Below are 112874 nucleotides of genomic sequence, written 5' to 3'. Positions count from 1 at the left end.
GATGTAGTCCTTGAACGCCACGGCGTAGACGTCCTGGACGTCGCCCTCGTACTCCTCATGCGCATAGCGCCAGGTGTCGGCGAAGGCGGCCGTGGACAGGCCGAAGGCGAGCGCACCGATGGCGGTACGCGTAAAAAGCGCGGATGACCTCATAAATGAGTCTCCCTGTTGCTGTTTCGGGTGACGACAGAATGTCGCTCACTTGCCGATTACCAGCCGTCACTGATGTGACAGACGAGCCGAAACTAGCCTGCGCTGTTGACGGGGGTCAAGCCGGGGCAGTTTGCGCCAGAATGGCGCGAAAGATGCATCGGAAATGGTGCATTTAGCGTGAAATGCCTTATTCACGCGCCACCCGATCAAGATCGGTGCGCTGCGGAAAGTGTGGCCCGGCGCGGGCTCGCGACTGCATCCGCACCGTCGCCGTGGTGACGATCGGAAGTCGGCCAGTGAGCAGCATGGTGCGCTCGCGGGGGCCGTACGCCGTCGTCCAGCGCGTCGCCAACCGCAGTGCCTGGCGGATGAATGCACCGGCATAGGGCACTTTGAGCGGGTAGCCATAGGTCGCCTGCACACGCAGGAGCGTCGCATCCTGAATGTTGAGCCCGCTTTGGCGGCCGGGCCGGCGGGAGCGTCGGTCGAGATGACGGAACGGCAGATAGCGCCCGCCTTTGCGGTCGCGCACGGCGTGATCGTCGAATGCCTCGCGGGTGGGGTTGAGGATGCGCAGCCTGAGGTTGAGTCGTGCATCCGGCGTGGCCCGGATCAGAAACGCCGTCTCGAAATCGGCGGCATCGCGGCGGGAGAGATGCAACGGCACGATCGCCCGGGCAAAGGCGTTGCGCATCGGTGCCATGCGGGCCTCGTTGACGGCCCCGGCCCGGGCCGCCATCAGCGTGGCGTGATCGATCACCGCCCGCGCCTGGTGGACGAGCGCCCACTGGGTAACCGACAGCCCCAGTACCAGCACCACCGGCAGGGCGATCACCGTCTCCAGCATGATGCTGCCGGTGAATCGCCGCCCGGCCGTTCGGTGGGGACGCATTAGTCCAGCCTATGAACCGCAGAATGATCAGTTTGCGGACGTATCCCGGCAGTTCGCGGGGGCGTATTTCGAGTAGAGGCCGTTGGTGCCGGGTATGATGCAATTCCATTTTATGGCGCCAGCGTCTGAGGCGGTGGGGACGAACGCCAGAGTATTGCGGTCGGTCTCCGTACTGTCTTTACCACCCGTGACAGCATCCAGGAAGACCACGTTAATGACTCCCCCTCCGGTACCCGCAATTGCCATTGATTTGATGACATCGGTCGAATAGTCCGTCGCGGCGCCTAACCCCGCGTCAGAGCTGCTTCCGGGAAACTCCCCTTTGGCATAGTAATAATCCGCCACGCTGGTCTTGGCCGCGCCGGCGGCGGCGATGCCCTCGGTGACCTTCGCCCGGGTGGTGTAGTCGGAATAGGCCGGGACGGCGACGGCGGCGAGGATGCCGACGATCGCCACCACGATCATGAGCTCGATGAGCGTGAAGCCCTTCTGTTGTCTGCGCATGGGATAACCTCCGTTGGATTGCGCTGGCCGGGGTGCGGCCTGCGGGTCCATTCAGCCGGAGATTCACGGACCGCGTCCGGGGCATGCGTCACAGAATCGAGACCTCGACGCGGCTTTTGAATCGCCTCGATGAATCGTGGAGAATAAGGCCACTTTTACAGGAGGAGGCGGAGCGCCCATGAACCTTCACGAATTTCAGGCGAAGCATATCTTCAGCCAGTTCGGCATCCCGATTCCGAGGGGTTTCGTGGCCCGCTCCGCCGCCGAGGCCCGCACCGCGGGCGAAGAGCTCGGCGGATCGGTCCAGGTGGTCAAGGCGCAGGTCCATGCCGGCGGCCGCGGCAAGGCCGGTGGCGTCAAGCTCGCCAAGAGCATCGACGAGGTGGGCGAGTACACCGAGGCCATGCTCGGGACCCGCCTTGTCACCCATCAGACCGACGAGCACGGCCTGCCCATCAACGCGGTAATGATCGAGGAAGGCCTCGACATTGCCCGCGAGCTCTACCTGGGCGCGGTGGTCGATCGGGCCAGCAAGCGGGTCGTATTCATGGGCTCCGCCGCCGGCGGCATGGACATCGAGGAAGTGGCCGCCACCGAGCCCGAGAAGATCTCCACCGTGCGGGTCAATCCGGTGGCCGGTCTGCAGCCCTACCAGTGCCGGCAGATGGGGTTTGCGCTGGGCCTCAGTCCGGTTCAGATCAAGCAGCTCACGCAGATCATGCAGGGGCTCTACCGCTGCTTCGAGGCGCGCGACCTGAGCCTCATCGAGATCAACCCGCTGATCGTCACTGCCGATGACACGCTGCTCGCGCTCGATGCCAAGATCAACGTCGATGACAACGCCATCGAGATCAACCGCCAGCCCGAGATCGCCGATATGCGCGATCTCAGCCAGGAAGACGAGACCGAGGTCCAGGCCGCCGAACACGGGCTCAACTACATCACCCTCGACGGCAATATCGGCTGCATGGTCAACGGCGCCGGCCTCGCCATGGCGACGATGGACGTGATCAAGCTCCACGGTGGCGAGCCCGCCAACTTCCTCGACGTCGGTGGCGGCACCAACAAGGAGCGCGTCACCGAGGCGTTCAAGATCATCTCCGCCAGTCCCGACGTGCAGGGCATCCTGGTGAACATCTTCGGCGGCATCGTCCGCTGCGACATGATCGCCGAGGGCGTGATCGCCGCCGTCAAGGAGGTGGGCGTGAACGTGCCGGTGGTGGTGCGGCTCGAGGGCACCAACGTCGAGCAGGGCAAGCGGCTACTGGCCGAGAGCGGCCTCGACATCATCCCCGCCGACGATCTTACCGACGGCGCAGACAAGGTGGTCGGCGCGGTCAGCGCCTGATCCCGTTACCCGGACAGCAGACGAGGAATTCACATGAGTATTCTGGTGGACAAACGCACCAAGGTCATTGTCCAGGGCTTCACCGGGAAGCAGGGCACCTTCCACGCCGAGCAGTGCATTGCCTACGGCACCAACATCGTCGGCGGCACCACGCCGGGCCGTGGCGGGGAGACGCATCTCGATCGCCCGGTGTTCAATACGGTGCGTGACGCCGTGGACGGCACCGGCGCCGATGCCTCGATGATCTACGTACCGGCCGCCTTCGCCGCCGACGCGATCCTCGAGGCCGCCGAGGCGGGCATCAAGGTCATCGCCTGCATCACCGAGGGCATCCCGGTGCTCGACATGCTCAAGGTCAAGGCGGCGCTGGACTTCTACGACGCGACGCTGATCGGCCCCAACTGCCCCGGCATCATCACGCCGGATCAGTGCAAGATCGGCATCATGCCGGGCCATATCCACATGGCCGGATCGATCGGGATCGTCTCGCGCTCGGGGACGCTGACCTACGAGGCGGTCAAGCAGACCACCGATATCGGCATGGGCCAGAGCACCTGCGTGGGCATCGGCGGCGACCCGATCCAGGGCATGAGCTTCGTCGACGTCATCTCGCGCTTCGAGGCCGATCGCCACACCAAGGGCATCGTCATGGTGGGCGAGATCGGTGGCACCGCCGAGGAAGAGGCCGCGGAGTACATCCAGGCCCATGTCCGCAAGCCGGTGGTGGCCTACATCGCCGGTGTCACGGCGCCCCCGGGCAAGCGCATGGGGCATGCCGGCGCGATCATCAGCGGTGGCAAGGGCACCGCCGACGACAAGTTCGGTGCGCTCGAGCGGGCCGGTGTGGCCACCGTGCGCTCGCCGGCCGAGATCGGTCAGCGGGTGAGCGATGCCTTCACCGGCTGACGCATGAACGATCGCCTGCGATTCGCGATGGCCCAGCTCAATCTCCTCGTCGGAGATGTGGCGGGGAACACCGATGCCGTGATCGAGGCCGCGACCGAGGCCCGCGACCGGCTGGGCGCGCGGCTGGTGTGTTTCCCGGAGCTCACGCTCACCGGGTATCCGCCGGACGACCTGCTGCTGCGCTCGGATTTCATCACCGCCGTGGAGGAGGGTCTCGAGCGAATCGCCACCGCCACCCGCGGCATCACGGTGATCGTCGGCGCCCCGCAGCTCGCGGACGGCCATCTCTACAACGCCGCCTGCGTCATCCGTGACGGCGCGGTGGTCGATCATTACGCCAAGCAGGAGCTGCCGACCTACGGCGTGTTCGACGACCTGCGCTATTTCACGCCGGGCACCTCGCCCTGCGTGGTGGACGTGGACGGCTGCCGGGTCGGCGTCACCATCTGCGAAGACGCCTGGCATCGCGGCCCGGTGAACCAGGCGGCGGATGCCGGCGCGGATGTGGTCGTCAACCTCAACGCCTCGCCGTTCGATCACTACAAGAGCGCCGCCCGGGAATCGGTGCTGCGCGACCGCGTCGCCGAGACCGGCCTGCCGATCCTCTACTGCAACATGGCCGGCGGTCAGGACGAGGTCGTCTACGACGGCGGCTCCTGCGCCTTCGACGGCGAGGGCGACCTGATGGCGCGCGCGCCGCATTTCGACACGGGGCTGTACCCGGTGGACATGGAGCGCATCCACGGCCGCTGGACCCCGCTGGAGGGGGCGATCGAGCCATCGCTCTCCGCCGAGGCGGTGGTCTACGAGGCGCTGGTCTGGGGCGTGCGTGACTACGTCGAGAAGAATGGCTTCCCGAGCGTCGTCATCGGCCTCTCCGGAGGGATCGACTCGGCACTGGTGACCTGTGTCGCCGCCGATGCCCTGGGCCCGGAGCGGGTGCACTGCCTGATGATGCCCACGCGCTACACCGCCGACATGAGCCGGACCGACGCCGCTGCCCTCGCCGAGGCGCTGGGCGTGCGCTACGACACGGTGCCCATCGAATCGGTGTTCGACGGTTTCCGCGAGACCCTCGAGCCGATCTTCGGTGACCGGCCGGCGGATGTCACCGAGGAGAACCTCCAGTCACGGATCCGCGGGACGCTGCTGATGGCCGTGTCCAACAAGCTCGGCGGCCTGGTGCTCGCACCGGGCAACAAGAGCGAGATGGCGGTGGGCTATTCCACGCTCTACGGCGACATGGTGGGCGGGTTCTCGCCGCTCAAGGATATCTTCAAGACCGAGGCCTACCGCCTGGCCGCCTATCGCAATGCCCAGGAACCGGTCATCCCGGAGCGGATTCTTACCCGCGCGCCGAGTGCCGAGCTCGCGCCGGATCAGAAAGATAGCGACAGCCTGCCGGATTACGCCGAGCTCGACAGCATTCTGGCGGGTTATGTCGAGGATGACGCCGGGATCGACGATCTCGTCGCGCAGGGCCACGACCGCGAGACGGTCCTGAAGGTCGTTAAACTGCTCCATCGCAATGAATACAAGCGCCGTCAGTCGGCGCCGGGCGTCAAAGTGACGACCAAGGCCTTCGGCCGTGACCGGCGCTATCCCATCACGTCCGGATTCGGTCGTCAGTCGCACTGACCGATCGCCTGATACACTCACGCCTCCACGAATTAGCGGAGAAGACTGGATGAAGAAAATCGAGGCCATCATCAAGCCGTTCAAGCTTGATGACGTGCGCGAGGCCATTGCCGAGGTCGGTATCACCGGCATGACGGTCACCGAGGTCAAGGGATTCGGCCGCCAGAAGGGCCACACCGAGCTCTACCGGGGCGCGGAATACGTGGTGGATTTCCTGCCCAAGATGCGCGTGGAGGTGGTGGTCCCCGACGACCAGGTCGAGCGGGTGGTGGAGTCCATCGTCGGCGCCGCGAACACCGGCAAGATCGGCGACGGCAAGGTGTTCGTCTCGCCCGTGGAGCAGGCGATCCGGATTCGCACCAGCGATAGCGGCGACCAGGCGCTCTAGCGCCCGACCGCCTAGAATCCGCCGGTCGGGGAGCCCATACCGCCGCTCCCCATGCCTCCACCGCTGGGGGCGCCTCCCGACTCGGGCGCCGGCGGGACTTCCGTCGTTTCCTCCTCATAGAGGGTAGGCGTCTCCGGTACGTCGCCATCGTCGGTCGCCGGTCGTTGATCGCGGACGGCGACCACACCCTCGGCCAGATCATCGAGTTCGAGCGCCCGGTAGGCGTCGATCAGCAGATCCATGGCCGGCTCGACGGCGGCGGTCCCGTCGAACGCCTCGATGACCGTAATGGCGCGCTGGGCAGCGGCGACCCAGGCGTCGCGGTCGGCGTAGAACCGCGCCACGCTCAGCTGATACCGCGCGCCGTCCTCGTAGAGGGCGTCAATGCGGGCCTGAGCGTCGTCGGCATAGTCGCTGTCGGGGTAATCCTCCACCAGCGTCGAATAGGCCTGGAATGCCTGCCGACGCGGGACCGGGTCGCGCAGCGTCGAGTCGACACCCACCCAGTCCTTGACCGCGCTGTTGTTCTTCTCCTCGAGTGCAAGGCCCTGCATGTACCAGGTATAGGGCACGGCCTTGTGACGGGGGTTGATGCGCCGGAAGCGCTCGGCGGCGGCGACGGTGGAGGCCACTTCGCCGACCTTGTAGTAGGCGTGGATGATGTTGAGCTGTGCTTGGGTGGCGTAGAGCCCGAAGGGGAATTGCGCCTGCAGGGTCTCCAGCTCGGAGATGGCGGTCTCCCAGTCGCTGCGGTCGGCTGCGTTCTCCGCCGCCTCGTATAGCGCCGCGGCCTCGGCACTGCCGAGCCGGCTATCGTTATCGCCGTTGCTGGCGCAGCCCCCAAGCAGGCCGCCAAGCAGTAGAATCGCGAAAAGGCGTTTCATCGCATCCTTATCCAAGCCATGTTTACCCTTCCAGTCTAGAGAAAACCACGAGTGTCGCCCAGTATGAATGAGCAGTCAGCCAGCCGGATCGAGCGTGAGGCGACGGTGCCCGAGGCCGCCGCGGGCCGCCGGCTCGACGCCGTGCTCGCCGAGCTTTTCCCGGAATTCTCCCGCTCGCGGCTGCAGCGCTGGCTGCGCGACGGCGAGCTGACCGTCAACGGCGACTCGCCCCGCGGGCGCACGGCAGTCAAGGGCGGCGAGCGGATCTCCCTCGCCGCCACCCAGTCCGAGGAGGGCGTCGTCACCGCCGAGCCCATCCCGCTCGACATCGTCCACGAGGACGAGTCGATCCTGGTGATCAACAAGCCCGCCGGCCTGGTGGTGCATCCCGGCGCGGGAAACGCCGACGGGACGTTGCAGAACGCGCTGCTCCATCACGACGCGGATCTGGGCGGACTGCCCCGCGGCGGGATCGTGCATCGCCTGGATCGCGACACCACCGGGCTGATGGTGGTGGCGAAGACCCTCGCCGCGCATACCCACCTGGTCGAGCAGCTCCAGGCCCGCAGCGTGGGCCGTGAGTACCTGGCCCTGGTCGGCGGGACGTTCACCGCCGGCGGCCGTGTCGATGCGCCCGTTGGCCGCCACCCGCGCGATCGGCTGCGCATGGCCGTGCGCGAGGCGAGGGACAACAACGGCGATCTGATCGGCACCAATGTCAAACCTGCCGTAACCCATTATCGGATTGAGGAGCGCTTCCCCGCGCACACGCTGCTGCGCTGCAAGCTCGAGACGGGGCGGACTCACCAGATCCGCGTCCACATGGCCCATATCCATCACCGCATCGTGGGGGATCCGCTGTATGGCGGGCGGCTGGGCCTGCCCGGCGGGATGGACGAAATGCCGGCACCCGACGGCGAGTGGCCGCCGCGTCGGCCGGACGGCCCGCCGCCCACGGTGGGTGACTGCCTGCGGCGCTTCCACCGCCAGGCCCTGCATGCCGAGACACTGGCGCTGGTCCATCCGGCGAGCGGCGAGACCCTGCGCTGGACCGTCTCACCCCCGGACGACTTCGCCGCGCTGCTGGCGGCACTGCGGGTCCACCGCGATCAGGTGGCGGCGGAGGCAGAGGGCGACGGGCGTTGGCGGCCGTGAGAGCAGGGGCCGGCCTTTCCATCCGGCGGCCGGACTGGTCGGCACCGGTAACCGCCGGCTTTACGACCCGCCACGGCGGCGTCAGCCGACCGCCCTGGGACAGCCTTAACCTCGCGACGCACGTCGGTGACGACCCGCAGGTGGTTGCCGAAAATCGTCGTCGCCTGGTCGAGCGGGCCGGGCTGCCTGAAGAACCCCGCTGGCTCCGACAGATCCACGGCAACCGCGTGGTCCACGCCCGTGATGTGGAGCGTGATGTCACCGAGGCCGATGCCGTGTGGACCGATCAGCCCGGACAGGTCTGCGCGGTCCTGGTGGCCGACTGCGTCCCCATCCTGTTAGCGGCCGCGGACGGCTCGTGTGTGGCCGCCGTGCATGCCGGTTGGCGGGGGCTGGCCGCCGGCGTGATCCCGGCGGCGATTGCCGCGCTACCCGTCGAGCCGGACCGGCTCTGCGCCAGTGTCGGGCCCTGCATCGGTGAAGACGCCTACGAAGTGGGTGGCGAGGTCATTGAGCAGTTGAGGGCGGGGGGCGTGGTGCCCGAGTACCGCGCGGCGGTGGAGGCGAGCAGCGCCGAGGCGAGCGGCGCGGACGCCGGGGAGGCGTTGGGTTCGAAGCCGGACCGCTATCACCTCGATCTGACCGCCACAACGCTCGCGATCCTGAAGGACTGCGGCGTGGGCGCCGCCACGGCGACGGGGCTTTGCACGTATGCGGATACGGAGAACAGCTATTCCTATCGGCGTGATGGCGCGACGGGGCGGTTGGCGGGGTTTGTGGTTAAGAACGGATGAGATTCATTAGTCCTTGCAAATCTCAGGCACATACCCCATATCAATAATCAAGAGTAAATACCGGTTATTGAAGGAGTCTGCACCATGCGTACGGACAAACTGACGACGAAATTCCAGATGGCCCTCGCGGATGCGCAATCCCTCGCGGTGGGCCGTGACAATCAGATGATCGAGCCCGAGCACCTCACACTCGCCATGCTCGACCAGGAGGGCGGCGGTGTCCGCCATCTGCTCCAGCAGGCCGGCGTCAACGTCAACCTGCTGCGCTCGCAGCTCGGCAATGCCGTGGACCGGCTGCCGACGGTCACCGGTGACGGCGGCGAGGTGCATGTCAGCAACGACCTGAACCGCCTGCTCAACCTGACTGACAAGCGCGCGCAAAAGCGCGGCGACAGCTACGTCTCCAGCGAGCTGTTCCTGCTCGCGGCGCTCGAGGATGGCAAGACCCGGCTGGGCGAGGCGCTCAAGCAGGCCGGTGGCAACAAGGCCGCCCTCGAACAGGCGATCGACACCACCCGTGGCGGCGAGAACGTCGACGACCCCAATGCCGAGGACCAGCGCCAGGCGCTCGAGAAGTACACCATCGATGTGACCGAGCGCGCCGAGCAGGGCAAGCTCGATCCGGTGATCGGCCGCGACGAGGAGATCCGCCGGACCATCCAGGTCCTGCAGCGCCGCACCAAGAACAACCCGGTGCTGATCGGCGAGCCGGGTGTAGGCAAGACCGCCATCGTCGAGGGACTGGCGCTGCGCATCGTCAATCACGAGGTGCCCGAGGCGCTGAAGGAAAAGCGGGTGCTCTCGCTGGACATGGCCGCCATGGTCGCCGGGGCCAAGTACCGCGGCGAGTTCGAGGAACGCATGAAGGGCGTGCTCAAGGACCTCGCCAAGCAGGAAGGCGAGATCATCCTCTTTATCGACGAGATCCACACCATCGTCGGTGCCGGCAAGGCCGAGGGCTCAATGGATGCGGGCAATATGCTCAAACCCGCGCTGGCCCGCGGCGAGCTGCACTGCATCGGTGCCACCACGCTGGATGAGTACCGGACCAACATCGAAAAGGATGCCGCCCTGGAGCGCCGCTTCCAGAAGGTGCTGGTGGACGAGCCGAGTGTCGAGGACACGGTGGCGATCCTGCGCGGACTGAAGGAGCGCTACGAGGTGCATCACGGCGTCGAGATCACCGACCCGGCGATCGTCTCGGCGGCGACGCTCTCGCAGCGCTATATCACCGACCGCAAGCTGCCGGACAAGGCCATCGATCTGATCGACGAGGCCGCCAGTCGCATCCGTATCGAGATCGACTCCAAGCCCGAGTCCATGGATCGGCTCGAGCGTCGGCTCATCCAGCTCAAGATCGAGCGCGAGGCGCTGAACAAGGAGGCGGACGAGGCCTCGAAGAAGCGCCTTGCCACGCTTGAGCAGGAGATCAGCGACATCGAGCACGAGTACCAGGAGCTCGAGTCGGTCTGGAACAGCGAGAAGGCCGCCGTCGAGGGCACCACCGGGCTCAAGGAGGCCCTGGAGCAGGCCCGCCAGGAGCTCGAGACGGCGCGCCGCGCCAGTGACCTGACCCGCATGTCCGAGCTGCAGTACGGCCGGATCCCCGAGCTCGAAAAGCAGCTCGAGACGGCCTCGCAGGCCGAAGGGCATCAGGAGATGCAGCTGCTGCGCAATTCGGTGACCGACGAGGAGGTGGCCGAGGTGGTCTCGAAGTGGACCGGGATCCCGGTCACGAAGATGCTCGAGGGCGAGCGTGACAAGCTGCTGCGCATGGAAGAGGGCCTCGGCGATCGTGTGATTGGCCAGTCCGAGGCGGTCAAGGCGGTATCCGATGCCATCCGTCGCTCGCGGGCCGGGCTGTCCGACCCCAACCGTCCCAACGGCTCGTTCCTGTTCCTCGGCCCGACGGGTGTGGGCAAGACCGAGCTCTGCAAGGCGCTGGCGAGCTTCCTCTTCGATACCGAGGACGCGATGGTGCGCATCGATATGTCGGAGTTCATGGAAAAGCATTCCGTGGCGCGGCTGATCGGGGCGCCCCCGGGCTACGTCGGCTATGAAGAGGGCGGCTATCTGACCGAGGCCGTGCGCCGTAAGCCGTATTCGGTGCTGCTGCTCGACGAGGTCGAGAAGGCCCATGCGGATGTGTTCAACATCCTGCTGCAGGTGCTCGATGATGGGCGGTTGACCGACAGTCATGGCCGGACGGTGGATTTCCGTAACACCGTGATCGTGATGACCTCGAACCTCGGCTCGCATCTCATCCAGTCGCATGCCGGTGAGGCGCAGTACGAGGAGATGAAGCGCGAGGTGATGGGCGTGGTCGGCCAGCACTTCCGGCCCGAGTTCATCAACCGTGTCGATGACGTGGTGGTGTTCCATCCGCTGGAGCGCGAGCAGATTCGCCGGATCACCGAGGTGCAGGCACGGTATCTGTCCGAGCGGCTGCAGGATCGGGATATGACCCTGGAGCTGACGGATGCGGCGCTGGATGTGATCGGCGAGGCCGGGTTCGACCCGATGTATGGTGCCCGGCCGCTGAAGCGGGTGCTCCAGCAGCGGGTCGAGAACCTGCTCGCCCAGCGCATCCTTGCCGGTGATTTCCAGCCCGGCGATCGGATCCGGGTGGATGCGGCTTCGGCGGGTGATGACGTTGCGGCTGGCGGCGCCGATGGCGAGAGCCGTGGCGGGCTGACGCTCGAGCGCGTCACGGAGCCAGTGGCGGCTTAAACCTGGCGAATACGGAGTGCGGGTCAGGTTTTGTCATGTATTCCTGACTCCTTGCACATCCCCTATACACACTGATCGGTACGTATTGGGGGTGTGCAAGCGCTTGGGGAGAGATATCAACTCCCTGGATCGACGGCCAACGGAATTAGCGGAGTGCAGCTGCGGGTTTTCAGAGCCACCCGACCTAGCCGTTCACCCAGCGAATGACTGTATCCAGGGCCCGGGTCGGCAGGATTCGCCGCAGTGCCTTGAATACGTGGGTGGGGACGGTGACGTGGTAGCGGGGCTTCGGCCTCGTGGATTCGACGGCCTTGCGCAGCTTGCGGGCGACGGCGTCGGCGCCGAGCGTGAACGGCGGGTCGCCCTCGCTCTCGAGGCGATCGATCACGCCCTGGTAGGTAACCTCGTGGGGACTGGTCGCGGGATCGATCCATCGGTCGAATTTTTTGCGGCCAGTGGTGCGGAATTCGCTGGTAACCGGGCCGGTCTGGATGAGGATCGCCTCGACGCCACTGCCGCGCAGTTCCTGGCGCAGGGTGTCGGTCAGGCCCTCCAGGGCGTATTTGGAGGCGTTATAGGCGCCGCGCCAGGGCAGGCCGATAAAGCCGAGAACCGAGCTGTGCTGGACGATACGGCCGTGACCCCGGGCGCGCATTGCGGGTAGCACGGCACGAATGACCGCCTGGGCGCCGAAGACATTGGTCTCGAACTGCTCGCGAAGGGCCTCCCGCGGCAGGTCCTCGACGGCCCCGGGCTGGCCGAAACCGGCATTGTTGAAAACCGCATCGATTCGGCCGCTGGTGCGACCGAGCAGGGTATCGACAGCGCGTTGAATGCTGGTGTCGTTATCTACGTCCAGGGGCAGTGCGTCGTGGAGACCGGCGTTTTTAAGCGCCTCGACGTCCTCCGGCTGACGGGCGGTGGCGAATACCCGCCAGCCGTGTTGTTGCATGGCGAATGCGCAGTGCCTGCCGATACCGGTGGAGCAGCCGGTGATCAGGATGACCGGGGGATTGGTGAGGTTGGAATCGGTGGCCAAGTCGTTGGTGGTCGGAGAGTTGGCGCCCTCGCGCTGACCGTCGCGCTCTGGTTTTGTCATCGTTTTCCAATCCCTCGCACACTCGCAACCCACATCGTTTTTACACATTCGCTATACACACTGATCGATACGTATTGGGCGTGTGCAAGCGCTCGGAGAGAGGTATCAAATCCTTACTTGTCGTCAGGCCCTCTCTATACCCTCCAACCGCAGATCATTCCCCGTAATCATCTCGCCGCCGCCAGCCGTCACCCGCACGGTGTTGCTCAGGCCGATCCCCCATTCCCCGGGGATGCGGAGCATCAGGGGCAGGTGGAAGACCATGTTCTCCTCGAACTCGCGCTCCACGCCCCGGGCGATGAAGCCGGATCCCTCCACCCACGAGGGCGGGAACTGCAATCCGACGGTATAGCCATAGACCCCTGAAAAGAACGCTCGATCGGCCATGGGTGCGAGGGCGGCATCGGCGGCGGCCGCGGCCTGATCCATGGTGACGCCGGGGCGCATGTGCTCCAGCAGGGCCGCGTGGATGGCGCGGATCGTCTCCACCGTCCGCTGCATCTCATCGGTCACCGGCCCCGCCACCCGAGTGCGCATCATCGGCGCCGTGTAGCGCTGATACGCCGAGCCGAACTCGAGGAATACCGGATCACCCGACGCCACCGTATATCGCTGATGGTTGCAGTGGATCACGCTGGAGCGCCAGCCCGCCGTGACGATCGGCTGCAGGCTCATGAACTCGCTCCCCTCGGCGATCAGGGCCGCTGCACCGGCCGCGGCCAGCTGCTGGTCGGTGACGCCGGGGGCGATCAGCGCCTCGGCCGCGGCGATACCGGCCTCGGTGATCCGCGCGCTCTCGCGCAACACCGCGATCTCGGCATCGCTTTTCACGATCCGGACCGCATCCACCAGCCCCGAGGCGTCGACGAGGGATTGATCGGGCAGCGCCGTCGCCAGTCCGTCGCGAAACCCGCAGCGCAGCGCCGGTCCCCAGTTGTCCGTCCCGATACGGCCCGTCAGCCCCAGATCGGCGATGATCCCGGCCATCTGTCCCACGGCGCCGTCCGCGCCCTCCCAGCGATAGCCGAAGACCGCATCCACCCGGGCCGTGGTCACCGCCGGGCCGGTCTCGATCGACGGGACCTGCAGGACCGCCTGGCCCGGTGGGTTGCCCCCGACCGTCAGCAACAGCGCGGTATGCACGGACACCTCGAAGGTGTTGTAGCCGGTGAGGTAGCCGATATCCGCCGCGTCGGTGACCAGTAACCCGTCCAGGCCGGCCACCGTCATGCGCTGCACAACGGCCTGGCGGCGCCGATCGTATTCGGCGTCATCAAACGGCCGAGTTAGCGAACCGACGCGTTCGGCAAGTACCTCGCGATAGCGATTGAAATCCATGGGTCGTCTCGCCTTATTTGTCGCCGTAGAACATTGCTTCGATGGTTGACCGATTCCGGTTATCGAAACCAGTCGGCACCTGAAATTTACCTTTGCCGAGCCCTAAACGTCGCGGCTCGCAATCGCAGCCGCGCCCGACGAGTCGGTCATCCTTTCCCGACTCCTCACACACTCGTCACCCACATCGTTTTTACGCATCCCCTATACACACTGATCAATACGTATTGGGGGTGTGCGAGCAGTCGGGAAGAGGTATCACATCCCTTGAATTGCCTGCCGGATCCCCCAATTTGTCCGCCCATGCGCTCCAGGGTCCGGGCGTTTGCCTCGCCGGCCCGTCTCAACGCCGTCCCGATGTGCGACGTCTCCGCGACGGTCGTCCAGAAAACAATCGCTGCCTCGGCCGCCGCTTGCCAGTCGGCGAACTCGCCGGGTTGTGGCATCGGTGGATCGAAGTCCGGCTCACGGATCTCGCCGCTCGTCAGTGGCGCATAGGCCATCGGCAGCATGTCGTAGGCCGGCGTTGGCTCAAAGCGGGGCTGGCCTTGCCGTTGCTCGTCAGCCGCGACGGCCCGAAAGGCCAAGTTCCCCGGGTGCATATCGGAATTGGCGATCATCTGTCCGAACCACCACTGCCGGCTCACCGCCGCGCATCCCGCCGCATCCAGCCAGCCATGGCGATGCAATGCCGCAATCTCCACACGCCAGTCGTGACTGAACAGGCCCACCAGCGCCGGATCGATCGCTGCGAGGGTCGAGACCGGACGGCGTCCGAAGGCGCCCTGCCGATCGAATCGCTCGATCTCGAAGAAACGCCGCGAGTCGGTATCAATGACCCTCGTTTGCGACGCACTGACTCCCGCTATCCCGGCCAGCGCTCGTGATGCCAGATGCTCGCAGTAGAGCAGATCCCGCCAGCGCTGCACCACGGCCGACCCATCGTCGGGCGCGGAGAACTTGACGATAACCGGCGTTGGCGCACCGGTCTCGGGATCCGTGCACCAGGTCGTGAACTTGGGGAATTCGCCACCGACACCGGATGCGGGCAGGGTTTCGGCCATGGCCTGCCTGGCGAGCGCCGGGTAATCCGCCTGCCGGTCCCACACGGCTACAGGCGGCTCACCCCCGACGCGCTCCCGGTACCAGCGCTCGATGGATGCCTGTCCCACCACCAGGTCGCCGGGCAGATCGGCGCCGTGCCGGCCGATGACCCGCAGGATATCGTCATCACTCCACAAGGTCGGATTGGCGGGAATCGGCAACGTATCCGAAAGTGCCCGGGCATAACGACGCCCGATGTAGCCCTGCGGCCGCATATCGAGGATCGGATAGGGCAGGCTTTCCCACCAGCCATCGCGCTGCGCCTCATCCACCGGCCAGCCCAGGGCCTGCAGGTCGAAATGACAGCCCTCGGGTGCGATCGGTGTGAGCGTCCCGGCGTCATGGGCCCGGCCCTCGGCATCGATGCGCATGACCGGGAGCGACGTCTCCTCGATGCCAGCGACCGACCGTCGCAGGGCGTAGCGGCGGCGCGATGCCTGTCCGCTCTGTAGCCAGCCATCGGGATGGGCCTTGAGGTGGCGGTGCAGGGTGGCGAGGCTGACGCCCAGATCGCGGGCTAGGCGAGGGCCACTCACCGGTCCCTGCGCCTGCAAGATCTGCGCGACTCGAGACCACTGAATGCGTGATGGACGCGTCATTCAAACCGCCGTTATGCAATAGTTAATGCAATGATCTTATCGCCTAAGAACAGAGAGTTGCCACTATTGAGCGCATGAACTGCAATGGTTTGCGACGCTGCCTATGCCAACAACACCGCCACCAGCCCGGTAATAAACACCCCGTCGAACGTCCCCGCGCCGCCGATCGACGCCAGCGGCGAGCCCAGGCCGCGGACATCGCGCAGGCGCAGGGCATCGGCTCCCAGCAGCACACCCAGCGTCCCGCCGATGTAGGCCAGGGGAGCGCTGTTCTCCGGGGCCAGCGTTACCGCCGTGATTGCCGCGCTTATCGGCGCGATGAAGATCGGCATCCCGATCCCGACTCCGCTGATGGGCCGGCTGAATCCGTAACAGACCCCGGTCTGGATGGCGATGGCGGCGAGGACCGTCAGCGGCGCCAGCGGGTTGTGGTTGAGCAGATACACCGAGAACGCCACCGGGATGATGCCGCCGCCGACGTTCACCGCGATCAGGACCTTCTTTGGGTCGAGCTTACGAGCCATGGCCGCCATCCAGCGCATGCGCTCCGCCCAGCGCGGGTCGGGCTCGCGAGTGGCGTCGACGGTGAACAGCGGCAGATTGATGCCGCTGCCGACCAGCGATGTGATCAGCAGCAGCATCGCCGAGCCCTGCGACAGCCCCAGCTTGTCGAAGGCGATCGTCACCACGCCGATCTGGACGAACACGAACAGCAGGGTGGCGAGGAAGATGGCGGCGAGTATCTGAAGGGGCACGGACAGACTCCTTAGGGCCCAAAACCGGCTATCATGTGCGCATTGGACAGATGACAGGAGGCAGTAGCATGCCGATTTACGAATACGTTTGCGATGATTGCGGCCACGAGCTCGAAGCGCTGCAGGGCATGAGCGATGCCATGCTCACCGATTGCCCCGACTGTGGTCACGCCGCCCTGCGGCGCAAGATCTCCGCCGCGGCGTTCCGTCTCAAGGGCAGCGGCTGGTACGAGACGGACTTCAAGAAGGAAAACCGCCGCAACATCGCGGGCGACCAGTCGTCCGGCAGTAACGACGCCAGCAAGGACAACAGCAAGGGCACGGGCAAGGCAGCCGGCAACGCGAACGCCTCCGGGAAGGGCGAAGGCGGCGGTAAGGCGTCGGGGCAGGCCTCGGGCAAGCAGGCCAGCAACACCAAAGACAGCTGATTCACACCGGCCTCGCCGTCTCCGCGCGGCTTGCCTGCCCCCGCCCCACCACTTAACATTTCAACGCTTTGGCTTATCGACTAACAGGCGGTCCATCCCCTATGCGCACCCATTACTGCGGCGACGTCACCGAGGCCCTGCTCGATCAGGATGTGGAAATCTGCGGCTGGGTGCACCGGCGGCGGGATCACGGCGGGGTCATCTTCATCGACCTGCGCGATCGCGAGGGCCGGCTGCAGGTGGTGTTCGACCCGGATCGGGAAGAGGCGTTTGCCAGCGCCGACCGGGCCCGGCCCGAGTGGGTGCTGCGCATCACAGGCCGCGTCCGTCGCCGCCCGGCGGGCACCGCCAACAACAACCTCGGCTCGGGACAGGTCGAGGTGCTCGCCCACGAGATCGAGGTGCTCAACGAGGCGAAGACGCCGCCCTTCCAGCTCGATGACACCGACGTCGGCGAGGACGTACGCCTGCGCCATCGCTACATGGACCTGCGCCGCCCGGCGATGCAGCAGCACCTGGTGACCCGCGCCCGGGTGACGAGCTTCATGCACCGCTTCCTCGATGGCTACGGCTTTCTCGATATCGAGACGCCCATGCTCACCCGCGCCACGCCGGAAGGGGCCCGTGACTTCCTGGTGCCCAGTCGCCTGCATGCGGGCAGCTTCTATGCGCTGCCGCAGTCGCCGCAGCTCTTCAAGCAGCTGCTGATGATGTCGGGGCTCGATCGCTACTACCAGATCGTGCGCTGCTTCCGCGACGAGGACCTGCGCGCCGACCGTCAGCCCGAGTTCACCCAGCTCGATGTCGAGACCTCGTTCATGGACGAGGGCGAGATCACGGAGCTGATGGAGCAGATGGTCCGCGAGCTGATGCATGACGTCGCCGGCGTTAACCTGCCGGACAGCTTCCCGCGGATGACCTATGACGAGGCCATCGAGCGCTTCGGCATCGACCGGCCGGATCTGCGTATCCCCATGGAGCTGGTGACGGTCAGTGATCTGCTGACCGACGTCGATTTCAAGGTGTTCGCCGGTCCGGCGCGGGATCCGCGCGGCCGGGTGGCGGCGCTGCGCGTGCCGGGCGGGGCGTCGCTCACCCGCAAGCAGATCGACGAGTACACCGACTTTGTGGGGCGCTACGGCGCGAAGGGCCTCGCCTATATCAAGGTCAACGACCCGACCGCCGGCGTCGAGGGCCTGCAGAGCCCGATCCTCAAGTTCCTCCCGGAGTCCGTCGTGACGGACATCCTCGCCCGGACCGGTGCCGCGGCGGGGGATCTGATCTTCTTCGGCGCCGACCGGGCGAAAGTGGTCAACGAGTCGCTGGCGGCCCTGCGCGTGCGCCTAGGCCATGACCTGGAGCTGATCGAGGGCGAGTGGCGGCCGCTGTGGGTGGTCGACTTCCCGATGTTCGAGTACGACGAGGACGACGGCCGCTACTACGCGCTGCATCACCCCTTCACCGCGCCCAAGACCGACTCGGTGGAGGCGCTCAAGGCGGCGGATCCGGAGTCACTGGTCTCGCGGGCCTACGACCTGGTGCTGAACGGCACCGAGCTGGGCGGCGGGTCGATTCGTATCCACCGGCCCGAGATGCAGTGGGCGGTGTTCGAGCGCCTGGGGATCGATGCCGAGGCGGCGCAGGAGAAGTTCGGCTTCCTGCTCGAGGCGCTGGAATACGGCGCACCGCCGCATGGCGGGATCGCCTTTGGCCTCGACCGGCTGGTGATGCTGATCGCCGGCGCCGGCTCGATCCGCGACGTCATGGCCTTCCCCAAGACCCAGACCGGGACCTGCCTGCTCACTGATGCCCCGGCGGGGGTCGATAACCAGGCGCTGGACGATCTGCACATCCGGGTTCGCCGGCCGCAGAAGGGCTAGCGCGAGCGCGTCAGCCGGGTGCCGGGTTCGATGTCGAGCCGCTCGGCCTCGCCGGCGGCGAGCTCCAGGGCGGCGGCAATCGGTTCGCTGATGCCATAGCCGCTGCCGCCGGGGCTCATCCGCTCGACGGCCAACACCTCACCGTTCGCATCGACATAGGCGATATCCAGCGCCAGCCGGACATTACGCATATGCCAGCCGGTGCGCCGTGGCGAGGGGAACTCGAACCAGATCGGGTGTTCGCGGATTACCGCCGGGGGCAGGTTCTGCATGCCTTGCCCACGCTCGCGGGCGTCGTCGGCGATGCGGACCGGCAGTCGCGTCGGTTCGGTGTCTTCGCCACGGCCGGGCTCCCGCTCGATCAGGACTGTGCCCTCGGCCATGGATTGCCAGGCGGCAGGGCGGTCGCTCGCGGCGGAATCGGCCTCACCGCCAAACAGCCAGGCGTCGCCCAGCAGGATGAAGCCGGCAAGCGCCAGGCCGGCGAGGAGTCGGGTGATCCAGCGTTTCATGGCCAGAACCCTACCGCAGCCGAAACGGGTTGTCTCGGTCGGGGTTTCGCTTGTGCACTGCACATCGGGCATACTTTGATGACTTCCAGGGACGGAAATACCACTGATTGGGGACGCCGAGGATGGGCATGATGGAATCAATCGGCATGGCGGGATTGCTGGCGCTGGGGCTGTCGATCCTCGGGGTGATGGTGCTGCGCGCGCCCGCCATCGCGCTCGGCCTCGTCGATCAACCCGGGGGGCGCAAGGTCCATGCCCGGCCGGTCCCGCTGATTGGCGGCGTCGCGGTCCTGCTCGCCTTCGGCCTTGCCACGCTGCTGCTACCCATTCCCCTGCGCCCCTATGGCGCCCTCTACGCCGGGCTCGCGGTGATCGCGGTAAGCGGTCTGGTCGACGATGCGATCGGGCTGCCGGCGAGCCTGCGGCTGCTCGCGCAGCTGGTGATGGCGACGCTGGTGGTGGTGGCCGGCGGCCCGGTCCTGACGGATCTCGGCAGCTTCCCCGGGCTGGGGATGATCGGGCTGGGGTTCCTGGCCATGCCGGTGACGGTCATCGCGATCGTCGGCTTCGTGAACAGCCTCAACATGATGGACGGCGCCGATGGCCTCGCCGGCGGGGCGGCGGTGGTGATCCTGTCGGGGCTGAGCGTTGCCGCCGCGCTGGCCGGCGATACGCGGGTGCCGGCGCTGGCGCTGACCCTGGCGGCGGCGGTGCTTGGGTTCCTGGTGTTCAACCTGCGTACGCCCTGGCGGCGCCGGGCCACGGTGTTCCTGGGCGATGGCGGCAGCCTGGCGCTGGGGTTCGCGGTGATCTGGCTCGCCATCGAGACGGCGATGCTGCCCGGGCGGGTGATCTCGCCGCTGGGTATCGCCTGGCTGCTGGCGGTGCCGGTGGTGGAGACGCTCAACCTTATCATCCGTCGCCTGCTGCGCGGTCAGAGCCCGTTCCATCCGGACCGCGAGCATCTCCACCATATTCTGAGCCGGGCCGGGTTCACCATCGGGCAGACGACATCGATCATCATCGCGCTGATCACCGCGCTGGGGGCGACGGGGCTCACCGCCTCCGCGGTGGGTGTGGCGGATGGCTGGCTGTGGCTGGGCCTGTTCGGTTTCGGTGGGGTGCATTTCATTTTCACCGAGCGGGGCTGGCGCAGCGTGCTGGCGCTGCAGCGGTTGCGGAACTGGCGGATCGCGGATCCTGACCGGGCCCGGGTGACCGGCATTCCGCTATCGCCGCTGCGGCAATCGATGGCCGTGATCGGGTTCTACCTGCTGGTGGCGACCCTGCCGTTCGGCCTGAATACCGCCATGCTGGGACTGGCGATGGTGATTGGGGCGGTGGTCGTGCCGGGTACACGGTTTATCCATACCCTGATCCGCGAGCCGCTGGCCTGGGCAGTGATGGCGGCGGCGGCCTGGATCGCGATCCGGATGGTCGGGGAGGGCGCGGCGCCGCTGGCGCTCTGGCACTGCCTGGCCCTGAGTGGGCTGGCGGCGCTGCCGCTCGGTTGGTGGCTGGCGAGCAGTCCGCGGCATGTGCCGGGCGGGGCGCTGGTGCTGACGGTCTCGCTGGTGGTCACTGCGGCGATTGCGAGTGTGTCGCCGGACGGCACGGCCGGTGTCGAAGATGTCGTCCTGGCCGGGCCGGATCGGTTGCTCCTGCTGGCGATGCCGCTACCGCTGTGTGTCGCGCTGCTGGCCCGTCAGCTCCAGCGTGCCGGGCGGGGCTGGCTGCGCGCGGGGCCGCTGGCGGCACTGGCGCTGATTGCGGCGGCGGGGCTGGTGGCTGCGCTACTGGGGGCCTCGACGCCGTTGATCCCGGATGGGTTGCGATCCGATGCCATGGCGATGTTGCAGCGCACGGGGTGGCCGGGGCTGATCCTGCTGGCGCTGGTGTTTGTGCTGTTGCTGCGGCCGCTGGTGCCGCTCTACCGATCCGGGGTTTGGCCGCGCTATGCGGTGCTGGCGCTGGGGCTGCTGGCGGTGCTGGTGCTGGCGGCCGTTACGGTGTCGCAGCCGCTGGAGGGCGTCGAGGGCGGCCTGGTGCTCACGCTGGGGCTGGCGGTGTTGTGTATGGGGGCGATTCAGTATCGACGGATTCGGTGAGGAGGGGCGTAAAGGCGGCTAACTCAGACCGCCTCCGCGTTCCTGAAGTCGGCGGTATGAGTTAGCCGCCTTTACGCTACGGTTTGATCGCTCAGAGGCCGACCTCTCGACCTTGGTCCTGGGGGCGATCCAGGTTGATTCTCTCGTCCAGATCTTGAGATCGTTGCATTAGGTGCCATATAAAGGCACCATAGTTACATGAAACGAAAGCATCAAAAAACGCTTGATGCCATTTTCGCCCATCCGCCTGGCGCTAATATCCAATGGCATGAAGTTGTTTCCCTGATGCAGGCGCTCGGATCGGAAGTAACAGAGCGACGAGGGTCCAGGGTGGCGTTTATTCTCAACGAGAGAGTGAATGTGCAGCATCGGCCACACCCTGCTCCTTCTCTCGATAAAGGTGCGGTAGCTGACCTGAGAGATTTCCTCAAAAGCTGCGGCGTAAGGCCTTAGGAGGCTGTGATGAGCACGATGAAGCTGGGCGACTACATTGCTCGAATTACCTATGACGAAGAGCGCGAGATTTTCCATGGGCGCATCATTAACATCCGCGATGTCGTGAATTTCTATGGCCATACACCTGCGGAGCTGAAACAGGAGTTCAGGAACTCGCTCGACTGTTACGTCGAGCTCTGCGAGGAACGCGGTCTAGAGCCTGCCAAGCCCTTCTCGGGCCGGTTCAACATCAGGATGTCCAGCGAGGAGCATCGGCTACTGGCGGAGGCGGCCGAGCGCCACGGGAAGAGCCTGAATGCCTGGGCGCGCCGAACCCTTGATAATGCGGCACGTCGTGAAATCGAGGGCACTTAGAGCCTCTCCCCGAGACGGCATGACTGACATTGGTAATACCGAGGAGATCGCGATCAATGCTCTCTAAGCCGGAGCAGGAGCGCCGGTTGGCAGAGCGGCGCCGCAGTGGCGATCGACCTTTTGATCACCGCCCCGTGGCGCACTACGCAGGACCAGCTTCAATCACTGCGCTTCCTCACGGACGGTCAGCTGAATAACGGCGCCCTCCTGGTGCTGAGTCACGATCCGGCCGCTTATATCCCCGGCGCCTACCTTGGGGCGCTACTGTTCGATGGACTGGCGCACGTTGGAAATCGGTGCTCCGCCGCAGAACGCGGTGCCGGGCAGTGCGGCTATCTTGAGTCGAGCTCGTAGACCCAATACATTTTAAGGCATGCAGCGCCTGCAAGCCTTCAAATTCCAGCTCCGGCCGAACGGTCATCAGGAAAAGATGGCCCGCCGCTTCGCCGGCTCGAGCCGGTTCGTTTATAACCGGGCTCTGGCGTTGCAAAAAGCTCGGCACGAAAGCGGAGAGAAGAAACTGGGCTACGCCGGTCTGTGCAAAGAGTTGTCGGCCTGGAAGCAAGACTCGCAGACGCAGTGGCTCACCCACGCCCCGTCCCAATCGCTCCAGCAGGCCCTGAAAGATCTGGAGCGGGCTTATGCCAACTTCTTCGAGGGCCGGGCTGCTCCTCCCGCCTTCAAAAAACGCGGCTGGCATGACGCCTTCCGCTTTCCGCAGGGCGTGAAACTGGATCAGGCAAACGCCCGCATCTGTCTCCCTAAGCTCGGCTGGATTCGGTACCGCAAGAGTCGGGAGGTGCTCGGGACCGTGAAGAATGTCACGGTATTGGCATCGGGCGGCAAGTGGTTTGTCAGCATTCAGACCGAGTGCGAGGTCGAGACGCCGCGTCATCCGGCCACTTCCATGGTCGGGGTGGATCTGGGCGTCGCGAACCTTGCCACGCTGTCCACCGGCGAGATCATCGCGCCCGTCAACGCACTGGCCAAGCGCCAGCGGCAACTCGCGAGGGCGCAACGTGATCTGAGCCGCAAGCGTAAGTTCTCCCGCAACTGGATCAAGGCCAGGGCCCGCATCCGGAAAATTCACACCCGAGTCGGCAACACCCGGTGCGACTACCTGCACAAGCTCACCACCACCCTCAGCAAAAATCACGCCGCGGTGGTGATCGAGGACCTGCAGGTGCGGAACATGACCCGGTCTGCGTCGGGAACGGTTGATCAACCGGGACAAAATGTCCGCGCCAAATCGGGACTCAACCGCTCTATCCTTGACCAGGGATGGGGCGAGTTGCGTCGCCAGCTTGCGTACAAGCAGGCATGGCGCGGCGGGATTGTCGAGACGGTCGAGCCACGCAACACCAGCCGAACCTGTTCGGCCTGTGGTCACGTGGCAAAGGAGAATCGTCCGAGCCAATCCCGGTTCGAGTGTGTTGTCTGCGGCCACACGGCTCATGCCGACGTGAATGCCGCTCGCAACATTCTGGCGGCAGGACATGCCGCAACGGCCTGTGGAGGGGATGTAAGCCCATACCGGCACCTCGGTGTCGGTATGGCTGCTCCGGCGAAGTAGGAACCCACTGAGGCGACCTGTGCCGACATTGCGTCGGCACAGGCGCGGTAGGAATCCTCGCCCGTCAGGGCGAGGAGGATGTCAAACATGCGGACACGGGAAGAATCCCGAAATCAAACCGGCTTATGTGCGCAAGATTCGTACGATGCTGAGGACGCATTATCAGTCACTGAGTGACTATCTGGGAGGCGAACGGCAATGTATCCCCACGACTACAACATCACTGTGCGCCGTATGCACGATGAGGATGGCGCCTGCTTCGAGGCACGCGTGCGTGAACTGCCGGACGTCGCCGAGTATGGCGAGACGTTCCAGGAGGCCTATGAACTCGCCATCGATACTGTTGAAACGACCGCTGCTGCGCTCGCCGAACGGGGTAAGCGTATGCCGGCTCCAGCCGTGGTGAACGATGATCATCACGTGTAGCCCTTCTGGCGTGAGCACGTTGTCAGCCAGTGCGATCACATGCGTTAACCCGAAGCCTATGACACAGCCCGCCATCCCCTTCATCAACCTTCCCGCGGAACGGCGCGAGGCCGTTGATGCGATGCGGGCACTATCCCTGATCAAGGGCGTTCCGGACGCGGAAGTGGACGACTGGATCAATGAGGGACGGCGATGATCCGTCGGCCGCGGAGGCGGTGAATTGACTTGCCGCTGTGCGCTCGGTCACACTTCACAAAATCTATAAGTCGCTGATTCGCTGAAATTTGGCGAGATCGGCATTGGCGGTAGCGTGCCTAAATGGCTGGTTGGGGTTGGGAATTGTCTGGCTTCAACCGCCTCCGCGTTCCTGAAGTCGGCGGTTGAAGCCAGACAATTCCACCCTGCATCGCGTCCTCGCGTTCCTGAAGTCGGCGGCAGGAACCCACCAATCCCGCGCTACAGATCTTCTCCGTGTTCGTGAAGTCGATGGCGAGAATCCACTGATCCCGCGCGACACCGCATCTCTGCGTAGTACTTATTCATGCCTGGTATTTCGAACACGTCGTCGCTGGATGAGGGGTTGGCGTTGAGGGCGTTGGAGGCGCTGGAGCGGGACCCGACGTTGAGTCAGCGGGCGTTGTCGCGGGAGCTGGGGGTGAGTCTGGGGAAGACGCATTACTGCCTGCGGGCGCTGATCGACAAGGGGCTGGTGAAGCTGTCGAACTTCCAGCACAGCTCACGAAAGCTCCGATACGCCTATCTCCTCACGCCGCAGGGCATCGAGGAGAAGACACGGATGACGTTCACCTTCCTGCGCCGCAAGGAGGCGGAGTACCAGGCGCTGCAGGCGGAGATTGCGGAGCTGCGGGCGCGGGTGGGGACGATGCCGAGCGACGGCGCGGAGTAGGGATGCCACAGCGGAAGGTCGTGCCATTGAAGGATCGTGCACCCCGTCGTCAGACTCGGCCGGCGACGTTTCTCGGGTGGTCCTGGGCGATCCTGGCGATGTCGTATCTTAGTGACCTGCAAAAAAGACATAATTGAATTGTTTGATTTAAGAAAAGAAGTCCGTAACGAGCAAATAGATAATGCGACTCTGTCAAGAGTTTGTTCTCGGATCGATGTTCATGGGGTGCTGTATAATGAGTATACAGACGATAAGCTAACGGTTGGCAACGCAGAAACGGGACTATTAAAGCAGAGCGATTTAGCGGCGCTTGCTCGCATCATACTCGTGAGGGTTCACACTATTGAGCAATTCAGTCTAAAAGCTAAGCTCATCAATACGCTCCTAAAACTGCAAGATGGAAGAATGGGTGAGTTTGGTTTTCAGGCAGAGAATAGTCTAGAAGAACTGATAGAGAGCGTGCGAATGCCGCCCAGTAGTTTTGACGATTCGGCTAAGGTTTCCTTAGTAGAAGAGGTAAGAGAGGAGATAAAAGAAAAAGATACGAACGCCGTATTGATTTTTCATCCCGGAGTAGCTGCGTTGAAGTATCTTGCTCTCATGAAAGCATTCAAGTGCCAACCTCGCAGAATAATTGTGCTTAGTAATTCTACATCTCCTAAGCAACAACTGAAAAAAGTTTTACGAAAATTATCCGCTTCAAAGCAAAATAAGTTTATAAAAAACGAGTTAGATCTTAGGCCGCAGGATTGTTTTCATGCGGACACGGTGTTGGCTGCATCAAGTATTCGTGATTGCTTCGATTCAGAAGTAGATTATTTGAAGGTGAAACAAGGTATAAACGATCCGAAGTTAGCAGAGTTAGTAGCAGCATCAACAGAAGATATTGCCATATTTTCCGGTGGTGGCATATTGAAAAATAGTTTTATTAGCTCTGCAAACAAAAAGCTTTTGCATATGCACCCCGGGTGGCTTCCGTCAGTCCGTGGTGCTGATGGATTGTTTTGGTCGACGCTTGATGCAGGTAGTCCAGCTGTGACAAGTTTTTATATGAATGCGGGGATTGACACGGGAGACATAGTCCATCGGTCTTACTACCCGGCACCAAGCTTCCCGGCAGATATCGATCACTTTTCATATGGTGAGGTCTATAGATCGCTGCTTCAAACTTTTGATCCATGGCTGCGTGCTAAATCGCTAACAAAAGTTATTCAAAAAGCTGAATCACTCGGTACCAGACCTAGCTGTTTGCCAGCTATTCTGCAAAACAGCCATGAAGGCCACAGCTTTCATTTCATGCATCCTAAACTGAGAGATCATGTTGTTAAGCTGATGATTAGTAGAGGTCGGCGGCAAGAACAATGAGTCGGTCCAGCGATACAATGCAGAAGGATTTGGTGATTCTAGGTGCCGGGCAACCTCACCGTGGCGATTTGCCAGCGGCATTACACGAGCCGAGTTCGGGCACCTCCATGCTGCAGTGGTTGTTAGATGCTTCTGGCAGGACAGTAGCAGATGCGACATTTGTCGCGGGCTACCAGTCCGATGTGGTCCGTAGGCGCTTTCCAAAACTTTCAGTGGTAGAGAACGACGATTGGGAGCAAACCGGCAGCGGCGCCTCACTTCTCGCTGCTCCGTTTTCCTGTGATGTGCCAATTCTGGTCTGCTATAGCGATATTCTCTTCCGTGAGGCGGTACCGCTGTTGCTGGCCCGTTGCGATGCTGATATTGCGGTTGCGTGGGACAGCGCTTGGGAACGCCGCTATGTCGGTCGCCAAGTTGAGGATCTGTCCCGGTTTGAGAAGGTAGTCGCTTGCGGCGAAAATATTCAGCGCTTGGGCGCTGACCTACCAGCAGATTGGGCGACTGGTGAGTTCATTGGTTTAGTGCGTTTTTCTGTGCGGGCGCTTACGTGGCTGGAGCGCCTCCGCGTGGATAGTCCTGAGAGTTTGCGCCAAAGCCACCTCTCCGAGTATATCGAGTACTTGCGATCGGCGGGCCTTTCGGTAGCGGGCGTGGACGTTGCAGGCGATTGGGCAGAGTTTAACGAGCCACGTGACATTGCCCGTTTCATCCTAGGCACTAAGGCGGAGACTCTGAGTCGGTTGCGTGGCATGGTTTGTCATTCCGTGATTCAGGATCAGGTCTCCTGCACCGTGGCGGAGTGGCAAGCAAGTCGCGCGGCCGTATTAAGAAGGGTGCGTCACCGTTTCTCAACCGGTTTACTGGTGGTGCGGTCTAGCGCTCGCACTGAAGATTCCTTTCAATATTCAAACGCTGGTGGCTACGAAAGCGTTCTCAATGTTGATGTAAACAGTGGGTTAGAGGAAGCCATCGAGCAGGTCATCGCCTCTTACCGTATGGCAGAGGGCGGCGACCAAGTGCTGATCCAGCCTATGGTCACCGACGTCGTTGCCAGCGGCGTCGCCTTCACCCGGACTCTGGAGCACAAAGCGCCTTGGTACGTGGTTAACTACGAGACTAGTGGCGACACTGAGGCGATCACCAGCGGCGCTAGCGGTGACCACCGTACCCTGCTGCTGCGTCGGGATGTGGACCACGAAGCCCTCCCGGAGCCTCAGCTAGCTCCCGTGGTGGCCGCGCTGCGCGAGATCGAGGCGCTCGTGGGCTACGACGCGCTGGACGTGGAGTTCGCGCTGGATGGCGCCGGTTCGGTGCATATCCTCCAAGTCCGTCCAATAGCCGTGGACCGCGAAGGCAGCGACCTCAGTGATGCCGCCTTCCATACCGCCATGGCCGCCGCCCACGTACGCTGGCAAACTCTGACCCCAGCGCCGCCCCATCTGCCGGGGAACGCCGCGCCGCTCTATGGCGTGATGCCGGACTGGAACCCGGCGGAAATCATCGGTACCGCCCCCGGCGCCCTGGCCGCCAGCCTCTATCGCCATCTCATCATGGACGAGACCTGGGCCACCCAGCGCGCTGAGTACGGTTACCTCGACGTGCGCCCGGCGCCGCTGCTGGTGGATTTCGCCGGTCACCCGTATGTCGATGTGCGCGCCAGCTTCGCCTCTTTTTTGCCGGCGGCGCTGCCGGAAGAGCTGGCCGGACGACTGCTCGAATTCTATCTGGAATGGCTGCGCCAGCGTCCGGAACTCCACGACAAGGTAGAGTTCGAGGTGGTGCCTACCTGTCTCGCCCCCGGCTTCGAGGGCTGGGAGCGGCGGCTCAAGGACGAAGGCGGTTTTAGCAACGAGGAAATCGACGCCCTACGCGAGGGGCTGCGCCAGATCACGGCCGGCGCTTTCCACCGCTGCGCGAACGATTTGGTCTGTATTGAAAGCCTGAGCGAGCGCTTCGACGTGATCCATGCCGACACCCGGCTCGTCCCGCTGGAACGCGCCCGGATCCTGCTGGATGACTGCCGGCGGCTGGGCACGCTGCCCTTTGCCCATCTCGCCCGCAGCGGGTTTATCGCTGTGACTCTGCTGCGCGAGGCAGAGGCGTGCGGGATCATCTCCGCCGCCGCTCGGGAAAGCTTTCTCTCCACAGTGCGAACGGTGAGCCACCGGCTCACCGTAGATGCTCGGGCCACTGCGGCCGGGGAGATGGGCGAGGACGCCTTTATCGCCCGTTACGGCCACCTGCGTCCAGGTACGTACGACATCTCCTCCCCGCGCTACGATGCTGACCCGGAGCGTTTCCTGCGGCCGCTTGTGGAGCACGCCGGGGAGGCCGCCGTAGAAGAGCAGAACCCTGGGCCGTGGCAGGCGGAGCGCGAGGAGTTCTTCGCGGCGCTGGCCAAGCTCGGTCTGCCGGCAGAGCCAGATGTGGTGGAGCCCTTCCTTCGCCAAGCCATCGAAGGGCGTGAATACGCCAAGTTTATCTTCAGCCGGAATCTGTCGGCGGCGCTTGAGCTGCTAGCCGAGGTGGGGGCGGCTTACGGGCTGGAGCGTGACTTGATGGCCCAACTGCCGCTGGACGAGTTGCTCGCTTTGCGCACCACCGCGCGCACAAACGAGGCCATCGCCAGCCATCTGCGGCGGCGCGCTGAGGAGGAGGCCGAGGCGCGGCGGGTGGCTGCAGCCTGTGAGCTGCCGCCACTGCTCACCGAGCAGGCCGACCTCGACGCCTTTGTCATCGGCGCCGATCGGCCTAATTTTATTGGCTCCGGTTGCATAACCTCCGACTGTCTCGATCTCGCCGACCAGCCAGCCGACCAAGACCTGAATGTGACCGGACGGATTGTCCTCATCCCCCAGGCTGATCCTGGCTACGACTGGCTTTTCGGGCAGGGGATCGCCGGTCTGGTGACGCTCTACGGCGGCGCCAACTCCCACATGGCCATCCGTGCGGCGGAGTTCGGTCTGCCGGCGGCCATCGGCATCGGCGAACAGCGCTACCGCAAACTGGCCCGGGCGCGGGTGCTGGAGCTCTCGCCGGCCAACGGGATCCTGCGAGTGTTGCAGTGAGGTTAAGGGTAGCGGTGAGTCAGCGCTGTGACTCCGTGGCCGGTCGCGATGAGGTGCGCGATGCGCTCGACGTGCACTTAAGCTTGCTGCTCTGGGAGCTCGGCTTCCTGCCGATGCCCATGGCGAGCGCCATCAACGATCACGGGGAATACCTCGAGGCCCTGATGCCTGATGCGGTAGTCCTGAGCGGCGGCAACGACATCGGCCAGACTCCTGAGCGCGACTGCTTGGAGACGGCGCTGCTAATCCACGCCGCCGCCTGCCGACTGCCGGTGCTCGGGATCTGCCGAGGCATGCAGATGATTAACCATCACCAGGGCGGCGATCTGCGACCGGTGTCTGGCCATGTGGCGGTGCGCCATCGGGTGAGCGGGTCGCTGGTCGGCACCACAGGCCGCGAAGTAAACAGCTATCACGACCAGGGCGTGCTCGACGCTGACCTAGGTAACGATCTTGAGGCCAAGGCCTGGTCTGACGACGGCGCGGTCGAGGCGCTGCGCCATCGGAACTGGCCCTGGCTCGGGATCATGTGGCACCCGGAGCGGGATTCGCCGGTGACCGAAGCCGACCAACGACTCATTCGCAGACACCTGGGAGGCACAGCCCTGAGCATTTCCAAAGGAGCGCATTCATGAAAGCCATCATCCTCGCCGCCGGGCAGGGTACTCGCCTGCGCCCGCTGACCGACGACAAGCCCAAGTGCCTGGTGGAGCTGGCTGGTAAGCCGCTGCTGGATCATCAGCTCGAGGTGCTTCGTGCCGCCGGGGTTGATGACATCCACGTAGTCGCGGGCTACCGCGCCGACCAGCTGGATCGCCCCGACTTCACCCGCCACATCAACGAGCGTTTTGCTGAGACCAATATGGTCAGCACTCTCTTTGCGGCGAATTCGGTAATGACTGGGGAGGATGACCTCATCATTAGCTACGGCGACATCGTGTTTGAGCCGCGTGTTCTGGCGGCGTTGCAAGCGGTGGACGCCCCTATCGGCCTGGCGGTGGACCGCGAGTGGCAACGCTATTGGGCGGCACGGATGGACGACCCTTTGGCCGACGCCGAGACGCTCAGACTTGCAGACGGTGACCGAATAATCGAACTGGGTAAAAAGCCGGAGAGCTACGCTGATATTCAAGGTCAGTACACCGGCCTCATAAAAATCCGCGCAGATCATGTAGCGTGGCTTCCGCAGGTGTGGCGTGCAATGGACCGAGCCGCCAGCTACGACGGCAAGGATTACGACAATATGTACATGACAAGCTTTGTACAGCACCTGATAGATAAGGGCTGGGAAGCGAGAGCGGCCTTTGTTGATAACGGATGGGCCGAAATTGACTGCGAAACCGACCTTTTGGTTGCACCGGATTTTTGGCGGTGTCTCTGAACAATGCGTTTGCTCGTGGAAAACCTGATCGCTTCTACTCGCCAGTGGCGATTCGGACAAAGGGGATCAGAGTCAATTCTCATTGCTAGAAGCCGTCTTTCGGCGATAAAGCAAAAGATAAAGCGCGTTATAGGTATTCCTATCGCGATGCCGAGATACGTATTTCTACGATGCAAGTATTGGTTAAAATTGAAAACTATAAAGAAAAAGAAAAGTATCAATGTTGCTTTTCAGATCGTGCATGCTAGTGTTTGGAAGCTTGGCTATCTTTATTCGCTACTTGAACAAAACCCTCGTTTCTACCCTTATATCGTTATCTGCCCTCATTCGCCAAGCTCGGAGGAAGAGCAGAAGCGGGAGTTTGAAGAATGTGTGGCGCTCTGTGATCGACGCGGCTATCGTTTCTTTGAAACGATTCAGAAGGGCGAGGCAGTTTCGTTAGACAAAACAGGGATGCCTCGACCAGACTTTTTGTTTATTCAGAATAGCTATCAACGTACATTACCACAGTACAAGCTTTCTGCTTGGGGTGATGCGCTTCCATGTTATGTTTCCTACTTTTTCACAATGAATATACATGACCGAGCGAACTACTCTAAACCTTTTCACAAAGATCTGTGGCGACATTTTTTGGAGTCTCCGTGGCATGAGTCGATTGCAAAAAAATATAAAAGTTGGTACGAGAAAAATACTTATGTGAGCGGTTATCCTGGGTTAGATAGGTTTCTCTTACCCGAGTCATTTACTGATCCATGGCGTTCAGTTGCCGTATCCGCTACAGATAAAAGAAAAAGGATAATCTACGCACCACATCACACCATTTCAAATGGTGATGCTGGCCTAGCATATTCTACATTTGAAGAGCATTGCTGGTTAATCCTCGAACTAGCTGAGAAATATAGTGATCGTTGTATTTTTGCTTTCAAACCGCATCCTTTGTTGTATGAAAAAGTGGTAAAAAATCCGCAGTGGGGTAAATCTGCCGCTGATAAATATTGGCAATCTTGGGAGTCTTTGGGCAACGGCCTGGCAATATATGGCGACTATGAAGATTTATTTAATACATCTGACGCGATGATGCATGACTGTAATTCTTTTCTGGCAGAGTACCTTGCGACTGGCAAGCCTTGTCTTTTTCTTATGGCTGATAATGCAGTGGGGGATAGAATAAATCGGTTCGGGCGGGGTCTTCTCGATGCCCACTATAAGGCATATAAAAAACAACAGATCGTAGACTTCATAGACTCGGTTGTGATTGATGGATCTGACCCCGAGAAAGAGCGAAGAGAGAAAGTGATTCAGGAAAACCTCCTGTACAGGGGGGATAGCGCCTCAAAGAAAATCTTCGACCATATGCGTTTATCGGCTTGTGGATAGTGCAGGTGAGTACGAAATCGCTCGGGCGATATCTGTTTGGTGCGGGTATTTGGTGGTTGCCAACTGTATTCGGCTCTCGAACGCTCCAAATTTGGAATTCCAAAAGAAGTAAAGTTAAATTAAGGTCAATTAGTTTCAGGTATGTTCTTGTGCGACAAATCTTCGCCCAGTAAACGTTGGATATCCGTAAAATCCGCGTAAGACAGTCCCGCATTCGATAAATGATTGCGCGGGATTAGGAAGGTTTTAGTCGCGCATGAAAAACAACATCATCAGTACAGTGACAGCTCAGCATTATGACTTTTTGTTCTAAAAAAGCATCCCATCGAGATTCCAGCCAGCTTCGGATCCGCGCCTGGACTTTCCCGCTTGATGTGGCTTTGTCAAACGAGCAATGGCAGCGGCTTTACGTTAACCACAGGCAGTATTGGGTGTAGCGTTGACGACGCTTCTTTTCGGGCCGACCGGCCAAGTAGGTTGGGAACTCCGCCGGGCGCTCAATCCTCTGGGAAAGCTGATAAGTTTAGACCGTCACGAACGGGGTGGACTGCGCGGTGACCTCACAGATCTTGATGCGGTCGCTGCCGCGATTCGCACTGTGAAACCAGGCGTGATCATCAATGCCGCAGCGTATACCGCGGTGGATGCGGCTGAGTCGGAACCCGAACAGGCGCGCCTGATCAATGCGACCGCGCCGGGCGTGATGGCCGAGGTGGCTCGGGAACATAACGCCCTGTTGGTTCACTACTCCACGGACTACGTCTTCGATGGTAGTGGCCAACAGCCATGGCGAGAAGACGATCCGACATCGCCCCTTAACGTCTATGGCCAGACCAAGCGGGAAGGGGAGGAGGCGATTCGCGTCGTGGACGGAAACCACCTCATTTTCCGCACAGCCTGGGTGTATGCCGCTCGTGGGTACAATTTCATCCGCACGATGATTCGCCTTGCCTGTGAGCGCGATGAACTGAAAGTTATTGACGATCAGCACGGCGCACCCACGGGCGCTGAGCTTATTGCGGATGTGACAGCGCATGCTGTCCGCACTGCCGTGATGCGGCCGGAGCTACGCGGCATCTACAATCTGACTGCCGCCGGTGAGACGACCTGGTACGGGTATGCGCGCTTCGTCATTGAGCAGGCTCGGGCCGCGGGTGTCCCCGTTCGTGTCGAGCCAGATGCTATTGAAGCCGTTACTACCGACACATTCCCCACGGCCGCCTGCCGTCCGAAGAACTCGCGACTGGACTGCCACAAGCTCGAAACCACCTTTGGACTGACGCGCCCTGACTGGCGCATCGGTGTCGCCCGGGCACTCGAAGAAATGGATCTTCCGCAGCAGAAAGGGAAATCTGACCGATGAACCGAAAGGGCATTATCCTTGCTGGTGGCGCTGGCACACGACTGCACCCGGCAACACTGTCGATCAGCAAACAATTACTGCCGGTCTACGACAAGCCGATGATCTATTACCCGTTGAGCACGCTGATGCTTGCGGGTATTCGCGACATCCTGATCATTTCCACGCCGCAGGACACGCCGCGCTTCGAGCAGTTGCTGGGGGATGGCAGCCAGTGGGGGCTGAACCTGCAATACGCCGTGCAGCCGTCCCCGGACGGTCTAGCGCAGGCCTTTGTCATTGGCGAGGACTTTATCGGCGACGACCCGTGCGCCCTGGTGCTGGGTGACAATATCTTTTACGGCCATGAATTCGAAGCGCTACTCGGCAGTGCCATGGAGCGCGACGATGGTGCGACGGTTTTCGCCTACCACGTCCATGATCCGGAGCGCTATGGCGTGGCGGAGTTCGACCGAAGCGGCAAAGCCCTCTCCCTGGAGGAAAAGCCCGAGCAGCCGAAGTCCAGCTACGCAGTCACCGGCCTGTATTTCTACGATAACGATGTGGTCGGACTGGCCAAGGACCTCAAGCCTTCCGCCCGCGGCGAGCTGGAAATCACCGATCTCAACATCGCTTACATGAACGCCGGCAAGCTCAACGTGGAGATCATGGGCCGCGGCTACGCCTGGCTGGACACAGGCACCCACGACTCCCTGTTGGATGCCAGCCAGTTCATCGCCACGCTCGAGCAACGTCAGGGCCTCAAAGTCGCGTGCCCGGAGGAGGTTGCCTACCGCTGTGGCTGGATCACCGCCGAGGCCCTCGAGGGGCTGGCCCAGCCACTGCTGAAGAATGGCTACGGCCAATATCTACAGCGCGTGCTCCAAGACACCGTATTCTAATTCGTTCCCTCGAAAGGTCATTATGCAATTCATCCCCACCGCCATTCCGGACGTCATCCTTGTGAACCCCGTTGTCTTCGGAGACGAGCGTGGTTTTTTCATGGAAACCTGGGAGCGGCGCAAATTCGCCGAGGGTGGGATCGACTGCGACTTTGTCCAGGACAACCACAGCCGCTCTGTCCAGGGTACGCTGCGCGGGCTGCACTACCAGATCCATCAACCTCAGGGAAAGCTCGTGCGTGTGACCGCCGGCGCGGTCTTCGATGTGGCGGTGGATCTGCGTCGCGGCTCATCGACGTTCGGCCATTGGGCAAGCGAACACCTCTCCGCAGAGAACAAGCACATGCTCTGGGTGCCGCCGGGCTTTGCCCATGGTTTCTACGTCACATCTGAAACGGCGGATTTCCAGTACAAGTGCACTGACTACTACGCCCCTGAGCACGAGCGCTGCATCCGCTGGGACGACCTGGACCTCGGGATCGACTGGCCGCTCGCGGGTAACGGCGAACCGCTGGTCTCGGAGAAGGACCGAAACGCGCCTAAATTTGCCGACGTCGAACTCTACGATGAGTGATCGAAGTGTGAGCCTGGTCAAGTGGATCGACTTCCAGAGTCTTGGCGACGAACGCGGTAGCCTGGTGGCCGTGGAGATCGGCAAAGAGAAGGCGGTACCGTTCGCGATCCGCCGTATCTATTACATCTATCGAACCGAGGCCGGCGTTAGCCGCGGCTTCCATGCACACAAGGCGTTACGGCAAGTCGCCATTCCCGTCGCCGGGCGGTGCCGCATGGTGCTGGACGATGGATACAGTCGGGAAGATGTCTGGCTAGACAACCCGACCCGAGGCCTTCTGATCGACAGCATGATGTGGCGGGAGATGCACGATTTCAGCGCCGACTGCGTTCTGCTGGTGCTGGCATCAGAGCATTACGACGAGGAAGACTATATCCGCGATTACCAACGCTTCCTTGCGGGAGTGAAATAATGCCTTTCATCCATCACCTGGCAGACGTCGGTGAATGCAAGATCGAAGAGGGCACACGGATCTGGCAGTTCAGCGTGGTTCTGGACGGTGCCAGGATCGGGCGGGACTGCAACCTCAACGCGCACACCTTGGTGGAGGGGGATGTCACGCTCGGAGACAGGGTTACCGTTAAGTCGGGCGTGTATCTTTGGGACGGCATCCGCGTGGCGGATGACGTGTTCATCGGACCTAATGCGACCTTCACGAACGACCGCACGCCGCGATCCAGGCAATACCCCGCGGAGTTCGCCGGGGTCACGATCGACCGAAACGCCAGCATTGGCGCTAATGCAACGGTCCTCCCCGGAATAGTCATCGGTGAATACGCCATGGTAGGTGCCGGTGCCGTGGTGACTCGGGACGTACCGGCACATGGCGTGGTCTACGGTAATCCGGCGACCATAAAGGGCCACGTGTGCCACTGCGGCCAGAAGCTCGAGGAAATGCACTGCCCCACATGCGGCGCGGAATACGATATGGAAAACGACCGACTATGCCGAGCAACGGACCAGTAGGTGCACTGAGTAGTGCTTAATGGAACCGCGCGATCAAACAGAAAGCTCTTGATGCATGACCAAGATGGATGACATCCCTTTCCTCGACCTACAGGCCGCCTATCGTGAGCTCAAGTCAGACATCGATAACGCCGTCCAGCGTGTCCTGGAGAGTGGCTATTACATCCTCGGGCCCGAGGTAGAGGCGTTCGAGGATGAATACGCGTCCTACTGCGAAGCCGGTTATGCCGTGGGGGTTGGCAACGGCCTTGATGCACTTGTCCTCGCCCTGCGGGCCGTTGGTTTGCATCCGGGCGATGAAGTCATCGTGCCTTCGCATACCTACATCGCTACTTGGCTGGCCGTGTCTCAGTGTAGCGCTACCCCCGTCCCCGTCGAGCCACGCGAGTCCACCTACAATATCGATCCAGAGCGTATTGAAGCCGCGATCACCTCGCGCACAAGGGCGATCGTGCCGGTCCACTTGTACGGCCAACCCGCAGATCTCGGCCCCATCCTGTCTATCGCACGGCGGCACAACCTGCGCGTTGTGGAAGATGCCGCCCAGGCTCATGGAGCACGCTACAAGGGACGACGGATTGGCGCCCATGGAGACGCGGTAGCCTGGAGCTTCTACCCCGGAAAGAATCTAGGTGCATTGGGTGACGGCGGCGCGGTGACCACTGACGATGCTTCCATCGCCGAGCGAATCCGCCTGTTGCGCAATTATGGTTCGCGCGAAAAATACGTGCACGAGGCGCAGGGCGTGAATAGCCGTCTCGACCCGATCCAGGCGGCCGTTCTGCGCGTCAAGCTGAGCGTGCTCGACCAGTGGAACCAGCGACGTCGCGATCTTGCTGCTCGCTATGCGGATACTTTAACTGGTTTTGACATAGTCTTGCCCTCCGTGCCCGACTGGGCCGAGCCCGTCTGGCATCTATTCGTCATCCGCACCAAAGCGCGCGACACATTGCAGACGCGGCTTAATCAAGCGGGTATTGGCACCATAATCCACTACCCAATCCCACCGCATGCGCAGCAGGCATACGAGTCCCTAAAGCTCGAGGACAAGGCGTTTCCTATCGCCACTCGGCTTGCCGAGGAGGTGCTCAGCCTTCCCATCGGACCACATTTGAATAACGATGCACCGGTTGTCGTTGCAAACGTCCTCAAGGAAGATCGTCCATAACCGAGCATCTCTACCTCCATATCGGCCCGCCCAAGAGCGGCACCACCTCGCTTCAGTATGTCTTTGAGCGCATCTAGCACCCTCGTTTCATCTATGGCGGGGTGTATCAGCCGCGGGAACGGAACCCGAATGACTTGGCAAACCGACTTCACCGTGCTTTGAAGGACGATGACCAAGGTGCAGCAGTCGAGCTTCGCGAGGAAATAACCGGTCTCATCAGGGCTGGAAAGCATGTGTTGATCTCCGAGGAAAGGTTTCTCCTTACGCAAGGTGGAAGGACGTGGCCGGAAAAGCTCGCGCTAATGCAAAAACTGGCTCAAGGATATCCCCACGACGGTGATCATTTCCCTGAGAGACCCGGCCGAGGGTGTTCCATCTCTCTACCAGGAAGTGTTCAACGGGCTGCCATTGCGTCACAAGTTTAGCTTTGGCAGCTTTTGCAAAAGCGAGAAGGCTGCTTGCTACGATTTCGGCCGAGTTAGAGAGGAACTCGAACAATTTGGTTTCCACGAGATCAGGTACATCACGTTTGATGCCATTCGCAAGGGCAGGATCTCCAGCGGCGACCTGTTTGGCGACTGCGACATTCTCCAGATTGCCGAAATACCGATCGGGCACGCCAATGCTGGAGAAAGAAGACAAGGTGACAATAGCCAGCGCAAGCTGGGTGGGGTCACGTTGAAAAGTCTTGGTCAGTTAACCCCCGCCCGATGGCTGGTAGATCGTCTCGGCTTTCGGCAAGTTTCCGCCTATCGTCGGCTTGTTGCAGGGATGGACAGGGTCGCGCTGAGACCTTCCGGTTACCGGGCGCTTGTGATGCCCGAGCAGTCGGCTGCCCGGTTCCATGCCGGCTATGAACAGGCTCTCTCCAAGCTCAAAAGTCAGCAACCCGCATCCGAGCGGGCAAGTGCCGTTTGACCGGAGAGTCGTTAAACATGCTGGCTCTCACAGGTAGGCTGTTCACAAGCGCCATGCTTCTGCCCTTCTGCGGGTGGTTGATACAGGATCTTGGCCTCGAGGCCGCCGGCCAGTTCTCTGTCGCCTGAGGTATCTTTATGACCCTCATAGAGTGTTTTTTGGGTGCCACGAGGGCCAACTATCATCCCTGCCTGACGGAAGTAATCAATGACAGCGAGGCGGCTACCCGCCTGATGAACGACCAGTTGCAACTGGGTCTGGCGATCGGGGGGCTGCTTCTGCTGATGAGGCTGGCGCCGCTGGTCATCTAACTGCTCTATTCGGATGAGTTCACGGGGTCCGTGACCCTATTGCAATGGCAGAGCGTTGGTAATGTGTTCAAGCTCGCCTGCTGGCCGCTGGGTTTCGCATTCGTCGCTGCGGCGAGGCCGCGAATCTTTCTGCTCACAAAGATTTATTGCAATTTGGCGTTAATGGCGCTGACCTGTTTAGGCTTGTCCGCCTTCGGCCTCCAAATCGCTGGTTTCGCCTTCCTCGTGGGTTATGTTCTGCAATTTCTCGTCCTGAACCGGCTCGCGGGACGGCTGCATGTTTTCGTTGGCAAGGCTTGTCATTGAAGCTGCGCGGCCTGCATGTGGCACTGACCATGGCAACGCTCGGCCTTGCCTTCATCAATCCACTGACGGGCGGCGTGGCCGCATTGGTGCTGGGTATCGTCACCGGCTTCGTCGGCGGTCACATCGTGCTCACTAGGATCGGGCCCCACGGCCGAGTCGCCCCCGTCGCCCGCATCTACGCCGCCCTCGGCTGGCCAGTAAGGACTTCTTCATGACTGAACTGAAAGAAAACAACGACCGCCCGCTCGTCACCTTCGCCCTGTTCGCCTTCAACCAGGAGCAATACATCCGCGAGGCGGTGGAGGGAGCATTTTCCCAGACCTACGAACCGTTGGAGATCATACTCTCGGATGACTGTTCGACAGATCGGACATTTGAGATTATGCAGGAGATGGCAGAGGGCTACAAAGGCCCGCATCGAGTTATCGCTCTCAAAAATGACCCCAATCTTGGGATTGGTCCACATGTAAGCAGCATCGTGGCACAGGCTAACGGAGAATACGTCGCCTTCGCGGCGGGAGACGATATCTCTAAGCCAGATCGCGTACAGTATGCGATGTCAATTCTCATCCCCTTTTCTGAAAAGGATGGAGAGAGCAGAAAATATTCATTTTTATCTTCGCTAACTTTGATTGACCATTCGGGTGATGTTTTTGCACATAGGAGCGCCCCTCCCACGAGTTCTTTGTCTAAAAAATCAAGCTTACCAAGCAATATGAGGTTGTTTGGGTTAAAAGATCTTTTGAGCGGTTCCTTGCACACATCTGGCCCATCAAGGGTCATTCCAAAAGATCTTCACATGGTGTTCGGGGGGGTTAGAGAGGATTGCTTTACAGAAGACATTGTTTATTACTTTCGAAGCGTTTTGGCCGGGAGAGTTGTTTTTTCAAGTAAAAGTACAGTTCTGTATAGGAAGCATGATGCAAACGTTAGCGCACCTGAGGCCTTTTACGCCCGGCCATTTGATGGTGTCGCTGCCCAACTTCGGACTGATCTTAAAGTGGCAATTGATAAAGGCTTGTTGTCATCAATTGAAGCCAAGAAAGCTGCAAATTGGATCGACAACAAGGTAGCGTTTCGGAGTTTTTATCGAGCGAAAACAAATGGGAGCAGACCTGATTTTTCTGATTTTATTTCCATAATAAAGTCTTCTCATTTGTCCGCGCGGCGTAAATTTGGAATTTTAAGAGAGTACATAGGTTTACGATGAGTCACGCAATACCTAACCTTTTCATCCTCGGCGCACCTAAATGCGGGACCACTGCCTTGACTCACTGGCTAGCCTTGCACCCTGAAGTCTACGCCCCTCCTGCCAAGGAACCGCACTATTTTTCTACTGAGTATTGTTTGACGCCGGCTCGCTCTGAATACGCTAGGTTGTATCGAGACTGGTCTGTTGATGAGCGGTGGGCTTTTGACGCTTCTGTGTGGTCGCTTTTTTCGCCCACGGCAGTACCGAACATTATTCAAGAGCAACCAGACGCGCACTTCATCGTGATGCTACGTAATCCTCTGCAAATGATTCCCTCGATGCATCGGCAGCAAATCTTCAATGGAAATGAACTGGAGCCAGATCTTCGTTCTGCTCTCGCTTTGAATGCATGTCGCGCCATAGGCGAAGAGGCTTCTGTTTTAGCCGGTTATCCTCCAGATCACTTAGCCTATTACACTTCTTGTGCGCTTGGCTGGCAAGTTGATCGACTCAAGTCGTTGGTAAAGTCTGAGCATCTGCACTTTATTACTTACGATGACTTAGCCCGAGCGCCTGCGGCTGTTTTAACGGGTGTATTCCACTTTCTTGATCTTGAGCCACAATTGCCGACGTCGTTCAAGAAAATAAATGCGGCGAAGGTGAGGCGTTTCCCATTGCTTGATAGAGCATCGAAATCCATAGGCGATTGGAAGAACAAGCAAGGTATCACGTGGAGGTTAGGCGTTCTGTCTTGGCTAAGGAGTATAAACCGAAAGTCCCAACCTATTCCTCCGTTAACTGAAGATATCGTTACCGATATCCAAGAAAAACTAGCTGAAGATGTGCGTCTTTTGAGTAGCTGCATTGGTCGAGATGTGACTTTCTGGTTTGATGCTCCCACCAATTAGTTATTGATGTTTAATCAAAATATCTAGGTTAGCTAATTTATATATGTTTAAAGCTTTAATTATATGAAAGTCACTTTAGTCGTTCCCGATCTCCGCGGAGGTGGCGTAGAGCGCGTGCGCATTCTTCTGGCCCGTGAATTCATCGCCAAAGGCCACGACGTCGACCTGGTGCTGGTGCGCAAAGAAGGAGTGCTCCTGGGCCAGGTGCCGGCGGAGGTGCGGGTCATTGACCTACAGGCGGACCGGGTCAGGCAGGGGTTCATGCCCTTGGTGCGTTATCTGCGCGGGCATCGGCCAGATGCCCTTCTTGTGTCGATGTGGCCGCTGACAACGCTGGCGGCGCTGGCCGCGAAGATAGCGCGGTTTCGTGGGCGGGTGGTGGTGTCGGAGCATTCGGCGCTCTCTCGCTCCCCACAGAACGATGGTCGCTCCGGGTTCGCGCTACGCGCGAGCGTCCGTTGGATCCATGCGCTTGCAGATGATGTGGTGGGCGTTTCTGCGGGTGTGGTTGACGATCTTCACGGTTTGGGTTTGCCTGCGGACGTCGGTCGGGTAATCCATAACCCGGTTGCTATCAGTGACGAGAAAACGGTTGCGGACGGCTGGAATGATCACCCGTGGATGAAGAGCCCACCTTCCCAACGTTTGCTTGCGGTGGGCTCGGTCAAACCGGCCAAGGATTACCCGACGCTACTATCCGCCGTGAAAAACGTGGTCCGGTCCGGCACAGACGTGTCCCTGTTGATATTGGGTACCGGCCCGTTGCAGGCCGAACTGGAAGAACGCCGCCAAGCACTCGGGCTAGAGGGCCACGTGCACTTCGGTGGGTTCGTGCCGGACCCGGGGCCTTTCTACCGCGCAGCGGGGCTTTTCGTCCTCTCCTCCGCCTGGGAGGGATTCGGGAATGTCATTGTGGAAGCGCTGGCGGCGGGTACGCCGGTGGTCTCGACGGACTGCCGCTCCGGCCCGGCGGAAATCCTGGAGAATGGCCGCTACGGGCGGTTGGTGCCGGTGGAAGACGATGAAGCGCTGGCACTGGCGATTGGTGAATCATTATTCGCGAATCATGATCCAAATGCCTTACGGGTGCGGGCGGCGGATTTCAGTGTGGAAAAGATTGGCGAAGAATACCTCAAGGTGCTGAGTTCATGAGGTTGCGGCCGGTAAAACATGCTGTGGCTGATCGGGTGTCTGTATGAGTCTGTCTTTCAAGCAGCAACTTCGATTGAGGATCAGGGCAGTCGAGTTCCGCTTGCCGTTGTCACTAGAGAAAATGGCAGTCCGAGACGTGCCCGGGTTTTCGGGTGATCCATGGTTGCCCGGGGAACGGGAGATGGGGGTAATCTTCACCCATGTGCCTAAGTCGGCGGGCACCTCGATTGTTGATACGCTATTTGGCCAGAAAAGCCGTCATGTCCCGGTCCGCTTTTATTCGGTGGAAATATTCGCTCATGAGCTAGTTTATCCCCACCGTTCTATTGGTTTGCCCCAAGGGGGTATAGAACAGGGAAAAAATGAATGAAAGGCCAGAAAGTCTTCAATATCGGGTTTCACCGCTCAGGAACGACTTCTTTGCAAACTGCGCTCGAGGAACTCGGATATTCCGTTATCGGAATGAGAGATGGCGATTGGGACGCTTACGCTCGCGGGGATTTCCATGGCTTGCGAGAAACGGTTGAAAGCTTTGACGGATTCCGCGATATGCCTTGGCCGCTAGTTTACCAGTGGGCATATCACACGTTTCCGAATGCTAAGTTTGTTCTTACCTATCGCGATCCCGACAGCTGGGCCAGTTCCTGTGTGGGGAACTATAAAAATCGATACTATCGCATGTTTCCAGTTATTTACGGCTTCGAAGTGTTTCAGGATAATGAAAAATCCGCCAAAGATGTGTACTGCAGGCATATTGAAGCGGTTCGGGAGTTCTTCAAAGATAAACCCAATTCCTTTTTAGAGGTGGATTTTACTCGTTATTCTGAGTGGGATGATATTTGCCGTTTCCTCGGAGAGTCCATCCCAGACCGGCCGTTTCCCCATGCAAACAATCGGCCTAAGAAGCTTTATAGAAAAGTCTTTTGCCGCGTTCTGCGAGCCGTATCACCTGCGTACTACCGCCAGCTTGTCCGTGACAAGAAATAGCCCGAAGTGAGCGCCTCCGACAAACCAAGGGCTCTTTACCTCTCCTACACGGGCATGCTCGAGCCTCTGGGCCGTTCCCAGGTGCTGAGCTACCTGTCCCGGCTATCCGGCGAGTACGCGTTCACGCTGGTGAGCTTCGAGAAGCCGGCGGACCTGGCGGATGAGGACGCGGTGGCGAGCTTGCGTGCGGAATGCGCGAAGTACGGCATCGATTGGCACCCGCAGGTCTACCACCGCTGTCCGCGGTTGCTGGCAACGGCCTGGGACCTGCTGGTGCTGCTCTGGCAGACCTGTCGGCATTCTTTTAACCGGGATGTGCGGCTGGTTCATTGCCGCAGCTACATCCCGGCCATCGCGGCCTGGCTGTGCGGCAGGGTGACGCGAAAGCCGTTCATCTTTGACATGCGCGCGCTGTGGCCGGACGAGATGGTGACGGCGGGGCGCCTGGCTCGCGGCTCACTGACATATCGTGGCCTGAAATGGGTGGAGCGACGGTTGCTGCGACGGGCGGCCCGGGTGGTGAGCCTGACGCAGGCGGGGGTGGATTACCTGCTCGAGATCTACCCGGAACTGCCGCGAGAGAAATTCGAGGTGATTACCACCTGCGTGGACGTGGATCGCTTCCATGTGCCGGCAAAGCAGTGCAGCGGGATGACGCTGGAAGATCGCAGTCCCTTCGTGGTGGGCACTATGGGCACGTTGTTGAGCGGCTGGTTCTACCTGAATGCCTTCTTCGCGTTTTTCCGCGCAGTGAAACGGCTCCGCCCCGACGCCCGCATCAGTATCGTGACCCGTGACGATCATGAAAAGGTGCTGGAGGCAGCTTGGGAGGCCGGGGTGGAGCCCGACGAGGTGGACGTTTGTGCCGCCTCTTCCCGGGAAATGCCCGACTTGCTGGCCGAGATGGACGTCGGCGTTATGTTCTTTGCGCCGAAACCGGGAAGCGCGCCGACCCGGCTGGGCGAATTCCTGGCGGCGGGCGTGCCCGTGGTAGGCAACACGGGCATCGGTGACCTTGGCCGGCTGATCGAATCGTACGGGGTGGGCACCGTGGTCAACGACACGCAGGACCCGTCCGCACTTGACCAAGCCGCCCACGATCTGCTGGCGCGGTATGACGAAATCCTTGCTTCCAGTGCCTGCCGCCATGCGGCGGAGGATTACTTCTCCGTGGGGGAGGGGGCGAAGAAGTATCGGCATCTCTACCAGACGTTAACTGCTGAATCCGCTGGTGCGGAGACTGGTCAGTGAAGGTGACGCTGCTCTCCAAGTACAGCCGTCTCGGGGCCAGCAGCCGCCTTCGCTCTTTGCAGTACCTGCCGGCCTTGGAGACGGCGGGCATCGAGGTAACGGTGCGTCCGCTGTTCGACGATGATTATCTGAAAACGCTTTACGCGGGCAAGGGACGCGCGATTAGTTTGGTGGCCCGACGCTATGCGGTTCGCGCCCGCGATCTGCGGCGCGCTGTCGACGCGGATCTGTTGTGGGTGGAGAAGGAAGCCCTGCCATACCTGCCGCACTGGCTTGAACACGTCCTGATGCCACGCGGGGTGCCCTACGTGGTGGACTACGATGACGCGGTGTTTCACAACTACGACCTGTCTGGCCGCGCCTGGGTGCGGCGACTGTTGGGCCGCAAAATCGACCGGGTGATGGCCGAGGCGACCACGGTGATCTGCGGAAACGACTACTTGGCGGAGCGCGCCTGTGGCGCGGGCGCCCGGCGGGTCGAGTACCTGCCCACGGTGGTCGACGCCGAGCGCTATCCATTCGTGCCGCGGCCGGGGAATGCCCAGCCAGTGATCGGCTGGATCGGTTCACCGTCGACCCAACAATACGTGACAGAACTTGCGCCGGTGCTGGAGCGTATCGGCAAGAAATACGACGCGCGCCTGGTGCTGGTGGGAGCCCGCCCGGACGTGGCGGAGCGCTTCGGGGATCTGCCGGTCGAGATCGTGCCTTGGTCCGAGGATACCGAGGCAGAGCAGGTGGCATCATTTGATGTTGGCATCATGCCGCTGCTCGACGGCCCCTGGGAACGTGGGAAGTGCGGCTACAAGCTGATTCAGTACATGGCCTGCGGTAAGCCGGTGGTCGCCTCTCCGGTCGGCGTGAATGAAAAGATTGTCCACGACTGGGCTTGCGGACTGTTGGCGGGGAGTCACGAGCAGTGGTTCGAGGCGTTGGATCATTTGATCAGCGATACCGATCAGCGCCAGCGACTGGGTCGGCGAGGACGCGATGCGATAGAGAAGCATTACTCAATGCAGGTTCAGGCGCCACACTTGGCCAACATGCTCATTCAAGCTATTACTGAGACGAGTTGATCCCTGGCGTTAAAAAATCCCACTGCATCGGTCCTGATGTGTCGCGATCAGCGAATTGAGTTCGCCAGCCGCTTTGCCGGTCATGCAGAATCACGAGAGGTTTTGATGTTTCAAACTTTGCTGGAGGCGATCCGCTGATATGTGGCCTTACTGGCTGATGTTCCTATTGCCCTCGGCGGTTGCCCTGGGCGGTGGCTGGCTGTCACCGCAAAGCCGGTTGTCCCGACGGATCTATCGGCCGACCTATGCCTGGCTGGTGGTGATTGCGGCGCTGACCCTCTTTATCGGCTACCGCTATCAGGTCGGTGGTGACTGGGGCAGCTATATAGCTCACTTCCAGTCGCAATCCTGGCTGGATCTCTGGGATGTGCTGTCAGGAAGCGATCCGGGCTACTACCTGATCAACTGGTGGTTCGTGCGCAATGGCGGCGATATCTATGCCATTAACCTGGTCTGTGGCCTCATCGGCGCCGTGGGCGTCGCGGTATTCAGCCGCACGCAACCCCGCCCCTGGCTGGCGATGGCTGTCGCCATTCCCTACCTCGTCAACGTCGTGATGATGGGCTACACCCGCCAGGGCGCGGCACTCGGCATCGGCATGATCGGTATCGCCGCGCTGCTCCGGGATCGACCTCGCCAGTTCATCATCTGGGCATTGCTGGCGGCGACATTCCATAAATCCGCCGTCGTGCTGCTACCGCTAGCGGTACTCGGCCGGTCACGCAATCGGCTGGTGACCGGTGCCGGTGTGGCCGGTGTGGCAGTCGTCGCCTACTGGGTGTTCGTGCAGGACCAGTTCGACCAGCTCTACACGAACTATATCGAGGCCGAATACCAGTCCGCCGGCGCCCTGGTCCGACTCGCCATGAATGCCGTCCCGGCGGCAATCCTGCTGATCTGGCACCGCCGCTTCACACTGATCGATAACGAGCAACGCATCTGGCGCTGGGTGGCGCTACTCGCCATCGCGCTGCTGCTGGCCTTCCCCATCGTGCCCTCGACTACCGCACTGGATCGGCTCGGGTTGTTTGTGATCCCCCTCCAGCTCGTCGTGTTCTCCCACCTGCCGGATGTGTTCGGGCAATCCGGGCGCAGCAATCAGTTCTGGGTGTTGCTGGTGTTGGCCTATTACGCCCTGGTGCAGTTCGTCTGGCTGAACTACGCCGCCCATGCCTTTGCCTGGTTGCCGTACCAGTTCTATCCGTTTGTCGGCATGTAAAGCGTACGCGTGAAAATCCTCCTCTTCGCCAACACCGACTGGTACCTCTATAACTTCCGCCGATCCCTCGCTCTCGCGCTGAAAGCCGCGGGCCATCAGGTCTTGCTTGTCTCGCCGCCGGGGCTGTACGGGGCCCGACTGCAGGCGCTGGGTCTCGAGTGGCGCCCCGCGCCCATGGAGCGTCTCAGCCTCAATCCGTGGCGCGAGTTCCGGCTACTTGTTTGGCTGATCCGGCTGGTAAGGCGGGAGGACGTGGCGCTGGTCCATGGATTCACGATCAAGTGCGCGGTCTACGGATCGCTGGCGGCGCGGCTTGCCGGTGGCCGCAATCGGGTCAGCGCCGTGGCGGGTCTGGGTTATGTCTTCACCAGCCGATCGCTGAAAGCGCGCCTGCTGCGGCCGGTGGTCCGCCGTGTATTGCGGATCGCGCTGGGCGGACGACGCAGCCGGCTGATCCTGCAAAACCCCGATGATGCGGCGATGTTCCGCGAGGCACAGCTCATCGATAGCCGCCAGGTACGCCTGATCCCCGGATCCGGGGTGGATACCGAGCGGTTCCTGCCCGCCGAAAAACCGCCGGCGGGGGATACCTTCCGTGTCGTGCTCCCGGCGCGACTGCTCTGGGACAAGGGCGTTGGCGAACTCGTTGAAGCGGCGCGACTGCTTAAGGATCGCAACGTACCAGTGTCCCTGCTGCTGGCCGGCGAGCCGGACGCCGGCAACCCGGCGGCCGTCCCGGTTGAACAACTCCAGGCCTGGCAACAGGCGGGGCTGATCGAGTGGCTGGGGAATGTCGACGACATGCCGGCACTGTTCCGATCGGTGAATGCCATTGCGCTGCCTACCTACTACGGTGAAGGGCTGCCCAAGAGCCTCATCGAGGCAGCGGCATGTTCATTGCCTCTCGTGACCACCGATCAGCCCGGTTGTCGAGAGGTCGTGACCCACGAGATCGACGGCCTGTTGGTCCCGCCCCGGGATGCCAATGCGCTGGCCGATGCCATTGAGCGCCTGGCCAGTGATCCGGCGCTTTGCGTGCGCCTCGGGCACGCCGCCCGCCGGAAAGCCCTGGCGGAATTTGATGAACGCATCGTTATCGAGCGCACGATGGCCGTCTACGACGAATTGATTGAGGATTCATGACCACGCTGCAGAAAGCCCTAGCCGTTCTCACCGCCTCTGAACGTCGCCGTGGCGTGCTGCTGCTCCTGATGGTCACCACCATGGCCGCCGCCGAGATGGTGGGCGTGGCCTCGGTGATGCCGTTCCTCGGCGTGCTGGGCCAGCCCGGCGTGATCGAGTCCAACGCCGTCCTCAACTGGGCCTATACCACCTTTGGCTTTGCCAGTATCGATGCCTTTGTGATGTTCCTGGGGGCGGGGGCGTTCGGGCTGATCCTGGCCTCGGCGGTCTACCGCACGTTTGTCCACTACTGGATGAATCGCTTTATCGAGATGCGCCGTCACTCCATCGGCGAGCGCCTGCTCGAGACCTACCTGCGCCAGCCCTATGCGTTCTTCCTCAATCGCCATAGCGGTGATATGGCGAAGAACGTCCTCTCGGAGGTGGATCAGTTCATCGGCAACTTCCTGCGCCCGGGGGTGATGCTGGTGGCCAACGCCGCGCTGGCCATCGGCATTGTCGGGTTGCTGGTGGCGGTGAATCCGTTGCTGGCGCTGCTGGTCTCACTGCTCTTCGCCGGGATCTACTCGGTGATCTATCTCACGGTGCGGCGGCGATTGGTGCGCCTGGGCCGTGAACGGGTGCGCGCCAACCAGGCCCGCTTCACCACTGCCGGCGAGTGCCTGGGCGGCATCAAGGACGTCAAGCTGCTGGGCCGCGAGCATGCCTATGTCGCACGCTATCGGGGGCCGAGTACCGTCTTCGCCGGCAACATGGCTACCACGCAAACGCTCTCGCAGGTGCCGAAGTTTCTGGTGGAGTCGGTGGCCGTGGGCGGGATCATGCTGCTGTCGCTGGTGATGATCGCCATTGGCGGCGGAGTGCGCAGCGAGGCCTTCGGTGAGCTGCTGCCGGTACTGGGCCTGTATGCCTTTGGCGCGCTACGCCTGCTGCCCGCCGCTCAGGCGATCTATCAGGGCATCGCCCAGACCCGTGCCGGCACCGCCACCCTCGATGCCATCCATGCCGATCTCTGCGAGCGCGAGCACCTCGCCCCCATGGCGGCCCGGGCGCCGACGCCCCTGCACCCCGAGCAGGAGATCGGCTTCGAGGCGGTCACCTACCGCTATCCCAACGCCCCGGCCGATGCGCTGCAGGGCATTAACCTGGCCCTGCCCGTCGGCAGTGCGCTGGGGGTGGTCGGGACCACCGGGGCCGGGAAGACCACGCTGGTGGACGTGCTGCTGGGCCTGCTGCGGCCCACCAATGGTGCCATCACCGTGGACGGCGAGCCCGTCACCGATGACAACCTGCGCGCCTGGCAACGGGCGCTCGGCTATGTCCCGCAGGATATCTTTCTGACCGACGCCACGGTCACCGAGAACATCGCCTTTGGCATCGAGCCCGGGCAGATCGACACCGAGCAGGTCGAGCGCTGCGCCCGTATGGCCCAGGTGCACGACTTCGTCGTCAATGAAATGCCCGAAGGCTACGACACCATTGTCGGTGAGCGCGGTGTGCGCCTGTCCGGCGGCCAGCGCCAGCGCATCGGCATCGCTCGGGCGCTTTACCACAACCCCGACATCCTCGTGTTCGACGAGGCCACCAGTGCCCTCGATAACGTGACCGAGCGGGCCGTGATGCAGGCCATCGACGCCCTGCATCACCAGAAGACCATCATCCTCATCGCGCATCGGCTCTCGACGGTGGAGCGCTGTGACCAGGTGGTGCTGCTGGATCACGGCCATGTCGAGGCCTGCGGGACGTTTGAGGAGTTAAAGGCGGGGAGTGAGCGGTTTCGGAGGATGGCGAGTGGGGTTTAGGGAGTGATTAGAGGTTCGCACCTGTTGGCTATTGCTCGCTACTGTAACTCCTGTAACAGGAGGTATTAACGTGAAAAGTCGAAAGAAGTCTCGGGACGCAGTGGCCAAATGGGTCAAGCTTGGCCCTGGCGGTGGCTTGCAGGTGTCCCTCAAGGAGCTTGTTCAATCGGAGACAGGCCGAGCGGATCTGGAGCGAACGGAGACGCTTCGCCGGCATATGCAGCGCAATAGAGCTGGCTGATTTTCGGATCCGCCCTGATTGGTTTCGCCTTCCTGCTCGCGGCTCGCCTTGTCGTAGTAATTGCGGGTGACATCTGGCCCGAGTTGTCTCACTGGAAAGCGAATCTCGCCGATATTCCCTACCTTGGGGCTGCATCGCTGGCCTTGCTGCTGAGCGGAGTCCTGGTATGGCCGATTAACCGGTTGATCTCTCGGGACAGAGTGGTTGTCGAGAGGCGGATACACACAATTTGACATTCAATACTTTCTACACGGAAGCACTCGAACAGCTACGTCGAGACGACGAACACGTGGTCTCTTTCGACGAGTCGGATTTCCGCAAAGTAATACCGGTTGACAATATAATGACGGTTGGTTTTTTTGAGCCATCGGCGTACCTGAAATTTCAGGAGATAAATGATCAGACTGCCGAGTAGAATCCGGTGTTACTGATGGAGCTATTACTGGCTGCTATTGAGGCCTAAGTCGTGCGTGTAACAAGCAAGCGGCAGATCACCATCCAGCAGCGGCAACGCATCGAGGCCGCCATCCAATCAGTGGCCGGCAGTGCGAGACGAGCGAGGATGATGGGCAATCACGCGAATAGGAACCCCCATGACGCCTGAACTGCAGTTCGAGCACTATTTCTTCAAGCGGCTCCTGGTGGACACCCGTTTGCCGGACGGCGGACAGGCCCTCGACTTTGAGTACCCGCTCGAGGTGTCCACCGCCATCGAGCTCTATCCCCTCCTAGGTGACGAGAATCGCTTCCAGCTGCGACTGATCATCGAGCGCGATGCAGCGGATCTACCGCCCGGCGCCTACCAGGTTGAAGTCGAGGTTTACGGGATCTTCCGGGCATCCGGTGATCAGTCGCAGGCCGACAAGGAGAAGGCAGTGCGCCTCACCGGGGCACCGATCCTGTACGACGCGGCCCGCGAGCACCTGCTGGCCGTGACAGGCCGCGGCCCATGGCCTGCCCTGATGCTACCGATCGCGAGCTTTGTGCCGGAGGGCTCGGATAAGTCGACCTGAGACGGGCAGCGACTGGGCCGCCTAAACAGCAGGCGCAGGCAACCGTCCATCCACGAGAAACAGCTCGAGGGAGTAATGCTCCAGCGAGTGGTCCGCGAGACAGAGAAGGCGAACACCCTGACCGTCCACCTCGCACAGCCATTGCTGCGGGTCGCTGATGCCCGTCGACGCGAAGGCCTGGGGCTCGAATAGCCCGACATTCGTGCCGCCGGACGGATCACGGGCCGATGTGAACTCGAAGGCGAGTATCCCGGCGGCGCGCATCACGGCCCCCAGGGCCTGCGTCGGCCCGTAATGCTCGGAGTCGGTCAATGTCACCTGCCGCTCGGAAAAAGGGGTGCGCTGCAGCTGCAGGCCGCACTGGGTCCGACATCGAGTGCCGTAGAGCGTGTGCTCGCTGCGCACCGGTCGCTCGGGCGGTGCCAACATCCCCGACCAGAACACCAGGCGGTAATACGCCATCTCGGCGCGCGCCGTGTGCGGGCGATGGGCGCCGTAGAAAATGGATGGCTCATAGCGCCCCCCGAATCGTGAACCGTGCCTGAGCGGGGGGTGGCGGAACGGCGTCATCAGTAGATAGTGGAGACCGACACTCCCGGGCCGGATCGGTGGCTTGCTCGCCTCCAGTAGATTTTCCAGGAGGCTTTGTTCCTCCAGCGTATCGACAATGCTGTTCGTGGCGATTCGCTCCTGACTCCCAACGACACGATAGAGCCGCCCATAAATGGGAGTGACGTAGTCGCGGACAGTCAGGCCCTGCCACTGGACCGGTTCGGCCACCCTCAGACCTTGCCGCGGATGGCGTCGAGGTAATCGCAGACATGGACGAGACCTTCGATCGAACCTAATTGCTCAGCGGGCACGCCGCCGGTGTGGTGGTTGTCGGTGTGCATCCAGTGGCGCATGTGTTGGCTGTCTCCGCCCATGAGGGCATAGAGTCGTGCGCAAGCGCGACAACTGGCAACAGGAAAATGCCAGCGCCTTGGCAAGTTCGAATGCATACGTTGAGGCGAACGGCTTGCCTCTGGCTCGGCATCGCCGGTTCTGATGGCCCGTTTCGAACTCTTCAGGTGAGCCAGTCGGCGAATTCCGAGGCGCTGACGATCGGGATAGAGAATTCCCCTTTCACCGCTTGAAGGTGCTTGTCGCCGCTGACCAGAGCATTGGCATCGGCGACATCTGCGAGCAGCAGAAACATCCTGTCATCAGGGTCGTCGATCGCGGGTAGTGCTCGGCCGGCCGTCGTCACGGTGATGGTCTCTACCCATGGCAGATAATCGGCCAGCAGCGCTTCCTGTTCATCGGCCGACAGCTGGAATTTGGGGTAGGCGAGGACCCGAAGCAGCTCGGCGGCGGTGGCATGGCTTGCGAGTGGAATGAAACGCCGGGCCTGCCAACCCGTGCGCAGCCAGTCCGTACGCCTGTTTGAGAATAGCAGTGCCGAAACCAGGCAGTTGGTATCGAGCACCACGCGAGGTGTCGTCACGAGCGCTGTCTTGCCCAGCTAACGGCATCGCCAACATCCTGCTCATCAATGCCCAGCGCCTTGAGTTTTTCCCGCACGGCTTCGGCCTGTTGCAGACGCACGGGCGCTAGCACGATGCGACCTGCGTCAACACTCACCTCGTAGTAATCGGCGGCGCCGGTTGACTCGACGATGGCCTTGGGCAGCGTGATTTGATTCTTGCTGGTGCGTTTGGCGAGCATTTCGATCTCTCAGTAAGAAAACAAGGAATTAGTCTTTATTGGACTATAGGATCGCTTTTCCGCTGACACAAGGATGTTGCTGGTAGGCGATCTTCGTTGAAGGGTCAGTCGCCCCCTGCACACGGCGAGTGTGTATGCATCAATGTGTATAAATGATGTGCGAGGGGTTCGGTAGAGGGTTAACGGCTCCCGGCACGGAACTTTATTTGCGCTGCCCAAATACTGATTTACACTTCCCCCACATATCGAAACAGCAGGACAGCTGCCATGAAAAAAGGACTGCTCGCCGCGGGGCTGGCCCTCGCACTTATCACGCCCCTGGCGCAAGCCGATCAGGCGGCGGTCGACCGGCTTCGTGAGGCAGGATTCCCGCTGACCCCCGAGGCCGAGGCCGAAGTACTGGCCGCACCCGCCGATCAGGTCGGATCGGTGCTCTCGCGCCTTGTCGACCAGGCAGTTCGCGCCAATCCGGCCGGTGCTGGCGACATCGTGAGTAGCGCCGTGACGGCCGAGCCGGGTCAGGCTGCCGCCATTACAGCGGTCGCCGTTGCCGCGGTGCCGAACCAGGCCGCCGCTGTAACGAGTGCCGCTGTCACCGCCGCCCCGGATGCCGCTGCCGATATCGCTGCGGCTGCGGTTGGAAGCGCACCCGAGGCCGCCGACTCGATCAGGCAGGCCGCGATTAATAGTGCACCCGACCAGGCGGCTAATATTCAGGCGGCCAGCGGTGATGCGCAGAGGGAGAGCCAGCAGACCTCGCAGACAATGAATCAGGGCAACGCTAATCTGTCGGGCGACGACGTCAGCGATAATGTTGCCAGCGATAACTGACAGGCAGCCCAACCCCAAGCGACAAGGGATTAAACCGATGCAACGCTATCAATCCGGTGCTGCGCTGCTTGCCGCGGCCGCCCTGCTGACGACCGCTGGCACGGCTCATGCCGTCGACCCGATGCCCCTCAATCAGGATGGGCCGTTCGAGTTCATTCCCACGATCAAGGTCAGCCAAGGCTACGACGACAACGTCAACGAATCCGCAGATGGCGATGAGGAGAGCTCGAACGTCACCAAGGTCGCGCCGAGCTTCCTGCTTCGCGCCCAGGAGCAGGCGAATCGCTATCAGCTGCGCTACACGCCCAGCTTCCAGCGCTATAGCCACGACAGCGATGAGAATCGCGTCAATCATAACGCCGCCGCGACGGCACAATTGACGCTGGACTCCCGGAACCGCCTGGGGCTGGGGCTGACGGCCAATCGCAACCAGTCGACTCCCGGGGACTCCGAGGGCGACCCGGACGAGGGCGATATCAACGAGCGCCTCGCGTTCAACGGTGACTACACCTTCGGCGCCCGCGGCGCACAGGGCCAGATCGAGCTGGACGGCGGCTACGTCTGGAACCGCTACGCCAATAACTTGACGGGCACCGCCAACAACCAGTCCGAGGAATACGACAGTCCCCGGTTCGGGGCGAGGTTCCTTTGGCGAGCGAGTCCCAAGACCCAGCTGTTCGTCGAGGGCCGTTACGCCGACTTCAACTACACCTGGTCCGAAAGCAGACTCGACAGTGAAAACCTCAGCGCCTCCGTCGGTGCACGCTGGCAGGCAACCGCCAAGACCTCCGGCAGTTTCCAGGTAGGCCGCCAGGAAAAAAGCTTTGACGATGCCACCAAGTCCGATGAGGACGTTAATAGCTGGCAGGCACAGGTGACCTGGAGCCCCGAGACCTATTCCTCGGTGACGCTCGCCACGGCGAATACGCTGGAAGAGGGCAGTGAGGCATCTGCCGGCAAGAGTCGTGAGAACGCCGTTGAGCAGACCACCTATTCCATCAACTGGGATTACGCCTGGAGCGGTCGGGTGAACACCAACCTCGGCTACAGCCTCCTTGAGGAAGATTCCGTGGGCGGCAATTTGGATGGACAGAGCGAGGAGACCGATACCGTGACGGCCGGAGTCTCGTACAGCTTCCGCCGCTGGCTGGACTTCGGGTTCGAGACCCGGTTCAAGGACAATAGCGCTGATGTCGGTGACGGCTACGACCGGAATACCTACTTCCTGACCGCCACCCTGAGTCTGTGAACCGCAACAACCTGACGGAGGAGCGCTTCACCTTGGCGCAATCCAGGCGCGCCCTGTGCATGTTGATGGCCCTACTGCTGGGCCTGGTCAGTATGTCCGCCGCACAGGGCCAGAACGCGAATGACCGTTACCGACTGGGTTCTGGAGATGTCATCAGCATTCGGGTATTCGGCGAGGAGCAGCTCAGTTTCGATCGGCTCCGTCTGAGCGATGCGGCGACAGTGCCCTATCCTTTCCTCGGTGAGGTCCGGGCCAAGGGCCGAACACCGGTCGAGCTCGAGCAGCTGATCACCGAGGGATTGAAGGGCGACTACCTCATCAACCCCCGCGTCACGGTCAACGTTATCGAGTATCGCCAGTTCTACATCAACGGCGAGGTCGAGGATCCCGGCGGCTATGCCTTCCAGCCCGGCATGACGGTGCGTAAGGCCATCGCGCTGGCGGGCGGCGTCACGGATCGCGCCTCGACCAATAAAATGTTCGTGACCCGCGAAGGCGACCCCGAGGGACGCGAACGATCGGTCGAGCTCGAGACCCGGCTACGGCCCGGCGACATCCTCACTATCGATGAGAGTTTCTTCTAGGCATGGCGACGAATAACCCGGGAACGGCCCAACCCGATGACGATGACGTCATCGATCTCCGCAAGCTCTGGGTCACACTCATGCGCCACAAGTGGGGGATCATCACGCTCCCGCTGCTCGTGGCCATGCTGGTCTACCTGTATGTCTCGACGCTGACCCCTATTTACCGGGGGACCAGTACGCTGCTGATCGAGTCCGATCGCGGTAACGTGGTGGGTATCCAGGGCGTCGATTCCATGGCGGCCGGTCGCGAGTATCTGCAGACGCAGTTCGAGCTGCTCAAATCCCGCGGTCTCGCCGAGAAAGTGGTCCGCGACCTGAACCTGACCGATCATCCCGAGTTCGATCCCGAGCAGCAGGAACCGCCGCTGATCGATCTCGCCGCGCTCACCGACTGGCGGGGCTGGATACGCGCGATCGGCCTGGACGACATGATCTCGGTGACGCAGCCCGAGGAGCTGGCACCGAACGAGCTGACCGACGAGCAACGCTTCGAGCGCGTCGTTAGCGCCTTCCGGGGTCGCGTCACGGTCGAGCCGCGGCGTAACACGCAGCTCGTCGACATCCAGGTGGAAATGGCCGATCCCCAGACCGCTGCCGAGGCGGCCACCGCGCTTGCCAATGGCTACATCGAGCGCCAGCTCCAGGCCCGCCTCGACATGACCGAGCAGGCCACCGGCTGGATGAGCGATCGCATGGCCGAGCTCAAGGAGCAGCTCAAGCAGTCCGAGCGCAAGCTGCAGGCCTATGTCGAGAAGGAGGACCTGATCGACATGGACGGCGTCACCACGGTGGAGGGCTCGGAGCTCAGCCAGCTCAACAGCCGCCTGGTGGAGGCCCGCCAGGCACTGGCCCGGGCGGAGAACCAGTACCAGCAGATCGCCGATGTGACGGATGCCAGCTGGCGAGAGCAGGCGACGGTGCCGGTGGTCCGCAGTAACAAACTGGTCTCGGATTTCCTTGCCGAGGAGGCTCAGGCGCGCGCCAAGGTGGACGAGCTCTCCCAGCGTTATGGCCCGCGGCACCCGACCATGATCGAGGCGCAGAACGAGCTGAACTCCGCCACCGAGAGCCTGCGCAACCAGGTTCGGCAGGTGGTCGCGAGCATCGAGCAGAAATACGAGCTGGCCCAGGCCGATCTGAATTCGCTGAAACAGGCATTCGAGAACAACCGCGAGGCGATTCGCGAGGTCCAGAGCAAGGAGTTTCGCTTCCAGGAGCTCCAGCGCGAGGTGGAGACCAACCGCACGCTCTACAACACCTTCCTCAATCGCCTGAAGGAGACGACGGCGACCGCGGATGTCCAGGACGCCAACGCCCGTGTGGTGGACGACGCGGTGGTGCCGCGCGGCGCGGTCAAACCCCGCAAGGCACGGATTACGCTGATCTCGGCCGTCCTCGCCCTTCTGGGCTCGATTGGCCTGGCGTTGCTGCGCGAGCAGTTCGATAACCGCGTCCGCGGTAGTGGCGATGTCGAGGACAAGCTCGGCCTGCCCATGCTCGGCCTGCTGCCGCTGCAGAAAAAGCGTATGGAGCGTAAGCAGATCGCGCGGCTCTACTCCTCCGATCGGGATCGGGCCTTCTCCGAGGCCGTGCGCACCATCCGGACCGGTGTCGTGCTCTCGGGACTGGATGATCCCCACAAGATTATCGTGGTGACGTCATCGACGCCGGGCGAGGGCAAGACCTCGCTGGTCTCGAACCTCGGTGCCGCGCTGGGGCAGATGGAGCGCGTCCTGGTGCTCGAGGCGGATATGCGCAAACCCACGTTCCGCCGGATCTTCGATTTCGACGACGACCGGTTCGGGCTTGCCGATGTGGCGGCGGGCAATGCCACGAGTGAGCAGGCCATCCAGTCCTTCGACGGCATGGATGTCATGGCCTGCGGGACGCTGCCGCCCAATCCGCTGGAGCTGCTCTCCACCCGGCGCTTTACCGAGCTGCTGGAGAAGCTGGCGACGCAGTACGATCGCATCATCATCGATGCGCCGCCGGTGCAGGCGGTCAGCGACCCGCTGGTGCTCGCCACGCAGGCCAGCACCGTGATCTACATGGTCAAGTCCGACGCCACGCCGGTGCCGCTGATCCGCAAGGGCCTCGAGCGCCTGGCGGAGGTCAACGCGCCGCTTGCCGGCATCGTCCTCGACCACGTCGACGTCAAGAAATCGCGTAAGTACGGCTACGGTTACGGCTATGGCAGCAAGTACGGCGCCGAGGGCTACTACGACTACTACGGCTACAGCAGCGCCCAGCGCTGAGTGCGCACGGCATGATCGATCTGCATAATCACCTGCTGCCGGGTATCGATGACGGCGCCGAGGACATGGCCGAGGCACTGGCCATGGCGCGGCTGGCCGTGGCGGATGGGGTGACGCACCTGGTCTGCACCCCGCATATCCACCCCGGGCTCTACGACAACACCGCCGAGGGCATCGACGCGGTCCTGCGGGACTATCGGCAGGCCCTCGACGCGGCAGGGGTCGACCTGACCGTGACGGCGGCGGCGGAGGTGCGCTTCGGTCTGGAGGTAATGACCGGAGCCCAGGCGGGGACGCTGCCCCTGCTCGGCGAATGGGAGGGGCAGCGGGTCCTGCTGCTGGAATTCCCGCACACGGAGATCCCGTTCGGCGCCGAGCGACTGACGGAGTGGCTGATCGCCCGCGATATCCGCCCGATGATCGCCCACCCGGAGCGTAACCGCGATATCGTCAATGACCCCGGCAAGCTCCGCCCCTTCCTCGAGCAGGGTTGCCTCACACAGGTGACGGCCAGCGCCCTGACCGGGCAGTTCGGGCCGGGGTCGCAGTCCCGAGCCGAACAGCTGGTGAGCGAGGGCGCGGCGACCTGTCTGGCCTCGGACGCGCACAACACGGGCAACCGGCCGCCGTGCCTGTCCCGGGGCGTGGCCGCCGCGGCCGCCCTGATTGGCAAGGAAGCCGCTACCACGCTGGGACGCGACAACCCCTGGCGCATCGTGGCGGGCAGCTTCACCGCCGCCGCTGCAAGCTGAACGCCGCGTCGATGGATCAGACCGCCGGGCGCGTCCCCATTCGCCTTGCGGGCGCCGGGCTGATCGCCGTTGGCCTGATCGTCGCCGTGCTGGGCGGTCTGCTACTGCTCTCCGCCGCCAATGCCCATAACGCCCAGCGCTTTCTGAGCGACTGGGCGAAGACCGGCCGGGAGCCGGCGCCCGAGGCCTTCGCCGCCGCCGAGTCGGCCGCCATCCAGGCTATCCGTCTCTATCCCGGCGCGACCGGCGAGGGCTGGGACCGGCTGGGCCGCGTCTATGACTGGGCGCACTGGCGCCAACCCATCGCCGATCAGGCCCTGCCGTCCACGCCCATCCGCCCCGCCCGCATCCTCGCTGCCCCCGTCGGTGCCGCCGGCGCCGATGACCCGCGCACGACGCGGCTGCGGGCCCTCTATGCCCATCAACGGGCGGTGGAGCTGCGTCCCCTCTGGCCCTACGGCATGGCGCGGCTCGCCTTTGCGCGGCTGCGTGCCGGCGGGACTGGCGAACAGCTCGATAGCCTGATCCGGGAGGCGTTCCGGCTTGGGCCCTGGCGGCCATCGGTCAATCGGCGGCTGACGGAGGTCGGGCTGCTGGGCTGGCGCTGGCTGGAACCCGAGACGCGTGATGTGGTGCTGGAGAACGCCCGCCGGACGGTGCGCTTCAGCAAGTCGGACGAGCGCTGGGTACTGAATCTCGCCGAGGCCACCGGCAAGCGCCTCCTCATCGAGACCCTGGTGCTGCCATGAGGCTGGATCGGGCGGTAATCGCCGGGGTGCTGGCGCTGCTGGTGTGGATGCCCGTGCCGCTTGCGAGTAACCGACCGGCCTCGGCGGCGTTCATCGTGCTGGCCGTGGGCGGGCTGCTGGTGTTGTGGGGGGCGCATCTGCTGCGTGATCCGCTGCGTCAGTCGTGGCGGGCGGTGCGCGCCGGCGTCATCCCGCTGGGCCTGTTGCTCGCCGTGCAGGGGTGGGTGGCCGTGCAGTATGTCGGCGGGTTGAGCAGCGATCCGGGGGCGACCATGGAGTACCTGGCGCTGGGGCTTGCCTACACCGGGCTGTTTGCGCTGGTGCTGGGGGTCTTTACGACCCGCAAGCGGCTCAACTGGCTGCTCGGCGTGCTTGTGGTGAGCGGGACGCTGCAGGCGTTCTATGGCGCGTTGCTGGTGCTGACCGACTTCAGCTGGCTGGCGATCGGTTCGGACAGCGGCGGGGTGGTCAGCGGCACATTTGTCAATCGCAATCACCTCGCCGGCTACCTGGAGATGACGCTTGCCTGCGGGATCGGCTGGATGCTCGCCCTGCGCGAAGACCGGGATTTCCGCTGGCATCACCTGGCGGAGCTTCTGATCGGGCCGAAGGCGCGGATCCGCCTGGCGCTGATCATCATGGTGATCGCGCTGGTGATGAGTCATTCGCGGATGGGCAACACGGCGTTTTTCTCGAGCCTGATCATCATGGGCGGGCTGTTCACGCTGGCGACGCCCGAGCACCGCGGCCGCAATGCGCTGATCCTGGTGAGCGTGCTTGTCATCGATGTGCTGGTGATCAGCCAGTGGTTCGGCCTCGAGGAGCTCCAGCAGCGCTTGGCCGATACGCGCTTCGAGGACGAAGTGGCGATGGTGGAGGACGATTCCGGGGCGACCCGCGAGGTCGTGGTGCGCCGCGAGAATGTCGATCGCGATGATGTGTTTGCCTATGCCTTACCACAGTGGCGCGAACGTCCGGTGGCGGGCTTCGGCGCGGGGACATTCGAGACGAGCTTCCAACGCTTCCCCGGCCGGGATGTCACGGCGCTGTTCGACCATGCCCACAACGATTTCCTGCAGTTCGCCATCGAGTACGGGGTGGTCGGGGTACTGCCGCTGGCGGGGTTCGTGGTGTTCGCGTTCTACCGCGCGCTGGCGCCGGTCTGGCAGCGGCGGTCGCTGTATCGCAGTGGTGTCGGGATGGGCGCCGCGATGGGGATACTGGCGTTGATGATCCACAGCAGTACGGATTTCAACCTGCAGATCCCGGCGAATGCGGCGACGTTCGTGGTGCTGTGTGCCATCGCGGTCCTGGCGAACGCCCATCATCGGGGGCATCGTCGGCCTTCGACTTAATCGTGGTGGTCGGGTTTTGTCATCGTTTCCCAACTCCTTGCACATCGCCTATACACACTGATCGATACGTATTGGTCGTGTGCAAGCGCTCGGGGAAAAGGGTTCAACTCCTTCCATTACCCGATCCCGGTTGCCTGATAAGCTGCGCCGATGGATTCAAATAGGAGATCTCATGCCCGCCTGGCTGTTGCTGATCGGCGCGGTCACCATGGAGGTGATCGGTACGACCGCGCTCAAAATGTCCGAAGGTTTTTCCCGGTTCTGGCCGAGCGCCACGACGGTCGCGGCCTATATGCTCGCTTTTATCGCGCTGGGGTTCGTGTTGAAGCGCATGGAAGTGGGCGTGGCCTATGCGATCTGGGCCGGCCTGGGGACGGCGATGGTGGCGATGGTCGGCGTGTTGTTCTTTGGTGAGTCGATGGACTGGATCAAGGCGAGTAGCCTGATGTTGATCGTGCTGGGACTCGTGGGGTTGAACCTGGCGGGATGAGGCCCGAAGTCATTCGGTGTGTGGCACTGCGCGCTTGGGTGAAAACCCGAACGATGTTACATTGAAACTGTTCTAAACAAAGCGCCAAGGCGGCGCGGAAAGGAGGTCATCATGGCCACGCCTGCAATCAATATTGGTATCGAAGAAAACGCCCGCGTCGAGATCGCCGACGGCGTCAGCCGTGTGCTGGCGGACAGCTACGCGCTGTATCTCAAGACCCACAACTTCCACTGGAACGTGACCGGTCCGATGTTTAACACCTTGCACATGATGTTCGAGGAGCAGTACACGGAGCTGGCGACGGCGGTGGATGAGATCGCCGAGCGCATCCGGGCGCTGGGCGCACGGGCGCCGAGCAGCTTCAGCGAGTACTCGCGGCTGACCTCCGTTCCGGAGGAAACCTCGACGCCGAACGCCCAGGATATGATCCGTCAGCTGGTGACCGATCACGAGATCGTGGCCCGGACCGCCCGCGAGGTGTTTGTCACCGCGGACGAGGCCCACGACGAGCCGACGGCCGATCTGCTCACCGAGCGTATGAAGCTCCATGAGAAGACCGCGTGGATGCTGCGGAGCATGCTCGAGTAAGGGCTCTGGGTCGGGGCGCCCGGCCCTAGGTCGGGCGACTCGGTTCTGGCCAGCCTCTCCCCTGGCCAAGGCAGGTTGGCAGCGCGCCACCATGCTCAGGCGCGCCGGTCTAGTCACCCCATTCCGGTAAAAACCAGCTCGATCGCTCCAAGGATTCGGTCGCCATCACCCCACAGGCTATCGACTCTCTCGCCGAGATCGCGCCGCGCGATTCCCGCCATCTCCGAAATCGTGAGAACCAGGTTTGCCCCCGGGTCGCAGTCCAGATCGACGCGTAGGTTGAGCTGGCCGATGACCTGTCCGCCATTCAGCGCGTGGTAGATCGGTGCGACGACAACGGTGTCGAGTCGTTGCAGAACGAAGCTCTGCAGGCAGACGACGTAGGGCGCGTTGCGGTCTTCGAAACCGCGGTTTACGAGGTGGACGGCGTAATCGGACGGTGGGGTTCTCAGCATGGGATGGGTGCCTATCGGGTACCTGTCGGGTGGCTATCTATCGGGTGCGGGTGCCGAAAGTTGGGATCGTGCGACTTTTCACCCGGCGGTTGTAGGCGGCGATATTCTCGTCGTTGGCCTGGTGCCACGCCTCGATGCGGGTGGGGACAATCACCTCGCGCAGACGCGCCTCGAGCTCGGCGGAGAGATTCAGGTCAAGCGCTTTGGCTTCGTCGAGCAGGTCCGGGTCGACGGTGACGTTGATGCGTTTTTTGGCCGGCTTGGGCATGAAAGCTTCGCTGCGCGGGAACATGCGTGATTGCTCCTCAACGGATGACGAGGAAACGCTAGCAGGGCCGGGCGGTATCCCGGCGGGACGCGGGGTTAGCGGTGGTGATTGACTGACGGGTGGTCTGTGAGCTTCCCGCTGTTGGGGGCCGTCCGTTGTCAGCTCTTCCCGACCCTTTGCACACGCGCTATACACATCAATGGGTGTGTATTGGCCGTGTGCAAGCCGCCAGAGATAGGTAAGAGCTTCTGATCCGTTCGCATCCCGGCCCGATTGGATTTACCCAGGTTGTCGCGTGAATGCGGAATGCTTCCGATCTGGGATATTGATTCCACGCTATCGGGGAGGGCGCGGCGGAAACCATGTCCCACTTAAGTGGAAAACGCACATGAAAAGGCGTGGCTTGCAATCTAGTCCGGATCGGCTGGGGTAAAAGCCCCGTGATCAGAGCGGTCGCTTCTTGACCTATGCTCCAAACGAACCCCCGTTCTTGTGTGTCGGGGGCAGCGAGATGAAATCTATGCGGAGAATTGGAAATTTATCCTGATGATCCGCGACAATGGGCAGTGGCAGTGGCAGTGGCAGTGGCAGTGGCAGTGGCTAGGGCACCTTCCAGTGGGGCCTCTACCTCGCGGTGGTAGCTGATCCGATTATTCTGAAAAATATTGAGTGCTACTGAGACTGCCTAGGTTCTGCATCGAAAGCTTACAGACTACTTGGCAACCGACACCTGAAAAGGAAAATTCAGTGCAGTACCGTCCCGAGATTGACGGCCTTCGTGCGATTGCTGTTCTCCCCGTTATCCTCTTCCACGCTGACTTGTCCCTGCTCTCCGGCGGCTTTGTCGGCGTCGATATCTTCTTTGTCATCAGCGGCTACCTGATTACCACCATCATCTACCAGGAGATGGTTCAGGGCCGGTTCTCCATGTGGCGTTTCTACGAACGGCGCGCTCGGCGCATCCTTCCCGCCCTGTTCGTAGTCTCACTCGCCTGTATTCCCTTCGCCTGGCTCTGGATGGTGCCAAACGAGTTCAAGGACTTCAGTCAGAGCCTGGTCGGTGTGGCGACCTTCACCTCCAATATCCTCTTTTGGCGGGAGAGCGGATATTTTGCCGCTGCCGCCGAATTAAAGCCCCTGCTGCACACATGGTCACTGGCGGTTGAAGAGCAGTTCTACATTCTCTATCCGCCGCTGTTGCTTGCGCTCTACCGCTTCCTCCCGAAAGCGCTATTTTTGATTATCAGCTCAGGGGCTCTGATAAGCCTGGGTCTCGCCCACTGGGCTTCTTCGGCGCACCCTAGTGCCAATTTCTACCTGCTGCCCTCGCGTGGTTGGGAGCTCGGCATTGGTGCTTTGGTAGCGATACATCTCCACCGCCGGCGAGCTGCAGCTGCGTCACAAGAAGAGGTTGGTTTCAACAGTGGTGCGCCTTTCTCCCGCTCGATACGGGAGATCGCCGGTATTATCGGTCTGGGCCTGATCGCCTACGCCATATTCGCCTTCGACGAGACCACTCCCTTCCCGAGCCTCTGGACGCTGATCCCAGTCATTGGCGTTGCGCTGATCATTCTCGCCGCTGATCGCGACACCCTGATCGGACGCTTACTTGGTCTTCGTGTGCTGGTTGGTGTTGGTCTGATCAGCTACAGCGCCTACCTATGGCATCAGCCGCTGTTTGCCTTCGCACGTATCCGGCTCTTTGAGGGCGTGCCAGATGGGGTCTATTGGGCGCTGATCGTTGCTACCTTCGTATTGGCCTACCTGACATGGCTTGCCGTTGAAGTGCCTGCTCGCAAGCGACTCAAACTGCCTCGACCCAAAATTCTCTCAGGTGCCGTCGCCGGTCTTTTGGCGGTCGGCATTGTCGGGGGGATGGGCTGGATAAAGGGCGGTCTTCCAGACCGAAATGCTCCTTCTGGATTGAGCTTTTCTCAGATCGACGCCTCTGAAATGACCGAGGTTAATCATGGGCTCAGCAGCACCTGCGAAGGATCGTTTACTCTGTCGCCAGAATGCCGCACAGGAGAAAATCCCTCGGTCATGGTTTGGGGTGATAGCTATGCAATGCATTTAATGCAAGCACTGACCTCCAGTCAGGCTTCGGAAACTGTCGATTTTATTCAGTTTACGAAATCTGTATGCGCCCCCATCTTCGACTTGGCGATTACAGACCAAAAACGTGGCCGTGCATGGTCGGAGGGATGCATAGAATTCAACAGTCAAGTAAATAAATGGCTGCAAGAAAATTCCAGTGTTGAATATGTAATCATGTCGTCCCCGATGGGGATAATATCCAGCAATACCTATGATGATAGCGGAAATCTACACCCAACATCCGATTCCAAATCTATCGTAATGGAAAAACTAAACGAAACCGCTGATTACATCAGGAGTGTTGGTAAAACGCCTGTTTTTGTTGCTCCCCCTCCCAGAACTGGTGACAACCTTGCTCGCTGCGTCATTGGAAACCTTGTTTTCGGCAGCGGAGAAGGATCAGAAAATAGTTGTAGCTTCTCTCAAGGGGAAGTTAGCTCGGGTCATCAGCGTGTCACCCAGTTTCTCCATAGCTCTGAGCTCGACATGGCGGTAGTAGATCTATCAGACTATTTGTGTAATCAAAGTGGATGCAAAGCAGCTGTCGGAAAAACAAATATCTTTCGTGATTCCGGACACCTTTCCCATGCCGGGTCAGCACTTGTCGGTCGAGAAAGCAATCTTCTGGGTGCGGTTATGGCAGCGGCCGACAGCTATGCTGTAAATGAAGAGACGACGCATTAGGGTCCTCTCGCGATCTATGTGGGTAGACGGGTAGCTCGATTGAGTAGACGACGATCGATCTTATTGATACGTCGCACCCCCAAAATTCTGGTAATACCGAGATGGGGGGTCGTTATCCTAGCCCCGCCCGAAAAAGTTTATTTACCGCTATCTTTTGGCTGCTAATAGGGAGAGGTAGTGGTTAAAGATTCCTTTCACAACCACTGGCAGACGAAGTGTGGGCTTTACGGGATATACGGCTGGACGGGCTTGCAGATTATGTACACCCGGAACGCTCCAAACGTCGTAGTCGCGTTGTTTTCGGTGAAACTGCTTCGGTCGGAATGTGACGTCCTTTGATTATGACAATCAATACGCCTGTCGTAAGGCTGGTATTGCCGCAGCATATCGAATTTATATTGACATTGGCAGCGTGGCTCGAAGTTTTTCACAGGTGGTGTCATCATCTCTCTCAAACTCTTTGCACACTCCCCATACACATCCATCAGTGTGTATCCACAGTGTGCAAGCGGTCGGGAAGACCTGACAGTGCTCCGCCGATCTCAACGCGCCCCAGCGCCCCGGTGACCCTGCGCCTCAGCGCCCCACGCTACGCTACACACCGCATTGCCGCTCTCCGATATTCCAAAGCCGAATTTCCATATCGCCAGTTATTCGATCAATAACCGCCCAAAAGCGTTATGATCGCTGCACATCAACGTCACACATGACGCAAAAACAACGCAAGGAGCACCCGCCACCATGAAGCTCGAGACCAAGGCCATCCACAGCGGCTATTCACCGGATCCCACCACCAAGGCCGTCGCTGTGCCGATCTACCAGACTACGTCCTACGCCTTCGACGACACCCAGCACGGTGCCGACCTCTTCGATCTGAAGGTCGAGGGCAATATCTACACCCGCATCATGAATCCGACCAATGCGGCGCTCGAGCAGCGCGTGGCGGATATGGAGGGTGGCATCGGTGGACTGGCCGTGGCCTCGGGCATGGCCGCGATCACCTACGCGATCCAGTGCATCACCCGCGTCGGCGACAACATCGTCACCACCAGCCAGCTCTATGGCGGGACCTACAACCTGTTCGCCCACGCCATGCCCAACATGGGCATCGAGGTGCGATTCGCGAGCGGCGATGATCCGGCGGCCATCGAGGCGCTGATCGACGACCGCACCAAGGTCGTTTATGCCGAGACCGTGGGCAATCCCAACGGCAACGTCGTCGACATCGAGGCGTTCGCCGCCGTCGCCCATCGCCATGGCGTCCCGCTGATTGTCGATAACACCGTGCCGACCCCCGTTCTCTGGCGACCGATCGAGCAGGGCGCCGACATCGTCATCCACTCGCTCACCAAGGCCATGGGCGGCCACGGCACCACCGTGGGGGGCGTGATCATCGATTCCGGCAACTTCCCCTGGGCGGATCATGCCGAGCGGTTCCCCATGCTCACCGAGCCGGATCCCTCCTACCACGGCGTCACCTACACCGAGGCCCTGGGGGCGGCGGCCTACATCGGCCGCTGTCGGGTGGCACCGCTGCGCAACATGGGCGCGGCACTCTCACCCATGAACGCCTTCATGCTCATGCAGGGGATCGAGACCGTGCCGCTGCGCATGGAACGTCAGGGTGAAAACTCGATTGCGCTCGCCGAGCATCTCCAGGCCCATCCGGGCGTGAGCTGGGTGAAATACGCCGGCCTGCCGGACAGCCCGTACTTTCCGCTGGTGCAGAAGTACATGGGCGGGAACAACGCCGGGGGCATCCTCAGCTTCGGTATCAAGGGCGGCGAAGAGGCCGGTGCGAAGTTCATCGACGCGCTGCAGCTGATCGTTCGACTGGTGAATATCGGCGACGCCAAGTCACTGGCCTGCCATCCGGCCACCACGACCCATCGTCAGCTCAACGACGAGGAACTGGCGAGCGCCGGCGTCAGCCGCGACATGGTCCGCATCTCGGTGGGCATCGAGCACATCGACGATATCCTTGCCGATGTCGACCAGGCGCTGGCCGCGGCAGGGCTTTAGCGGTATGTCGGATCTCGCGTACACGAGCGAAATGCAGTGGAGCGGTGGAAAACCCCGGGGGTTGGACGTGACTCTCCCCGGTAAGTCGAAGCCTTTGTCCACGATGGTTGTCGAAGATCGCAGTTAATTGCGTGCTGCGATACCTTGGCCGTAGCTAAAGTATTTCGGGCTCCTTCATCGTAATCAGCGAATAAAGTCTTTTTATGCGCCAATCACGATACCGTCAAAGTATCGGGATTAGCGCATACTAAGATTGAGGTCATGATTATGAATGAGTTGGCACGCACGCCACGGCAGCTCGGCAACTTCATCCGCCGCACTCGGAAAAGCCTGGGGCTGACGCAGGCACAGCTTGGTGAAAAGGCCGGGCTGCGCCAGGAGACAATCTCCCTTATCGAGACGGGTAACCCGGCGACCCGATTGGATACGATTCTGAGGGTTCTGGCCGCTCTGGATCTGGAGCTCCGGGTTGCGAAGCGCTCCAGGGGCAGTGCCGCGGAGATCGAGGAGATTTTCTGATGTCCCGGTGCCGGCAATACATCCAATTGCGGGAGTAAGCTCTCGCCGACTCTATTGGGCCGCGATAGGGAAGGGCTTGATGATTGGTGGGTCGTGCAGGGTTCGAACCTGCGACCAGCGGATTAAAAGTCCGATGCTCTACCAGCTGAGCTAACGACCCGACAATCTGTAATGATACGGCGCGACCGGCTTTGCGGCAATACGAGGGCCCGCAATCCACCTCAGATCACGCGCTTGCGAATGGCCGAGGAGAGCTGCTCGAAGCCGAGGACGCAGACCAGGATAATCAGGATGATGGTCAGTGCTTCGTCGTAGTTGTACAGCTGCATGGCCGCGGTCAGCTCGACGCCGATGCCGCCGGCGCCGACCAGTCCCAGGGTCACCGCCGAGCGCAGTGCCTTCTCGACGCTGAAGAGACTCGTCGCCGTCATCGAGGCCAGTGTCTCGGGCATGATCGCCCCGCCAATCACGGATAGACGTCGCGCGCCTGTCGAGGCGAGCGCCTCCGACGGCCCGGGATGGACTTCCTCGATGCGCTCGGAGAAAAAGCGGGCGGCGAAGCCGACGGTATCCATCACGATGGCCAGCACCCCGGCCAGCGGCCCCAGGCCCACCGCGACTACGAAGATCAGCGCCCATATCAGGTCGGGGATGGTACGCATGGCGGCGACCAGGAACCGGGTGATCACACGGACGATTACGTTCGGCGTGGTATTGCGGGCAGCGAGGAAGGCGAATGGCACGCTCAGTATGACCCCGGCGGTCACGCCCACCAGGGCGATATAGAGTGTCTCCAGCATCGCCCAGAAGATGACGTCGAGGTCGTTCATCGCGGGCGGCAGTGCTCGGCCGACGAAATGCACCAGGTTGACGGCACCGCTGGCGAGGCGCGCCGGCGTGATCTCCATGACCAGTACGCCCTGCACCAGGAAGGCCAGGAAAACCACCATGATGATGAGCCCGAACGGCGACGGGCGTCGGAATCGCCGTGGCGGCGTCAGATCGGAGTTACTCTGAGAGCGATCCATGGGGCCTCCGTTCAGGCGGTTTGATCGACGGCGACAGGAGCGGCGGTGACGGGGGACGGGTCATCCACACGGACTACCCCCTGATAGAGGGCATTCATCGCCGATGGCTCGATTCGGGCATGCCTTTCATCGAGCTCGATACGTCCCGCCTTCATGCCCACCACCCGGTCGCCATACTCGCTGGCGAGCTCCAGCTGGTGCAGCGAGCACAGCACGGTCATCCCGCGCTCGCGGACGATCTCCATCAACAACTCCATCACCCGGCGTCCTGCGCGCGGATCCAGGCTGGCCACGGGCTCGTCGGCCACGAGCACATCCGGATCCTGCAAGAGCGTGCGGGCAATCGCCAATCGTTGCTGCTGTCCGCCGGATAGCTGGCGGCAGTCCTGCCCCGCGTGCTCCGCCAGCCCCACCCGATCGAGACAGGCCATCGCCTGATGACGCAGTTCATCCGGGGCGAACGGCGCCAACGTGCGCAGGAATCCACCGCTCTGCCGTCCCAGCGCCCCGTAGAGGACGTTCTGGAACACGCTCACGTTAGGGACCAGGTTGAAATGCTGGAACACCACGCCGATCTGCTGGCGTGCCCGGCGCAATCTTCGCCCTCGGGTGCGGGCAATATCCTGTCCGGCGATCTCGACCCGGCCCCGGTTCGGCAGGGCCAGGCCGTTGAGACACCGGATCAGGGTGGATTTGCCGCAACCGTTAGCGCCCAGAAGGATGACGCACTCGCCGCTCTCGACCTTCAGATCGATTCCCCGGAGTACATGAAGATCGCCGAAGGATTTGTGCAGATCGGTTACTTCGACCGTTGCCATTGCCGGCCTCCAATCGGGATGGCCCCTCTAGAGCTCGATACCGGCAGCGTCGTAGGCCGCCTTCACTTCATCGTAATCACTGATCTTGAAATCGAAATTGAGCTCGGAGCCACGATTGAGAAACTTCTCTTCGTTGCGCTCGGTGGAGACAAGCGCCTCCCAGAACGCATCCCGGTTCTCGATCATGGCGTTACGAAGGCCGGTCTTGCAGTCCTGGCTGATCTCGCTGCGAATAACCACCGGGTCGCCGGGCAGCGGACCGGACTCCGCGAGTACGCGGTAGTTGCCGTTCGGATCGACGTTGTCCACGAGCTCATCGGCGTCGTCATTACCGCCGCCCATGGCATCGCCATCGCCATTGGCGAACGCCTGGATAAAGGCGTCACCCGCCATGGTGATATCGACGTCCCGCTCGGGATCGAGGCCGGCATCGGCCAGCATTTTCGTGGGGATCAGGTGGCCGCTGGTGGAGCCGATGTCCTTCATCAGGACATGCTTGTCCTCGAGATCGGCCATGGTCTCGATACCGCTCCCGTCACGGACGACATAGGTCGTTCCGTAGTACGGCCGCTCGATTCCGAACAGGACGTCGATGCCGTCTTCCACCTCTCGCCGCATCAGCAGCAGCTCGGCGGGTCCGGCAAACACCATCTCCACCTCATCGTACTGGAGCGCGTTACCGGCGGCGGTGCGGTTGTTCAGGCCGTAGAGCTCGAGCTCGAGGCCCGTTTTCTCCTGGAAAACTTCCTGGAATGGTCCGAAGGCCTGCGCCAGCGGCCTCATGCCCTCAACGCCGGTATCGGCCATCCGCATGGGGTTCGGGCAGACCTCCGTGAGGTCGGTCTGGGCGGTGGCGTTGCCGGCGATGCCGATCGTCGCAAGCCCGGTTAAAGCCGCGAACGCGATCGTTCTGGTATCCGTCATGTCGTTGTCCTCTCATGTGATAACGGACTCACAGGTTGAAGAAACGATGTGACAGAAACTTTTCAATCAGGTGATGATTCGCTGACAGCGACCGCGCAGGCCAACACCCGTCAAACCGTGCTAGCCCTCGTCGAGCCGGGTCTGTGCCAGCCGCGCGGCCGTGCTGTCGGGGAATTCCTCAACCACCTGTTGCAGGGTTTCGCGTCCCTGCTCGTCCCGACCCTGTTCCAGATGGACGTAGCCGATCTTGAGCAGGGCGTCGGGGTGCTTGCGACTACCCGAGTGGTTGTCGACCACCTTCTGGAAAGCCGTCATGGCCGCGTCAAAGTCGCGAACAACGTAATGCGATTCGCCGAGCCAGTAGCGGGCATTGGCGGCGAGTTCCGCGTCGGGGTGATCGTTAAGGAACTGCCGAAAAGCCTCCGCGGCGGCATCATAGCGACCGGCCTGCAGTTCGCTGAAGGCCGATTCGTAGGCCTCGCGGGCGGCGGTGGAGTCCGCTTCGGCGTCGTCACTCGCTGATTCGTTGCTGGATTCGACCGGCAGGGCGTCATCGGCCGCGGGCTTCGCATCAGACGCCGCACCGCCACCGTCACCGCCGCCGTCACCGCCACTGGCACCATCACCGGCGTCGCTGTCGCTTTCCTCGTCACCGCCCTCGCTATCGGCGGTCTCCAGCGCCTGCAGCCGTCCGTCCAGATCCAGGTAGAGCTCGCGCTGCTGATCGCGGATGTCATCGATCTGGCGCTGGAGGCGCTCGATTTCCCCACGCAGGGTGGTGATCTCGCGCTGCAGTGTCTCGTTCTGGTTCATCATCCGCATCATGGCGGAGCCCGAGATACGGTCTTCGAGGCGGTCGACGCGACGCTCGAGGGGCTGGGCCAGGCCGGTCTGCGGGCTGACCGCGAGGGCCGAGCCGACGCCAATGACGACGGCCAGTCCCAGCGCATTGATTCGGGTAAGTTGCATGGGTCTCGCTCTCCGCTTCATCGATCAGCGCTCGTAGACGAGGGCGGCGCGGCGGTTCTCCGACCAGACGGATTCACCACTGCCACTGACCGCCGGGCTCTCCTCGCCGTAACTCACGGTCTCGACCTGGTCGTCGTCGGCACCGCTGATCAGCAGGGCCTGCTCTACCGATTCCGCACGCCGCTCACCGAGGGCGAGGTTGTACTCGCGGGAGCCGCGCTCGTCGGTGTGGCCCTCCACGAGCATCCGACGGTCACCATTATTGGCCAGGTATTCGCCGTGGGCCTCGATCAGCGCCATGGCGTCCTCACTCAAGGTCGAGCTGTCGTAGTCGAAGTAAATGACCCGGTCGGATAGCGGGCTGTCCGGGTCCTCGAGTGGCTCGCCGGACACGCTACCTGTCCCCGTGGCGCCGCTGGCGGCCGCGCCACCGCCCCCGCTTCCATCGCCGTCCCCGGTCTGGGCCTCGGCGGCGGCGGCCTGATCGATTTCCGCCATTTCGGCATCGTCAATGGCGTCGTCGGTGGTGGCGCAGCCCGCCAGCAGTGCGGTCAGGGCGACGGGGATCAGCCAGTATCGGATCGGTTTCATGAGGCGTTCTCCATTCAATCGGTGTATTCAGTTGTTGGTGTTGGATGGCAGCGGGCCCCAGTCGGGCTCGCGCACGGTGTTCTCGAAGCGGGTGAGTTCGCCCTGCACGCGGCCGAAGACCGACACCGTCGCCAGCTCGGTCCCTTCGTCGGTATCCCGCGTATAGGCGATCATGCTGCTGCTCGCCGAAAAGCTGGGAGACTCGTCCAGTGGGCCATCAGTGAGTACGCGCATCACATCGTTGTCCAGATCCTGGATGGCGATCCGGAAGCCTCTATCGCCCTGGTGCGCGAAGGCGAGGAAACGGCCGTCGTCCGAGAGGGTGGGACTGGCGTTGTAGCCGCCATCGAAGGTGACGCGCTCGGCGTCGCCGCCATCAACGGGCATGCGGTAGATCTGCGGGCTGCCGCCGCGGTTGGAGGTGAAGTAGATGGCATCACCATCGGCGGACCAGGCGGGCTCGGTATCGATGCCGAAGTGCCGCGTCAGCGCCTGGGGCTCGCGTTCGCCGTCGGGATCGATCAGGAAGATGTCCGGATTGCCGTCGCGGGACAGGGTGACCGCGAGCCGTTCGCCGTCCGGGGACCAGGCGGGTGCGCCATTGATGCCCTTGAAGCGGGCCACGGCCCGGCGATCACCCGAGGCGACGTCCTGTACGAAGATCTGCGAGCTGCGACCGGACTCGAACGACACGTAGGCGATGCGCTCGCCATCCGGTGACCAGTCGGGTGACAGGAGAGGTTCGCTGGAGGTCAGGATGGTCTGTGGCCGCTGGCCGTCGGCCTCGGCCACCGCGAGCCGGTAGGAGGGCGCGTCGACGTCGCCGGTTTCCTCGACGTAGGCGATGCGGGTGTTAAAGCCGCCGGGGCGACCGATCAGGGCCTGGAAGACCTGGTCGCTGATGGTGTGGGCGAGGTTGCGAAGCCCGTCCGGCGTCACCCGGAAGCGCTGGCCGGTGATGCGCTCGCCGGCATAGACATCCACCAGCTCATAGCGGACCCGGTAGCGCTCGTCCTCGAGCGGGGCCACGCTGCCCACAACGATGGTGTCGGCGCCCAGTGCCCGCCAGTTCTGGAAGCGGATGTCCTCGAGCGCGGCGGGCTGGCCGAGGTGATTGGCCGGATCGAGCGGTGCGAAGAGCCCGCTACGGTAGAGGTTGTCGCGGATGACGGCGTCAATCTCCAGTTCGGGCGCCGCCTCTTCTTTTTCTTCTTCTTCAAGCATGAACGGGACCACGGCGATGGGCAGTGCGGCGGCCTCGCCACCGCTGATCTCGATGCGGACCTGCGCCATGGCGGGGGTTGCCATGAACATGATGAGGGCAAGGACGACAGCTTTCATCGGGGACAATCCCATCTCTGCAAGGGGCTTCATTATTTCAGGCGTCCGGTGCGAATACCATTTCCACGCCCTCGCGATAGGGTTGGGCGAGCGCCGGGTCGTCGGGCATGGGGAGTGGATCGGCGCGCCGCACCGCGGTCACGGCGGAGCGATCGAAGGCGGCGTTACCACTCGATCGGGCGACGTCGACGGACAGGACAATACCGCCCGGACCGAGGCGGACGGCGACCAGTGCGCTCAGGCCATCGGGGATGCCGGCGGGGCGCCGCCAGACCCCTTCGACTTTCTGGCGAATGGCGGCATCAAAGGTCCCGCGCGCCTGGCGCTGGGCCTCCGCCTGTCGCCGTTCCTCCGCCTCGCGGCGGGCCTGTGCCTCCGCTTCGGCCTCGCGCTGAGCCTGTTCCTCGGCCTGCCGCTGGCGCTCGGCCTCCGCCTCGCGGCGGGCCTGTTCCTCGGCCTCCCGCCGGGCCTGTGCCTCAGCCTCTGCCTCGCGCTGTGCCTGTTCCTCGGCCTGCCGTTGGCGCTCAGCCTCGGCTTCACGCTGGGCCTGCTCCTCGGCCTGCCGTTGGCGCTCAGCCTCAGCCTCCCGGCGTGCCTGCTCTTCAGCCTCCCGTTTCTGCTGCGCTTCCGCCTCGGCCTCAGCTTCGGCCTCCGCTTCGCGGCGCGCCCTCTCGGCCGCTTCGCGCTGGCGCTCGGCTTCGGCCTCCGCCTGGCGCCGTTCTTCCTTGGCGGCCTCGATCGCCTCGCGTTCCGCCGCCAGTCGTTCGGCCTCACGCTGGCGCTCGGCCTCGAGTGCTTCGAGGGCCTCTTCCTCCTGACGCCGTTCTTCCGCTTCCTGCGCCTCGAGCGCCTCGATGGTCTCCTCGACCTCGGCCTCGCTGACGGCCACCGCCTGCACGGCCTGTTCGGTGCCGGGGCTGGCCTGATCGGACATCCCGGTCATCCGGAAGCTGACGGCGAAGGCCCCGAGCAGAACGGCATGGGCCAGCACCGACAGACCGATTTCCCTGAACCCCTGCATCGGCGCCGCCACCTACCCGTTATTCGTCGAGCCATCGCCCGACGGCTGGGTCATCAGACCGACCTGCGGCACGCCGGCCTCCTGCAGCGCCGTCATCACATTGATCACCCGGGCGTAGGCCACGTTGCCATCGCCGCGGACATAGACCGGGGTGTCGGGGTTGGCGCGCATGACGGCGGTGATATTGACGACCACCTCGCGGGCGCTGACCGGCTCGTCATCCGCCTGCTCGCCAATGCTCAGGTAATAGCGGCCCTGATCGTCCACCTCAACGATCACCGCCTCCTGGTCCTGGGGGGGCAGCGGCTCGGCACTGGACTGCGGCAGGTCGATTTCGACGCCCTGGTAGAGCAGGGGCGCGGTCACCATGAAGATCACCAGCAGCACCAGCATGACGTCGATATAGGGGACGACGTTGATCTCCGCCATGGGCCGGCGGCGACTGCGACGGCGCAGCGGGGCGCTACGACTCACGGTCCAGCCGTCCGCGGGCGTTGTCCGGCCCCCCCTGGAGATTGCGCTGGAGGATGCCGGTGAACTCCTCGATGAAGATCTCGTAGCGACTGGTCATCTGCTCGGAGCGGTTGGCGAAGCGGTTGTAGGCGATCACCGCGGGAATGGCCGCGAACAGGCCGAGCGCGGTGGCGATGAGCGCCTCGGCGATGCCGGGGGCGACGGTGGATAGGGTCGCCTGCTGCATGGCGCCGAGCGCGAGGAACGCGTTCATGATGCCCCAGACCGTCCCGAAAAGACCGATATAGGGACTGGTGGAGCCGATGGTGGCGAGGAACGGGACGGACTGCTCGATCTGGTCCATCTCGCGGCTGAGGGCGACCCGCATGGCGCGCTGCGCGGCCTCGATAGTGGGTTCGGCCGGGGCGCTCTGGCGGCGCATGAGCCGGAACTCGCGCAGCCCGGCGCGGAAGATGCGGTCCATGCCGCCGGTGGCAATATCCGGTTGTTCGCTCTGCGCGTAGATGTCGTTGAGGTTGCCGCCGGACCAGAACATGTCCTCGAATCGCTCCGCGCCGCGCTGGGCCTGCCGGAATTCCCGATTCTTGCGAAAGATGATCGCCCAGGAGCTGATCGAGGCCAGCAGCAGGACGAGCATGACCGCCTGGACGACCAGGCTCGCCTCGATGATCAGCTGGGTAATGGACAGGTCAACGGACATGGGGCTCCCCGGTTTTATTGCCTCGAAACACTAACGATCGGTCCGTGGCCGTGCAACCGGCGCCATCAGGCGCCGCGGAACAGCTCGCCGTTGGGATCCTCGATGCGCGGCGGCGCCGGAATGTCGAGGTGGGCATAGGCATGGCGGGTGGCCATGCGCCCGCGGGGCGTTCGGTGCAGAAAGCCCCGCTGGATCAGGTAGGGCTCGATGACATCCTCGATGGTGCCGCGCTCCTCGCCGATCGCCGCGGCCAGGCTCTCGACACCGACCGGGCCGCCGTCGAACTTCTCGATGACCGCGGAGAGCAGGCGCCGGTCCTGGATGTCGAAGCCGCTATCATCGACCTTGAGCATGTCCATCGCCGCCGCCGCCACCGCCTGGCTGATGCGGCCATCGGCGCGGACCTCGGCATAGTCGCGGACGCGGCGTAGCAGGCGGTTGGCGATGCGCGGCGTGCCCCGCGACCGGCGCGCGATCTCGGTGGCGCCGTCCGCCTCCATGGTGAGGTTGAGCAGGCCGGCGGAGCGATCGACGATGGTGACGAGCTCGTCCACCGAGTAGTACTCGAGTCGCTGGACGATCCCGAAGCGATCGCGCAGTGGCGAGGTCAATAGCCCCGCGCGGGTGGTGGCGCCCACCAGGGTGAACGCCGGCAGATCAAGCTTGATGGATCGGGCGGCCGGTCCCTCGCCGACCATGATGTCGATCTGCTGGTCCTCCATCGCCGGGTAGAGGACCTCCTCGACCACGGCGGAGAGGCGATGGATCTCGTCGACGAACAGAACATCACCGGGTTCAAGGTTGGTGAGCAGCGCCGCGAGGTCGCCGGGACGGTCGATCACGGGGCCGGAAGTCTGGCGCAGGTTGACGCCCAGCTCCTGGGCGATGATGTGTGCGAGCGTGGTCTTGCCAAGCCCCGGCGGGCCGAACACGAGGACATGATCGAGTGCCTCGGCGCGTTGCCGGGCGGCGCCGATGAAGATCTCCAGCTGCTCGCGGACGCCCTGCTGGCCGATGTAGTCGTTCAGCCGCCGCGGCCGGATGGCGCGGTCCACCGCCTCGTCATCGGGGGCGGCGTTACTGGTGGTGATGCGGTCGTTGTCGATCATGGGGTCCCGCGTCGCTGCATGGGTTAGCGTACCGCCTTTTTCAGGGCGGCACGGATCAGTTGTTCGCTGTCCTCGCCCTCGAGTCCCTGCAACAGCCGCTGTGCCTCGGCGGGTTTATAGCCGAGCGCGATCAGCGCGGCGCTGGCCTCGGCCATGGGATCATCGGGGACGGCGCCACCGACGGATCCGGCGGCGGCGCCGGGCAGCGCCCCCGGCGTGCTTGCGAGGCCGTCGAGGCGATCCTGCATCTCCAGGGTCAGGCGCTCGGCGATCTTCTTGCCGATCCCCGGCAGGCGGGTGAGGGTGGCCGTGTCGCGCTGCTCCACGGAGCGCCGGAACTCCTCGGCGCTGATGCCCGAGAGGATGGCGAGGGCCATTTTCGGGCCGACGCCGTTGACCCGGATCAGGGCCCGGAAGAGCTCGCGCTCGCCCTCGGTGAAAAACCCGTAGAGCACCGCCACCTCATCGCGAATCCCCTGGTGGATACGCAGGGCAACGGTCTCGCCGGGCGTCGGCAGGGCGTAGAGGGTCGACATCGGTACCTCGATCTCGTAGCCGACACCGCCCACATCAACCACGATCAACGGCGGCTGTTTCTCGAGCAGTGTCCCGGTGATGCGGCCGATCATGTCGTCCCCCGCGGGTGCTGGCCGGCGAGCTGCGTCGCGAACCGGGCATGCTGCGTATGGGTCAGGGCCACGGCGAGGGCGTCGGCGGCGTCCTCGCGCAGATCGCCGCGGAGCGCGAGAACGGTGCGCACCATGTAGCCCACCTGCTCCTTGTCGGCCCCACCGCGCCCGACCAGGGCCTGCTTGATGGCACGGGCGCTGTATTCGTCCACCGCCAGGCCGGCGCTCGCACAGGCGCAGATGGCGGCACCGCGGGCCTGCCCGAGTTTGAGGGCGGACTGCACATTACGGTTGACGAACACCTCCTCGATGGCGCTTTCGGTGGGGGCGTGTTCGGCGATGACCGTGGCAAGACCGGTGAAAATGGAGTGTAGCCGTTCGGCGAAGGCGCCGCGGCCGGCCTGGATGACGCCGCTCGCGACATAGCGGCTGCGGGCGCCGTCCACCGCGACGATGCCGAACCCGGTGCGTACCGACCCGGGGTCGATCCCGAGCACCCGCCGTTCCCCCGCGCCTGCCGCCATGTCGGCCTAGGCATCCTCGTAGGCGGCGGCCTGCAGCTCGGCGTTGGTATAGACGTACTGGACGTCGTCCAGGTCCTCGAGCCGGTCGATCAGCTTGACCGCCTTGCGGGCGTCGTCATCGCTGAGCTCGGTGGTGTTCTCGGGCCGCATGGTCACCTCGGCATCGGCGGGCTCGAAGCCAGCCGCGACGAGCGCATCGCGGACCGCCGTGAAGTCCCCCGGCGCGGTGAGTACCTCGAACGACCCGTCCTCGTTGCTGATGACGTCATCGGCACCGGCCTCCAGCGCCGCCTCCATCAGGTCGTCCTCGTCGGTCTCGGGCGGGAAGATCATGACGCCGCGCTGCTGGAACATGAACGCGACGCAGCCGTCGGTGCCCATGTTGCCGTTGTGCTTGTTGAAGGCGTGGCGGATCTCGCCCACGGTCCGGTTGCGGTTGTCGGTCATGCAGTCGGCCATGATCGCCACGCCGCCGGGGCCGTAGCCTTCGAACCGGGCCTCTTCGTAGGCGGTGCCCTCATCGTTGCCGGCCCCGCGGGCGGCGGCCTTGTCGATCTTGTCTTTCGGCATGTTCACCGAGAGCGCGCGGTCGACGGCGAGGCGCAGACGCGGATTGTCGGCCGGGTCGTCCCCGCCCTGACGCGCCGCCACCGTGATCTCGCGGATCATCTTGGTGAAGATCTTGCCGCGTTTTGCGTCCTGGGCCTTCTTGCGGTGCTGGATGTTGGCCCACTTGCTATGCCCTGCCATGGTCCCCCTCGTGTCGGCCGACTGATCGTCTTTATTCGTCGTAGAGATTACCATGTTGGCCTGTTCCGCACTGATGGGTGGCTCACGGCCCATGACCGACATCCCGATCCCCTTCCCGGCCTCGCCGTTGACGACCTTTGCGGCCCTGCGTGCGCGGTGGCCGGCGGCGGTATGGCTGGACGGCGCCGCCGGCGGCCGGTACAGCATCATGAGCGCGGCGCCGCGCGGACAGCTGGTCACTCGCTTCGGGCGCACGCGCTGGCTCCCGGGCAATGCCGAGCGCACGGCGGCCGATGACCCCGCGACCGGGCAGGACCTGGGTGACGGCGACCCGTTGGCGATCCTCCAGACCTGCCTGGGCGACTCGGCGCCCGGCGCCATGCCGTTCCGCGGCGGCGCCATCGGCTATTTCGGCTACGAACTGGGGCGCCGGCTCGAGCATCAGGAAACGGCCGATGCGGGCCTGCCCGACATGGCGGTGGGGCTCTATGACTGGGCGCTGGTGCTCGACCACGACCGGCAACGCGCCTGGCTGGCCGGCGACCCGCCCGCGGGAATGGTCGATACGCTGGATAGCGGCGCGGACGCATCGGTGGGTGACTGGTGGTCGGTGGGCGACGTCCGCGCCACGCCGGATCGCGAGGGCTATGGCCGCGCCTTTCGGCGGGTCCGCGATTACCTGCAGGCCGGCGACTGCTACCAGGTCAACCTGGCCCGTCGGCTCCAGGCGCCGTTTGCGGGTGACCCCCTCGGCGTCTATGCCGACTTTCGGGACGCCGCCGGGGGGCCGTTCGCGGCCTATCTCGACCTGCCGGGCGGGCCGATCCTGAGTGGCTCGCCGGAGCGCTTCCTCAGTCTGCGCGGCAATCGGGTGGAGACGGCGCCGATCAAGGGCACGCGCCGCCGGGGGGCGGACCCGGTCGAGGACGCCGCCCTGCGTGATGATCTGCTGACCCATCCCAAGGACCGCGCCGAGAACCTGATGATCGTCGATCTGCTGCGCAATGACCTGGGGCGGGCCTGCGAGATCGGCTCGGTGCAGGTGCCGCGCTTGTTCGCGCTGGAATCGTTTGTCACGGTGCATCACATGGTGAGTACGATCACCGGCCGGCTCAGGTCCGACCGGGCCGCGACCGATCTGCTGCGTGACTGCCTGCCGGGCGGGTCGATTACCGGCGCGCCGAAATACCGCGCCATGGAGATTATCGACGAGCTCGAGGGCGAGCCGCGGGGGATCTACTGCGGGTCCATTGGCTATATCGGCGACGACGGCGCCATGGATACCAGTATCGCTATTCGCACCATGACCGCCCGCGACGGCAACCTGGACTACCGGGCCGGCGGTGGGCTGGTGCACGATTCGGACTGCGGGTCGGAGTATGACGAGACCGAGTCCAAGGCCGCGGCCTTTCGCCACCTGGTTGATATCGGCCGTGATCGTGCGGCGGCGAGGCACCGGCGAAGTGTCAGTGATAGAGTGAAATAACAGTCAAACAGCGACTTCGGTCGGACAGGAGGGTAGATCAATGGAAGACGTGGTTATCGTGGCGGCCGGGCGCAGCGCGGTGGGATCATTCAGCGGGACGCTGGCGCCTCTGTCGGCGGCCGAGATCGGTACGCAGGTCATACGGGGCGTGCTGTCCCGCGCGAATGTCGATCCATCGGCCGTGGATGAGGTGATCCTCGGCCAGGTGCTCACCGCCGCCTGCGGCATGAATCCGGCGCGGCAGTCGTCGCTCAACGCGGGGCTGCCCGAGACGACGCCGGCGATGACCATCAACAAGGTCTGCGGCAGTGGCCTGAAGGCGACCCACATGGCCACGCAGTCCATCGCCATGGAAGACGCGGGCGTCGTGCTGGCCGGCGGGCAGGAGTCGATGAGCCAGGCGCCGCATGCCCTGCCCAATTCCCGCAGCGGGCAGCGGATGGGGCCCTGGAAGCTCGAGGATACGATGCTCAAGGATGGCCTGACCGACGTCTTCAACAACTATCACATGGGCGTGACCGCCGAGAATCTGGCGAAGGAATACGGCATTACCCGCGAGGAGCAGGATGCCTTCGCGGCCCGGTCGCAGCAGCGCGCCGAGGCGGCGCAGAAGGCCGGCCGGTTCGACGACGAGATCATTCCGGTGGAGATCCCCCAGCGCAAGGGCGATCCGGTGGTGTTCGACACCGACGAATTCCCGCGCCATGGCACGACGGCCGAGGGGCTCGCGATGATGCGTCCGGCCTTCGACAAGGAAGGCACGGTCACTGCCGCCAACTCGTCGGGGATCAATGACGGCGCCGCGGTGGTGCTGATGATGTCCGAGAGCCGGGCGAAGGCGCTGGGTCTCGAGCCCATCGCTCGGATCAAGGCCTATGCCAACGCCGGGGTGGCGCCGAGCCTCATGGGCAGTGGACCCATTCCGGCCACGCAGCGTTGCCTCGAGCGGGCCGGCTGGTCGATCGACGATCTCGAGCTGATCGAGTCCAACGAGGCCTTTGCGGCGCAGGCGCTGGCGGTGAACAAGGCGCTCGGCTGGGATCCGGAGAAAATCAATGTCAATGGCGGCGCAATCGCTATCGGTCATCCGATCGGCGCCTCCGGCGCACGAATCCTCGTCACGCTCCTCCACGAGATGCGGCGTCGGGATGTCAATCGCGGTCTCGCAACGCTCTGCATCGGTGGCGGTCAAGGCGTGGCACTGGCCGTGGAACGCTAACCCAGGGAGGGTAATCAGCCATGGCTGACAAGCGCCTGATCAAGAAGTATCCGAACCGCCGGCTGTACGACACGGCCATTAGTAGCTACGTCACGCTGGAGGATGTGAAGGCCCTCGTGCTCGACGGCGTCGATTTCGAGGTAACCGATGCCAAGACCGGCACCGATCTGACCCGTACGATCCTGCTCCAGATCATCAGCGATCAGGAGGAGGGCGGCGAGCCGATCTTCTCCAGCGATCTGCTCGCACAGATCATCCGTGCCTATGGCGGCAACATGCAGAGCCTGCTCACCAGCTACCTGGAAAAGAGCATGGATCTGTGGGCCGACCAGCAACAGGCGCTCCGCGAGCGGGCCCGGACGTTTATGGATGCCAGCAACCCGGTGCAGGTGCTCTCGCAGATCACCGACCAGAATCTGTCGATGTGGCGGCAGGCCATGGACAGGTTCCGCTATGACCAGAACGATTCCTCGAGCGGCAAGGGATCGGCCGATGGCGAGACGGGCAGCGAGTCATCGTCGAAGGGCGATGACAAGCCCGGGGATGGCAAGCAGGGGAGTGGCAAGCGCTAGCCGGCATTGACAGCGTCGCTGAACCCTCTCTATGATCCGCAGCACAATTTGTTGTGCAACGCACAAATCATAAGGAGATTCAGCATGACGCAGCGACTGGCACTGGTAACGGGTGGAGCTGGCGGTATCGGGACGGCCATCTGCCGGCAACTGGCCGCGGATGGCCGCCGTATCGTCACCACCTGTGTGGACCCCGAGGCCGAGAACATCGAGACCTGGGTGGAAATGATGCGTGGCGAGGGCATCGAGGTCGACTGGGTCCAGTGCGATGTGAGCGACAACGATGCCTGCGTCAAAATGGCCGAGACGGTGCAGGAGCGCTTCGGGACGGTGGATATCCTCGTCAACGTGGCGGGTATCACCAGCGATGGCTTCCTTCACAAGATGCCGGCGGACAGCTGGCAGAAGGTTATCGACATCAACCTCAGCGGCGTCTTCAACGTCACCCACCAGTTCGTTGGCGCCATGCGTCAGCAGGGCTTTGGCCGTGTCGTGAACATCTCCTCGGTGAATGGTCAGACGGGTCAGTTTGGCCAGACCAACTATTCGGCCGCCAAGGCCGGCATGCATGGCTTTACCATGGCGCTGGCGAAAGAGGGCGCGCCCAAGGGTGTCACGGCGAATACGGTGTCGCCCGGCTACGTCAAGACCAGCATGACCGATGCCATGCCCGATAAGGTGCGTGAGGGGATCGTCTCGCAGATCCCGGCCGGCGACATGGGTCAGCCCGAGGATATCGCCCGGGCCGTTGCCTTTTTGACCGCGGACGAGGCGGGCTACATCAACGGTGCCAACCTGCCGGTTAACGGCGCGCTGTTCTGCAGCTTCTGATCTGATGCACGTGCTGCGCTGCAGCACGTTGCGCCAAAAAAAGGGGAGACGCAGTCTCCCGATGCAATCGCACCCTCGTCACGGGGTGCTTTATTCGTGGGCGGTCCATGCTTTGTGATGATTGATCATCGGTGGACTGCGCCGCCTCCTCCTCTTGGCGCTTTATCTCTCTACCGTTTTGACGGTAATGACCTCTCCCACCGGACGCAAGGACTTTCGTTGTTGCGCCGCACGACGCACTCACGGCCATTCAGCCCGGATCGGCGAGCCAGCGGTCCACCTCGTCACGGGTTGCCAGGGCCGGCGCCGCCCCGGCCCGGGTGACCGAGATCCCGGCGGCGATACAGGCGCGTCGCGCGGCGGCCGGTAGATCCTCGCCGTCGGCAAGGGCCGCCGCCAGTGCGCCGTTGAATGCGTCACCGGCGCCGATCGTGTCCACCACCGGCCCGGCGCTGATGGCCGGAACCATCCCCCTGAACCCGTCGCTGTCGATATAGACGCCACGCTCACCGAGCGTGATCAGCACGTTGCCAACGCCCCACTGGCGCAGGGTTTCGGCGGCCCGTGTCACCTGCTCATCGGTCTCCACGGCATGGCCCACCAGTTCCGCGGCCTCGGATTCATTGGGGGTCAGGTAATCGATCGCCTCGAAAAACGTCGCGGGTAACGGACACGCCGGGGCGGGGTTGAGGACGACGGGCACGCCATTGCGACGCGCCAGCGCGATGCCGTGTTCGCAGAGTGCAAGGGGGAGCTCGAGCTGGCAGACGAAGATGTCGGCGGCGGCAATGCGAGAAGCCGCGGCGTTGACGTGATCCCCGGTCATGCGGGCGCATGCGCCGGGATCGATGACGATGGCGTTATCGCCCCGGGCGTCGTCGACCAGGATCGTGGCGGTCCCCGTGCTGACCCCGGGTTCGATACCGATATGGGTGGTATCGATACCGACGCGTGTATAGAGATCCCGCGCCAGCGGTGCGAAGGCATCGTCGCCGAGGCGCGAGATGAAGGTGACCGATGCGCCCTGGCAGGCGGCGGCCACGGCCTGGTTGGAGCCCTTGCCACCGGCCATCAGGCTGAAGCCCCGGCCGTGGAGCGTCTCTCCCCAGGCGGGCATGCGGACGGTGCGGGTAATCAGATCGGCGCAGAAGAGGCCGAGTACCGTGACGTTGGACATGATCAGTGGCTCCTCAGCCAGTCGATGAGGGCGGGGTAGAGCTGTTTGTGGGCGCGCCCGCCGATGAAAAGCCCCAGGTGCCCACCGGGCAGGCCGTAATCCCTGCAGGCGCCGCCCGTGCGCCGGGTCAGCGCCTGTGCCGCCGCCGGTGGAACCAGGTGATCATGCTCCGCCCAGGCATTGAACACCGGTGTCTCGATCGCCGCGAGGCGCACCGGGAGGCCGTCCAGCGCCAGTGTGTCGTGCATAAGGGCATTGTGTTGATAGATCTCGCGCGCGAACTCCGCAAATGCGCGCCCGGCAAGATCGGGGCCGTCGTACATCCAGCGCTCCATGCGCATGAACGCCTCCAGCGCCGCATCGTCGGCGTCGGCCAGTGCCGCCAGGCCGCCATAGCGTTGCGGGCCGAGGGCGAACGGCTTGAGGCTCGCGAACACCGTCGCCAGCCCCTGGCCGGTGATATTGCCGGTGGATGCCACGAGCGCGTCGAAATCAACGCCCCGCGCCAGCTGCGCGAGGCGATCGTCGGTGCTGCCGGTGTCGATGGGGGCGGCAAGCGTGGTCAGGCTGCGAATCCGCTCCGGGGCCAGTGCGGCATGGCAGAGGGCGAGGACACCGCCCTGGCAGACGCCGAGCAGGTGCGGCAAGGCCGCGTGCCGGTCGGCGAGCCAGTCCACGGCGTCCGCGATGTCACCGAGGATGTAATCCGCCAGCCCGAGATAACGCCGGGCGGCGCCCGGTGGATGCCAGGCCAGCAGGTAGACGCAGAAACCGCCCTCGATCAGTCGTGCCACCACCGAGCGGTCGGGGCTGAGATCAAGGATGGCCGGCCGGTTAACCAGCGAGTAGATAATGAGTAGCGGCGGATCGCCGGGATCGCCGTAGCGATGGAGCGTCGCATTGTCGGTCTCGGTGACCGGCTCGCTCGGGGTGATGTCCTCGCTGCGTCGACTGATCCGGGCGGCGCGTGCCAGGACACGCTGGAGATCATCCGGGGACGACGTCGATGGAGGAGCCACGGGCGCTAGATCGCCGATTCACCGCTGCCGTGGAGCTCGCGTCGCAGCGTGGCGATCTCCGCGCGCAGGGCGGCGGTCTCGCGGCGCTGGCGGCGGCGCTGGCGCTGCAGCTCCGCGGCGATGTCGTCCATCCCCCGACCGGAGGGCAGCCCCAGCCCCTCGAGACAGTCGTCCGCGAACCCGCGCAGAGTCTGGGCCACCGCGCTCCAGGCATTGACGAGATCGGCGATGCGATCCTGCGTCTCGGGCTGCGCCAGCCAGGTCTCGTAGCGGGGTTCGGCGATGGCGGACCAGCGCTCGGCCAGCCACGCCGGATCGACTCGTGTCGGTGGTTGATCGCCAAGCTCGGCCTGCAGATCGGCGATGCACCGCTCGCCGAGATCCGTTATCGCCTCGAGATGTCGGGCAAGGGCCGCCTGGTAGCCGTCTACCTGCTCGGCAAGCTCGCGCAGCCGGGTCTGGTGGCGGGGGTAGGGGCCGAGGCTGGGGAAGTCGGTGGTGCGGGTATCGGGGAAAGCGGGGGCAATGATCTGCAGTGTTTTCGACCATTGCTCGAGCAGCGTCTCCAGTTGCTCGCCGTGGGCCTCGCGCCGGGCGCGTTCCCCCTCGATGGCATCACTGAGGGCCTGGATGGCCTCGGCCGGCGTGCGGGCGTCCTCGAGCGCCTCTGCGCTGCGGATCAACAGCCCGCGAACACCGAGCGGATCGACAGGCGAGGCGAATCCACCCAGCCATGCCGCCCAGACATCGCGATCGCTGCCGCCCTGTTCGCCCGACTCGTCGCTGACCATGACCCCTCCGTTGGAATGCGGATCATGCTAACACTCCGCTCGGCGGGTCGCTCAGCCGGTTCGCGTCAGGCTGGCCTCCCAGCGGCTGCGTAGTGCCTCGGCCCGGGCCCGTTGCCGCGGGGTGGCGCTGATCTCGCTGATGCGTCGCAGCTGCGAGAGGCCGGCCTGCAGATCGCCCTGCGCCGCGTAATACCGGGCCATTGCCAGCGCCGACTCGTCGGGGTCGTTGGCGGCACTGGCCGCGCGCGCGTGCAGCTGCCAGATCCCCGGTGCATCGGGCTGCTGATGGGTCAGGTCGCGGGTCGAGGCGAGGGCGTCCCGGGCCCGGTCCGCCTGTAGCAGGGCCTCGACGCGGCCCACCTGCAGACCGGTGCTGTCGGGGAACAGGCTCAGGCCATCATCGATCCGCGCCAGGGCCCGGTCGATCCGGTCCTCAGCCAGCGCCGCCTCGGCAAGGCCGACGTAGATCAGGTCATGCGCCCCCGCGTCGTCGAGGAGTGACTCGAGCAGGTCGGCGGCCTGCTCCGGCGCATCGTCCGCAATCAGGGCGATCGCGAGCCCGTAACGTCGCGCCGGCGCGTCGTCCGCCTCGATACGTGCGCGAAAGTCATCGACCGCGTCTTCCGGGTGACTGGCGGCAGCGACCTGGAGGCGAGCGCGGGCGTAGCCGTAGTCGGGGCTCTCGAACACCGATTCGGGCTTCAGCTCCCGGGCCATCGATCGCGTGTCGGCGATGCGGGCGCGCGTCAGCGGATGGGTGCTGAGAAAGGCCGGGGCGCGGCTGCGGTAGCGGTTATCGGCCTGCAGGACCTCGAAGAAATCCGCCATACCGGTGGGATCGAGGTTGGCGCGGGCGAGGATGCGAATGCCGGTCCGGTCCGCCTCGCGCTCGTGATCGCGGGAGTAGGCGAGCTGGCTGTCGACCCCCGAGGCCATGCCGGTGGTGACGGCGGCCGCGCCGGCCTGTGGGTGTTGCGAGCCGATCACGAGTCCGGCGAGGACCATGGCCGCAGTGCGCAGTCCGGTCTGCTCGGCGGCGGCGATACGGCGGGCGATATGCCGCTGGGTGACGTGCGAGAGCTCGTGGGCGATCACCGAGCCGAGTTCGCTCTCGTTGCGGCTCGCGGTAATCAGCCCGCTGTGGACACCGATATAGCCGCCGGGCATCGCGAAGGCGTTGATGCGCGGATCATCCACCACGAAAAAACGGTAGGCCGCGGCGGGGGTATCGGTGGCCGCGGCGATCCGGGCGCCGAGGTCGCGGATGTAGGCATTGACCGCGGGATCGTCGACCAGGTCGACCTCCTGGCGGATCTCGCGCATCATTTCCAGGCCGATGCGTGCCGCCTCGCCGGCCGGCAGCGCCTGGCTCGACGGATTACCCATATCGGGCAGCGACAGATCAAGCTCCACGCCCTGGCCGGATGCCGAGGGGACGGCGAACATCATCATACCGGCCAGCACGGCCGTCCCGAGGGCTGCCCGGAGCCGATTGGTTTTCTTCCGCCGCATCATGCCTCCAGAGACTGACGGTGCCGCCATCGCGTTCCACCGGGCCTTCGTTTATGGGACAGTATAACCCGACTGCAGGAGGTTGCCTTGTCGACGCCCATGTACCCCATCCGCAACTGGATCAACCGCCACCTCAGTAACCCGCAGGTGGTGGGGCTCACGGTCATGCTGCTCGTGGGCGCAGCGGTGGTGACCTTCCTCGGCGGCATGCTGGTGCCGGTGTTTGCCTCTATCGTGCTGGCGTACCTCCTCGAGGGCATCGTGCGGGCGATGACCCGGTATGGCGTTCGGCGCGGTATTGCCGTGCTGATCGTCTATCTGCTGTTCATTCTGTGCCTGGTGGCGACCCTGACCGCCCTGCTGCCCACTATCCTCAACCAGGTTATCCAGCTGGTGGAGAACCTGCCCGCCATGCTCGAGCGGGGTCAGCAGGCGCTGTTGCAGCTGCCGGAACGCTACCCGGCCTATTTCTCGACCGAGCAGGTCGCCGCGCTGCTCGATGCCATCCGGCGCGAGGCGATCGTCTACGCGCGCTCGCTGGCGTCGTCGTTCTCCCTCGCCTCGGTGGTCATGGCGGTGACGGTAATGGTCTACGCGGTGCTGCTGCCGGTATTGATCTTCTTTTTCCTCTGGGACAAGGCGCGGATCCTGGGCTGGGCCGTGCGCTTCCTGCCCCGGCACTACGGGCTGGTGGACTCGGTGTGGCGCGAGGTGGACCTGCAGATCGGCAATTACGTGCGTGGCAAGTTCGTCGAGGTGGCCATCGTCTGGATCGGGAGTTTCCTCACCTTCGCGTTTCTGGGGCTCGATTTCGCGATGCTGCTCGCGCTGATGGTGGGCCTGTCGGTCATCATCCCCTATGTGGGGGCGATCGTGGTCACGCTGCCCATCGCCATCGTGGCCTACTTCCAGTTCGGCGCCACGAACGAGTTCATGTGGGTGCTGATCGCCTACGCCATCATCCAGGCAATCGATGCCAACGTGCTGGTGCCACTGCTGTTCTCGGAGGCGGTCAACCTCCACCCGGTGGCGATCATTATCGCCATCCTGATCTTTGGTGGCATCTGGGGGTTCTGGGGCGTGTTCTTCGCGATACCGCTCGCCAACCTGATCCAGGCGGTCATCAATGCCTGGCCCCGGCCGGATATGGATGAAGAGGCGGCGGAGGATGCCGCCGAGGACGACGTCCGCCCCGCGTGACCGCCCCGGCTAGAGGACGTCGCTCGCGTAGGCGGCGAGCCGCGAGCGCTCGCCCCGTGTCAGGGTCAGGTGGCCGCTGTGTGGCCAGTCGCGGAAGCGTCGTACGAGGTAGGTCAGCCCGGAGGTGGTGGGCGTGAGCCAGGGCGTGTCGATCTGGGCGATGTTACCCAGGCAGACGATCTTGGTGCCGGGGCCCGCCCGGGTGATCAGGGTGCGCATCTGCTGCGGCGTCAGGTTCTGCGCCTCGTCGAGCACCATGAAGCGGTTGAGCAGCGTCCGGCCGCGCATGAAATTGAGCGATCGGATGCGGATGCGGCTCTGCAGGTAATCCTGCGTGGCCGCCTGTCCCCAGCGATTGCCGCCGCCGGCACCCTTCGCCGGCGCGCTCAATACCTCCAGGTTGTCCATCAGCGCGCCCATCCAGGGCGACATTTTCTCTTCCTCGGTGCCAGGGAGATAGCCGATGTCCTCGCCAATGGCGACGGTCGCGCGGGTCATGAGGATCTCGTCGTAGCGCGACGCCTCCAGTGTCTGCGCCAGCCCGGCGGCGAGGGTCAGCAGTGTCTTGCCGGTCCCCGCCGGACCCAGCAGGGTGACGAGGTCGACGTCCGGGTCGAGGAGCAGATCGAGGGCGAGGGCCTGCTGCTGATTGCGCGCGTGGATGCCCCAGACCGACTCGCCCGAGGGGCCGTAGTCGGCGACCGGTGCGGGCCGCAGTTTTGCGTCATCAGTCGGTTGCAGTCGCCAGGACTGGCCGCCGCGGACGAGGAATTCGTTGGCGGTGGCCGTCGTCGGCGCGGCGCTGGCGGGGTCGGCATCGGCGGTCAGCGTGTGCATGCCGTCGGGCAGCAGGTCGGGGTCGTCGAGCCGCGCCTCGCTCTCGTGATCGCTCGCCTCGAGCCCGAGTACGCTCGCCTGGATGCGCAGGTTGATGTCCCGCGCCACCACGGTGAGTCGCATGTCGGGGTGGGTCTGCGCGAGTGTACGGGCGGCGGCGAGCACCGGCGACGGGTGACCCGCCTCGGTGTCGGTGAGGAAATACAGCCGCCCCAGTCCCTCGCCCAGCGGCAGGCCGTCGGCGAGTGCCTCGGGGGCGATGCCGGCCAGTTGCTGGTCGAGAAACCGCGACGCCTGCAGGGCGTTGCGTGCCTCCTCGCTGTTGCCATGGCGCGCGGCATCGAGGCCGTGCAACACCGCCAGCGGGAGGTAGATGTCCTGCGCCTGAAACCGGAACAGCGCGGCCGGGTCGTGGAGCAGAACGGAGGTGTCGAGCAGACAGGCGCGGTGCATGGTCAGCGCTGGCCACCCTGCCGTTGTGACAGTGTCTGGAGGACGGCCTCGGCATGGCCGTCGACGCTCACCTTGCGCCACGCCTCGCGCAGCACGCCCTCGGGGTCGATCAGGAAGGTGCTGCGCTCGATGCCGCGGGCCGGCTTGCCGAACATGACCTTGTCGCGGATGACGTCGAACTGGCTGCAGACCGTCTCGTCGCGGTCACTCAGCAGCGGGAACGGGAAGTCGTACTTGGCGCGGAAGTTGGCGAGCGCCTTCGGCCCGTCGCGGGAGATGCCGACCACCTGGGCGTTGAGGGCGTTGAAGCGCGGGTCGAGGTCGCGGAATGCCTCGCTCTCGACGGTGCAGCCCGGCGTGCTCGCCTTGGGGAAGAAATACAGCACGATCCAGCGACCGCGCTGATCGGCCAGGCGCCAGGATTCGCCCGTATCGGTGGTGCGCTCGAAATCGGTGACGGGTTGATCGATGGTCATCTCGCTCATGCACTCAGTGCCTCAGTGGTTCGATGATGGCGTCCAGGTTGAGCTGGTCGCAGAAATCCATGAATTCCTCGCGCAGCCGGGCGATGTGCAGCGACGCTGCGACGTCGATCGTCATCTGCAGCTGAAACATCGGTGTTCTCGTATGGGCGGCGGCGTAACTGGTCGTCGTCAGATCACGGATATTGATGTCGCGGCTGGCGAAGAAGTTTCCCAGCTGATGGATGATGCCGCTGTGGTCCACGCAGACCACCTCGACGCTGTAGGGCAGGACGTCCGCCGTGGGCGGCCGCGGCCGGGTGCGCCGGGCCTGCACGTCGAGTCCGAGTCGGCGGCCGGCCGCCGGGAGCGACGATTCGAGCTTGGCCAGCTCGTTCCAGCGCCCCTCGACCATGAAGATCATGGCGAAATCCCCGCCGAGCACGCTCATTCGGCTGTCACCCACGCTGCAGCCGGTATCGCGAATGAGTTGCGAGACGGCGTCCACCAGTCCGGGCCGGTCTTCGCCCAGGGCGGAAACGACGAGGTAGTTTTTCTGCATGACGCTGTCCGTTGCTGCCCGCTGAAGCCCCGCGAATGAAGCCCCTGAGTGTACCACGACCCCGGCGCTGGCGGCTTGTCAGTCCCGGTACGCAGGGCTAACATCCTCGCATTCAAACAGCGGAGGGGATCTCGGGAATGTTCCAGGGCAGCATGGTTGCAATGGCAACCCCCATGCACAACGACGGGGCTCTGGACGAGGTGGGCCTCGAGCGGTTGGTGGAGTTCCACATCCGCAACGGGACCGACGCCATTGTCGCCGTCGGGACAACGGGGGAGTCGGCGACGCTCGATCACGACGAGCATTACTACGTGATGCGGCGCACCGTCGAGATCGCCGACGGACGGATCACGGTGATGGGCGGTTGCGGCGCCAACAGCACCTGGGAGGCCGAGGCCCTGGCCCGCCGTGCGCTCGAGGTGGGCTGCGCGGCTGCGCTGCTGGTGACGCCCTACTACAACAAGCCCACCCAGGAGGGGCTCTACCAGCACTTCCGCCACGTCGCCGATCGGGTGCCGATTCCGCAGATCCTCTACAACGTGCCCGGCCGCACCGGTGTCGATCTGCTGCCGGAGACCGTCGATCGCCTGGCCGACATCGACAATATCGTCGGCATCAAGGAGGCCTCGGGCAGTCTCGAGCGGGCCGAAGAGGTGATCGGGCGCTGCGGCGACCGGATCGACCTGTACTGCGGCGAAGACGCCCGCAACCTGGCGCTCATGAATGCCGGCGCCCAGGGCTGTGTCTCGGTGACGGCCAATGTCGCACCGGATCTGATGCACCGGATGTGCATGGCGGTCCTCGACAGCGATCCGTCCACCGCCGAGGCCCTGGATGCGCGGCTGGCGGCGCTGCACAACGCGCTTTTCCTCGAGACGAACCCGATCCCGGTGAAATGGGCGCTGCAGGAGATGGGGCTGATCGAGCCGGGGATGCGCCTGCCCATGACGCCGCTCTCCGAGACGTACCACGAGACCGTGCGCCAGGCGCTGAAGCTGGCAGACGCCCTATGACGCGACTGGCGATTGCCCTCGGTACCCTGCTGCTGACCGGGTGCGGCCTGTTGAGCAGCGAACCGGACGAGGCCGAGCAGGCCGCCGAGCGGCTGAGACAGCCGCCGGATGTGCTCGCCGATGTCCGCCTGCGCGGATCGGGCTCGACCGACGCAGGCGGGCAATCCGACCAGGGGGCCGGTTCGGCGGGCGAGGCGGCACTGGGGTCGGTGGACGGCCAGCCGGTCCTCGACCTCGGCCTGCCGTTCAACGCCGCCTGGGCGGTCGTCGGCCGGGCGGTGGATCGGGTCGGGTTCGAGCTGTTGGATTCGGACCGCGACGCCGGAACGCACCAGATCCGTTACGACGGGTCGGTGGCCTCGGAAGTGGAGACGGCCGAGGGCGAGGGGGTGCTGTCCTCGCTCGCCTTCTGGCGTGACCGGCCGGACGAGGCCCTGCAGACCTACGAGGTGGCCGTTGCCGAGCGTGGCAAGGGCGCCCGGGTCACCGTTCAGGATCCCGATGGTAATCCGGCCGCCGCCGGCGCCGCCCGACAGGTCCTCTCCGTCCTCTCCGAACAACTCAGACCCTGAACGCCATGCTCATATTCGCCAGTCATTCCGGGCCGGCGCCAGTGGAAGACGCCCGTCAGTGCGACCGCGCACGGGCCGCCGAGCCCGCACTCCACGCGCTGTCCGCCCGGGCGATCTATTTCATTGATACGGAACGCGCCCTGACCAGCGGCGAGCTGGAGCGCCTCGGCGCGTTGCTCGACGCGGTGCCGGCCAATCCCGATGACGATGATCCGGCGGTTTATGTCGTCCCGCGTCTCGGGACGATCTCGCCCTGGGCCAGCAAGGCCGGGGATATCGCCGAGCACTGCGGCCTGACCGCGATCCTGCGCATCGAGCGGGGCATTGCCTACACCGGGACCGATCACGAGGGTGGCGTACTCGATGTCCGCGCCCGGCCGTCGCTCCACGCCGCGCTGCATGACCGGATGACCGAGTCGGTACTCACGACGGTGGACGACGGCGACGCGCTGTTCGCGACTCACCCGCCACGGCCGCTGATGCGCGTCGACGTGCTTGGCGCGGGCGAGGCGGCGCTGACGGCGGCCGACGCCGAGCTGGGGCTGGCGCTTTCCGCTGACGAGCGCGGCTACCTGGTGGAGAACTACCAGGCGCTCGGGCGGAACCCCACCGATGTCGAGCTGATGATGTTCGCGCAGGCCAACTCCGAGCACTGCCGGCACAAGATCTTCAACGCCGACTGGGTGATCGACGGCGAGCCGCAGCCGCAGTCGCTGTTCGCCATGATCCGGCATACCCACGCCATGCGGCCCGAGGGCGTGCTCTCGGCCTACAGCGACAACGCCGCCGTGGTGGCCGGATACGAGGTGGATCGCTACTATCCGGCGCCGGACGGGTGCTACCGGCATCGCCTCGAACCGGCGCACCTGGTCATGAAAGTCGAGACCCACAACCATCCCACGGCCATCTCGCCCTTCGCCGGCGCGGCGACCGGCGTCGGCGGCGAGATCCGCGACGAGGGGGCCACCGGTCGTGGCGCCCGCACCAAGGCGGGCCTCGCCGGCTTTTCGGTCTCGAACCTGCGCATCCCCGGTGCCGAGCAGCCCTGGGAGGTGGATCACGGCCGGCCCGGGCGGCTGGCCTCGGCGCTCGAGATCATGCTCGACGGGCCCATCGGCGCCGCCCGCTATGGCAACGAGTTCGGCCGCCCGCAACTGTGCGGCTACTTTCGCACCTACGAGCAGGCCGTCCCCGGGCCACAGGGCGAGGAAGTCCGCGGCTATCACAAACCGGTGATGATCGCCGGGGGCATGGGTGCCATCGCCCCGGAGCAGGTCGACAAGGGCATCGCCCCCGGTGGATCGCCACTGGTGGTCCTTGGTGGGCCCGCCATGCTGATCGGTCTCGGCGGTGGCGCGGCGTCGTCGGTGGCGAGTGGCCAGAGTGCCGAGGCGCTGGATTTCGCGTCGGTGCAGCGCAGCAATCCGGAGATGGAGCGGCGCTGCCAGGAGGTGATCGATGCCTGCTGGCGACTCGGTGACGAGAACCCCGTCATCGCCATCCACGATGTCGGTGCCGGGGGCCTCTCCAACGCGCTCCCGGAACTGCTCGACGACTCCGACCGCGGCGGCCGTATGGAGCTGCGCACCATCCCCTGCGCGGAGGCGGGGCTCTCGCCGCTGGAGATCTGGTGCAACGAGGCCCAGGAGCGCTACGTACTGGCACTCGATGCCGACCGCCAGGACACCTTCCAGGCCATCTGCGAGCGCGAACGCGCGCCCTTCGCCCTGGTGGGCGAGGCCACCGACGACCGCCAGCTGATCCTCGGCGATGCCGAGTTCGACAGCCATCCCGTGGATATCCCCATGGATCTGTTGCTGGGCAAGCCGCCCAAGATGCGGCGCGATGTGCAGCGACTCGAGCCACCGCGTCGGCCCCTGGCGCTGTCCGGCGTGAGCATCGCCGAGGCGGCCCGGCGCGTACTGCGGCTGCCGACCGTGGCGAGCAAGGAATTCCTGGTCACCATCGTGGATCGCTCGGTCACCGGACTGACCGGCCGCGATCAGATGGTGGGGCCCTGGCAGGTGCCGGTCGCCGACTATGGACTGACGCTGGGGGACTACCGGGGCTATCGCGGCGAGGCGATGGCTATGGGCGAGCGCAGCCCGGTGGCGCTCCTCGACGCGCCGGCCTCGGGCCGCATGGCGATCGCGGAGTCACTCACCAACCTGATGGGAGCGGCGATCGGCCGGCTGCGCACGGTCAATCTGTCGGCGAACTGGATGGCCGCCTGCAACCATCCCGGCGAGGATGCCCGGCTCTACGACACCGTGGCCGCGGTCGGCCGTTCGCTCTGCCCGCAACTGGGGATCAGTATCCCGGTGGGCAAGGACTCGCTGTCGATGAAGACCGTCTGGGAGGCGAATGGCGAATCGCAGGCGGTGACCTCGCCGCTGACATTGGTGGTCTCCGCCTTCGCGCCGGTGGCGGACGCGCGCCGGGCCGTCACCCCGATGCTCGACGCCGATCCGACCAGTCACCTCTACCTGCTCGATCTGGGCGGGGGGCGTCGGCTGGGTGGCTCGGCACTGGCCCAGGTCTACGGCCAGCTCGGCGACACGGCCCCCGATCTGGACGATCCGGCCGCCTTTGCCGCCGGCTTCGATACCGTTCAGGACCTGCTGGCCGAGGGCCGTTTGCAGGCGCTGCACGACGTCTCCGACGGCGGGCTTCTCGTGACCCTCGCGGAGATGGGCTATGCGGCGCGGACCGGTGTCGCGGTGGATGTCTCGGTGCTGGGGGACGACCCAATGGCGGCAGTGTTTGCCGAGGAATCCGGCGTCGTGCTGCAGGTCGCCGACGCCGATCGCCCGGCGGTGGAAGCGGCCTTCGAGGCGGCCGGACTCGATGCCCGGCTGCATCGCATCGGCCGGCCCACCGAGGCGGGTCATCTACTGATCCGTCACCACGGTGCGGTCGTGTTCGATGAGTCGCTGGCGGAACTCGAGTCGATCTGGCACGAGACCAGCCATCACATGCAGGCGCTGCGGGACGACCCGGATTGCGCCGACGAGGCGCACGAGGCACTCGCCGATCGTCGTGATCCGGGACTACGGGCGGCGCTTGGCTTCGACCCGGCGGAGGATGTCGCGGCGCCGTTCATCAACACCGGCACCGCGCCGCGGGTGGCCGTGCTCCGGGAGCAGGGCGTCAACAGCCACATCGAAATGGCGGCGGCGTTCGAGCGCGCCGGCTTCGAACCGGTGGATCTGCATACCACCGATCTGATGGCCGACCCCTCGCGCCTCGCGGACTGCCAGGCCCTGGTCGCCTGTGGCGGCTTCTCCTACGGGGACGTGCTGGGCGCCGGCCAGGGCTGGGCGCGGACGATCCTGTTCAACGAACGCCTTCGTGACGCCTTCGAGGGCTTTTTCGCGCGGCCGGACACGCTGGCGCTGGGAGTTTGCAACGGCTGCCAGATGCTCTCGGCACTGCGCGACATCATCCCGGGGGCCGGGCTGTGGCCGGATTTCCGGGGCAATCGCTCGCGCCAGTACGAGGCGCGCCTCTCGCAGGTGGAGATCCTGCCCTCGCGCTCGCTCATGCTCGGCGACATGGCCGGATCGTCCCTGCCCATCGTGGTCGCCCACGGCGAGGGGCAGGCGGTATTCCCGACCGCGGAAGGCGCCGCGCAGGCCCGGGCCGCGGGGCTGGTGGGCATGCGCTACATCGACGCGATGGACGCACCGGCCGAACGCTATCCGGCCAACCCCAACGGCTCGCCGGAAGGGATCACGGGCCTCTGTAACGCCGATGGCCGGGTAACGATCATGATGCCGCACCCGGAGCGGGTGTTCCGCGGTATCCAGCACTCGTGGTGCCCCGCCGAGTGGGGCGAGGACGGTGCCTGGATGCGGCTTTTCCGCAACGCCCGCCGAGCCCTGGGCTGAGTCGTCAGCCGCCCGGTCCGGGCAGCCCGCGGGCACCGACCCAGTCGCGGGCGAACTGCCAGGCAACCCGGCCGCTCCGCGAACCCCGCTCGAGGGCGAACCGGAGCGCATCGGCCCGCCACTCCGACGGCTCCGGAATCGGCTTCGGGTGCAACGCCTCGATCCAGCCCGCGCAGATATCCAGGTAGCGGTCCTGGTCGAAGGGCTGGAACGACAGCCAGAGCCCGAACCGCTCGGACAGCGAGATCTTCTCCTCGACCGCCTCGCCGGGATGGATCTCGCCATCCACCGATCGTGCCTGTTCGTTCTCGGAGAAATACTCCGGCAGGAGATGGCGCCGGTTGGACGTGGCGTAGATCAGCAGATTGTCCGGCGGTGCCGACACCGAGCCGTCGAGGGCGGCCTTGAGGGCCTTGTAGCTGGGGTCGTCGGCCTCGAATGACAGATCGTCGCAGAACAGGATGAACCACTCGGGTCGGCCGTGAATGGCGGCGATGATCCGCGGCAGGGCGACCAGGTCGCGGGGTTGCACCTCGATAAGGCGCAGCCCGTCCGCCGCATACTCGTTGAGCAGGGCCTTGATGAGCGACGACTTGCCGGTACCGCGGGCGCCCGACAGCAGCACGTTGTTGGCGGGCAGTCCGGCCAGGAACTGCCGGGTGTTGCGCTCGGCGGCATCGCGGGCACGGTCGATGTGCCGAAGCGCGTCGAGGCGAATGGGATGGGTGTGGACGACGGGCTCGAGTCCGCCACCGCCGGGTTGCTCGATCCAGCGTGCGGCGGTGGTCTGCGTCCAGTCGACACCACTGGCGCCCGAGGGCAGCAGGGGTTCGATCCGGTCGAGGAGGGCGTCGATTCGATCGGCGATACGGTCCAGTCGATCCATTCGCCTATGTTAGCCTTTGGCAATGGAAAAGACAGCGGGCAACCTGAAGCGCGTCTATACCGTCGCCGACCCGCTGATCGCTGGCCACATCGAGACGATCCTCACCGAGCGCGGTATTCACTGCTTCGTCCGCAACCGTTTTCTGACGGGGGCGGCGGGCGAGATACCGCCGTTGGAGGCGTGGCCGGAGGTCTGGGTAACGGCCGAAGACGAGGCCGTGTCCCGACGCCTGATCGATGAAGTGGTCGGCCCGCCGGATGCCCCGGTGGGTGACGACTGGCAGTGCCCCGATTGTGGCGAGACCATCGAGGGGCAGTTCGCGGAATGCTGGCGCTGCGGAGGGCGTCCCGAATGATTCAGTTGCGTGATGTAACGCTCCGGCTCGGACCCGATCCGCTGCTGGAAGAGGCCCGTCTGACAGTGCATGCCGGCAGCAAGCTGGGCCTTGTGGGTGCCAACGGGACCGGCAAGTCGACACTCTTTGCGCTGTTGCGGGGCGAGCTGTCGGTGGATGCCGGTGATGTCTCGATCCCCAATGACTGGCGCCTTGCCTGGATGGCACAGGAGACACCGGGACTGCCGCGGCCGGCCATCGAGCATGTGCTCGACGGCGACGAGGCGTTGCGTGCCGCGGAGGCGGAAGTCGAGGCTGCGGAGGCCAGTGGCGACGGTGAGCGGATCGCCTATGCGCATGCCGATTTCGGTGCCGCCGAGGGTTACGACGCCCGGGCCCGCGCCGGCATGCTGTTGCATGGCCTGGGCTTCGAGCCGTCGGTGCAGGAGCGGCCGGTGAGTGATTTCTCCGGCGGCTGGCGGGTACGGCTCAACCTCGCGCGGGCGCTGATGGCGCCGTCGGATCTGTTGCTGCTCGACGAGCCCACCAACCATCTGGACCTGGAAACGGTGATCTGGCTCGAGCAGTGGCTGCAGAGCTACCAGGGCACGCTGATCCTCATTGCGCATGACCGCGATTTCCTCGATGCCGTGGCCGAGGGCGTGATCCACATTGAGCATCGCCGCCTGCATCAGTACAACGGCGGCTACAGCGCCTTCGAGCGCCAGCGCGCGGAGCGACTGGCGCAGCAGCAGGCGCTCTACGAGCGTCAGCAGCGCGAGATCTCGCACATGGAGCAGTTCATCAACCGCTTCCGGGCCAAGGCCACCAAGGCCCGCGCCGCGCAGAGCCGGATCAAGGCGCTGGAGCGCATGGAAACGGTGGCGCCCGCCCATGTCGACTCGCCGTTCCATTTCCAGTTTCCGGCCGCCCCGGATGCCGGTAACCCCCTGATCGGGTTCGAGGACATGAGCCTCGGTTATGCCGACCAGCCGATCCTCAGTGGCCTGCGCCAGACACTGGCCCCCGGCGACCGAATCGGGCTGCTGGGACGTAACGGCGCCGGCAAGTCGACGCTCATCCGCGCCCTGGCCGGCGACCTCGAACCGCTGACCGGTCGTATCCAGCGGGCCCGTAACCTGCGGGTGGGCTATTTCGCCCAGCATCAGCTCGAGCAACTCGATGCCGAGGCCAGTCCAGTGCTCCACCTCCAGCGCATCTCGCCCAATGCCGATCTGCAGAAACTACGGACCTTCCTGGGCGGGTTCGACTTCCGCGGCAATCAGGCGCTGGACCCGGTCGCGCCGTTCTCCGGCGGCGAGAAGGCACGGCTGGTGCTGGCGATCCTGGTCTGGCAGGCGCCCAACCTGCTGCTGCTCGACGAGCCCACCAACCATCTCGACCTGGAGATGCGCCATGCCCTCAACCTCGCGTTACAGGCGTTCGAGGGGGCCGTGGTGGTAGTCTCCCATGATCGCTATCTGCTCGAGAGCACCGTTGCCGATTACTGGTTGGTCGCCGGCGGCAGCGTGACCGAGTTCAAGGGCGATCTCAGCGATTACCGCCGCTGGCTGGCCCGCGACGACCGCGAGAATCGGCGCGCCGCCCGTAACGCCGCCGAGACCGGGACCGGAATGGCCGCCGAGCCGGAGCCGGAGCCGGAGCCGGAGCCGGCTGCGGCCGCGCCGGCGCCTGCCCCGGAACCGTCTCGAAAACGGGCGTCAACACCGGCGCCGAAGACGGCGGCGCAGACCAAGGCGCTGCTGCGCCCCCTTGAAAAGCGCGTGCGCCAGGCCGAGACCGTGGTCGAGCGGGTGGATACGCGACTGACCGAGCTGGAGAACCAACTGGCGGATCCGGCCCTCTACGCCGACGATGCCAGTGCGACGCTCAATGAGCTGCTCGCGGAACAGCGCCAGCTGCAGCAGGAAAAGGCCGATGCCGAGGCCGAATGGATGGCCGCCGAGGAGGCACTGGAGACAGCGCGTGTCGATGCCGGTGTCGGTCAGACCGCCTGATCCCGCCGGCCTTTGCCTCCGGACGTCTGGCTGCGTATTCTCGGGTGTGAACCTATTTGCAACCATCCAGCGGAGTGTTGGACATGAGAATCAATGGCAAGCTAGCAGGAGCGCTCGGCGCCCTCTCCCTCGCGGTCGCCGCCGGTGGCGCGCAGGCCGAACTGAAAGTGGGTGCGCTACTCCCGCTCACCGGTGATCTGCAGGCCTACGGCGAGAGTTCCCGTAACGGCATCAACCTCGCGGCGAGCGAGATCAACGAGGCCGGTGGTGTGCTGGGCGAGTCCATGGCGATCGAAATCGCCGATACGCAGACCGAGCCGCAGTCCGGTGTCGACGCCGCGCAGCGACTGGTCTCGGTGCAGGGTGTCTCGGCGATCGTCGGCGCGCTCTCCAGTGGTGTGACCATCCCGGTGGCGAGCAGCGTTTCCGCAAGCGAGGGCATCCCGCAGATCTCCGGCGCCTCCACCTCGCCGGTGATGACCGATCTCGACGATAACGACTTCCTCTTCCGCACGACGCCCTCGGATGCGTTCCAGGGGACCGCGCTCGCCGAAGTGGCGGCGGACAAGGGCATGGAGAGCGTCGGCATCCTGTATATCAACAACGATTACGGCGAAGGCCTTGCCGATGCCTTTACCGAGTCGTTCGAGGCGGCCGGTGGCGAAGTGGTGGGCCGTTCGGGCTACGAGCCGGGACTCTCCTCGTATCGCGGTGAGCTCAACCAGGTCTCCGACGACGAGTCGCCGCTGCTGCTGATCGGGTACCCCGAGAACGGCCAGACCATCCTGCGCCAGGCGCTGGAGGGCGGACACTTCACCGAGTTCCTGTTTACCGATGGCATGAAGTCGCCGCAGATCGTCGAGAACCTCGGCGCGCAGTATCTCAACGGCAGTGCTGGCACCGTGCCGCAGGCCCGTGACGACACGAATGCGGCCCAGCATTTCAAGGAGGCCTACGAGGCAACCTACGGCGAAGTGCCGCCCGTGCCCTACATCGACACGGCCTATGACGCGGTCTACACCATCGCCCTGGCGGCCGTCGCCGCGGACAGCACCGACCCGGTCGCCATCCGTGACCACCTGCGGGCGGTGAACGATCCCGACGGTGAAGTGGTTGGTCCCGGTGATTTCGCCGAGGCCGTGGACCTGCTCAACGCCGGTGAGGCGGTCAACTATGAAGGCGCCTCGGGTAGTGTGAACTACGACGAAAACGGCGACGTTGCCGGTACCTTCGCCCACTGGGAGATCCAGGACGGCGAGTACGTGACGGTTCGGGTGTTCGAGCCGACGATGTAGTTAGCGACTGCTGGATATACCCCGGCCTTTAGGCTGGTGCTAAGAGAAGCGCTCTAGGGGACTGGGGCGCTTTTTTTTGTGCAAGGTGGAAGGATCTGGTGGGTAACCGGAGGCTCATGAGATGGGGGCAAGGATCTGGTGGGCAACCGGAGGCTCATACGATCGCCTTCGTCGATCAAAATCGCCTCCGATTACCCACCAGATCCTTGCGTTGTTGATCCGTGGTTGCCTGGCGGTCGTGCAGGGTCGATTCTGTAGGTCAGAGGCGCTCCGCGGAACGGCGGCGTTCCTTATGCAAACTGCAAGGGTCTGGAGGGGCACCAAAGGCGATTTTGATCGGCGAAGACGATCTCATGAGCCTTTGGTGACCCTCCAGAACCTCCTGTCATGGCATTGATTAAACGCACAATCCCGAATCAACCGGAGGAAATCACGTATGAAGATTAAATCCATCGCAGCCCTGTCGATAGCGATGGCTGGACTCGTCACCACGTCGACGGCGTTTGCGCAATCGGGCCCGAGTGGATCCTGGGGGAGTCACGGGATGATGGGCGGTATGCCCTGGTTCATGGGCCCGATTATGATGCTGCTGTTTCTCGGTATCGTCGTGGGCGTGGTTTTCCTTGCGGTACGCTTGTTTGGTGGTGCCGGCTGCAACATGGGTGGCTCGCCGCGGCGCGGCGGCTCCTCGGCCAGAGCCATTCTCGAGGAGCGCTTCGCGCGCGGTGAAATCGACGAAGAGGAGTTTCGCAAGCGCAAGCAGGCCCTAGAGGAGTAGCCTGCCCTTCAAGGTGGAGAGGAGGCCAGTGGGTCAGCCTGCGGCCTCGAGCACGAAGTCGACGTGTACGGCGTCATATCGAAACTCGATTCGGCCATCTTCCGCTCGATCGATGACACCCGCATCCAGGCTCCTCTCCCCGACTCACCACCGGATCAATGTAAGGCGTTGCAGGGATGTGTCGGTGCTCAGGCGCGATTTTGATCGGCGAAGACGATCTCATGAGCGCCTGAGCATCGACACATCCCTTCCTACGCAAACCTTACTTCGATCGCTCCCCCGGCATTGGCGGCTGCTTCTCCGGCAGCAACCCCTGCGGCCGACTCACCAGGATGATTAGCAGCAGGACCCCGATGAGGAAAACGCGGAAGGCACTCTCGCTGCCGATCAGCGCCGTGGGCACCAGGCCGGCGAGCATTTCCGTCGACGACCAGATCAGCCACACCACCAGGGCGCCAAGCATGGCACCCAGATTGTTGCCGCTGCCACCGGCGATCAGCATGACCCACACCAGGAATGTGCCGTAGAGCGGGCGAAAGGCCTCGGGGCTGACGAAGTTGACGAAATGGGCGTACAACCCGCCACCCAGCGCCATGATGCAGCAGCCGACGACGAAGGCCTGCAGGCGGAACCGGGCGACATCCTTGCCCGCGGCCTCGGTCGCCGCCTCGTTATCGCGGATGGCCCGCAGTACACGTCCCCAGGGTGAGCGCCGGGCGATCTCGAGGAGGACCCAGGTCAGGGCCACGAAGCTGCCAATTACCAGCAGATAGCCCTCGTTCCCCATCCCGAATGGTGTCTCGATGCCGGCGATACCGCGGGTGCCGTTGCTCAGCCAGCTCTCGTTGACGAAGAATAACCGGATGATCTCCGCGATACCGATGGTGGCGATGGCCAGGTAGTCGGTCCGCAGCTTTGCGGTAATCCGGCCCACCACCCAGGCAATGGGCACGCAGGCGGTGACTGAGCCGATCAGACCGACGAAAAAGGGGAGATCGAAACCGCCCACCCGGCCGTCGGCGGGGCTGCTCGTCAGGATGGCGGTGGTGTAGGCGCCTACCGCGAAGAACCCGGCAATGCCGATATTGAACTGCCCGGTCATGCCCCATTGCATGTTGAGCCCCAGCGCCATGATGGCGTAGATGCCCACGAGGCTCAGGAAGAAGACGCCGTAAGAGGCCAGTCCCGCGATTTCCATTAGGCATTCCCCTTGATGATGCCCTGCGGCCGGAAGACGAGCGTTGCCACCATGATCGCGAAGGCCACCGCCGGTTTGTAGGCCCCCGGGATAACCAGGGTGGAGAGCTCCATCGCGCAGCCGATGACCAGCCCGCCGAGGATGGCGCCGTAGGGGCGTCCGATGCCGCCCAGGATGGTGGCGGCGAAAATGGGCAGCAGCAGTGTCCAGCCCATGACCGGGTGCAGGCGCGTGTCCATGCCGAGGAAAACCCCGGCCGCCGCCGCCAGCGAACCGCCGATCGCCCAGGTCCATATGATGACGCGGTTCGCCGGGATGCCGGTCACCAGTGCCAGGTCCATGTTGTCGCTCATTGCCCGCATCGCCTTGCCCATTTTCGTGCGGGAAAGGAACAGGTGGACGGCGACCACCAGTACGGCTGCCGCCCCGAAGATCAGGAGGTGATCGGGCTTGAACGTGAACGGACCGAAATTCATCGGCATCTGGATACCGGTCTGATAGACCTGGTTGCTGCTCCCCCAGACCATCTGGATGAACGAGCGTAATACCAGTGCCGTCGCGAACGAGGCGATCAGCAGGATAACCGGCTGGACCCGTCGTATGCGGCGGTAGACGACCTGGTCGATGGCGATGGCGAGCCCGGCGGTGAGCACCATGGCCACCGGCAGGGCGGCGAGGACCGGCAGGTTGAATACGGTCACCACCGTCAGTGCGAAATAGGCCCCGATGGCCATGAAATCGCCATGGGCGAAATGCGCGAAGCGCAGGACGCCGAAGATCATGGTGGCCCCGACGGCACCCAGTGCCAGAATGCTGCCGAGCAGGATGCCGTTCATGAGAAGCTGGATGAACTCAATCATTCGTTGTTAACCACCCAGGAACATTTCCGCGACCTCGGGATTGGCGAGGAGGGCGGGTCCGGTATCTTCGTAACGATTCTCGCCGGTCGCGAGGACGTAGCCCCGGTTCGCGGCCGCGAGCGCCTGTCGGGCGTTCTGCTCGACCATGAGCACCCCGATACCGAGCTGGTTGATGCCTTTGATGCGCTCGAAGGTCTCGTCGATCAGCCGCGGTGACAGTCCCGCCGTGGGTTCGTCGAGCATGAGCAGCTGGGGTTCGACCATCAGCGCGCGGCCCATGGCCACCATTTGCCGCTCGCCGCCGGACATGACGCCGGCCTGCTGGTGACGGCGCTCCTTGAGGCGCGGGAAGATCTCGAACACCTTCTCCATGCGGGGTCCGTTCGGGCCGGACAGCGCGTAGGCGCCCAGCTCGAGGTTCTCCACCACGCTCAGCGACGGGAAGACGTTGGCCTCCTGCGGGACATAGGCGATGCCGCGGCCCACCATCTTCTCGGGGGGCTGGTTGGTGATGTCGTCGCCGCGATAGGTGACATGCCCGGCGCGAATCGGGACGAGACCGAACACCGCCTTCATGGCGGTGGATTTGCCCGCCCCGTTGGGACCGATAATGACGACGATCTCATCGGCACCGACATGGAGATGCGTGTTGCGCAGGATGTCGACGCCGCCGTAACCGGCGTAGAGCCCTTCGGCGGTGAGCAGGCTCATGACGCGGTCGCTCCCTGGTTACCACTCACCCCGGTGCCGAGGTAGGCCTCGCGGACCTGCGGGTTCTGGCGCAGTGTCGCCATGTCGCCGTGGGCGATCAGCTCGCCGTTGGCCATGACCATTACCGGGTCGCAGAGCCGGGCGATAAGATCCATGTCGTGCTCGATCACGCAGAAGGTGTAGCCGCGCTCGCGGTTGAGGCGTTCGATGGCGTCCGTCAGCTTGCCGAGCAGCGTCCGGTTGACGCCGGCACCCGGTTCATCGAGCAGCACGACCTTGGCATCGGTCATCATCGTCCGGCCCAGATCGAGCAGCTTTTTCTGCCCGCCGGACAGGTTACCGGCCAGCTCGTCGCGCACGTGATCGATCTCGAGGAATTCGAGGACCTCGTCGGCCCTGCGCAGGATCTCGCGATCCTCTTTCACGACCGTGGGCCAGCGCAGCCAGCTCTGGAACAGGTTTTCGCCGCGCTGCCGGGCAGGGACGACCATGAGGTTCTCACGCACGGTCATGCGCGAGAATTCATGGGGGATCTGGAAGGTCCGCACCAGCCCCTTGTGGAAGAGCTGATGGGTGGGAAGCCCGGTGATGTCCTCGCCACGCAGGCGAATCACACCGCTATCCGGCGGCAGTGCGCCGGCAATGATGCTGAAAAGCGTCGATTTGCCGGCGCCGTTGGGGCCGATCAGCCCCGTAACGCTGCCCTCGGCCACCGTGAAGGAAACCGATCGCACCGCCTGCAGGCCACCGAATGCCCGGGAAATCCGCTCGATTTCGATCACGAGATGCCCCCCGGGTTATTCCGTCTGTTCGCCGTCGTGGACGTGGCCGTGCTCGAGCTCTTCGTCCGATGCCTCGCGCACCTCGGAGACCTTCACCTTGAAGTTCAGGGTCTGTCCGGCGAGGGGATGGTTGGCATCGACCGTGACGCTGTCGCCACTCACGGCGGCGACGGTGACGACCTGGGTACCGGACTGGGTCTGTGCCTGGAAGCGCATGCCGGCCTCGACGGTATCGACACCCTCGAACATGCTCTTCGGCACGTCCTGCTGGAGGCGGTCGTCACGCTCGCCGTAACCCTCTTCCGGCGGGACGGTGACCTCGACGTCATCACCGGCGGCCTTGCCCTCGAGGGCGGTCTCGAGCCCCGGGATGATGTTGCCGGCGCCATGCAGATACTGCAGGGGCTGGCCCTCGGGGGAGGCGTCAAGCACCTCGCCCTCGGTGTCGCGCAGGGTGTAGTCGATGGCAACCACCGCGTTTTTCTCGATCTGCATGGGATCCTCTGCATTAACTAACTGAAAGCGACGAGTATAAAGGTCCGCCAAGCGCCGAACAAACCGGGGTCGACTGGCCATTGATGCGTGGGGGCGATAGCCTTTGCGGCTCTGTCGGCAATTTTCGGGAGTCCCCATCTTGGCTGTCCGCACTTCGGGCGAGCGATTCCTCCCCGGTGGCGATCATCCGCGCGGCCTGGTATTGGCCGCCGGCGCGGTGCTGCTCATCAGTTTCGATGCCCTGCTTGTGCGGCTCGCCGACGCGCCGCACTGGGATATCGTCTTCTGGCGGGGGACGCTGATCGCGCTCACGCTTGCGCTTTGGATGCTCGTTTCGGGGCAGCGGTTGCACATGCCCGCGCGTCGTCGGGACCGCTGGCTGATCGTGCTCAGCGTCATCATGCTGTCCGGCAATACCACGCTGTTCGTGCTGTCGATTACCTACACGGCGGCGGCGAATACCGTGGTGATTCTCGCCGCCTCGCCGTTCTTTGCCGCCCTGTTTTCGGCGATTTTCCTGCGCGAACGGGTCCCGCCGCGGACCTGGGTCGCGATTGTGACGGCCATGGCGGGCGTGATCGTGGTGTTCGGCGGTGGCATGCGCGGGGGCACGGGTCTGGGCGATCTGTTCGCGATGACGCTGGCGGTAACGGTGGGTGGCCATCTGACCCTCCTCCGGCGGTTCCCGGCCGTCCCGCGTCTGCCGCTCATCTGCCTCTCCGGCATACTGGCGGCGCTGACCGCCGTTGCGTTCGCCAACCCGCTGTCGCTGAGTGCCCAGAGCTATGCCGTGATTGGCGTGATGGGGGTTGCGCAGATGCCCCTGGCAACCGTCATGCTGGCCGTTGCGACCCGTTACCTCCCATCGCCCGAGGTCAGCCTGGCACTGCTCCTCGAGACCGTGCTCGCGCCGATCTGGGTATGGTGGGCGCTGGGCGAGGCGGTACCACGGCTTACCGCCGTGGGTGGCGGACTGATTCTGATGACCGTGGCCGCGCATTCGCTGCTCGCCCTGAAAGAGGAGAAAACCTGATGGCCACCACGCCAACATCCCACCCGCCGCTGGCGTCGCGCCAGCCGGTGACCGATGTCCGGCACGGGATCACCCGCACGGATCCCTACGCCTGGCTGCGCGACGAGAACTGGCGCGAGGCCATGGTGGAGCCGGACCGGCTGGACCCGGCCATTCGCGATTACCTGGAGGCGGAGAACGCCTACGCCGACTCGGTGATGGCGCCCCTCGAATCGTTGCGCGCATCACTGGTAGCGGAGCTGCGCGGACGGATTCGCGAGGACGATAGCAGCGTACCGTCGCCGGACGGGCCCTGGGCGTACTACTCCCGCTATCGGGAGGGCGGACAGCATGTCCTGCTCTGCCGGCGCCCACGCGATGGCGGCGACGAGCAGATCCTGCTCGATGGCGACGCCGAGGCCGAGGGAACGGAATACTTCCAGCTCGGCGCGGCCTCGCACAGTCCCGATCACCGCTACCTGGCCTGGGCCGAGGATCGGGCCGGGGCCGAGTCGTTCAGCCTGCGTATTCGCGAGCTCGAGTCGGGCGAGAACCTGGCCGAAACAATCCGGCCCGCCCGCGGGGATATCGCCTGGGCGAATGACGGCAAAACCTTCCTCTATACCGTGATCGACGACGAGCATCGGCCGCGCTGGGTCTACCGCCACGAACTGGGTACACCGGCGGCGGCCGATGTCTGCGTCTACACCGAGGCGGACGCGGGGTTCTTCCTCGGGGTGGAGCGCACCGAAAGCGGGCGTTATCTGGTTATCGACAGTCACGACCACACGACCTCGGAGGTGCGCTGGCTGCCGGCGGACGAGCCGGCGGCCGAGCCGCGGCTGATCGCGCCCCGTGAGCGCGGGATCGAGTATTCGGCCAGTGATCATGGCGACGACTGGCTGATTCATACCAACGCCGATGACGCGGAGGATTTCACGATCGTGCGCGCGCCGATCGGCGCCACGGATCGCGGTGACTGGACGCCTTTGGTGGTCCATCAACCCGGGCGCCTGATCGAGGGGATGCAGGTCTATGCCGACTGGCTGGTCCGCCAGGAACTGGAGGATGCCGAGTCGCGACTGGTCATTCGTTCGCTGACGACGGGCGAGGAGTACACCATTGACCAGCCCGACCCCTGCGTCGAGGTGAGCCTGGTTGGCGGGCTGGAGTATCGGACCGATCAGCTGCGGTTCGTCATCAGCGGGTTCGCCCAGCCCGCGCAGGTATTCGACTACGACATGCGCACCGGCGAGCGGACGCTGCGCAAGACCCAGGCGATCCCCTCCGGCCACGACCCGGAGCAGTACGTATCGCGGCGGTTGATGGCGACAGCACCGGATGGCGAATCGGTCCCGATCTCGCTGTTCCACCGTCGGGATCTCGTCCCCGACGCGCAGACGCCCTTACTGCTCTACGGGTACGGTGCCTATGGCATCAGCGATTTGCCGGGCTTCAGTCCCAACCGCCTGTCACTGGTCGATCGTGGCTTCGTTTATGCCATCGCCCATGTTCGCGGCGGCAAGGAGCGTGGTTATCGCTGGTATCGCCAGGGCCGGCTGTCGGCCAAGGCGAACACCTTTAGTGACTACATCGCCTGTGCCCGGGCGTTGATCGCGGCGGGCTACACCGGCACGGGGCGGATCGCCGCCCATGGCGGCAGTGCCGGCGGCATGCTGGTCGGCGCGGTGCTCAACCGGGAACCGGCGTTGTTCCGTGCGGCGATCGCCGATGTGCCCTTCGTCGACGTGCTCAATACCATGCTCGACCCCGATCTGCCACTGACGCCACCGGAGTGGCCGGAGTGGGGCAATCCCATCGAGGATGCGCAGGCCTACGCCGATATCGCCGACTATTCGCCGTACGATAACGTCGCCCCACGGGAGTATCCGCATCTGCTGGTGACGGCCGGCGTGTCCGATCCGCGGGTGACCTACTGGGAGCCCGCGAAATGGGTGGCACGGCTGCGCAGCGAGGGTGAGCCGACGGGCACCGTCCTGCTGCATACCAACATGAGTGCCGGCCATGGTGGCCCCGGCGGGCGGTTCCAGTTCCTCGAGGAAGTGGCCTATCGCTACGCCTTCCTGCTCTGGGCCTACGGGTTCACCACATGAGGTCGTCGGGCACCGGATAGTCGGCGTAGGCATCGTCCTGGTCGTCGCCACCGCCGCTGTCCGCCGCGGTCCAGGCGATCAGGAACGGTGCCCGCGCCTGGACGAACTCGACGATATTCCCGGGAACCAGCCGGTAGCGCCCCCGGGTTCGCGCGATGGCGAGGCGGCCGGCGGCGAGATCGCCGCGTTGCGCGGCGCTGACGCGGATGGGGCGGATGCGACCGTTATGGCTGAACTGGAAGCGTTCATCGCCGTCGTGGGCGACCTCGCGATCGATCACCATTTGTCGGGCCGCCTGTTCCTCTTCCTGGCGCTTGCGCTCCTCCTGCTGGCGCGCGTTGAGCGTGCGATCACGCGCCCGCCGGTCGGCCTCGCGCTGGGCCGCGGCCTCGCTCGCGGCCGCCTGCTCGGCATCGGTCTCGCCGCGGCGGCGCTTCTTGCGTTTGTTGCTGCGGGTCTTCTTGACCGACTGTTCGTCGACCAGCCCCTGCTTGAGTAGCTGATCGCGGAGACTGTCACTCATGGCGTGAACCCTCAGTAGGCCTCGTCGAGCACCCGCTCGCGGAGCTGTTCGTACTCGTTCTGATTGAGTAGACCGCGATCACGCAGTCCCTCCAGCTCCTCGAGGCGACTCGACAGGGAGTCCGTGGTGTCGGGTGTTGCAGCCCGAGCGGGCTCGGAGAGCCTGGCAAACCCGTCGCCGATAACCCGATAGTAACCATCGCGGCAGAAACCGCGATCCTCGAGGTCCCCGGAGCCCTGGACCCGGACATAATCGGCCCCATTACTCGCGGCTCGCCGCTTGAGCACGTCTCGCGCTTCCTGGCGCGCATCGGCGAGTCCAATCCCCGTATTACACTCAGCCATCGCGATACCGCGGTGCTGTCCGGTGCTGCGTGCGTTGAATTCCGGGGGTTCCGTTGCCAACTCGACCTCGACAGGTGGGCGATCCGCCTCGCCATCCGCCTGATCGGTGGATGTCAGCGATCCCATGCCCGAGCAACCGGCGAGGAAGAGTGTTGCCACCGGAAAGATGAGGGTTCTGTAACCGGCCATTGGTGACTCCGTCGATCCATAAACCCCGGAGTATTGCCGATATGGACGGGATTTGGCCAGCCCGCCGCTGGCCAGAAGTGGACTTCGGAGGTACGATTTCGAATTCGGGGTGGATATGCCCCATTACGGAAAACCAGAAAAGGAGATCCCCATGGCCTTTACGCTGCCGGATTTACCCTACGACTATGATGCGCTGGATCGCTCCATTGATGCCCGCACCATGGAAATTCATCACACCAAGCATCACAACACCTACGTGACCAAGCTCAACGCCGCGGTGGACGGAACGGACCACGCCGACAAGCCGCTGGCAGATCTCCTCAGCGGTGTCTCGGCGCTGCCGACAGCCGTGCGCAACAACGGTGGTGGTCACTACAACCACGCGATGTTCTGGAAGATGCTCTCGCCCAACGGTGGCGGTGCACCCACCGGCGCAGTGGCTGACGCGATCGATTCGGCTTTCGGCTCGTTCGACAGCTTCCGCGAGACGTTCACGAACGCCGCGCTGGGGCGTTTCGGCTCCGGCTGGGCCTGGTTGATCCACACCCCCGAGGGGCTGAAAGTGACGTCAACGCCCAACCAGGACAACCCGCTCATGGATGTCGCCGAAGACCGTGGCAAGCCGGTGCTGGGCCTTGATGTGTGGGAGCACGCCTACTATCTGCGCTACCAGAACCGTCGGCCGGACTATGTCGAGGCGTTCTGGGACGTGGTGAACTGGGACGAGGTCAATCGCCTCCTGGCGGACGCGGGCTGAACCGCGCCAGATCGCGTTCCATGACGTTCGCCAGCGGGAGCTGGGCATCGTGCGGATGAAGCCCGATGCGCAGTCCCGCCCCCGGCGGGCGGCGTCGATTAATCGCGTTGCTCATCGTCAGAATCTGTTTCTGACAGGTGTTGCCTGCCTCGTAGCCCAGCAGCGCCCGGTAATGCCAGCGCCGCCGAGATATCGAATAAACTCCCTTTAACGTCTCCACGCTCGAGAACGGCTGCTCGCCCAGTCGTCGACGCGGGAGTGCGCCCAGCGCCCAGGCCGGTGGCACATAAAGGCCGTTGGGGGTGAGCCCGTGGCGGTAGAACCAGGCATGGCACCGCCGCATCAGCGCCAGGATACCGTCCGCATCGAGGCAGAGGTGCTCGGCGACCCGGCGTGAAATCAGGGCACCGTGGAGTCGATGCCACAGGCCGCCGAAGCCGTCGATCCCGTGCCGCCAGCCATGCCCCGCCAGCGGATGCCCGTCGGCCTGCCAGCGTTGCAGTTGCGCGATTCCGTCGTGGTCCCACGCCAGCCCCGGCACGACCAGCAGGACCGGCGGCGGCCAGCCATGCGACCGGCAGCGGTCGATGAGTGCCGTGACCGCATCGAGCGTGGAGGGCATGACATCGTGGATGCTGAGATGGACGTCGGGCCGGTTCATGGCCGGATCAGCGCCAGCCACTCGTGGATGCAGCGACGCGTCATGGCAACCGCCTGGCGCCGCGCGGTGGCGCCGCGCTCGGCGAGTTGTGCAGTCGGCTGACCACGGACGCGCGCCAGGGCCTGCGCCACCGTCTCGTCGCGGTCCATGACCAGTAGCCCGTCCGCAAACTCCGGCCAGTCGGCGATCCCGCAGCCCGGCGAGACCAGGGCGAGCCGTCCGCGCACCATTGCCTCGAGGGCGACGGTGCCGAACGCCTCGACGCGCGAGGGCAGGACCAGGAGATCGCTGGCATCCAGCGCGTCCCGCAGTTGACCGCGATCCAGCCAGCCACGGTAGGTCAGGTTATCGAGCCGTTCGGCGGCGGCCGTGACCGCCGCGCGCTCCGGGCCCTCGCCGACGATCTCGAAGTGGCACCGGGGATCCGCCTCGGCCGCTTCGATCACGGTCTCGACGCGCTTTTCCGCGGCGAGTCGGCCGACAAACAGGATCCGCCGCGGGGGAAGCTCCAGTGGCGGCACTTCCGTATCGAGGAAATCCCTTGGAATCGGGGTATGAACCCGCTCGATCTGCCGCGCGCCCTTGTCCATGGCGAGCTGGTGCATGTGCGCGGAATTGCTGACCACCACGGCGGCCCGACGGAACAGCAGCCCGTTGACACGGGCCATGAGCCAGCGCTGGACGGGACCGAGGAGACGTCCCCAGTAAAGGGTCGCGAGGGCCTCGTAGTCGGTATGCAGACCGAAGATCAGCCTCGCTCCCAGGCCCTTTGCCATCAGCCCGGCCAGCACGCCATAGGGACCGGGTGTAGCAACGATCAGCACATCCGGTTGCGCCTCGGCGATCGCGCGATGCAGTTCGAACGGCGAGGGCAGTGCGATGCGCTGGGTGGCGTCACCCGGCAGCCCCGCCTCGTACCAGTGGCTCAAGGGGTGATCGGGGTCGCCGGCGGCGATGAGACGGAGGGTCGCCACCTCGTCCTGCAGGTGATCGATGAGATCGTTGTAGTAGGTCCCGACGCCGTTACGACGCGGGGCGGCATCCGACACTACGACGACCCGCTGTCGCGGTTCGAGGGCGTGGATCCCCGCGGCGGCGACGGGCCGGGTGCCGGCGAAATCGAATGCGGCGTCGATGTCGGCGAATCGCTCGCCCACCTGTCCGGCGTCGAGGCGATAATCGCCGAGGGAATGACGGTGTCCCGACCGGTGCTCGCGGGCCCGGCGATCGAGTTCGGCGAGCTGCTGCGCGAATCCGTCCTCGAGGGGCAGCGAAAGGGTCGAGTAGACCGCGCGGATCGTGTCGGCGAGGCCATGGCGCTGTGCCGGGAGGGGAACGAAAACCGCACGACCGGCTTCGAGCCCCGGCAGCACGGACAAAAGGTTGGTGTAGCCGAAATGCAGCTGGCGGAGCATCCGCTCGCTGAGTACGTCCCGATCGATCCGGCCGTGGAGCGCCTCAAGCCCTGGCGTCAGGCTCGAGAGCTGGGAGGAGACCGCCTCGGCGGGATCGCGCAGACAGGCAATGAAGCGCGCGTCGGGGAAGGCGCGCTGCAGCGTTGCCACCAGCGTTGCATGACTGGCGTTCTTGGCCAGGTAGGTCCGATCGGTGGCGTGGAAGTGGAGATGGCGCTGGATGCTCCGCCGGTAACGGGTCATGAGCCGATCCTGTTCCGCCGGTGTCAGGGCGGCATCCCCCCGGCCGAGCCGCCAGAGTCGCTGGCTGTCGGGAAACGCCACCACGAGGATAAACGCCGAGAGCTGCGGCAGGAGGCTGAGATAGTCTTCCTCGGGCGCGTGGGCCGAGAGCGGATGGGCGTCGGTGAGTGGCGCCAGCCAGCGACGGTTGATCCAGCCGCCCAGCCGCTGCAGGGGTCGGCCGACCAGCCGGTCGAGCCGGGCCAGGCCCCGCCAGAGATAACGATGGCTGATCGAGGGGGCAAGCACGCACTCCCAGGTGCGTTGCGTGGTGAACTGCGGATCCCGGGCAAGCGCCTCGTGGAGCGCCGTCGTGCCGCTGCGGGGGACGCCCACGATGAACACCGGCCGATTGACGGGGCGTCGTCGGTAGCCGCGGAACAGGAGCTCGTCGAGCCACAGCCCGGACCAGTAGTAGGCGAGGGCGAAGGGCAGGAGCAGGCCCAGGCCGAGGCTGGCCGCCCAGCGACGCGGCCCGTTGCGCAACACGCCGCTACGACGGGGGCGCAGGCCCGAGCCGATCAGCCCCAGCCAGTCGGCGATGATACGGAG

At 63.8% G+C, this 112874-nt stretch carries 114 protein-coding genes, 1 tRNA gene and 1 pseudogene (2 of these 116 only partly in view); 70 read left to right on the top strand and 46 right to left on the bottom strand.

Annotated features, from left to right (window positions below):
* The 3 genes from EV698_RS07095 to EV698_RS07085 all read right to left on the bottom strand — a co-directional run.
* Nucleotides 1–153 carry the 5' end (the start) of a TRAP transporter substrate-binding protein gene (locus EV698_RS07095; protein ID WP_130503395.1) on the bottom strand. It extends 864 nt beyond the left edge of the window, so the window shows 153 of its 1017 coding nt (coding positions 1–153); the start codon lies at nucleotides 151–153; the stop codon falls past the left edge of the window.
* Between the two features lie 187 nt (nucleotides 154–340).
* A complete protein-coding gene (locus EV698_RS07090) occupies nucleotides 341–1045 on the bottom strand; it encodes a TadE/TadG family type IV pilus assembly protein (protein WP_130503394.1) in 705 nt (234 codons plus the stop codon).
* A 27-nt stretch (nucleotides 1046–1072) separates the two neighbouring features.
* On the bottom strand, nucleotides 1073–1549 hold the full coding sequence (locus EV698_RS07085; RefSeq protein ID WP_130503393.1) for a pilin: 477 nt from the start codon (nucleotides 1547–1549) through the stop codon (nucleotides 1073–1075).
* A gap of 178 nt (nucleotides 1550–1727) precedes the next feature.
* On the opposite strand from EV698_RS07085, the gene sucC reads away from it, so the two are divergent.
* From sucC to EV698_RS07065, 4 genes are read left to right on the top strand one after another with little or no spacing between them, the layout of a single operon-like run.
* A complete protein-coding gene (gene sucC, locus EV698_RS07080; protein ID WP_130503392.1) occupies nucleotides 1728–2897 on the top strand; it encodes an ADP-forming succinate--CoA ligase subunit beta in 1170 nt (389 codons plus the stop codon).
* A gap of 33 nt (nucleotides 2898–2930) precedes the next feature.
* Nucleotides 2931–3803, top strand: a complete 873-nt coding sequence (gene sucD, locus EV698_RS07075; protein ID WP_130503391.1) for a succinate--CoA ligase subunit alpha — start codon at nucleotides 2931–2933, stop codon at nucleotides 3801–3803.
* A 3-nt stretch (nucleotides 3804–3806) separates the two neighbouring features.
* Nucleotides 3807–5441 carry an NAD+ synthase gene (locus EV698_RS07070; protein ID WP_130503390.1) on the top strand — a complete coding sequence of 545 codons (1635 nt, stop codon included), beginning with the start codon at nucleotides 3807–3809 and terminating at the stop codon, nucleotides 5439–5441.
* Between the two features lie 49 nt (nucleotides 5442–5490).
* Complete coding sequence (locus EV698_RS07065; protein WP_130503389.1) at nucleotides 5491–5829, top strand: P-II family nitrogen regulator; 339 nt, start codon at nucleotides 5491–5493, stop codon at nucleotides 5827–5829.
* An 11-nt stretch (nucleotides 5830–5840) separates the two neighbouring features.
* On the opposite strand, the gene EV698_RS07060 is transcribed toward EV698_RS07065, so the two are convergent.
* Nucleotides 5841–6713: an outer membrane protein assembly factor BamD gene (locus tag EV698_RS07060; RefSeq protein ID WP_130503388.1), complete on the bottom strand. Its 873-nt coding sequence runs from the start codon at nucleotides 6711–6713 to the stop codon at nucleotides 5841–5843.
* A 63-nt stretch (nucleotides 6714–6776) separates the two neighbouring features.
* Between EV698_RS07060 and EV698_RS07055 the strand changes: the two genes are divergently transcribed.
* The 3 genes from EV698_RS07055 (at nucleotide 6777) to clpB (ending at nucleotide 11392) form a co-directional block, all read left to right on the top strand.
* On the top strand, nucleotides 6777–7868 hold the full coding sequence (locus EV698_RS07055) for an RluA family pseudouridine synthase (RefSeq protein WP_130503387.1): 1092 nt from the start codon (nucleotides 6777–6779) through the stop codon (nucleotides 7866–7868).
* Nucleotides 7865–8662: a peptidoglycan editing factor PgeF gene (gene pgeF, locus EV698_RS07050; protein WP_130504050.1), complete on the top strand. Its 798-nt coding sequence runs from the start codon at nucleotides 7865–7867 to the stop codon at nucleotides 8660–8662. The genes EV698_RS07055 and pgeF overlap by 4 nt, the downstream gene beginning before the upstream one ends.
* 84 nt (nucleotides 8663–8746) lie before the next feature.
* Nucleotides 8747–11392 carry an ATP-dependent chaperone ClpB gene (gene clpB / locus EV698_RS07045; RefSeq protein ID WP_130503386.1) on the top strand — a complete coding sequence of 882 codons (2646 nt, stop codon included), beginning with the start codon at nucleotides 8747–8749 and terminating at the stop codon, nucleotides 11390–11392.
* 184 nt (nucleotides 11393–11576) lie between these two features.
* Here the strand turns inward: clpB and EV698_RS07040 are convergent, their stop codons facing one another.
* The 4 genes from EV698_RS07040 to EV698_RS07025 form a co-directional block, all read right to left on the bottom strand.
* A complete protein-coding gene (locus EV698_RS07040) occupies nucleotides 11577–12491 on the bottom strand; it encodes an SDR family NAD(P)-dependent oxidoreductase (RefSeq protein ID WP_130503385.1) in 915 nt (304 codons plus the stop codon).
* Between the two features lie 123 nt (nucleotides 12492–12614).
* Complete coding sequence (locus tag EV698_RS07035) at nucleotides 12615–13829, bottom strand: M24 family metallopeptidase (protein WP_130503384.1); 1215 nt, start codon at nucleotides 13827–13829, stop codon at nucleotides 12615–12617.
* 164 nt (nucleotides 13830–13993) lie between these two features.
* Nucleotides 13994–15529, bottom strand: coding sequence for a type II toxin-antitoxin system HipA family toxin YjjJ (yjjJ, locus tag EV698_RS07030; RefSeq protein WP_130503383.1), 1536 nt, complete (start codon nucleotides 15527–15529; stop codon nucleotides 13994–13996).
* Nucleotides 15530–15630: 101 nt separating this feature from the next.
* Complete coding sequence (locus EV698_RS07025; RefSeq protein WP_130503382.1) at nucleotides 15631–16284, bottom strand: DUF1614 domain-containing protein; 654 nt, start codon at nucleotides 16282–16284, stop codon at nucleotides 15631–15633.
* A 68-nt stretch (nucleotides 16285–16352) separates the two neighbouring features.
* On the opposite strand from EV698_RS07025, the gene EV698_RS07020 reads away from it, so the two are divergent.
* Together EV698_RS07020 and aspS are read left to right on the top strand one after the other, a co-directional pair.
* Nucleotides 16353–16712, top strand: coding sequence for an FmdB family zinc ribbon protein (locus tag EV698_RS07020; protein WP_130503381.1), 360 nt, complete (start codon nucleotides 16353–16355; stop codon nucleotides 16710–16712).
* A gap of 101 nt (nucleotides 16713–16813) precedes the next feature.
* Entirely contained in the window at nucleotides 16814–18592 is a 1779-nt protein-coding gene (gene aspS, locus EV698_RS07015) for an aspartate--tRNA ligase (RefSeq protein ID WP_130503380.1), read from the top strand.
* Here aspS and EV698_RS07010 read toward each other — a convergent pair.
* On the bottom strand, nucleotides 18589–19104 hold the full coding sequence (locus EV698_RS07010) for a DUF192 domain-containing protein (RefSeq protein WP_165385748.1): 516 nt from the start codon (nucleotides 19102–19104) through the stop codon (nucleotides 18589–18591). The two genes, aspS and EV698_RS07010, sit on opposite strands and share 4 nt — an antisense overlap.
* A 128-nt stretch (nucleotides 19105–19232) precedes the next feature.
* Here EV698_RS07010 and EV698_RS07005 point away from each other — a divergent pair, with 128 nt between their 5' ends.
* From EV698_RS07005 to EV698_RS06855, 33 genes are all read left to right on the top strand, one after another.
* Complete coding sequence (locus tag EV698_RS07005; RefSeq protein ID WP_165385747.1) at nucleotides 19233–21212, top strand: glycosyltransferase family 4 protein; 1980 nt, start codon at nucleotides 19233–19235, stop codon at nucleotides 21210–21212.
* Nucleotides 21213–21410: 198 nt separating this feature from the next.
* A complete protein-coding gene (locus tag EV698_RS07000) occupies nucleotides 21411–21665 on the top strand; it encodes a type II toxin-antitoxin system HicA family toxin (RefSeq protein ID WP_130503377.1) in 255 nt (84 codons plus the stop codon).
* A 9-nt stretch (nucleotides 21666–21674) separates the two neighbouring features.
* Nucleotides 21675–22022: a type II toxin-antitoxin system HicB family antitoxin gene (locus EV698_RS06995; protein ID WP_130503376.1), complete on the top strand. Its 348-nt coding sequence runs from the start codon at nucleotides 21675–21677 to the stop codon at nucleotides 22020–22022.
* A gap of 105 nt (nucleotides 22023–22127) precedes the next feature.
* Nucleotides 22128–22376 carry a hypothetical protein gene (locus EV698_RS06990; protein WP_130503375.1) on the top strand — a complete coding sequence of 83 codons (249 nt, stop codon included), beginning with the start codon at nucleotides 22128–22130 and terminating at the stop codon, nucleotides 22374–22376.
* Nucleotides 22377–22395: 19 nt separating this feature from the next.
* A complete protein-coding gene (locus EV698_RS06985; protein WP_130503374.1) occupies nucleotides 22396–23595 on the top strand; it encodes an RNA-guided endonuclease InsQ/TnpB family protein in 1200 nt (399 codons plus the stop codon).
* Nucleotides 23596–23793: 198 nt separating this feature from the next.
* Nucleotides 23794–24021 carry a type II toxin-antitoxin system HicB family antitoxin gene (locus EV698_RS06980; RefSeq protein ID WP_130503373.1) on the top strand — a complete coding sequence of 76 codons (228 nt, stop codon included), beginning with the start codon at nucleotides 23794–23796 and terminating at the stop codon, nucleotides 24019–24021.
* Nucleotides 24022–24079: 58 nt separating this feature from the next.
* Nucleotides 24080–24217, top strand: a complete 138-nt coding sequence (locus EV698_RS10305; protein ID WP_165385746.1) for a hypothetical protein — start codon at nucleotides 24080–24082, stop codon at nucleotides 24215–24217.
* 345 nt (nucleotides 24218–24562) lie between these two features.
* A complete protein-coding gene (locus EV698_RS06975; protein ID WP_130503372.1) occupies nucleotides 24563–24928 on the top strand; it encodes a MarR family EPS-associated transcriptional regulator in 366 nt (121 codons plus the stop codon).
* Between the two features lie 111 nt (nucleotides 24929–25039).
* On the top strand, nucleotides 25040–26293 hold the full coding sequence (locus tag EV698_RS06970) for a formyltransferase family protein (protein ID WP_130503371.1): 1254 nt from the start codon (nucleotides 25040–25042) through the stop codon (nucleotides 26291–26293).
* 17 nt (nucleotides 26294–26310) lie between these two features.
* Entirely contained in the window at nucleotides 26311–29361 is a 3051-nt protein-coding gene (locus EV698_RS06965) for a PEP/pyruvate-binding domain-containing protein (protein WP_130503370.1), read from the top strand.
* A gap of 14 nt (nucleotides 29362–29375) precedes the next feature.
* On the top strand, nucleotides 29376–29996 hold the full coding sequence (locus tag EV698_RS06960) for a gamma-glutamyl-gamma-aminobutyrate hydrolase family protein (protein ID WP_207220511.1): 621 nt from the start codon (nucleotides 29376–29378) through the stop codon (nucleotides 29994–29996).
* On the top strand, nucleotides 29993–30742 hold the full coding sequence (locus EV698_RS06955) for a phosphocholine cytidylyltransferase family protein (protein WP_130503368.1): 750 nt from the start codon (nucleotides 29993–29995) through the stop codon (nucleotides 30740–30742). The genes EV698_RS06960 and EV698_RS06955 overlap by 4 nt, the downstream gene beginning before the upstream one ends.
* Before the next feature lie 15 nt (nucleotides 30743–30757).
* A complete protein-coding gene (locus EV698_RS06950) occupies nucleotides 30758–32119 on the top strand; it encodes a CDP-glycerol glycerophosphotransferase family protein (protein WP_165385745.1) in 1362 nt (453 codons plus the stop codon).
* Nucleotides 32120–32558: 439 nt separating this feature from the next.
* Entirely contained in the window at nucleotides 32559–33482 is a 924-nt protein-coding gene (gene rfbD, locus EV698_RS06945; RefSeq protein ID WP_130503366.1) for a dTDP-4-dehydrorhamnose reductase, read from the top strand.
* Nucleotides 33479–34360: a glucose-1-phosphate thymidylyltransferase RfbA gene (gene rfbA, locus EV698_RS06940; RefSeq protein ID WP_130503365.1), complete on the top strand. Its 882-nt coding sequence runs from the start codon at nucleotides 33479–33481 to the stop codon at nucleotides 34358–34360. Before rfbD ends, rfbA begins: the two co-directional genes overlap by 4 nt.
* A gap of 22 nt (nucleotides 34361–34382) precedes the next feature.
* Nucleotides 34383–34934, top strand: a complete 552-nt coding sequence (rfbC, locus tag EV698_RS06935; protein ID WP_130503364.1) for a dTDP-4-dehydrorhamnose 3,5-epimerase — start codon at nucleotides 34383–34385, stop codon at nucleotides 34932–34934.
* The gene (locus EV698_RS06930) at nucleotides 34927–35346 is read left to right on the top strand and encodes a sugar 3,4-ketoisomerase (protein WP_207220510.1); all 420 of its coding nucleotides are present in this window, start codon (nucleotides 34927–34929) and stop codon (nucleotides 35344–35346) included. The genes rfbC and EV698_RS06930 overlap by 8 nt, the downstream gene beginning before the upstream one ends.
* The gene (locus tag EV698_RS06925) at nucleotides 35346–35900 is read left to right on the top strand and encodes an acyltransferase (protein ID WP_130503363.1); all 555 of its coding nucleotides are present in this window, start codon (nucleotides 35346–35348) and stop codon (nucleotides 35898–35900) included. Before EV698_RS06930 ends, EV698_RS06925 begins: the two co-directional genes overlap by 1 nt.
* A gap of 55 nt (nucleotides 35901–35955) precedes the next feature.
* Nucleotides 35956–37068 carry a DegT/DnrJ/EryC1/StrS family aminotransferase gene (locus EV698_RS06920; protein ID WP_207220509.1) on the top strand — a complete coding sequence of 371 codons (1113 nt, stop codon included), beginning with the start codon at nucleotides 35956–35958 and terminating at the stop codon, nucleotides 37066–37068.
* 336 nt (nucleotides 37069–37404) lie between these two features.
* Nucleotides 37405–37986 (top strand): hypothetical protein, encoded by a 582-nt coding sequence (locus tag EV698_RS06915; RefSeq protein ID WP_130503362.1) that lies wholly within the window; start codon nucleotides 37405–37407, stop codon nucleotides 37984–37986.
* A 158-nt stretch (nucleotides 37987–38144) separates the two neighbouring features.
* Nucleotides 38145–38297, top strand: coding sequence for a hypothetical protein (locus EV698_RS10300; protein ID WP_165385744.1), 153 nt, complete (start codon nucleotides 38145–38147; stop codon nucleotides 38295–38297).
* A 30-nt stretch (nucleotides 38298–38327) separates the two neighbouring features.
* Nucleotides 38328–38603 carry a hypothetical protein gene (locus EV698_RS06910; RefSeq protein ID WP_130503361.1) on the top strand — a complete coding sequence of 92 codons (276 nt, stop codon included), beginning with the start codon at nucleotides 38328–38330 and terminating at the stop codon, nucleotides 38601–38603.
* Nucleotides 38594–38818, top strand: coding sequence for a hypothetical protein (locus EV698_RS06905; RefSeq protein ID WP_130503360.1), 225 nt, complete (start codon nucleotides 38594–38596; stop codon nucleotides 38816–38818). The genes EV698_RS06910 and EV698_RS06905 overlap by 10 nt, the downstream gene beginning before the upstream one ends.
* Nucleotides 38815–39813, top strand: a complete 999-nt coding sequence (locus EV698_RS06900; protein WP_130503359.1) for a glycosyltransferase — start codon at nucleotides 38815–38817, stop codon at nucleotides 39811–39813. The genes EV698_RS06905 and EV698_RS06900 overlap by 4 nt, the downstream gene beginning before the upstream one ends.
* Nucleotides 39810–40703, top strand: a complete 894-nt coding sequence (locus EV698_RS06895; protein WP_130503358.1) for a sulfotransferase family protein — start codon at nucleotides 39810–39812, stop codon at nucleotides 40701–40703. Before EV698_RS06900 ends, EV698_RS06895 begins: the two co-directional genes overlap by 4 nt.
* 63 nt (nucleotides 40704–40766) lie before the next feature.
* A complete protein-coding gene (locus tag EV698_RS06890; protein WP_130503357.1) occupies nucleotides 40767–41855 on the top strand; it encodes a glycosyltransferase in 1089 nt (362 codons plus the stop codon).
* A gap of 366 nt (nucleotides 41856–42221) precedes the next feature.
* Entirely contained in the window at nucleotides 42222–42842 is a 621-nt protein-coding gene (locus EV698_RS06885; protein ID WP_130503356.1) for a sulfotransferase family protein, read from the top strand.
* A 54-nt stretch (nucleotides 42843–42896) separates the two neighbouring features.
* A complete protein-coding gene (locus EV698_RS06880; protein ID WP_130503355.1) occupies nucleotides 42897–44093 on the top strand; it encodes a glycosyltransferase in 1197 nt (398 codons plus the stop codon).
* Entirely contained in the window at nucleotides 44090–45169 is a 1080-nt protein-coding gene (locus EV698_RS06875) for a glycosyltransferase family 4 protein (protein WP_130503354.1), read from the top strand. Before EV698_RS06880 ends, EV698_RS06875 begins: the two co-directional genes overlap by 4 nt.
* A gap of 139 nt (nucleotides 45170–45308) precedes the next feature.
* Nucleotides 45309–46388, top strand: coding sequence for an EpsG family protein (locus tag EV698_RS06870; protein WP_130503353.1), 1080 nt, complete (start codon nucleotides 45309–45311; stop codon nucleotides 46386–46388).
* Nucleotides 46389–46397: 9 nt separating this feature from the next.
* On the top strand, nucleotides 46398–47531 hold the full coding sequence (locus tag EV698_RS06865; RefSeq protein WP_130503352.1) for a glycosyltransferase family 4 protein: 1134 nt from the start codon (nucleotides 46398–46400) through the stop codon (nucleotides 47529–47531).
* A complete protein-coding gene (locus EV698_RS06860) occupies nucleotides 47528–49333 on the top strand; it encodes an ABC transporter ATP-binding protein (protein WP_130503351.1) in 1806 nt (601 codons plus the stop codon). Before EV698_RS06865 ends, EV698_RS06860 begins: the two co-directional genes overlap by 4 nt.
* 834 nt (nucleotides 49334–50167) lie before the next feature.
* Nucleotides 50168–50587, top strand: coding sequence for a protein-export chaperone SecB (locus tag EV698_RS06855; RefSeq protein ID WP_130503350.1), 420 nt, complete (start codon nucleotides 50168–50170; stop codon nucleotides 50585–50587).
* Nucleotides 50588–50608: 21 nt separating this feature from the next.
* Here EV698_RS06855 and EV698_RS06850 read toward each other — a convergent pair whose 3' ends face one another.
* Complete coding sequence (locus EV698_RS06850) at nucleotides 50609–51367, bottom strand: RES family NAD+ phosphorylase (protein ID WP_239016226.1); 759 nt, start codon at nucleotides 51365–51367, stop codon at nucleotides 50609–50611.
* Between the two features lie 2 nt (nucleotides 51368–51369).
* A pseudogene (locus EV698_RS06845) lies at nucleotides 51370–51540 on the bottom strand (MbcA/ParS/Xre antitoxin family protein); the annotation flags it as partial.
* Here EV698_RS06845 and EV698_RS10405 point away from each other — a divergent pair.
* On the top strand, nucleotides 51528–51635 hold the full coding sequence (locus EV698_RS10405; RefSeq protein ID WP_130503348.1) for a type II toxin-antitoxin system CcdA family antitoxin: 108 nt from the start codon (nucleotides 51528–51530) through the stop codon (nucleotides 51633–51635). The pseudogene EV698_RS06845 and the gene EV698_RS10405 sit on opposite strands and share 13 nt — an antisense overlap.
* Before the next feature lie 18 nt (nucleotides 51636–51653).
* On the opposite strand, the gene EV698_RS06835 is transcribed toward EV698_RS10405, so the two are convergent.
* Complete coding sequence (locus EV698_RS06835; protein ID WP_239016225.1) at nucleotides 51654–52073, bottom strand: putative toxin-antitoxin system toxin component, PIN family; 420 nt, start codon at nucleotides 52071–52073, stop codon at nucleotides 51654–51656.
* Nucleotides 52070–52294, bottom strand: coding sequence for an AbrB/MazE/SpoVT family DNA-binding domain-containing protein (locus tag EV698_RS06830; RefSeq protein ID WP_130503346.1), 225 nt, complete (start codon nucleotides 52292–52294; stop codon nucleotides 52070–52072). The genes EV698_RS06835 and EV698_RS06830 overlap by 4 nt, the downstream gene beginning before the upstream one ends.
* 267 nt (nucleotides 52295–52561) lie before the next feature.
* Between EV698_RS06830 and EV698_RS06825 the strand changes: the two genes are divergently transcribed.
* The 9 genes from EV698_RS06825 (at nucleotide 52562) to EV698_RS06785 (ending at nucleotide 61150) form a co-directional block, all read left to right on the top strand.
* A complete protein-coding gene (locus EV698_RS06825; protein WP_130503345.1) occupies nucleotides 52562–53125 on the top strand; it encodes a hypothetical protein in 564 nt (187 codons plus the stop codon).
* 37 nt (nucleotides 53126–53162) lie between these two features.
* On the top strand, nucleotides 53163–54374 hold the full coding sequence (locus tag EV698_RS06820) for an outer membrane beta-barrel protein (RefSeq protein ID WP_165385742.1): 1212 nt from the start codon (nucleotides 53163–53165) through the stop codon (nucleotides 54372–54374).
* Between the two features lie 32 nt (nucleotides 54375–54406).
* Nucleotides 54407–54958 (top strand): polysaccharide biosynthesis/export family protein, encoded by a 552-nt coding sequence (locus tag EV698_RS06815; protein ID WP_207220508.1) that lies wholly within the window; start codon nucleotides 54407–54409, stop codon nucleotides 54956–54958.
* Nucleotides 54959–54960: 2 nt separating this feature from the next.
* Nucleotides 54961–57216: a GumC family protein gene (locus EV698_RS06810; protein ID WP_130503343.1), complete on the top strand. Its 2256-nt coding sequence runs from the start codon at nucleotides 54961–54963 to the stop codon at nucleotides 57214–57216.
* 11 nt (nucleotides 57217–57227) lie between these two features.
* On the top strand, nucleotides 57228–57968 hold the full coding sequence (locus EV698_RS06805; protein ID WP_130503342.1) for a tyrosine-protein phosphatase: 741 nt from the start codon (nucleotides 57228–57230) through the stop codon (nucleotides 57966–57968).
* A gap of 11 nt (nucleotides 57969–57979) precedes the next feature.
* Complete coding sequence (locus tag EV698_RS06800) at nucleotides 57980–58717, top strand: hypothetical protein (protein WP_130503341.1); 738 nt, start codon at nucleotides 57980–57982, stop codon at nucleotides 58715–58717.
* On the top strand, nucleotides 58714–60072 hold the full coding sequence (locus EV698_RS06795) for an O-antigen ligase family protein (RefSeq protein ID WP_130503340.1): 1359 nt from the start codon (nucleotides 58714–58716) through the stop codon (nucleotides 60070–60072). Before EV698_RS06800 ends, EV698_RS06795 begins: the two co-directional genes overlap by 4 nt.
* A gap of 172 nt (nucleotides 60073–60244) precedes the next feature.
* Nucleotides 60245–60562, top strand: coding sequence for a DMT family transporter (locus EV698_RS06790; RefSeq protein WP_130503339.1), 318 nt, complete (start codon nucleotides 60245–60247; stop codon nucleotides 60560–60562).
* A gap of 111 nt (nucleotides 60563–60673) precedes the next feature.
* Nucleotides 60674–61150 (top strand): Dps family protein, encoded by a 477-nt coding sequence (locus EV698_RS06785; protein WP_130503338.1) that lies wholly within the window; start codon nucleotides 60674–60676, stop codon nucleotides 61148–61150.
* Nucleotides 61151–61263: 113 nt separating this feature from the next.
* Here EV698_RS06785 and EV698_RS06780 read toward each other — a convergent pair whose 3' ends face one another.
* Nucleotides 61264–61605 (bottom strand): CcdB family protein, encoded by a 342-nt coding sequence (locus tag EV698_RS06780; RefSeq protein WP_130503337.1) that lies wholly within the window; start codon nucleotides 61603–61605, stop codon nucleotides 61264–61266.
* A 37-nt stretch (nucleotides 61606–61642) separates the two neighbouring features.
* Nucleotides 61643–61897 (bottom strand): type II toxin-antitoxin system CcdA family antitoxin, encoded by a 255-nt coding sequence (locus EV698_RS06775; RefSeq protein ID WP_130503336.1) that lies wholly within the window; start codon nucleotides 61895–61897, stop codon nucleotides 61643–61645.
* 723 nt (nucleotides 61898–62620) lie between these two features.
* On the opposite strand from EV698_RS06775, the gene EV698_RS06770 reads away from it, so the two are divergent.
* The 3 genes from EV698_RS06770 (at nucleotide 62621) to EV698_RS06760 (ending at nucleotide 67195) form a co-directional block, all read left to right on the top strand.
* Complete coding sequence (locus tag EV698_RS06770) at nucleotides 62621–64654, top strand: acyltransferase family protein (protein ID WP_165385741.1); 2034 nt, start codon at nucleotides 62621–62623, stop codon at nucleotides 64652–64654.
* Between the two features lie 741 nt (nucleotides 64655–65395).
* Nucleotides 65396–66676 carry an O-acetylhomoserine aminocarboxypropyltransferase/cysteine synthase family protein gene (locus EV698_RS06765; protein WP_130503334.1) on the top strand — a complete coding sequence of 427 codons (1281 nt, stop codon included), beginning with the start codon at nucleotides 65396–65398 and terminating at the stop codon, nucleotides 66674–66676.
* 267 nt (nucleotides 66677–66943) lie between these two features.
* Nucleotides 66944–67195, top strand: coding sequence for a helix-turn-helix domain-containing protein (locus tag EV698_RS06760; protein ID WP_130503333.1), 252 nt, complete (start codon nucleotides 66944–66946; stop codon nucleotides 67193–67195).
* 84 nt (nucleotides 67196–67279) lie between these two features.
* On the opposite strand, the gene EV698_RS06755 is transcribed toward EV698_RS06760, so the two are convergent.
* From EV698_RS06755 to EV698_RS06690, 14 genes are all read right to left on the bottom strand, one after another.
* Nucleotides 67280–67355: transfer RNA gene (locus tag EV698_RS06755), tRNA-Lys, on the bottom strand.
* 61 nt (nucleotides 67356–67416) lie between these two features.
* Complete coding sequence (gene phnE, locus EV698_RS06750) at nucleotides 67417–68223, bottom strand: phosphonate ABC transporter, permease protein PhnE (RefSeq protein ID WP_130503332.1); 807 nt, start codon at nucleotides 68221–68223, stop codon at nucleotides 67417–67419.
* A gap of 11 nt (nucleotides 68224–68234) precedes the next feature.
* Nucleotides 68235–69041: a phosphonate ABC transporter ATP-binding protein gene (gene phnC, locus EV698_RS06745; RefSeq protein ID WP_130503331.1), complete on the bottom strand. Its 807-nt coding sequence runs from the start codon at nucleotides 69039–69041 to the stop codon at nucleotides 68235–68237.
* Between the two features lie 27 nt (nucleotides 69042–69068).
* Nucleotides 69069–69965 carry a PhnD/SsuA/transferrin family substrate-binding protein gene (locus tag EV698_RS06740; RefSeq protein WP_130503330.1) on the bottom strand — a complete coding sequence of 299 codons (897 nt, stop codon included), beginning with the start codon at nucleotides 69963–69965 and terminating at the stop codon, nucleotides 69069–69071.
* Between the two features lie 120 nt (nucleotides 69966–70085).
* Complete coding sequence (ybgF, locus tag EV698_RS06735; RefSeq protein WP_165385740.1) at nucleotides 70086–70934, bottom strand: tol-pal system protein YbgF; 849 nt, start codon at nucleotides 70932–70934, stop codon at nucleotides 70086–70088.
* A 24-nt stretch (nucleotides 70935–70958) separates the two neighbouring features.
* Complete coding sequence (pal, locus tag EV698_RS06730) at nucleotides 70959–71525, bottom strand: peptidoglycan-associated lipoprotein Pal (protein ID WP_130503328.1); 567 nt, start codon at nucleotides 71523–71525, stop codon at nucleotides 70959–70961.
* A 27-nt stretch (nucleotides 71526–71552) separates the two neighbouring features.
* The gene (tolB, locus tag EV698_RS06725; RefSeq protein WP_239016224.1) at nucleotides 71553–72866 is read right to left on the bottom strand and encodes a Tol-Pal system beta propeller repeat protein TolB; all 1314 of its coding nucleotides are present in this window, start codon (nucleotides 72864–72866) and stop codon (nucleotides 71553–71555) included.
* A gap of 37 nt (nucleotides 72867–72903) precedes the next feature.
* Entirely contained in the window at nucleotides 72904–73899 is a 996-nt protein-coding gene (tolA, locus tag EV698_RS06720) for a cell envelope integrity protein TolA (protein ID WP_130503327.1), read from the bottom strand.
* The gene (tolR, locus tag EV698_RS06715; protein WP_130504044.1) at nucleotides 73900–74316 is read right to left on the bottom strand and encodes a protein TolR; all 417 of its coding nucleotides are present in this window, start codon (nucleotides 74314–74316) and stop codon (nucleotides 73900–73902) included.
* Between the two features lie 34 nt (nucleotides 74317–74350).
* Nucleotides 74351–75061 carry a protein TolQ gene (gene tolQ, locus EV698_RS06710; RefSeq protein ID WP_130503326.1) on the bottom strand — a complete coding sequence of 237 codons (711 nt, stop codon included), beginning with the start codon at nucleotides 75059–75061 and terminating at the stop codon, nucleotides 74351–74353.
* 65 nt (nucleotides 75062–75126) lie between these two features.
* Nucleotides 75127–76170 carry a Holliday junction branch migration DNA helicase RuvB gene (gene ruvB / locus EV698_RS06705; RefSeq protein WP_130503325.1) on the bottom strand — a complete coding sequence of 348 codons (1044 nt, stop codon included), beginning with the start codon at nucleotides 76168–76170 and terminating at the stop codon, nucleotides 75127–75129.
* 23 nt (nucleotides 76171–76193) lie between these two features.
* Nucleotides 76194–76799: a Holliday junction branch migration protein RuvA gene (gene ruvA, locus EV698_RS06700; RefSeq protein ID WP_130503324.1), complete on the bottom strand. Its 606-nt coding sequence runs from the start codon at nucleotides 76797–76799 to the stop codon at nucleotides 76194–76196.
* Complete coding sequence (gene ruvC, locus EV698_RS06695; RefSeq protein ID WP_130503323.1) at nucleotides 76796–77323, bottom strand: crossover junction endodeoxyribonuclease RuvC; 528 nt, start codon at nucleotides 77321–77323, stop codon at nucleotides 76796–76798. Before ruvC ends, ruvA begins: the two co-directional genes overlap by 4 nt.
* A 6-nt stretch (nucleotides 77324–77329) precedes the next feature.
* Complete coding sequence (locus EV698_RS06690) at nucleotides 77330–78073, bottom strand: YebC/PmpR family DNA-binding transcriptional regulator (protein ID WP_130503322.1); 744 nt, start codon at nucleotides 78071–78073, stop codon at nucleotides 77330–77332.
* Nucleotides 78074–78164: 91 nt separating this feature from the next.
* On the opposite strand from EV698_RS06690, the gene pabB reads away from it, so the two are divergent.
* The 4 genes from pabB (at nucleotide 78165) to phbB (ending at nucleotide 82181) form a co-directional block, all read left to right on the top strand.
* Nucleotides 78165–79559 (top strand): aminodeoxychorismate synthase component I, encoded by a 1395-nt coding sequence (gene pabB / locus EV698_RS06685; protein ID WP_130503321.1) that lies wholly within the window; start codon nucleotides 78165–78167, stop codon nucleotides 79557–79559.
* 40 nt (nucleotides 79560–79599) lie between these two features.
* Entirely contained in the window at nucleotides 79600–80778 is a 1179-nt protein-coding gene (locus EV698_RS06680; protein ID WP_130503320.1) for an acetyl-CoA C-acetyltransferase, read from the top strand.
* Between the two features lie 20 nt (nucleotides 80779–80798).
* Nucleotides 80799–81350: a polyhydroxyalkanoate synthesis repressor PhaR gene (gene phaR / locus EV698_RS06675; protein WP_130503319.1), complete on the top strand. Its 552-nt coding sequence runs from the start codon at nucleotides 80799–80801 to the stop codon at nucleotides 81348–81350.
* An 84-nt stretch (nucleotides 81351–81434) separates the two neighbouring features.
* Nucleotides 81435–82181: an acetoacetyl-CoA reductase gene (phbB, locus tag EV698_RS06670; RefSeq protein ID WP_130503318.1), complete on the top strand. Its 747-nt coding sequence runs from the start codon at nucleotides 81435–81437 to the stop codon at nucleotides 82179–82181.
* 250 nt (nucleotides 82182–82431) lie between these two features.
* Here the strand turns inward: phbB and EV698_RS06665 are convergent, their stop codons facing one another.
* Genes EV698_RS06665 through EV698_RS06650 form a run of 4 tightly spaced genes read right to left on the bottom strand, consistent with a single transcriptional unit; the run spans nucleotide 82432 to nucleotide 86680 of the window.
* Nucleotides 82432–83358, bottom strand: a complete 927-nt coding sequence (locus tag EV698_RS06665; protein WP_207220507.1) for a ribokinase — start codon at nucleotides 83356–83358, stop codon at nucleotides 82432–82434.
* Between the two features lie 2 nt (nucleotides 83359–83360).
* Nucleotides 83361–84377 (bottom strand): alpha/beta fold hydrolase, encoded by a 1017-nt coding sequence (locus tag EV698_RS06660; protein WP_165385739.1) that lies wholly within the window; start codon nucleotides 84375–84377, stop codon nucleotides 83361–83363.
* Between the two features lie 5 nt (nucleotides 84378–84382).
* Entirely contained in the window at nucleotides 84383–85168 is a 786-nt protein-coding gene (locus tag EV698_RS06655; protein ID WP_130503315.1) for a poly(R)-hydroxyalkanoic acid synthase subunit PhaE, read from the bottom strand.
* A gap of 51 nt (nucleotides 85169–85219) precedes the next feature.
* Nucleotides 85220–86680: a beta-barrel assembly-enhancing protease gene (locus EV698_RS06650; protein ID WP_165385738.1), complete on the bottom strand. Its 1461-nt coding sequence runs from the start codon at nucleotides 86678–86680 to the stop codon at nucleotides 85220–85222.
* A gap of 99 nt (nucleotides 86681–86779) precedes the next feature.
* Here EV698_RS06650 and EV698_RS06645 point away from each other — a divergent pair, with 99 nt between their 5' ends.
* The gene (locus EV698_RS06645; RefSeq protein WP_130504043.1) at nucleotides 86780–87880 is read left to right on the top strand and encodes an AI-2E family transporter; all 1101 of its coding nucleotides are present in this window, start codon (nucleotides 86780–86782) and stop codon (nucleotides 87878–87880) included.
* Nucleotides 87881–87889: 9 nt separating this feature from the next.
* Here the strand turns inward: EV698_RS06645 and EV698_RS06640 are convergent, their stop codons facing one another.
* From EV698_RS06640 to EV698_RS06630, 3 genes are read right to left on the bottom strand one after another with little or no spacing between them, the layout of a single operon-like run.
* The gene (locus EV698_RS06640) at nucleotides 87890–89170 is read right to left on the bottom strand and encodes a PhoH family protein (protein ID WP_130503313.1); all 1281 of its coding nucleotides are present in this window, start codon (nucleotides 89168–89170) and stop codon (nucleotides 87890–87892) included.
* Between the two features lie 2 nt (nucleotides 89171–89172).
* Nucleotides 89173–89655: a peroxiredoxin gene (locus EV698_RS06635; protein ID WP_130503312.1), complete on the bottom strand. Its 483-nt coding sequence runs from the start codon at nucleotides 89653–89655 to the stop codon at nucleotides 89173–89175.
* 4 nt (nucleotides 89656–89659) lie between these two features.
* Nucleotides 89660–90193 carry a glycine cleavage system transcriptional repressor gene (locus EV698_RS06630; RefSeq protein ID WP_130503311.1) on the bottom strand — a complete coding sequence of 178 codons (534 nt, stop codon included), beginning with the start codon at nucleotides 90191–90193 and terminating at the stop codon, nucleotides 89660–89662.
* 137 nt (nucleotides 90194–90330) lie between these two features.
* On the opposite strand from EV698_RS06630, the gene dapA reads away from it, so the two are divergent.
* The 3 genes from dapA to purL are packed head-to-tail and all read left to right on the top strand — an operon-like array spanning nucleotide 90331 to nucleotide 95668.
* Complete coding sequence (gene dapA / locus EV698_RS06625) at nucleotides 90331–91206, top strand: 4-hydroxy-tetrahydrodipicolinate synthase (RefSeq protein ID WP_130503310.1); 876 nt, start codon at nucleotides 90331–90333, stop codon at nucleotides 91204–91206.
* Nucleotides 91203–91778 carry an outer membrane protein assembly factor BamC gene (gene bamC, locus EV698_RS06620; RefSeq protein WP_165385737.1) on the top strand — a complete coding sequence of 192 codons (576 nt, stop codon included), beginning with the start codon at nucleotides 91203–91205 and terminating at the stop codon, nucleotides 91776–91778. Before dapA ends, bamC begins: the two co-directional genes overlap by 4 nt.
* A gap of 5 nt (nucleotides 91779–91783) precedes the next feature.
* Nucleotides 91784–95668, top strand: coding sequence for a phosphoribosylformylglycinamidine synthase (gene purL, locus EV698_RS06615; protein ID WP_130503308.1), 3885 nt, complete (start codon nucleotides 91784–91786; stop codon nucleotides 95666–95668).
* A 4-nt stretch (nucleotides 95669–95672) separates the two neighbouring features.
* Here the strand turns inward: purL and EV698_RS06610 are convergent, their stop codons facing one another.
* Nucleotides 95673–96554, bottom strand: coding sequence for an ATP-binding protein (locus EV698_RS06610; RefSeq protein ID WP_130503307.1), 882 nt, complete (start codon nucleotides 96552–96554; stop codon nucleotides 95673–95675).
* Nucleotides 96555–96576: 22 nt separating this feature from the next.
* On the opposite strand from EV698_RS06610, the gene EV698_RS06605 reads away from it, so the two are divergent.
* From EV698_RS06605 to EV698_RS06590, 4 genes are all read left to right on the top strand, one after another.
* Entirely contained in the window at nucleotides 96577–96909 is a 333-nt protein-coding gene (locus tag EV698_RS06605) for a putative signal transducing protein (RefSeq protein WP_130503306.1), read from the top strand.
* On the top strand, nucleotides 96906–98906 hold the full coding sequence (locus EV698_RS06600) for an ATP-binding cassette domain-containing protein (RefSeq protein ID WP_130503305.1): 2001 nt from the start codon (nucleotides 96906–96908) through the stop codon (nucleotides 98904–98906). Before EV698_RS06605 ends, EV698_RS06600 begins: the two co-directional genes overlap by 4 nt.
* Nucleotides 98907–98989: 83 nt before the next feature.
* Nucleotides 98990–100201, top strand: a complete 1212-nt coding sequence (locus tag EV698_RS06595; protein WP_130503304.1) for an ABC transporter substrate-binding protein — start codon at nucleotides 98990–98992, stop codon at nucleotides 100199–100201.
* Nucleotides 100202–100637: 436 nt separating this feature from the next.
* Complete coding sequence (locus EV698_RS06590) at nucleotides 100638–100979, top strand: SHOCT domain-containing protein (protein ID WP_207220506.1); 342 nt, start codon at nucleotides 100638–100640, stop codon at nucleotides 100977–100979.
* A gap of 262 nt (nucleotides 100980–101241) precedes the next feature.
* Here the strand turns inward: EV698_RS06590 and EV698_RS06580 are convergent, their stop codons facing one another.
* The 5 genes from EV698_RS06580 to EV698_RS06560 are packed head-to-tail and all read right to left on the bottom strand — an operon-like array spanning nucleotide 101242 to nucleotide 105025.
* Nucleotides 101242–102177 (bottom strand): branched-chain amino acid ABC transporter permease, encoded by a 936-nt coding sequence (locus EV698_RS06580; RefSeq protein ID WP_207220505.1) that lies wholly within the window; start codon nucleotides 102175–102177, stop codon nucleotides 101242–101244.
* Complete coding sequence (locus EV698_RS06575) at nucleotides 102177–103037, bottom strand: branched-chain amino acid ABC transporter permease (RefSeq protein ID WP_130503303.1); 861 nt, start codon at nucleotides 103035–103037, stop codon at nucleotides 102177–102179. The genes EV698_RS06580 and EV698_RS06575 overlap by 1 nt, the downstream gene beginning before the upstream one ends.
* A gap of 6 nt (nucleotides 103038–103043) precedes the next feature.
* A complete protein-coding gene (locus tag EV698_RS06570; RefSeq protein ID WP_130503302.1) occupies nucleotides 103044–103748 on the bottom strand; it encodes an ABC transporter ATP-binding protein in 705 nt (234 codons plus the stop codon).
* Nucleotides 103745–104530, bottom strand: coding sequence for an ABC transporter ATP-binding protein (locus EV698_RS06565; RefSeq protein WP_130503301.1), 786 nt, complete (start codon nucleotides 104528–104530; stop codon nucleotides 103745–103747). The genes EV698_RS06570 and EV698_RS06565 overlap by 4 nt, the downstream gene beginning before the upstream one ends.
* Nucleotides 104531–104545: 15 nt before the next feature.
* Nucleotides 104546–105025 carry an FKBP-type peptidyl-prolyl cis-trans isomerase gene (locus EV698_RS06560; RefSeq protein WP_130503300.1) on the bottom strand — a complete coding sequence of 160 codons (480 nt, stop codon included), beginning with the start codon at nucleotides 105023–105025 and terminating at the stop codon, nucleotides 104546–104548.
* A gap of 139 nt (nucleotides 105026–105164) precedes the next feature.
* On the opposite strand from EV698_RS06560, the gene EV698_RS06555 reads away from it, so the two are divergent.
* Complete coding sequence (locus EV698_RS06555) at nucleotides 105165–106058, top strand: DMT family transporter (RefSeq protein ID WP_130503299.1); 894 nt, start codon at nucleotides 105165–105167, stop codon at nucleotides 106056–106058.
* A complete protein-coding gene (locus tag EV698_RS06550; protein WP_130503298.1) occupies nucleotides 106058–108151 on the top strand; it encodes a S9 family peptidase in 2094 nt (697 codons plus the stop codon). The genes EV698_RS06555 and EV698_RS06550 overlap by 1 nt, the downstream gene beginning before the upstream one ends.
* Here EV698_RS06550 and EV698_RS06545 read toward each other — a convergent pair.
* Nucleotides 108141–108674: a DUF2058 family protein gene (locus EV698_RS06545; RefSeq protein WP_130503297.1), complete on the bottom strand. Its 534-nt coding sequence runs from the start codon at nucleotides 108672–108674 to the stop codon at nucleotides 108141–108143. The two genes, EV698_RS06550 and EV698_RS06545, sit on opposite strands and share 11 nt — an antisense overlap.
* A gap of 11 nt (nucleotides 108675–108685) precedes the next feature.
* Nucleotides 108686–109207, bottom strand: a complete 522-nt coding sequence (locus EV698_RS06540) for an SHOCT domain-containing protein (RefSeq protein ID WP_130503296.1) — start codon at nucleotides 109205–109207, stop codon at nucleotides 108686–108688.
* 151 nt (nucleotides 109208–109358) lie between these two features.
* On the opposite strand from EV698_RS06540, the gene EV698_RS06535 reads away from it, so the two are divergent.
* Nucleotides 109359–109964, top strand: a complete 606-nt coding sequence (locus EV698_RS06535) for a superoxide dismutase (protein ID WP_130503295.1) — start codon at nucleotides 109359–109361, stop codon at nucleotides 109962–109964.
* Here EV698_RS06535 and EV698_RS06530 read toward each other — a convergent pair.
* Both EV698_RS06530 and EV698_RS06525 read right to left on the bottom strand, forming a co-directional pair.
* Complete coding sequence (locus EV698_RS06530) at nucleotides 109936–110625, bottom strand: DUF2334 domain-containing protein (protein ID WP_130503294.1); 690 nt, start codon at nucleotides 110623–110625, stop codon at nucleotides 109936–109938. The two genes, EV698_RS06535 and EV698_RS06530, sit on opposite strands and share 29 nt — an antisense overlap.
* Nucleotides 110622–112874: the 3' portion of a sulfotransferase gene (locus tag EV698_RS06525; RefSeq protein WP_130503293.1), read on the bottom strand. The gene runs 3 nt beyond the window's last position; only the last 2253 of its 2256 coding nucleotides appear in the window; its start codon lies off the right edge, out of view; it ends in the stop codon at nucleotides 110622–110624. Before EV698_RS06525 ends, EV698_RS06530 begins: the two co-directional genes overlap by 4 nt.

The organism is Spiribacter vilamensis (assembly GCF_004217415.1).
In the GTDB taxonomy this organism is placed as follows: domain Bacteria; phylum Pseudomonadota; class Gammaproteobacteria; order Nitrococcales; family Nitrococcaceae; genus Spiribacter; species Spiribacter vilamensis.
Note: the sequence above shows the minus strand (reverse complement) of the source record. Positions and strands in the feature narration are given on the sequence as shown.

Excerpts from the sequence above, each read along its gene's own strand:
- EV698_RS07090 (WP_130503394.1), bottom strand. The coding sequence starts at position 1,045 with ATGCGTCCCCACCGAACGGCCGGGCGGCGATTCACCGGCAGCATCATG.
- EV698_RS07085 (WP_130503393.1), bottom strand. The coding sequence starts at position 1,549 with ATGCGCAGACAACAGAAGGGCTTCACGCTCATCGAGCTCATGATCGTG.
- sucC (WP_130503392.1), top strand. The coding sequence starts at position 1,728 with ATGAACCTTCACGAATTTCAGGCGAAGCATATCTTCAGCCAGTTCGGC.
- sucD (WP_130503391.1), top strand. The coding sequence starts at position 2,931 with ATGAGTATTCTGGTGGACAAACGCACCAAGGTCATTGTCCAGGGCTTC.
- EV698_RS07070 (WP_130503390.1), top strand. The coding sequence starts at position 3,807 with ATGAACGATCGCCTGCGATTCGCGATGGCCCAGCTCAATCTCCTCGTC.
- EV698_RS07065 (WP_130503389.1), top strand. The coding sequence starts at position 5,491 with ATGAAGAAAATCGAGGCCATCATCAAGCCGTTCAAGCTTGATGACGTG.
- EV698_RS07060 (WP_130503388.1), bottom strand. The coding sequence starts at position 6,713 with ATGAAACGCCTTTTCGCGATTCTACTGCTTGGCGGCCTGCTTGGGGGC.
- EV698_RS07055 (WP_130503387.1), top strand. The coding sequence starts at position 6,777 with ATGAATGAGCAGTCAGCCAGCCGGATCGAGCGTGAGGCGACGGTGCCC.
- clpB (WP_130503386.1), top strand. The coding sequence starts at position 8,747 with ATGCGTACGGACAAACTGACGACGAAATTCCAGATGGCCCTCGCGGAT.
- EV698_RS07040 (WP_130503385.1), bottom strand. The coding sequence starts at position 12,491 with ATGACAAAACCAGAGCGCGACGGTCAGCGCGAGGGCGCCAACTCTCCG.
- EV698_RS07035 (WP_130503384.1), bottom strand. The coding sequence starts at position 13,829 with ATGGATTTCAATCGCTATCGCGAGGTACTTGCCGAACGCGTCGGTTCG.
- yjjJ (WP_130503383.1), bottom strand. The coding sequence starts at position 15,529 with ATGACGCGTCCATCACGCATTCAGTGGTCTCGAGTCGCGCAGATCTTG.
- EV698_RS07020 (WP_130503381.1), top strand. The coding sequence starts at position 16,353 with ATGCCGATTTACGAATACGTTTGCGATGATTGCGGCCACGAGCTCGAA.
- aspS (WP_130503380.1), top strand. The coding sequence starts at position 16,814 with ATGCGCACCCATTACTGCGGCGACGTCACCGAGGCCCTGCTCGATCAG.
- EV698_RS07010 (WP_165385748.1), bottom strand. The coding sequence starts at position 19,104 with ATGAAACGCTGGATCACCCGACTCCTCGCCGGCCTGGCGCTTGCCGGC.
- EV698_RS07005 (WP_165385747.1), top strand. The coding sequence starts at position 19,233 with ATGATGGAATCAATCGGCATGGCGGGATTGCTGGCGCTGGGGCTGTCG.
- EV698_RS07000 (WP_130503377.1), top strand. The coding sequence starts at position 21,411 with ATGAAACGAAAGCATCAAAAAACGCTTGATGCCATTTTCGCCCATCCG.
- EV698_RS06995 (WP_130503376.1), top strand. The coding sequence starts at position 21,675 with ATGAGCACGATGAAGCTGGGCGACTACATTGCTCGAATTACCTATGAC.
- EV698_RS06985 (WP_130503374.1), top strand. The coding sequence starts at position 22,396 with ATGCAGCGCCTGCAAGCCTTCAAATTCCAGCTCCGGCCGAACGGTCAT.
- EV698_RS06980 (WP_130503373.1), top strand. The coding sequence starts at position 23,794 with ATGTATCCCCACGACTACAACATCACTGTGCGCCGTATGCACGATGAG.
- EV698_RS10305 (WP_165385746.1), top strand. The coding sequence starts at position 24,080 with ATGACACAGCCCGCCATCCCCTTCATCAACCTTCCCGCGGAACGGCGC.
- EV698_RS06975 (WP_130503372.1), top strand. The coding sequence starts at position 24,563 with ATGCCTGGTATTTCGAACACGTCGTCGCTGGATGAGGGGTTGGCGTTG.
- EV698_RS06965 (WP_130503370.1), top strand. The coding sequence starts at position 26,311 with ATGCAGAAGGATTTGGTGATTCTAGGTGCCGGGCAACCTCACCGTGGC.
- EV698_RS06955 (WP_130503368.1), top strand. The coding sequence starts at position 29,993 with ATGAAAGCCATCATCCTCGCCGCCGGGCAGGGTACTCGCCTGCGCCCG.
- rfbA (WP_130503365.1), top strand. The coding sequence starts at position 33,479 with ATGAACCGAAAGGGCATTATCCTTGCTGGTGGCGCTGGCACACGACTG.
- rfbC (WP_130503364.1), top strand. The coding sequence starts at position 34,383 with ATGCAATTCATCCCCACCGCCATTCCGGACGTCATCCTTGTGAACCCC.
- EV698_RS06930 (WP_207220510.1), top strand. The coding sequence starts at position 34,927 with ATGAGTGATCGAAGTGTGAGCCTGGTCAAGTGGATCGACTTCCAGAGT.
- EV698_RS06925 (WP_130503363.1), top strand. The coding sequence starts at position 35,346 with ATGCCTTTCATCCATCACCTGGCAGACGTCGGTGAATGCAAGATCGAA.
- EV698_RS06920 (WP_207220509.1), top strand. The coding sequence starts at position 35,956 with ATGACCAAGATGGATGACATCCCTTTCCTCGACCTACAGGCCGCCTAT.
- EV698_RS06900 (WP_130503359.1), top strand. The coding sequence starts at position 38,815 with ATGACTGAACTGAAAGAAAACAACGACCGCCCGCTCGTCACCTTCGCC.
- EV698_RS06895 (WP_130503358.1), top strand. The coding sequence starts at position 39,810 with ATGAGTCACGCAATACCTAACCTTTTCATCCTCGGCGCACCTAAATGC.
- EV698_RS06890 (WP_130503357.1), top strand. The coding sequence starts at position 40,767 with ATGAAAGTCACTTTAGTCGTTCCCGATCTCCGCGGAGGTGGCGTAGAG.
- EV698_RS06885 (WP_130503356.1), top strand. The coding sequence starts at position 42,222 with ATGAAAGGCCAGAAAGTCTTCAATATCGGGTTTCACCGCTCAGGAACG.
- EV698_RS06880 (WP_130503355.1), top strand. The coding sequence starts at position 42,897 with ATGCTCGAGCCTCTGGGCCGTTCCCAGGTGCTGAGCTACCTGTCCCGG.
- EV698_RS06870 (WP_130503353.1), top strand. The coding sequence starts at position 45,309 with ATGTGGCCTTACTGGCTGATGTTCCTATTGCCCTCGGCGGTTGCCCTG.
- EV698_RS06860 (WP_130503351.1), top strand. The coding sequence starts at position 47,528 with ATGACCACGCTGCAGAAAGCCCTAGCCGTTCTCACCGCCTCTGAACGT.
- EV698_RS06855 (WP_130503350.1), top strand. The coding sequence starts at position 50,168 with ATGACGCCTGAACTGCAGTTCGAGCACTATTTCTTCAAGCGGCTCCTG.
- EV698_RS06830 (WP_130503346.1), bottom strand. The coding sequence starts at position 52,294 with ATGCTCGCCAAACGCACCAGCAAGAATCAAATCACGCTGCCCAAGGCC.
- EV698_RS06825 (WP_130503345.1), top strand. The coding sequence starts at position 52,562 with ATGAAAAAAGGACTGCTCGCCGCGGGGCTGGCCCTCGCACTTATCACG.
- EV698_RS06820 (WP_165385742.1), top strand. The coding sequence starts at position 53,163 with ATGCAACGCTATCAATCCGGTGCTGCGCTGCTTGCCGCGGCCGCCCTG.
- EV698_RS06810 (WP_130503343.1), top strand. The coding sequence starts at position 54,961 with ATGGCGACGAATAACCCGGGAACGGCCCAACCCGATGACGATGACGTC.
- EV698_RS06805 (WP_130503342.1), top strand. The coding sequence starts at position 57,228 with ATGATCGATCTGCATAATCACCTGCTGCCGGGTATCGATGACGGCGCC.
- EV698_RS06800 (WP_130503341.1), top strand. The coding sequence starts at position 57,980 with ATGGATCAGACCGCCGGGCGCGTCCCCATTCGCCTTGCGGGCGCCGGG.
- EV698_RS06795 (WP_130503340.1), top strand. The coding sequence starts at position 58,714 with ATGAGGCTGGATCGGGCGGTAATCGCCGGGGTGCTGGCGCTGCTGGTG.
- EV698_RS06790 (WP_130503339.1), top strand. The coding sequence starts at position 60,245 with ATGCCCGCCTGGCTGTTGCTGATCGGCGCGGTCACCATGGAGGTGATC.
- EV698_RS06785 (WP_130503338.1), top strand. The coding sequence starts at position 60,674 with ATGGCCACGCCTGCAATCAATATTGGTATCGAAGAAAACGCCCGCGTC.
- EV698_RS06780 (WP_130503337.1), bottom strand. The coding sequence starts at position 61,605 with ATGCTGAGAACCCCACCGTCCGATTACGCCGTCCACCTCGTAAACCGC.
- EV698_RS06775 (WP_130503336.1), bottom strand. The coding sequence starts at position 61,897 with ATGTTCCCGCGCAGCGAAGCTTTCATGCCCAAGCCGGCCAAAAAACGC.
- EV698_RS06765 (WP_130503334.1), top strand. The coding sequence starts at position 65,396 with ATGAAGCTCGAGACCAAGGCCATCCACAGCGGCTATTCACCGGATCCC.
- EV698_RS06760 (WP_130503333.1), top strand. The coding sequence starts at position 66,944 with ATGAATGAGTTGGCACGCACGCCACGGCAGCTCGGCAACTTCATCCGC.
- phnE (WP_130503332.1), bottom strand. The coding sequence starts at position 68,223 with ATGGATCGCTCTCAGAGTAACTCCGATCTGACGCCGCCACGGCGATTC.
- phnC (WP_130503331.1), bottom strand. The coding sequence starts at position 69,041 with ATGGCAACGGTCGAAGTAACCGATCTGCACAAATCCTTCGGCGATCTT.
- EV698_RS06740 (WP_130503330.1), bottom strand. The coding sequence starts at position 69,965 with ATGACGGATACCAGAACGATCGCGTTCGCGGCTTTAACCGGGCTTGCG.
- ybgF (WP_165385740.1), bottom strand. The coding sequence starts at position 70,934 with ATGCAACTTACCCGAATCAATGCGCTGGGACTGGCCGTCGTCATTGGC.
- pal (WP_130503328.1), bottom strand. The coding sequence starts at position 71,525 with ATGAAACCGATCCGATACTGGCTGATCCCCGTCGCCCTGACCGCACTG.
- tolB (WP_239016224.1), bottom strand. The coding sequence starts at position 72,866 with ATGAAAGCTGTCGTCCTTGCCCTCATCATGTTCATGGCAACCCCCGCC.
- tolR (WP_130504044.1), bottom strand. The coding sequence starts at position 74,316 with ATGGCGGAGATCAACGTCGTCCCCTATATCGACGTCATGCTGGTGCTG.
- tolQ (WP_130503326.1), bottom strand. The coding sequence starts at position 75,061 with ATGTCCGTTGACCTGTCCATTACCCAGCTGATCATCGAGGCGAGCCTG.
- ruvB (WP_130503325.1), bottom strand. The coding sequence starts at position 76,170 with ATGATCGACAACGACCGCATCACCACCAGTAACGCCGCCCCCGATGAC.
- ruvA (WP_130503324.1), bottom strand. The coding sequence starts at position 76,799 with ATGATCGGCCGCATCACCGGGACACTGCTCGAGAAACAGCCGCCGTTG.
- ruvC (WP_130503323.1), bottom strand. The coding sequence starts at position 77,323 with ATGGCGGCAGGCGCGGGGGAACGGCGGGTGCTCGGGATCGACCCCGGG.
- EV698_RS06690 (WP_130503322.1), bottom strand. The coding sequence starts at position 78,073 with ATGGCAGGGCATAGCAAGTGGGCCAACATCCAGCACCGCAAGAAGGCC.
- pabB (WP_130503321.1), top strand. The coding sequence starts at position 78,165 with ATGACCGACATCCCGATCCCCTTCCCGGCCTCGCCGTTGACGACCTTT.
- EV698_RS06680 (WP_130503320.1), top strand. The coding sequence starts at position 79,600 with ATGGAAGACGTGGTTATCGTGGCGGCCGGGCGCAGCGCGGTGGGATCA.
- phaR (WP_130503319.1), top strand. The coding sequence starts at position 80,799 with ATGGCTGACAAGCGCCTGATCAAGAAGTATCCGAACCGCCGGCTGTAC.
- phbB (WP_130503318.1), top strand. The coding sequence starts at position 81,435 with ATGACGCAGCGACTGGCACTGGTAACGGGTGGAGCTGGCGGTATCGGG.
- EV698_RS06665 (WP_207220507.1), bottom strand. The coding sequence starts at position 83,358 with ATGTCCAACGTCACGGTACTCGGCCTCTTCTGCGCCGATCTGATTACC.
- EV698_RS06655 (WP_130503315.1), bottom strand. The coding sequence starts at position 85,168 with ATGGTCAGCGACGAGTCGGGCGAACAGGGCGGCAGCGATCGCGATGTC.
- EV698_RS06650 (WP_165385738.1), bottom strand. The coding sequence starts at position 86,680 with ATGCGGCGGAAGAAAACCAATCGGCTCCGGGCAGCCCTCGGGACGGCC.
- EV698_RS06645 (WP_130504043.1), top strand. The coding sequence starts at position 86,780 with ATGTACCCCATCCGCAACTGGATCAACCGCCACCTCAGTAACCCGCAG.
- EV698_RS06640 (WP_130503313.1), bottom strand. The coding sequence starts at position 89,170 with ATGCACCGCGCCTGTCTGCTCGACACCTCCGTTCTGCTCCACGACCCG.
- EV698_RS06635 (WP_130503312.1), bottom strand. The coding sequence starts at position 89,655 with ATGAGCGAGATGACCATCGATCAACCCGTCACCGATTTCGAGCGCACC.
- EV698_RS06630 (WP_130503311.1), bottom strand. The coding sequence starts at position 90,193 with ATGCAGAAAAACTACCTCGTCGTTTCCGCCCTGGGCGAAGACCGGCCC.
- dapA (WP_130503310.1), top strand. The coding sequence starts at position 90,331 with ATGTTCCAGGGCAGCATGGTTGCAATGGCAACCCCCATGCACAACGAC.
- bamC (WP_165385737.1), top strand. The coding sequence starts at position 91,203 with ATGACGCGACTGGCGATTGCCCTCGGTACCCTGCTGCTGACCGGGTGC.
- purL (WP_130503308.1), top strand. The coding sequence starts at position 91,784 with ATGCTCATATTCGCCAGTCATTCCGGGCCGGCGCCAGTGGAAGACGCC.
- EV698_RS06610 (WP_130503307.1), bottom strand. The coding sequence starts at position 96,554 with ATGGATCGACTGGACCGTATCGCCGATCGAATCGACGCCCTCCTCGAC.
- EV698_RS06605 (WP_130503306.1), top strand. The coding sequence starts at position 96,577 with ATGGAAAAGACAGCGGGCAACCTGAAGCGCGTCTATACCGTCGCCGAC.
- EV698_RS06600 (WP_130503305.1), top strand. The coding sequence starts at position 96,906 with ATGATTCAGTTGCGTGATGTAACGCTCCGGCTCGGACCCGATCCGCTG.
- EV698_RS06595 (WP_130503304.1), top strand. The coding sequence starts at position 98,990 with ATGAGAATCAATGGCAAGCTAGCAGGAGCGCTCGGCGCCCTCTCCCTC.
- EV698_RS06590 (WP_207220506.1), top strand. The coding sequence starts at position 100,638 with ATGAAGATTAAATCCATCGCAGCCCTGTCGATAGCGATGGCTGGACTC.
- EV698_RS06580 (WP_207220505.1), bottom strand. The coding sequence starts at position 102,177 with ATGGAAATCGCGGGACTGGCCTCTTACGGCGTCTTCTTCCTGAGCCTC.
- EV698_RS06575 (WP_130503303.1), bottom strand. The coding sequence starts at position 103,037 with ATGATTGAGTTCATCCAGCTTCTCATGAACGGCATCCTGCTCGGCAGC.
- EV698_RS06570 (WP_130503302.1), bottom strand. The coding sequence starts at position 103,748 with ATGAGCCTGCTCACCGCCGAAGGGCTCTACGCCGGTTACGGCGGCGTC.
- EV698_RS06560 (WP_130503300.1), bottom strand. The coding sequence starts at position 105,025 with ATGCAGATCGAGAAAAACGCGGTGGTTGCCATCGACTACACCCTGCGC.
- EV698_RS06550 (WP_130503298.1), top strand. The coding sequence starts at position 106,058 with ATGGCCACCACGCCAACATCCCACCCGCCGCTGGCGTCGCGCCAGCCG.
- EV698_RS06545 (WP_130503297.1), bottom strand. The coding sequence starts at position 108,674 with ATGAGTGACAGTCTCCGCGATCAGCTACTCAAGCAGGGGCTGGTCGAC.
- EV698_RS06540 (WP_130503296.1), bottom strand. The coding sequence starts at position 109,207 with ATGGCCGGTTACAGAACCCTCATCTTTCCGGTGGCAACACTCTTCCTC.
- EV698_RS06535 (WP_130503295.1), top strand. The coding sequence starts at position 109,359 with ATGGCCTTTACGCTGCCGGATTTACCCTACGACTATGATGCGCTGGAT.
- EV698_RS06530 (WP_130503294.1), bottom strand. The coding sequence starts at position 110,625 with ATGAACCGGCCCGACGTCCATCTCAGCATCCACGATGTCATGCCCTCC.